Origin of the sequence: Parapedobacter tibetensis, from assembly GCF_024704835.1 — a bacterium.
GTDB classification, from domain to species: Bacteria; Bacteroidota; Bacteroidia; order Sphingobacteriales; family Sphingobacteriaceae; genus Parapedobacter; species Parapedobacter tibetensis.
On the sequence record NZ_JAMXBE010000018.1, the window covers coordinates 1 to 109,065 of the forward strand.

Annotated in this window: 89 protein-coding genes, 1 tRNA gene and 2 pseudogenes; 52 read left to right on the forward strand and 40 right to left on the reverse strand. The window is 46.9% G+C overall.

The window, feature by feature from the left end; all coding sequences use genetic code 11:
• Positions 1 to 107 precede the first annotated feature (107 nt).
• Both NF543_RS21670 and NF543_RS21675 read right to left on the reverse strand, forming a co-directional pair.
• Entirely contained in the window at positions 108 to 371 is a 264-nt protein-coding gene (locus tag NF543_RS21670) for a hypothetical protein (protein ID WP_257670295.1), read from the reverse strand.
• A 739-nt stretch (positions 372 to 1,110) separates the two neighbouring features.
• Positions 1,111 to 1,356: a hypothetical protein gene (locus NF543_RS21675; RefSeq protein ID WP_257957546.1), complete on the reverse strand. Its 246-nt coding sequence runs from the start codon at positions 1,354 to 1,356 to the stop codon at positions 1,111 to 1,113.
• Between the two features lie 62 nt (positions 1,357 to 1,418).
• Between NF543_RS21675 and NF543_RS21680 the strand changes: the two genes are divergently transcribed.
• Complete coding sequence (locus NF543_RS21680) at positions 1,419 to 1,712, forward strand: hypothetical protein (RefSeq protein WP_257670297.1); 294 nt, start codon at positions 1,419 to 1,421, stop codon at positions 1,710 to 1,712.
• Positions 1,713 to 1,905: 193 nt separating this feature from the next.
• Positions 1,906 to 2,073: a PD-(D/E)XK nuclease domain-containing protein gene (locus NF543_RS21685; protein ID WP_257670298.1), complete on the forward strand. Its 168-nt coding sequence runs from the start codon at positions 1,906 to 1,908 to the stop codon at positions 2,071 to 2,073.
• Between the two features lie 160 nt (positions 2,074 to 2,233).
• Here the strand turns inward: NF543_RS21685 and lysS are convergent, their stop codons facing one another.
• Entirely contained in the window at positions 2,234 to 3,952 is a 1,719-nt protein-coding gene (gene lysS, locus NF543_RS21690; RefSeq protein WP_257670299.1) for a lysine--tRNA ligase, read from the reverse strand.
• A gap of 336 nt (positions 3,953 to 4,288) precedes the next feature.
• Between lysS and NF543_RS21695 the strand changes: the two genes are divergently transcribed.
• From NF543_RS21695 to NF543_RS21715, 5 genes are all read left to right on the forward strand, one after another.
• The gene (locus tag NF543_RS21695; RefSeq protein WP_257957547.1) at positions 4,289 to 4,897 is read left to right on the forward strand and encodes an RNA polymerase sigma factor; all 609 of its coding nucleotides are present in this window, start codon (positions 4,289 to 4,291) and stop codon (positions 4,895 to 4,897) included.
• A gap of 22 nt (positions 4,898 to 4,919) precedes the next feature.
• Entirely contained in the window at positions 4,920 to 6,257 is a 1,338-nt protein-coding gene (locus NF543_RS21700) for a hypothetical protein (RefSeq protein ID WP_257670301.1), read from the forward strand.
• Between the two features lie 430 nt (positions 6,258 to 6,687).
• A complete protein-coding gene (locus NF543_RS21705; protein ID WP_257670302.1) occupies positions 6,688 to 8,613 on the forward strand; it encodes a tetratricopeptide repeat-containing sensor histidine kinase in 1,926 nt (641 codons plus the stop codon).
• 61 nt (positions 8,614 to 8,674) lie between these two features.
• The gene (locus NF543_RS21710; protein WP_257670303.1) at positions 8,675 to 9,040 is read left to right on the forward strand and encodes a response regulator; all 366 of its coding nucleotides are present in this window, start codon (positions 8,675 to 8,677) and stop codon (positions 9,038 to 9,040) included.
• Between the two features lie 90 nt (positions 9,041 to 9,130).
• Positions 9,131 to 10,552, forward strand: coding sequence for an alkaline phosphatase (locus NF543_RS21715; protein WP_257670304.1), 1,422 nt, complete (start codon positions 9,131 to 9,133; stop codon positions 10,550 to 10,552).
• A gap of 6 nt (positions 10,553 to 10,558) precedes the next feature.
• Here NF543_RS21715 and NF543_RS21720 read toward each other — a convergent pair whose 3' ends face one another.
• Positions 10,559 to 11,170: an HAD family hydrolase gene (locus NF543_RS21720; protein WP_257670305.1), complete on the reverse strand. Its 612-nt coding sequence runs from the start codon at positions 11,168 to 11,170 to the stop codon at positions 10,559 to 10,561.
• An 8-nt stretch (positions 11,171 to 11,178) separates the two neighbouring features.
• Positions 11,179 to 12,375, reverse strand: a complete 1,197-nt coding sequence (locus NF543_RS21725; protein ID WP_257670306.1) for a proline dehydrogenase family protein — start codon at positions 12,373 to 12,375, stop codon at positions 11,179 to 11,181.
• A gap of 164 nt (positions 12,376 to 12,539) precedes the next feature.
• On the opposite strand from NF543_RS21725, the gene NF543_RS21730 reads away from it, so the two are divergent.
• Genes NF543_RS21730 through NF543_RS21745 form a run of 4 tightly spaced genes read left to right on the forward strand, consistent with a single transcriptional unit; the run spans position 12,540 to position 15,080 of the window.
• Complete coding sequence (locus tag NF543_RS21730) at positions 12,540 to 12,749, forward strand: RNA-binding S4 domain-containing protein (RefSeq protein WP_257670307.1); 210 nt, start codon at positions 12,540 to 12,542, stop codon at positions 12,747 to 12,749.
• Positions 12,750 to 12,753: 4 nt separating this feature from the next.
• Entirely contained in the window at positions 12,754 to 13,194 is a 441-nt protein-coding gene (locus NF543_RS21735; protein WP_257670308.1) for a hypothetical protein, read from the forward strand.
• 31 nt (positions 13,195 to 13,225) lie between these two features.
• The gene (gene aroB, locus NF543_RS21740) at positions 13,226 to 14,341 is read left to right on the forward strand and encodes a 3-dehydroquinate synthase (RefSeq protein ID WP_257670309.1); all 1,116 of its coding nucleotides are present in this window, start codon (positions 13,226 to 13,228) and stop codon (positions 14,339 to 14,341) included.
• A gap of 10 nt (positions 14,342 to 14,351) precedes the next feature.
• Positions 14,352 to 15,080 (forward strand): ThuA domain-containing protein, encoded by a 729-nt coding sequence (locus tag NF543_RS21745; protein ID WP_257670310.1) that lies wholly within the window; start codon positions 14,352 to 14,354, stop codon positions 15,078 to 15,080.
• Positions 15,081 to 15,095: 15 nt separating this feature from the next.
• Here NF543_RS21745 and lpxB read toward each other — a convergent pair whose 3' ends face one another.
• The 5 genes from lpxB to rpoN all read right to left on the reverse strand — a co-directional run bounded on the left by lpxB (position 15,096) and on the right by rpoN (position 20,939).
• Positions 15,096 to 16,211 (reverse strand): lipid-A-disaccharide synthase, encoded by a 1,116-nt coding sequence (lpxB, locus tag NF543_RS21750; protein WP_257670311.1) that lies wholly within the window; start codon positions 16,209 to 16,211, stop codon positions 15,096 to 15,098.
• A 63-nt stretch (positions 16,212 to 16,274) separates the two neighbouring features.
• Complete coding sequence (locus tag NF543_RS21755) at positions 16,275 to 17,483, reverse strand: porin (protein WP_257670312.1); 1,209 nt, start codon at positions 17,481 to 17,483, stop codon at positions 16,275 to 16,277.
• Positions 17,484 to 17,509: 26 nt separating this feature from the next.
• Entirely contained in the window at positions 17,510 to 18,571 is a 1,062-nt protein-coding gene (locus NF543_RS21760) for an agmatine deiminase family protein (RefSeq protein ID WP_257670313.1), read from the reverse strand.
• Positions 18,564 to 19,430 (reverse strand): carbon-nitrogen hydrolase, encoded by an 867-nt coding sequence (locus NF543_RS21765; RefSeq protein ID WP_257670314.1) that lies wholly within the window; start codon positions 19,428 to 19,430, stop codon positions 18,564 to 18,566. The genes NF543_RS21760 and NF543_RS21765 overlap by 8 nt, the downstream gene beginning before the upstream one ends.
• 33 nt (positions 19,431 to 19,463) lie before the next feature.
• Positions 19,464 to 20,939, reverse strand: coding sequence for an RNA polymerase factor sigma-54 (gene rpoN, locus NF543_RS21770; protein WP_257670315.1), 1,476 nt, complete (start codon positions 20,937 to 20,939; stop codon positions 19,464 to 19,466).
• A 213-nt stretch (positions 20,940 to 21,152) separates the two neighbouring features.
• On the opposite strand from rpoN, the gene creD reads away from it, so the two are divergent.
• Entirely contained in the window at positions 21,153 to 22,589 is a 1,437-nt protein-coding gene (creD, locus tag NF543_RS21775) for a cell envelope integrity protein CreD (protein ID WP_257670316.1), read from the forward strand.
• Positions 22,590 to 22,655: 66 nt separating this feature from the next.
• Here creD and trxA read toward each other — a convergent pair whose 3' ends face one another.
• From trxA to NF543_RS21790, 3 genes are all read right to left on the reverse strand, one after another.
• A complete protein-coding gene (gene trxA, locus NF543_RS21780; RefSeq protein WP_257670317.1) occupies positions 22,656 to 22,973 on the reverse strand; it encodes a thioredoxin in 318 nt (105 codons plus the stop codon).
• 161 nt (positions 22,974 to 23,134) lie between these two features.
• Entirely contained in the window at positions 23,135 to 27,565 is a 4,431-nt protein-coding gene (dnaE, locus tag NF543_RS21785; RefSeq protein WP_257670318.1) for a DNA polymerase III subunit alpha, read from the reverse strand.
• A gap of 216 nt (positions 27,566 to 27,781) precedes the next feature.
• Complete coding sequence (locus NF543_RS21790; RefSeq protein WP_257670319.1) at positions 27,782 to 28,423, reverse strand: DinB family protein; 642 nt, start codon at positions 28,421 to 28,423, stop codon at positions 27,782 to 27,784.
• Positions 28,424 to 28,756: 333 nt separating this feature from the next.
• On the opposite strand from NF543_RS21790, the gene NF543_RS21795 reads away from it, so the two are divergent.
• Both NF543_RS21795 and NF543_RS21800 read left to right on the forward strand, forming a co-directional pair.
• Positions 28,757 to 30,067, forward strand: a complete 1,311-nt coding sequence (locus tag NF543_RS21795) for an ammonium transporter (protein WP_257670320.1) — start codon at positions 28,757 to 28,759, stop codon at positions 30,065 to 30,067.
• Positions 30,068 to 30,294: 227 nt separating this feature from the next.
• Positions 30,295 to 32,208 (forward strand): amidophosphoribosyltransferase, encoded by a 1,914-nt coding sequence (locus tag NF543_RS21800; protein WP_257670321.1) that lies wholly within the window; start codon positions 30,295 to 30,297, stop codon positions 32,206 to 32,208.
• 24 nt (positions 32,209 to 32,232) lie between these two features.
• Here NF543_RS21800 and NF543_RS21805 read toward each other — a convergent pair whose 3' ends face one another.
• From NF543_RS21805 to NF543_RS21825, 5 genes are read right to left on the reverse strand one after another with little or no spacing between them, the layout of a single operon-like run.
• Positions 32,233 to 33,207 carry a bifunctional riboflavin kinase/FAD synthetase gene (locus NF543_RS21805; protein WP_257670322.1) on the reverse strand — a complete coding sequence of 325 codons (975 nt, stop codon included), beginning with the start codon at positions 33,205 to 33,207 and terminating at the stop codon, positions 32,233 to 32,235.
• A 55-nt stretch (positions 33,208 to 33,262) separates the two neighbouring features.
• Positions 33,263 to 33,982 (reverse strand): tRNA pseudouridine(55) synthase TruB, encoded by a 720-nt coding sequence (gene truB, locus NF543_RS21810; RefSeq protein WP_257670323.1) that lies wholly within the window; start codon positions 33,980 to 33,982, stop codon positions 33,263 to 33,265.
• A complete protein-coding gene (locus tag NF543_RS21815) occupies positions 33,982 to 34,776 on the reverse strand; it encodes an undecaprenyl-diphosphate phosphatase (RefSeq protein WP_257670324.1) in 795 nt (264 codons plus the stop codon). Before NF543_RS21815 ends, truB begins: the two co-directional genes overlap by 1 nt.
• Positions 34,776 to 35,015: a DUF3098 domain-containing protein gene (locus NF543_RS21820; protein WP_257670325.1), complete on the reverse strand. Its 240-nt coding sequence runs from the start codon at positions 35,013 to 35,015 to the stop codon at positions 34,776 to 34,778. The genes NF543_RS21815 and NF543_RS21820 overlap by 1 nt, the downstream gene beginning before the upstream one ends.
• Positions 35,016 to 35,028: 13 nt before the next feature.
• Positions 35,029 to 35,907, reverse strand: coding sequence for a cell division protein FtsX (locus tag NF543_RS21825; protein WP_257670326.1), 879 nt, complete (start codon positions 35,905 to 35,907; stop codon positions 35,029 to 35,031).
• A gap of 103 nt (positions 35,908 to 36,010) precedes the next feature.
• Here NF543_RS21825 and leuS point away from each other — a divergent pair, with 103 nt between their 5' ends.
• From leuS to NF543_RS21840, 3 genes are all read left to right on the forward strand, one after another.
• Entirely contained in the window at positions 36,011 to 38,800 is a 2,790-nt protein-coding gene (leuS, locus tag NF543_RS21830; protein WP_257670327.1) for a leucine--tRNA ligase, read from the forward strand.
• A 39-nt stretch (positions 38,801 to 38,839) separates the two neighbouring features.
• Positions 38,840 to 40,960 carry a S9 family peptidase gene (locus tag NF543_RS21835; RefSeq protein WP_257670328.1) on the forward strand — a complete coding sequence of 707 codons (2,121 nt, stop codon included), beginning with the start codon at positions 38,840 to 38,842 and terminating at the stop codon, positions 40,958 to 40,960.
• An 83-nt stretch (positions 40,961 to 41,043) separates the two neighbouring features.
• Positions 41,044 to 41,120, forward strand: a tRNA-Ala gene (locus NF543_RS21840).
• A gap of 39 nt (positions 41,121 to 41,159) precedes the next feature.
• Here the strand turns inward: NF543_RS21840 and NF543_RS21845 are convergent.
• The gene (locus NF543_RS21845; protein ID WP_257670329.1) at positions 41,160 to 41,681 is read right to left on the reverse strand and encodes an SRPBCC family protein; all 522 of its coding nucleotides are present in this window, start codon (positions 41,679 to 41,681) and stop codon (positions 41,160 to 41,162) included.
• Between the two features lie 22 nt (positions 41,682 to 41,703).
• Positions 41,704 to 42,063: a VOC family protein gene (locus tag NF543_RS21850; protein WP_257670330.1), complete on the reverse strand. Its 360-nt coding sequence runs from the start codon at positions 42,061 to 42,063 to the stop codon at positions 41,704 to 41,706.
• A gap of 291 nt (positions 42,064 to 42,354) precedes the next feature.
• On the opposite strand from NF543_RS21850, the gene NF543_RS21855 reads away from it, so the two are divergent.
• Positions 42,355 to 42,477 carry a hypothetical protein gene (locus NF543_RS21855; RefSeq protein WP_257670331.1) on the forward strand — a complete coding sequence of 41 codons (123 nt, stop codon included), beginning with the start codon at positions 42,355 to 42,357 and terminating at the stop codon, positions 42,475 to 42,477.
• 37 nt (positions 42,478 to 42,514) lie between these two features.
• Here the strand turns inward: NF543_RS21855 and NF543_RS21860 are convergent, their stop codons facing one another.
• Together NF543_RS21860 and NF543_RS21865 are read right to left on the reverse strand one after the other, a co-directional pair.
• Positions 42,515 to 42,871 carry a helix-turn-helix domain-containing protein gene (locus NF543_RS21860; protein WP_257670332.1) on the reverse strand — a complete coding sequence of 119 codons (357 nt, stop codon included), beginning with the start codon at positions 42,869 to 42,871 and terminating at the stop codon, positions 42,515 to 42,517.
• Between the two features lie 2 nt (positions 42,872 to 42,873).
• Positions 42,874 to 43,182: a type II toxin-antitoxin system HigB family toxin gene (locus tag NF543_RS21865; protein ID WP_257670333.1), complete on the reverse strand. Its 309-nt coding sequence runs from the start codon at positions 43,180 to 43,182 to the stop codon at positions 42,874 to 42,876.
• Between NF543_RS21865 and NF543_RS21870 the strand changes: the two genes are divergently transcribed.
• From NF543_RS21870 to NF543_RS21895, 6 genes are all read left to right on the forward strand, one after another.
• Positions 43,169 to 43,585 (forward strand): ISAzo13-like element transposase-related protein, encoded by a 417-nt coding sequence (locus NF543_RS21870; protein WP_373275024.1) that lies wholly within the window; start codon positions 43,169 to 43,171, stop codon positions 43,583 to 43,585. The two genes, NF543_RS21865 and NF543_RS21870, sit on opposite strands and share 14 nt — an antisense overlap.
• Before the next feature lie 74 nt (positions 43,586 to 43,659).
• Positions 43,660 to 44,445 (forward strand): beta-carotene 15,15'-monooxygenase, encoded by a 786-nt coding sequence (locus tag NF543_RS21875; protein WP_257957548.1) that lies wholly within the window; start codon positions 43,660 to 43,662, stop codon positions 44,443 to 44,445.
• Between the two features lie 110 nt (positions 44,446 to 44,555).
• Positions 44,556 to 45,740 carry a 1-deoxy-D-xylulose-5-phosphate reductoisomerase gene (locus tag NF543_RS21880; protein WP_257670335.1) on the forward strand — a complete coding sequence of 395 codons (1,185 nt, stop codon included), beginning with the start codon at positions 44,556 to 44,558 and terminating at the stop codon, positions 45,738 to 45,740.
• A gap of 5 nt (positions 45,741 to 45,745) precedes the next feature.
• The gene (gene rseP, locus NF543_RS21885; RefSeq protein ID WP_257670336.1) at positions 45,746 to 47,077 is read left to right on the forward strand and encodes an RIP metalloprotease RseP; all 1,332 of its coding nucleotides are present in this window, start codon (positions 45,746 to 45,748) and stop codon (positions 47,075 to 47,077) included.
• 133 nt (positions 47,078 to 47,210) lie between these two features.
• Positions 47,211 to 47,660, forward strand: a complete 450-nt coding sequence (locus NF543_RS21890; protein ID WP_257670337.1) for a Dabb family protein — start codon at positions 47,211 to 47,213, stop codon at positions 47,658 to 47,660.
• 56 nt (positions 47,661 to 47,716) lie between these two features.
• Positions 47,717 to 47,911, forward strand: a complete 195-nt coding sequence (locus NF543_RS21895; RefSeq protein ID WP_257670338.1) for a YwbE family protein — start codon at positions 47,717 to 47,719, stop codon at positions 47,909 to 47,911.
• 43 nt (positions 47,912 to 47,954) lie between these two features.
• Here the strand turns inward: NF543_RS21895 and NF543_RS21900 are convergent, their stop codons facing one another.
• Positions 47,955 to 48,590 carry a T9SS type B sorting domain-containing protein gene (locus tag NF543_RS21900; RefSeq protein WP_257670339.1) on the reverse strand — a complete coding sequence of 212 codons (636 nt, stop codon included), beginning with the start codon at positions 48,588 to 48,590 and terminating at the stop codon, positions 47,955 to 47,957.
• 342 nt (positions 48,591 to 48,932) lie between these two features.
• On the opposite strand from NF543_RS21900, the gene NF543_RS21905 reads away from it, so the two are divergent.
• Both NF543_RS21905 and NF543_RS21910 read left to right on the forward strand, forming a co-directional pair.
• Positions 48,933 to 49,586 carry a DUF6266 family protein gene (locus NF543_RS21905; protein WP_257670340.1) on the forward strand — a complete coding sequence of 218 codons (654 nt, stop codon included), beginning with the start codon at positions 48,933 to 48,935 and terminating at the stop codon, positions 49,584 to 49,586.
• Positions 49,587 to 49,594: 8 nt separating this feature from the next.
• A complete protein-coding gene (locus tag NF543_RS21910) occupies positions 49,595 to 50,161 on the forward strand; it encodes a DUF6266 family protein (protein WP_257670341.1) in 567 nt (188 codons plus the stop codon).
• Between the two features lie 110 nt (positions 50,162 to 50,271).
• Here the strand turns inward: NF543_RS21910 and NF543_RS21915 are convergent, their stop codons facing one another.
• Positions 50,272 to 50,529: a Txe/YoeB family addiction module toxin gene (locus tag NF543_RS21915; protein ID WP_257670342.1), complete on the reverse strand. Its 258-nt coding sequence runs from the start codon at positions 50,527 to 50,529 to the stop codon at positions 50,272 to 50,274.
• Entirely contained in the window at positions 50,520 to 50,729 is a 210-nt protein-coding gene (locus tag NF543_RS21920; protein ID WP_257670343.1) for a DUF2683 family protein, read from the reverse strand. The genes NF543_RS21915 and NF543_RS21920 overlap by 10 nt, the downstream gene beginning before the upstream one ends.
• Positions 50,730 to 51,247: 518 nt before the next feature.
• Here NF543_RS21920 and carA point away from each other — a divergent pair.
• Complete coding sequence (gene carA / locus NF543_RS21925) at positions 51,248 to 52,345, forward strand: glutamine-hydrolyzing carbamoyl-phosphate synthase small subunit (protein ID WP_257670344.1); 1,098 nt, start codon at positions 51,248 to 51,250, stop codon at positions 52,343 to 52,345.
• 149 nt (positions 52,346 to 52,494) lie between these two features.
• Positions 52,495 to 53,790, forward strand: coding sequence for a phosphopyruvate hydratase (eno, locus tag NF543_RS21930; RefSeq protein WP_257670345.1), 1,296 nt, complete (start codon positions 52,495 to 52,497; stop codon positions 53,788 to 53,790).
• 38 nt (positions 53,791 to 53,828) lie between these two features.
• Here eno and NF543_RS21935 read toward each other — a convergent pair whose 3' ends face one another.
• The 6 genes from NF543_RS21935 to NF543_RS21960 form a co-directional block, all read right to left on the reverse strand.
• Positions 53,829 to 55,331 carry a family 43 glycosylhydrolase gene (locus NF543_RS21935; RefSeq protein WP_257670346.1) on the reverse strand — a complete coding sequence of 501 codons (1,503 nt, stop codon included), beginning with the start codon at positions 55,329 to 55,331 and terminating at the stop codon, positions 53,829 to 53,831.
• A 66-nt stretch (positions 55,332 to 55,397) separates the two neighbouring features.
• On the reverse strand, positions 55,398 to 56,549 hold the full coding sequence (locus tag NF543_RS21940; RefSeq protein ID WP_257670347.1) for a DUF4998 domain-containing protein: 1,152 nt from the start codon (positions 56,547 to 56,549) through the stop codon (positions 55,398 to 55,400).
• 51 nt (positions 56,550 to 56,600) lie between these two features.
• Positions 56,601 to 57,803: a DUF5000 domain-containing lipoprotein gene (locus NF543_RS21945; RefSeq protein WP_257670348.1), complete on the reverse strand. Its 1,203-nt coding sequence runs from the start codon at positions 57,801 to 57,803 to the stop codon at positions 56,601 to 56,603.
• 39 nt (positions 57,804 to 57,842) lie between these two features.
• Complete coding sequence (locus NF543_RS21950) at positions 57,843 to 59,780, reverse strand: RagB/SusD family nutrient uptake outer membrane protein (RefSeq protein WP_257670349.1); 1,938 nt, start codon at positions 59,778 to 59,780, stop codon at positions 57,843 to 57,845.
• Between the two features lie 33 nt (positions 59,781 to 59,813).
• Positions 59,814 to 63,251 (reverse strand): TonB-dependent receptor, encoded by a 3,438-nt coding sequence (locus NF543_RS21955; RefSeq protein WP_257670350.1) that lies wholly within the window; start codon positions 63,249 to 63,251, stop codon positions 59,814 to 59,816.
• A gap of 198 nt (positions 63,252 to 63,449) precedes the next feature.
• Complete coding sequence (locus NF543_RS21960) at positions 63,450 to 64,604, reverse strand: FecR family protein (RefSeq protein ID WP_257670351.1); 1,155 nt, start codon at positions 64,602 to 64,604, stop codon at positions 63,450 to 63,452.
• A gap of 293 nt (positions 64,605 to 64,897) precedes the next feature.
• On the opposite strand from NF543_RS21960, the gene NF543_RS21965 reads away from it, so the two are divergent.
• Complete coding sequence (locus NF543_RS21965; protein WP_257670352.1) at positions 64,898 to 65,503, forward strand: sigma-70 family RNA polymerase sigma factor; 606 nt, start codon at positions 64,898 to 64,900, stop codon at positions 65,501 to 65,503.
• 83 nt (positions 65,504 to 65,586) lie between these two features.
• Here NF543_RS21965 and NF543_RS21970 read toward each other — a convergent pair whose 3' ends face one another.
• Positions 65,587 to 67,731 (reverse strand): S46 family peptidase, encoded by a 2,145-nt coding sequence (locus NF543_RS21970; protein ID WP_257670353.1) that lies wholly within the window; start codon positions 67,729 to 67,731, stop codon positions 65,587 to 65,589.
• A 92-nt stretch (positions 67,732 to 67,823) separates the two neighbouring features.
• On the opposite strand from NF543_RS21970, the gene NF543_RS21975 reads away from it, so the two are divergent.
• The 8 genes from NF543_RS21975 (at position 67,824) to NF543_RS22010 (ending at position 80,173) form a co-directional block, all read left to right on the forward strand.
• The gene (locus NF543_RS21975) at positions 67,824 to 68,069 is read left to right on the forward strand and encodes a hypothetical protein (protein WP_257670354.1); all 246 of its coding nucleotides are present in this window, start codon (positions 67,824 to 67,826) and stop codon (positions 68,067 to 68,069) included.
• A gap of 20 nt (positions 68,070 to 68,089) precedes the next feature.
• The gene (locus NF543_RS21980) at positions 68,090 to 70,003 is read left to right on the forward strand and encodes a glycoside hydrolase family 127 protein (protein ID WP_257670355.1); all 1,914 of its coding nucleotides are present in this window, start codon (positions 68,090 to 68,092) and stop codon (positions 70,001 to 70,003) included.
• An 82-nt stretch (positions 70,004 to 70,085) separates the two neighbouring features.
• The gene (locus NF543_RS21985) at positions 70,086 to 70,670 is read left to right on the forward strand and encodes an RNA polymerase sigma factor (RefSeq protein ID WP_257670356.1); all 585 of its coding nucleotides are present in this window, start codon (positions 70,086 to 70,088) and stop codon (positions 70,668 to 70,670) included.
• A 104-nt stretch (positions 70,671 to 70,774) separates the two neighbouring features.
• Entirely contained in the window at positions 70,775 to 71,869 is a 1,095-nt protein-coding gene (locus NF543_RS21990) for a FecR family protein (RefSeq protein ID WP_257670357.1), read from the forward strand.
• A 260-nt stretch (positions 71,870 to 72,129) separates the two neighbouring features.
• The gene (locus NF543_RS21995) at positions 72,130 to 75,456 is read left to right on the forward strand and encodes a TonB-dependent receptor (RefSeq protein ID WP_257670358.1); all 3,327 of its coding nucleotides are present in this window, start codon (positions 72,130 to 72,132) and stop codon (positions 75,454 to 75,456) included.
• A gap of 39 nt (positions 75,457 to 75,495) precedes the next feature.
• Positions 75,496 to 77,298, forward strand: a complete 1,803-nt coding sequence (locus tag NF543_RS22000; protein ID WP_257670359.1) for a RagB/SusD family nutrient uptake outer membrane protein — start codon at positions 75,496 to 75,498, stop codon at positions 77,296 to 77,298.
• Between the two features lie 13 nt (positions 77,299 to 77,311).
• Positions 77,312 to 78,268, forward strand: a complete 957-nt coding sequence (locus NF543_RS22005) for a metallophosphoesterase (RefSeq protein ID WP_257670360.1) — start codon at positions 77,312 to 77,314, stop codon at positions 78,266 to 78,268.
• Positions 78,269 to 78,274: 6 nt separating this feature from the next.
• On the forward strand, positions 78,275 to 80,173 hold the full coding sequence (locus tag NF543_RS22010) for a right-handed parallel beta-helix repeat-containing protein (protein ID WP_257670361.1): 1,899 nt from the start codon (positions 78,275 to 78,277) through the stop codon (positions 80,171 to 80,173).
• A 547-nt stretch (positions 80,174 to 80,720) separates the two neighbouring features.
• Here the strand turns inward: NF543_RS22010 and NF543_RS22015 are convergent.
• A pseudogene (locus NF543_RS22015) lies at positions 80,721 to 80,819 on the reverse strand (winged helix-turn-helix transcriptional regulator); the annotation flags it as partial.
• A gap of 33 nt (positions 80,820 to 80,852) precedes the next feature.
• Positions 80,853 to 81,209: a winged helix-turn-helix transcriptional regulator gene (locus NF543_RS22020; protein ID WP_257670362.1), complete on the reverse strand. Its 357-nt coding sequence runs from the start codon at positions 81,207 to 81,209 to the stop codon at positions 80,853 to 80,855.
• Positions 81,210 to 81,318: 109 nt separating this feature from the next.
• Here NF543_RS22020 and NF543_RS22025 point away from each other — a divergent pair, with 109 nt between their 5' ends.
• Positions 81,319 to 81,807 (forward strand): dihydrofolate reductase family protein, encoded by a 489-nt coding sequence (locus NF543_RS22025; RefSeq protein WP_257670363.1) that lies wholly within the window; start codon positions 81,319 to 81,321, stop codon positions 81,805 to 81,807.
• Positions 81,808 to 81,951: 144 nt separating this feature from the next.
• Positions 81,952 to 82,254 (forward strand): FtsB family cell division protein, encoded by a 303-nt coding sequence (locus NF543_RS22030; RefSeq protein WP_257670364.1) that lies wholly within the window; start codon positions 81,952 to 81,954, stop codon positions 82,252 to 82,254.
• 55 nt (positions 82,255 to 82,309) lie between these two features.
• Here NF543_RS22030 and NF543_RS22035 read toward each other — a convergent pair whose 3' ends face one another.
• Complete coding sequence (locus NF543_RS22035) at positions 82,310 to 83,197, reverse strand: DUF3078 domain-containing protein (RefSeq protein ID WP_257670365.1); 888 nt, start codon at positions 83,195 to 83,197, stop codon at positions 82,310 to 82,312.
• Between the two features lie 116 nt (positions 83,198 to 83,313).
• Here NF543_RS22035 and rlmH point away from each other — a divergent pair, with 116 nt between their 5' ends.
• Positions 83,314 to 83,787: a 23S rRNA (pseudouridine(1915)-N(3))-methyltransferase RlmH gene (rlmH, locus tag NF543_RS22040; protein WP_257670366.1), complete on the forward strand. Its 474-nt coding sequence runs from the start codon at positions 83,314 to 83,316 to the stop codon at positions 83,785 to 83,787.
• 93 nt (positions 83,788 to 83,880) lie between these two features.
• On the opposite strand, the gene NF543_RS22045 is transcribed toward rlmH, so the two are convergent.
• The 4 genes from NF543_RS22045 to NF543_RS22060 form a co-directional block, all read right to left on the reverse strand.
• Complete coding sequence (locus tag NF543_RS22045) at positions 83,881 to 84,810, reverse strand: M48 family metallopeptidase (RefSeq protein WP_257670367.1); 930 nt, start codon at positions 84,808 to 84,810, stop codon at positions 83,881 to 83,883.
• Positions 84,811 to 84,845: 35 nt separating this feature from the next.
• The gene (locus NF543_RS22050) at positions 84,846 to 85,409 is read right to left on the reverse strand and encodes a LemA family protein (RefSeq protein ID WP_257670368.1); all 564 of its coding nucleotides are present in this window, start codon (positions 85,407 to 85,409) and stop codon (positions 84,846 to 84,848) included.
• Positions 85,410 to 85,763: 354 nt separating this feature from the next.
• On the reverse strand, positions 85,764 to 86,192 hold the full coding sequence (locus NF543_RS22055; RefSeq protein WP_257670369.1) for a DUF5606 family protein: 429 nt from the start codon (positions 86,190 to 86,192) through the stop codon (positions 85,764 to 85,766).
• A 55-nt stretch (positions 86,193 to 86,247) separates the two neighbouring features.
• A complete protein-coding gene (locus NF543_RS22060) occupies positions 86,248 to 86,685 on the reverse strand; it encodes a peptidylprolyl isomerase (protein ID WP_257670370.1) in 438 nt (145 codons plus the stop codon).
• A 174-nt stretch (positions 86,686 to 86,859) separates the two neighbouring features.
• Here NF543_RS22060 and radC point away from each other — a divergent pair, with 174 nt between their 5' ends.
• The 11 genes and pseudogenes from radC (at position 86,860) to NF543_RS22115 (ending at position 96,775) form a co-directional block, all read left to right on the forward strand.
• Positions 86,860 to 87,555: a RadC family protein gene (gene radC / locus NF543_RS22065; RefSeq protein WP_257670371.1), complete on the forward strand. Its 696-nt coding sequence runs from the start codon at positions 86,860 to 86,862 to the stop codon at positions 87,553 to 87,555.
• A gap of 171 nt (positions 87,556 to 87,726) precedes the next feature.
• Positions 87,727 to 88,113 carry a GtrA family protein gene (locus tag NF543_RS22070; protein WP_257670372.1) on the forward strand — a complete coding sequence of 129 codons (387 nt, stop codon included), beginning with the start codon at positions 87,727 to 87,729 and terminating at the stop codon, positions 88,111 to 88,113.
• Between the two features lie 136 nt (positions 88,114 to 88,249).
• Positions 88,250 to 88,693: a hypothetical protein gene (locus tag NF543_RS22075; protein WP_257670373.1), complete on the forward strand. Its 444-nt coding sequence runs from the start codon at positions 88,250 to 88,252 to the stop codon at positions 88,691 to 88,693.
• A gap of 751 nt (positions 88,694 to 89,444) precedes the next feature.
• Positions 89,445 to 89,699 (forward strand): hypothetical protein, encoded by a 255-nt coding sequence (locus tag NF543_RS22080; RefSeq protein WP_257670374.1) that lies wholly within the window; start codon positions 89,445 to 89,447, stop codon positions 89,697 to 89,699.
• Positions 89,700 to 89,791: 92 nt separating this feature from the next.
• A complete protein-coding gene (locus tag NF543_RS22085) occupies positions 89,792 to 90,088 on the forward strand; it encodes a transposase (RefSeq protein ID WP_257670375.1) in 297 nt (98 codons plus the stop codon).
• A pseudogene (locus NF543_RS22090) lies at positions 90,085 to 90,837 on the forward strand (IS5 family transposase). Before NF543_RS22085 ends, NF543_RS22090 begins: the two are co-directional and overlap by 4 nt.
• A 314-nt stretch (positions 90,838 to 91,151) precedes the next feature.
• Positions 91,152 to 93,551 carry a phenylalanine--tRNA ligase subunit beta gene (gene pheT, locus NF543_RS22095; protein ID WP_257670376.1) on the forward strand — a complete coding sequence of 800 codons (2,400 nt, stop codon included), beginning with the start codon at positions 91,152 to 91,154 and terminating at the stop codon, positions 93,549 to 93,551.
• A 210-nt stretch (positions 93,552 to 93,761) separates the two neighbouring features.
• Positions 93,762 to 93,980, forward strand: a complete 219-nt coding sequence (locus NF543_RS22100) for a hypothetical protein (RefSeq protein ID WP_308379332.1) — start codon at positions 93,762 to 93,764, stop codon at positions 93,978 to 93,980.
• Between the two features lie 36 nt (positions 93,981 to 94,016).
• On the forward strand, positions 94,017 to 94,307 hold the full coding sequence (locus NF543_RS22105) for a cell division protein ZapA (protein WP_257670378.1): 291 nt from the start codon (positions 94,017 to 94,019) through the stop codon (positions 94,305 to 94,307).
• A 349-nt stretch (positions 94,308 to 94,656) separates the two neighbouring features.
• A complete protein-coding gene (rny, locus tag NF543_RS22110) occupies positions 94,657 to 96,207 on the forward strand; it encodes a ribonuclease Y (RefSeq protein WP_257670379.1) in 1,551 nt (516 codons plus the stop codon).
• A gap of 31 nt (positions 96,208 to 96,238) precedes the next feature.
• The gene (locus NF543_RS22115; RefSeq protein WP_257670380.1) at positions 96,239 to 96,775 is read left to right on the forward strand and encodes a DUF962 domain-containing protein; all 537 of its coding nucleotides are present in this window, start codon (positions 96,239 to 96,241) and stop codon (positions 96,773 to 96,775) included.
• 5 nt (positions 96,776 to 96,780) lie between these two features.
• Here NF543_RS22115 and NF543_RS22120 read toward each other — a convergent pair whose 3' ends face one another.
• On the reverse strand, positions 96,781 to 99,285 hold the full coding sequence (locus NF543_RS22120) for a hypothetical protein (protein ID WP_257670381.1): 2,505 nt from the start codon (positions 99,283 to 99,285) through the stop codon (positions 96,781 to 96,783).
• Between the two features lie 852 nt (positions 99,286 to 100,137).
• Here NF543_RS22120 and NF543_RS22125 point away from each other — a divergent pair.
• On the forward strand, positions 100,138 to 109,065 hold an 8,928-nt coding region (locus tag NF543_RS22125; protein WP_444511716.1), incomplete at its 3' end, for an Ig-like domain-containing protein.

Sequence of the window (109,065 nt, forward strand, 5' to 3'; positions counted from 1 at the left end):
CAATTGGGGCTTGACCATCTCTCAGCTTTATATTAAATTTGGTGAAAGGCTGCGACTGGATCAAAACAGTGTTTAGGAATAGGTTGATCCGGATGACACAGTTCATGTTACACTACCACACCCTCCCGCATCGCGATACACGCCGGATGCCCTAGCCATCGTTGGATGGTTCCTTTTCCGCCCGTTCCGGCGGTAGCCGTTACCCAAACTATCCGCCGGTTGGCGGGCTTGCGCCTTATTCCGACGTCCAACCGGGTTGGGTCTACACCGACATGAACCCGTCCCACACCGACATGGACCCATCCGCGTTCCGGATGGGTTCGGTTGTATTCCGGATGGGTTACTTCCCGTCCCAACCGGGTTACTTCCAACGTTAAATTGAACCCGTCCGCGTTCCAGATGGGTTCGGTTACGTTCCAGATGGGTTACTTTCCGTCCCAACCGGGTCACTTCTAACGTTGGGTTGAAACCGTCCGCGTTCCAGATGGGTTCGGTTGCGTTCCAACCGGGTCACTTCTAACGTTGGGTTGAACCCGTCCGCGTTCCACATGGGTTCGGTTACGTTCCAGACGGGTTACTTCCCGTCCCAACAGGGTTACTTCCAACGTTGGGTTGAACCCATCCGCGTTCCTGTTGGGTTCGGTCGCACTCCCGATGGGTTCGGTTGCATTCCAGAGGGGTTCGGTTCTGACACAACCGGGTTACTTCCGACGTTGGATTGAACCCCTCCGCGTTCCTCATGGGTTCGGTTACGTTCCAGACGGGTCACTTCCCGTCCCAACAGGGTTACTTCCAACGTTGGGTTGAACCCATCCGCGTTCCAGATGGGTTCGGTCGCACTCCAGATGGGTTCGGTTGCATTCCAGATGGGTTCGGTTCTGTCCCAACCGGGTTACTTCCAACGTTGGGTTGAACCCATCCGCGTTCCAGATGGGTTCGGTCGCACTCCAGAGGGGTTCGGTTGCATTCCAGATGGGTTCGGTTCTGTCCCACCCGGGTTACTTCCAACGTTGGGTTGAACCCTTCCGCGTTCCAGATGGGTTCGGTTGCATTCCACATGAGTTCGGTTCTGTCCCACCTGAACCCATTCCCACGCCGGAGGGGTCACTTCTAACGTTGGGTTGAACCCATCCGCGTTCCAGATGGGTTCGGTTGCATTCCACATGAGTTCGGTTCTGTCCCACCTGAACCCATTCCCACGCCGGATGGGTCACTTCTAACGTTGGGTTGAACCCATCCGCGTTCTGGATGGGTTCGGTTGTATTCCAGATGGGTTACTTCCGGTCCCAACCGGGTTGCTTCCAACGTTAAATTGAACCCGTCCGCTTTCCAGATGGGTTCGGTTGTATTCCACATGGGTTCGGGTCTGTCTCACCCGAACCCGTCCAGGCTTCACCCGGTTTACATCCAATATTCCCATGGGACCGGTCGGACGTTCCATGGACCCGTTCTGGCGTGGAACGGTTTCATGTCTGGCACGAAACCGGCTTGTTGCAGAAATTGGCCATGTACGTAAATGTCGTTGGCGACGGAAACCTGGCCAAGTTGTACAGTTCGGGTTTTCCCGTGCTGGCCAAACGCCGAAAGGGGAAGTCGCCTTTGATTTCAAGCCCGTTGGGCGCGATATGTTCTACGACTATTGCTTTGCGACAGCGGTAGATAAACGGGGCAACCCCATCTGGGGTGAGCTGCGCGTAACCACGCGTTCGTAGACGGATTATGCCGAAGGATTTACCCCTGGCGCTGTCTATTTCCGTGTGCGGGCACGCAACAAGCACGGGGTAAGTCATTGGACGCAGCCGATCCGGTGGATGGTACAATGATTAAACCAAGTATAGACATCGCTGCCGCCCATTCACTTCCAAAGATGCGTTTACTTTATTTTACGAGCGCGATCGTACCACGATGTACCGTGCCGCGATGGACGGTACGGCCAGTGAGGCGCTCCAGCAGATACTGGACCGCGGCTACCTGGCTCCGTATGCCACGGATTCCCGCAAGAAAACAGCCATTGGTATCAGTTTTTCCTCGGAAGACCGGCAAGTATCGGAGTACCTTGTGATGGAAGTATAGCTTGCTTTGATTCCATAGGAACACCTCTCACCCACACGGGCTAATGGACTGCTATCCATGATAAAGCAGATGAAGCTGTATGCGATGGCTCTGCAAGCGAAAGCCAATTGATTTACTTGCGGCCAATTTTCACGCGCGTTGCGTGAAAACATTGGTTTGATTATTCAAACCACTTTAAAACCTCTTCCTTCGTAGGCATTGGAATATCCAACTTCATTTTCTTACGTAGTCCGCCCAAGTCGTTAAAAACTTTGTTGGGATTCGCCGCTTTCAGCGTTTCGATGGTGTTGAATCCCATTTTTTGTAACACGGGTATCCATTCTTCGGGTATGCCTTGCGCTTTATAGTCCTCCAAACCCGCATGTTTTACTCCCTTTTCAGGACGCATCTGCGGGAAGAACAGTACATCCTGAATGCTTTGCTGGTTGGTCATCAGCATTGCCAATCGATCAATACCAATACCAATGCCTGCAGTGGGTGGCATGCCGTACTCCAATGCCCGGAGGAAATCGTAATCAACAAACATGGCTTCATCATCACCGCGTTCCATGAGTTTGAGCTGCTCCTCAAACCTGATCCGCTGGTCGATGGGGTCATTCAGTTCGCTATAGGCGTTTGCCAGCTCCTTGCCGTTGACCATCAACTCAAAGCGTTCCACCAAATCTGCCTTGCTGCGGTGTTTTTTGGTGAGCGGACTCATTTCCACAGGGTAGTCAATGATAAATGTAGGCTGTATATAATGGTGCTCGCATTGCTCACCAAAAATTTCATCGATGAGCTTGCCCTTGCCCATGCTTTCCGTGGTGGGGATACCCAGTTGCTTGCACACATCACGCAGCCCACCTTCATCCATTCCGTCTACCTCGAATCCAGTATGTTCCTTGATGGCGTCATAGATGCTTACACGGGGGTATGGTGCTGCAAAATTAATTTCCTGATCACCCACCTGCAGCGTTGTATTGCCATTGGTGGCTAGCGCCACATGCTCGAATAGTTTTTCCGTGATTTCCATCATCCACAGGTAATCCTTGTAGGCCACGTAAAATTCCAGCACGGTAAATTCGGGATTGTGCGTACGATCCATGCCTTCATTCCGAAAGTTGCGGCTGAACTCATATACCCAATCGTAGCCACCCACTATGAGACGTTTGAGGTATAGCTCATTGGCTATGCGCAGGTAGAGGGGAATGTCAAGTGCGTTGTGGTGCGTGATGAAGGGCCTAGCCGCCGCACCTCCCGGAATGGGCTGCAGCACAGGTGTATCTACTTCCAAGGCTCCTCTTTCGTTGAGGAAATCCCGTATGGATGTTTTCACTTTGGATACCTTTGCAAATGTATCGCGCACTTGAGGATTGATCACCAAATCCACATAACGTTGACGATAACGGAATTCAGGGTCGGTAACCGCATCGAACGTCTTGCCATCCGCCGACTTAACCACAGGCAAGGGTTTTAATGATTTTGCCAACAACGTGAGTTCTTGCACATGGATGGAAATTTCGCCTGTATTGGTGGTGAAAACAAAACCAGTGATGCCAATGAAATCGCCGATGTCGAGTAATTTCTTGAAAACAGTGTTATACAGGGTTTTGTCTTCATCTGGGCAAAGGTCATCGCGCTTCAAGTAGGCCTGAACTCGCCCGGTTGCATCCTGCAATTCAATGAAAGAAGCACTGCCCATCACGCGGCGGCTCATCATCCGACCAGCGATACGGATATTTTTATAGTTGAGTTTATCCCGCTCATAGTTTTCCAAGATATCGCTGGCGGTAGCATTGATTTCAAAAGCATTAGCAGGATAGGGGTTGATACCTAATTGCTCCAGGGCAGTAAGCGCCTGTCTACGTTGTAGTTCCTGTTCAGATAATACGATACTCATACGGTCTTGCTATTATGCGGCAAACATAGCTAAAATGCGCCTGATTTACAATATGGAACACGGATGGAACGGATAACCGCGGATTGAATAAATAATAATTAGTGTAAATCCGCATGATCTGCATTATCCGCGTTCTAACTTTCCGACTTCCGGACTTACCAACTAAACAAGTGTAGCGTTTTAAATGCGACATACGTCATCTACTCAGTGAGTGATATTCAAGCATGTATGGCGCATGAGTTAAATTTTTTACTAAGGCAGGCTACATACCCCATAAATTGAGCGTATATTTGTGTTGTAAATTAACAAGCTGATTAATAGTGTTGTAGCCTTATAGTGAGTTTCAATATCCGATACTTGAAGGGAAAGCATGCCCCATCATTGGAGCGTGCAGTGAGGGAATGTGCCCAAAATGGGGATGAACGGAGCAAGGAATTTATCTACAAAAGCTGCTATGGTTATGTCCGTTCAATAACATTGCGTTATGTCAAAAATACGTATGATGCGGAAGAGTTGACGAATGAAAGTTTCATACGGGCCTTTGGTAAAATGGGAACATTCAATAATGGAGATTTGGGTGATCGATTTGAAAAATCGTTTAGGGCATGGTTGGCCCGCATAGCCGTAAACATCTCTATTGATTTTTTACGGGGCAAAAAACAATTTGTCGCGTTGGACGAAATGAATGAAGGGGGTATGGAGCAGCAACATGTGGAAGTATCTGGGAATTTGCATGTAGAGGATATCTTAAAGCTATTGGCACAATTGCCAGATATACAACGCTCGATATTCAATTTATATGAAGTAGAAGGGTATTCACATGAAGAGGTTGCGACCATGCTTGACATTCCTGAAAGCACGTCCCGTACCTATTTGACCCGTGCCAAGAAGAAATTACGGAAGCTTTACTTGGAATCGATAAATATCACGGCCGGATTTCAATAATACAGCGATCACAAATGCTGAGATGAACGAAAGTAAGAAAAATAAGGAACTGATTCAACGGATGGCAGAAACGCTGCGCAACCATACTGAACCTTATAAAGAGGGGGCATGGGAGCGGTTTTCGGCCAAATACGGCATCCCAAAGAAGAGAGGCATGGTGCAATGGCCTTATTGGGGTGCGGCGGCACTGCTGTTGATGGCCATGGGGCTGTTTTTGTTCGATCGACAAACCGATGAATTGGACGTGGTGCAACATGATATCGTACAACCCACCGGGGAGCTAAGAAGAACAGAGGAACAACCGACAGCCGAAATAGCGGATAAACCCCAAGATCCCGTGGAATTGGCGGCACCAAGGCAAACAACCCAAAGCCGAGAACAGCTGGCTGGTGCCAAGTCCATAGAAGCCGAGGTGCCTACATATGCAAGAGGCCGTCAAGACACATTTTTACCTGTTAGCGGACAAATACTCGCAAGTAACGCGAGGGTTGTGGAGGATTCTAAAGATCCAGAAGAGGCGAACTCAAAAGAGGAACTTATGACAGCTAGGGTTGACCATGATACCGTTTCGAATGATGCCAAATTACTAGCCGATGGAGGCATAGAGCAATTCCCAGGAAACGAATCGTTCGGTAAGGACATGTTGGATAATGAGTATCCAGAAAAGGCTACAGAAGCAAGGCGCGATTTCAAGAAATGGGATTTAGGGCTGGTGGTTTCGCCATCCCTCACTAACGAAAAGGTAAATATGGGAGGGGGGATTGCCATTGCATATCGATTATCCGACAAGTTTTCATTAAGCTCAGGTGTATCGGTCGGTCAACTGGGCTTAGGGCAAAACCCAAACTATGAGCCAATGGCAAACTCAGATATGCAAGCTGCCCCAATATACGGTTCGGAAAATCAGGGTTTTGTAAGTGAAGCTTCTTCAAATCGCAAGGAGGTTACCTCCGTGACGAGCAACCTGTTGGCTTTGGATATACCGATTGATTTGCGGTATAACATCACGGAAGGGTTTTACACTTCAGTTGGCATTTCTTTCCTGACTGTTTTGAACGAACAGCGCACCAATCATCTTGTGGACCGTGGTATCAACCAGCCCACATTCGAGAAAAGCGGTTCGAATAAGGATTTGGAATCCGCCGTGCAGGCCACCTATTCATCGGAAAGAACTGCTTACCAACCTTTGGAGGGAAAAGGCTATACGGGTTTTGTTAATTTTTCCGTAGGCCGTAAAGTACCACTATTTCGTAAATTTTCACTCTCCATAGAACCCTATTTCAAGCTCCCAATCGGAAGCTTATCACGTGAAGAAATGGATTTTACCAACGGAGGGATCCGGATTATAACAGGATTTTAACCTTGTTCACGTTCAAGTTGCTGTTATTTTGACATATCCCGTGTATTGAGCGACTTTTAAATGTCCTGTTTGTAAATCGTAATTATTTAACGCCCGATAAGTTTGATTATTAATAGAATAACACCTACATTTGGCCGATAATTAGTTAAAATCACCAAACCAAACACCTAAAATCTACCTATTGATTTATTTGGGATTGCAAGATGCACTCCGACGGGAGTCGAATGTTAAGCTATGCAATTTAGCCCCATCCATACTGAGCGTAGGGCTTTATGAGACGGACCAGAGGGATACCTAACCATTTTGTGGATTGCCGGACGGTACTGATATACCGTGTCGGATAAAATTCGCACGTTAATTACTACGATAAGTATCAACGGTTGAAGTAGTATTTAAACGTATTATGAGAGCTTAAAAATAATTTTTTCGGATGAAAAATAGTCGTATGCGTTTTTACTTATTACCTCTTTTTTTAATGGTAATTTATGGTTCTGCTACCTATGCTTTCCAAACCAATGTTTCCCTATTGCAAAAGGACACGGCTATTATCAACGATTGGTATACGGATGCCTTCCTTTCCATGAAAGATGATTTGAAGAAATCGGATGATTTTATCAATAAGGCATGGAAAATGTCTATCGATATAGCGTATGAAAAAGGTGTGTCTGATGGATATTACTATACGGGATGTGTATATGAACAAAAGGGGGCAATGAACGTTGCCAGTCGGTATTTCGAGAAAGCTATTTCGCTATACGTTCAAGGTCAATTTTTAGACAATTTGCCAGACTGCTATAGGAGATTGGGTGAAATTTACATGAATCAAGGAAGGAATTATACCGCTTTACTGAATTTTCTGAATGGATTGCATGTCGCTGAGGACCAACGGGATTATGTCAATCAGATCGAATTGAGCATTCAACTCGCTAATTATCACAATCGCGTTTCAAAGGATTACGATGGTGCGATTTCCGTACTCAACAACGCAGAAAAACTTGCAAATAAGCAAATTTATCTATCCGCCTTCGGTCCTATTTATTTGCAATATGGTATCAGCTATTGCCGGCAACGGAATTATGAGCAGGCACGCTATTATGTGCGTAAAGCCAAGCAAGAATTTGATGTAACCTCAAGTCCTGATAACCACTTGAAAGCCCTCTTTGTGGAAGGTGAAATTTATGAAAAGCTGCTTGATGGAGAACAGCTGTTTGCGGTGCTTAATCAGGCCAAGCCATTGCTCGATTCCATTGTAAACGATAGCTTGGAAACCACCTATGGCTTATTGCGTGCAAAAGCATTGTACCAAACAGGTGATTATAACGCAGCCTTAGCAGCCTGTGAAGAATTAAATACCAAGTTGGCCGACCAAAAGCGCGAGGACGACCAGTACCTTATTTTTGCACTGCAATTCAAGATATTGTATGCCCTGCGTGATTTCCGTAAGGCTGACCAGTTGTTTAATGACTATGAATACACAAGAGATAGCCTCTACACTGCCCAATACATAGGTCAGGGAATAGAAATGAGCGAAAACTATAAATTGGATAAATTTAAAAGACAAATTCTGGAGCAGGAGCTGAAGCTTTCCAATTCCATCTACCAACGATATGGCTTTATTGCTGGTATCGCGGTATTGTTAATTATATTGGGCATCCTTTATTTCCACTTCCGGGAAAAAGATAAATTGGCACATCGGGAGGTTATTAAAAACAGCGAAATTTCTGTGCAAAATGAAATACTGAAACAGACAAACAGACATAACGAACTGCTTATGCGGGAAATCCATCATCGGGTAAAGAATAATCTCCAAATTATCAACAGCCTGCTTAGTCTCCAAGCTCGGAAAACAACTAACCGGGAAGTTGTGGAGATGATGAAAGAAAGCAGGAGTCGGATAAATTCCATTGCACTCATCCACAATAAACTGTACCAACAACAGAGCCTCAATAAATTGAACATCCAAGACTATATTGAGCAACTCGGCGTTCATTTATTAAGTATTTACAATAACAATAAGAACGTACGTATTCATGTGGATACCGGAGAGGTTACCTTGGATATCGATATAGCCATCCCCGTGGGGCTGATATTGACGGAGTTGATTACGAATTCCTTGAAATATGCTTTTGTGGAACGTGAAGATGGAGAGATTTATATCCATGTGAAGCACAATGGCGAAAATGATTATGAGCTTATTTTCAAGGACAATGGGATTGGTATCCCTGAAGCAAAATTGAATCAAAACAACGACACGTTGGGATTTAGGTTAATTCATTCCCTGACCAAACAATTAGCCGGGATTATCCATTATACATTTGGAGAGTTTTCCCTGTACAATATCCGGTTCAAAGGGTAAGAATGGGGGCTAAATTTGGAGTGATTTAAGTGATTCAAGCATGAAAAAGGATATAGCTATAATGGAAAGAATCTACATCGTAGAAGACCAAATGATTATTACGTTGGATTTGCAGCATATGCTTGAAGATTTAGGGTATGAGGTCTGTGGGATATCCCCAAGCTACCATGAAACCCTTAATAACATTGAGGTGGTCAAGCCAGACTTGATTTTATTGGATATTTTCCTCCAAGGTGATAAAACGGGGATAGACCTTGCACACGTACTTAATCAAAATTATCATATACCCTTTATCTTCTTGACTTCCCACACAGACGATCAGACCGTCAAGATAGCCAAAGAGACCCAGCCAAGGGGCTATCTGGTGAAACCGTTTAAGCTAAACGAACTGTATGCCGCGATTGAAATGGCATTTGGCAGAACCTAACAAAAGCATCCGTAAGTTAAATGATGATCACTTCATATAGGATTAACATTATATTCCTATTTTTAGCGCGTTAAATCAATAAACTTGCTAATGAAACGTCGGGATTTTTTTAGGAATACAGCCTTTGCGGCTGCGGGTGCTACTGTATTAACGCCCTTTAGGTCTATTGCCGGGAATAATGATCGGAACCTGGGCCACCCACCGGGAAAAACAGCCAAAAATATCATTTTCATGGTCAGTGACGGCATGAGCATCGGCACGTTGAGCATGGCTAATATGCTGAATGAACGCCGAGCAGGCAGGTTGTGTGAATGGATGTCATTGTACCATGATGGAGTGGTAAGCAGGGGATTGATGGATACGGCATCAGCCAATAGCTTGGTGACCGACTCAGCGGCCGCAAGTTCATCATGGGGAGGAGGGATCCGTGTAAACAACGGTGCGCTTAATGTCGCACCAGATGGGAGCCATCCGATACCCATCCTGCAAAAATTCAAGGCAGCAAATAAAGCCGTGGGATGCGTGACCAGCGTGCCGATTACCCATGCCACCCCCGCGGGATTCTGTGTGAACAGTAATAGCCGCTCGGACCAACCCGGTATAGCGCTCATGTACCACGACCTACGATTTGACGTAATGATGGGCGGAGGTACCGAATTTTTTAGTGCCGAGAAAAGGGAAGATAAACAAGATGTCTTCGGAAAGTTTGCTGCCAGTGGCTTCCAAGTGGCAAAGACAAGGGAAGAAATGTTGGCCATAGATGCCGGAGCTAAGGATGCGCCGATCCTAGGCGTATTCCATCAAGACGGCTTACCCTATGCCTTGGATAGGGAACATGATGAAACGTTGAAGAATGGCACACCCGCTCTTGCTGAAATGGTCGGTACCGCCATCCGACACTTACAGAAAAATCCTAATGGATTTGTGTTACAGGTAGAAGCTGGTAAAGTGGATTGGGCAGCACATGCCAATGATGTTGGCGCACTACTCTATGACCAACTGGCATTTGATGAGGCCGTGGCTACAGCCATCGCGTTTGCCGAGGCAGATGGGGATACCATGGTCATCATTACCACAGATCACGGGAATGCCAACCCTGGGTTGTTTTCGGGCAGCAAGGCTACCACAAATTTCGAACGTATCATGGATTTCAGGCATACCAACGATTGGATACTACAGGGTATTTCCAGGGATTTTACCCCGGCTCAAGTACGTGAACGAATTGAATATGCGCAGGATATTGCAGTGAGTGGAGATGAAGCCAAGCAAATCCTTTCCTATTACGTCACTGAACCTAATGAAGATGGGTTATATAATCCATATAAGCTGCCATTTAGAGACTTGGCCGCTATACAGGAAAGGTATACTTCGGTTGGTTGGGGTAGCATGGGGCATTCTGGAGATCATGTGGAGATCGCTGTCTATGGAGCCGGACGGGAGTTGCTTAAACCATTTGTTCGCAACACCGATATGCATAACCTGATGCTAGAGGCAGCTGGAGTGCATCAATAAAAGCCATCAGAGTTCATCAATCCTCACCCAATCCATACCCGCGGCAATGGCTCCCTGTACACCGGGGTTGCCATCCTCGAATACCAAGCAATCTTGGGGGGCAACCCCGAGTTGCTGTGCGGCGGTTAAGAATGGATCCGGGTACGGTTTGCCCCGATCAATATCGTCGGCACAAACCAATGTCTCGATGAGGTCGATGAGTCCGATTATCGTAAGCGTTCGTGTTACGGTTTTACGGCTGCCTCCAGATACTACACCGATACGGACCTTGCCAATATGGTCTTTAAGATGTTGTACTACAAAATCTATCGGTATGGTTTTGGAGATATAGCGCTCAAAAAATATGGTCGATTTCTCCACAGCAAACTCATGGGGAGGTACTTGGGTATGGTACCGCTTATTGATTTCTTCGGCAATCAACGCAGTTGGCCAACCCGCCAATTCATCGATAATAGCCGTGTCAAGTGTAATCCCATATTTTATTGCAGCTTCTCGGTAAGCAGCCTTGTGCGCATGCATATTATCTGCGAGTGTGCCATCGCAATCATATAAAAACGCTCGGTAAGGCTTCTTGCTGCTAATGCGGGTGAGCGTGTTTAGTTTGTCTTGTGTGAACATGTATGAAGTCATTTAGTAGATTTTCTCCGCTTCTTTTCCTTGGCGATGAGTGAAAGTTCCCTTCCAGTTTGTCCAGCCACCGACGTGTTTTCCTGTGCCCTCCTGAACAGATAGGGCATCACAGCTTTCACTGGGCCATATGGCATGTATTTGGCAACATTATAGCCAGCATTGGCTAAATTAAAACTTAGGTTGTCACTCATGCCAAGCAACTGAGCAAAATGAACATGGGGATGGTTGTGTAGTAATTGCCGCTTATCCATTTCTTCAGCTAATAACCTGCTGCTAGCCTCATTATGTGTGCCCGCCATGAACCCAACCCTGTCGATGTGATCGAGACAAAAGTGTATGGCATGATCATAGTCGCGGTCTGATGCGGATTTATCAGGTTGGATAGGGGCAGCGTACCCGTTTTTATCAGCTCGTTTGCGCTCGATTTCCATGTATGCACCGCGTACCAATTTTGCGCCGAGGAAAAAGCCCGCCGTTTCAGCTAGGTAATAATCCGCTTTGAGCGAAGCCAATTTATCATGCCGGTAAAGCTGATAGGTGTTGTATACAATGACGGCATCTTGATTGTATTTTTGCATCATTTCCCGTGCAAGGTCATCAATCACATCCTGTATCCAGGAATGTTCGGCATCAATCAGCACCTTTACCCCCGCCTCATGGCAAGCCCTGCATATCTGTTCCACCCGTTGTTTTACCTGCATGTATTCTGTTTCCTCCGCTTCGGTGAGTGGTTCCTGGCCATTGATCTTTACGAATAGATCAAAGCGGCCCAAGCCCGTGGGTTTAAAAACGGAGAACGGGATGTTTTCGTTGTCTTTTGCGTATTCAACAGTACGCAGGATTTCTTGGCAAGTTTCATTGAATACCCTTTCCGAATCTTCCCCTTCCACCGAGTAATCGAGGATGGTACCCACACCTTGGGAAGCTAGGTTATCGACGGCTTCTGCGCACCCCGCTATGGATTCTCCTCCGCAGAAATGCTTGAAAATGGTATTGCGAATGATACCAGTGATCGGTAGGCCGATATGGATAGCGAAATTGGTGACAGGAGGGCCAATCTTGGTCAGGAAATTGCTCGCTAAAATCTTAAATAGCCAATAAGCCCTGTTTAAATCTTTGTTGCTTTTGCCTCTGAAAGCAATCTCTGTGTTTTCAAATGAAAGCTCGTTCTGTTGTTGCGTCTGTTGAGCCATTAAGTACTACAATTATGGGTGGCAAACTTAGCTAAAGTTGCTGTTTTTCACAAATTTGTTTTGGATGCTCAAACGTTGTTTATTACCTGCGTTTTTGGTGTTAATGATATTTTTTCCTGTACGCACATGTTGATTTGCCGGCAATTAAGCAGTACATTTGCACCATGACTACGTATAAAATAACTGGAGAATATATCCAGTTGATCCAATTGCTCAAGGTGCTTAATTGGGTGGAACATGGCGGTGAGGCGCAGGCTGTGGTATCGGCGGGTTTGGTCAAGCACAACAATAACGTGGATTACCGCAAACGACTCAAAGTGAAACCAGGTGATGTAGTCGAATATAAGGACATGCAGGTACAGCTAATCGGATAAATCTATGAATAGGTGTCTTCTACTCGTTTTGGTTGTGATATTATGTGCTTGTGATCGTGGTAATAAGAACACAAACAAGCCTTATGTTTTAGCGATTGCTGTGGAGACCTATGCTAACGCAAAAAAGGACAAGAAGGCCCCGGATGCCGTGGTGGAAAAAATCGAAACGGACACGGTGATGGTTCCTTCGGCACTGGCAGCCTATTCCAAGGGAATCCAAAAATATGCGGCTGTATTGATGCATATCCAACAATTCCCTGATTCGATAAAAGGTACAAAGGGAATTAAAATATGGGATGAAAAAGACAACGATATCGTTGCCACCATTCCGCAAAGCCAACGAGATAGTATCGTCATGAATTTCATACAATTCGCCAGAAGATCGTCTATACCTTATTATAAACGGGTGAAGGATTTTGAACTGAAATTGATGACAGCGAGATAAACGATGAACGCAAATAAACTAATCAATTGATATGGACGAACAGTCACCATCCGTTACGGCAACACCTACGGGACAATATATTTCAAGTATAGGTTATGATGTTATCTTTGACGATACGTTGGCAGAACTGAGCACGTTCATCGAGACGGCCAATTATTCCAAAGCATTAATACTGACCGACCGGAACACGACCGAACATTGCCTTCCCGTGCTGCAAGCTGCAATGCCAGGTTTCGACAGCTATGATGTCATTGAGATCGACCCCGGTGAAGAAAACAAGAATATCGATTTCTGTGTGGGTATTTGGAAGATGATGCTCGATTTTGGTGCTGATCGGCAAAGCCTTTTAATCAATTTGGGCGGGGGTGTGGTGACCGATATGGGAGGCTTCGCGGCATCCACATTCAAGCGAGGGATAGATTTCATCCAGGTACCCACCACCCTGTTGTCTCAGGTTGACGCTTCCGTGGGGGGCAAAACAGGCATCGATATGGACAACGTGAAGAATATCATTGGTACGTTCGCCCAGCCCAAAGCGGTGTTTATATCCACAAAATTCTTACAGACATTGGATAAGCGCCAGCTGGTGTCGGGGTTCGCCGAAGTGATTAAACACGGTCTTATCCGTGATGCCGGCTTTTATGAAGAGGTAAAGGCGCTCGATGTGTCGGCGTTGACCGCTGCGCATATCCAGCATTCTGTGTCGATCAAAAATGGGGTGGTCATGCAGGATCCAACCGAAAAAGGAATACGGAAAATCCTGAACTTTGGCCACACCATCGGCCACGCCATTGAAGGGTATTCATTGGCACATGACAGCAGGCCTTTGCTCCATGGAGAAGCCATTGCTGTAGGGATGATCTGCGAGGGATACTTATCCCATCGGATCAATGGGCTGCCTGAGGAGGCGCTGGACGATCTTATCCATACCTTCCGGAAGCACTTCCCCGATTATCACTATAGCGAAGCGTCCTACGAACAGTTTATAGGCTTAATGAAGAGTGATAAGAAGAACACCGGGGGGAAGATTGGTTTCGCCTTGCTCAGTGACATCGGCCAATGCAGCACCGATAGGTTTGTGGAGGAAGGGCCGATCAGGGAAAGCCTGGACTTCTACCGGAAATTAACTACTAATCAATTGGCATAAATCGACGAAGATGAAGCGTTTCAATAAAACCACAGGATTTGCATTTTGCTTGCTGTTAGCCATGATTACTGGCTGCCAGGTCCACGCACAACCGAAGATACTGGTGTTTTCCAAAACTACGGGATTCCGACATGATAACATAGAAAAAGGGGCTGCAACCATCAAGCAACTGGGGGCAACCCACGGCTTCTTGGTAGACCATACTGAGGAGGCCTCGAAGTTTACGGATGAGAGCCTGAGGCAATACCGGGCGGTGGTTTTCTTGAGCACGACGGGGACAGTGCTTGACGATGCGCAGAAAGCAGCATTCATGCGGTATATTCAAGCGGGCAACGGATATGTGGGTATCCATGCGGCCAGCGACACCGAATACCAATGGCCGTGGTATGGCAAGATGGTGGGCGCTTATTTTATGAGCCACCCGCAGGTACAGGCGGCAGACCTCCATGTGGTAGATCGCAAGCACAGCGCAACAAAACATCTCCCAAAGACGTGGAATCGTACGGATGAATGGTACGACTTGAAGGATTTGAACCGTGAAGTAAACTTGTTGATGAAGCTCGACGAGCAATCTTACCAAGGCGGCAAGATGGGCGACTATCACCCCATCGCGTGGTACCACGAGTACGATGGCGGTCGCGCATTTTATACCGGATTGGGCCACACGAAGGAATCTTTTGACGAACCTGCCTTCCAACAGCACATCGTGGGCGCGATATGGTATGCCATTGGGCAATGACCCCCGGGTAGCTCGTTAATTGCTGTGTAGAAAGGACGTTATCAATGCTGCCGTGCGCTTAGACGCACCAGGTTCGCCCATTTTTTGCATCAGCAGGTCATAATTTTCAACGATATTATCGCGGTATTCTTTGTTATTGATAAGTAGGTCAAGCTCATCGGCTATGCTGTCCACATTGCAGTCCTTTTGGATCAATTCACGCACAGCGAGCATGTTGGTGATGAGGTTGACCAGGGAGATGAAGCGAACCTTGATGACCATCTTGGCGATGGCGATGGATATGGGATTGGCTTTGTATACGACGACCTGTGGCACCCCTAGTAAAGCAGCCTCCAACGTGGCCGTTCCACTGGCCACGACTGCAGCCTCGGCATGTTTGAGCAAGTCATATGTGGCATCAAATATCACGGGTAGCTCCAGCCCGTTCATATGCTGGTTATAGTATGCTTTAGTAAAATTAGGTGCGCCAGCGATGACACAGTGATGAGCAGGAAAGAGCAGCGATACGTTGGCCATAATGGGCAGCAACTTGTTGATTTCCATTTCACGGCTACCAGGCAGCATGGCAATGATAGGCTTGTCCCCAAGACGATGTTCCTCAAGGAAATTGTTCTGGTAAGTGTAGTTCGTAATAGCATCTAGAAGTGGGTTGCCAACATAATCTACTTCCATACCCCATTCCCTGTAAAAATCTACTTCAAAGGGGAGGATACAAAACATCTTATCCACCACACGCTTGATTTTCAATACCCGTTTCTGGTTCCATGCCCATACTTTCGGCGAAATGTAATAGCATACCTTGAAGCCGTTTTTCTTGGCAAACGCTGCGATTTTAAGATTGAACCCGGGGAAATCGATGAGTACCAAGGTGTCTGGTTGGTAGGCGGATACATCCGCTTTCACGAGGTTGAGGTTTTTGCTGATGATACGGATATTGGATAGCACCTCCACAAAACCCATAAAGGCCATTTGGGAAGTATGGATGACGGCGGTTTGGCCGGACGCTTGCTGCATACGGTTTCCACCGACGATCCGAAATTCAGCTTCTTTGTCTTCCTTTTTCAGTGCTTGGATAAGGTTGGCGCCATGTAGGTCGCCAGAAGTCTCTCCTGCTATGATGTAGTATTTCATTTTTAGTAATCAGCTTGCAGCAATCTGCTATCAGCAGCCGGTCATCAGTATGTTTCAAATGAACTATATCCCCAGTTCAATCTGGAATGTCGCGCTCCAGTTGTTTCCTTCATGGTCGGTCTGGTAAATTCCATCTTTGGTCTGGTAATGCGCGTTAAGTTGCAGTTTGAGACGATGCGAGCGAAAATATTTGGTCAAACCAAGCTCGACTACCTCGGTCTGCGCTTCATATGCACCAATATCTTGATGCGGCTTAATCCAGGTGTACCTGCCGGCGAGTTCATAACCCGAGTCCCTGCTCAAGAGGTAGGACAGCTGTTGGTTTATACCTTTCCCTTTGAAAGCATAGATGGTTTCACCTTCCTCATCGGTGCTGAAGGGATCGTCTACGCCGCGTTCCATGTACTCAACCTGATATGCCCAGCCCCGGTATTTGAAAATCGCATCGTAGAATGAAGTTTTCAGGGAGAGCGGTGTGGTAATGTACTTGCCGGTTTGGCCACCGGAGCGCGTCGTACGGTCATTGAAGCTATAGCCACCCCCAATGGAAAGTTTGGGTGTTTCCTCATATTCAAGGTCTCCTTCATAATAATCGCCATTATTGGTAAATTCGCCAAGGGGCAGGAATTCGGCCCGTCCAGTATAGGCCAACCCATCATCCGTCATATTGGCTACCCGTCCTTCTCCGGTACTGATGGCCCCTTTGACGTGGACGGGCACTGATCCAATCTTGGGTGAGTAATAGGCTTTGATGCCAAAGTCGCGGTCGATATTGAATCTCGCATTGACCAGCGAGCGTTCAGCAAATTGCAATTCTCCTGAGGAATTTACTCGTTGACGGTTCCCAGGGAGTTTATTCTGCCCAAAAGCAACATAGAAGTTGTCCGTAAAGTTATAGAAAATAACGGCATCACGTACAATATTTGGGACATCCGTATCGTCATAATCCTGATCACCACGGGTAAATCCCAGCTGTATGCTATACGACAATTTGGGGTTATAGATATAACCATCCATACGTAGCCTCAACCGCCGGATACGGGCTTCAAAGCTTTCCGCACTGAAGTCGTTTCCACTCAAAGAGTTGTATCTCAAACGGCTTTGCATCCTGAACCTGAAATTGATATAGAAGGTTGAATCGTCTCCGGTATATTGGATGCCTTTGAAGTTTTCAATTGTCGGGCGCTCGTCGCGTTGGCGCTGTGCTACAGCGTGAAAGGTTGCAGTTAAAACAAATGTAAATATTAAGCAAGAATGGATAATTTTGTTCATCTCTTGTGATTATGGTGTATCAATTTTTATATTTCAGGTTCCTGTTGGCTCAAACAATGCCAGCTGCCAAGTCCCCATATGATATCGATGCTATCTATACCCACAACTTTGCGATCGGGAAAACAAGTTGCAAGGATATCTAATGCTTTTTGGTCATTTGGATCACGGTAAGTGGGAACCACCACGGCAGCGTTGGAAATGTAAAAGTTGGCATAGGATGCAGGCAGTTGCTGGCCCTCATACATTACCGGGGCAGGCATGGGCAACTCAACAATGTTAAATTGCTTACCATCCATGAGACGCATGTTCTTAAGTGATTGCAAATTTTTCTGCAGAATGGGATAATTTTCATCCGCTCGATTTTCTTCCACAACGGTCACGATGGTGTCGGCGTTGACAAAACGTGTAATGTCATCGATATGGCCATCGGTGTCGTCACCCACTATGCCCTCATCAAGCCAAAGGATTTGTGAAACACCATAGTATTGGTAAAGGTATTCCTCGATTTGATGCTGATTGAGATGTGGGTTACGGTTTTTGTTCAACAAGCAAGCCCGCGTGGTGAGGATAGTACCCTTTCCGTTGAAGTCAACCGAGCCACCTTCCATTACAATACCAGGATAGTAAACCGGGATATCCAACGCTTTGCCTACGAGGGTGGGGATGATGTCGTCCTGTTCATAGGGTGGATATTTGTTCCCCCAGGCATTATAGCCCCAATCTATGATGACCTTTTTGATGTCGGCTTCAGGATTGATGAGGAATGCCGGACCATGGTCCCTGCACCAGGAATCATCCGTTGGATGGAGGAAGAAGGTGATGGTAGTGAGATCCACCTCTGCGTTGATGAGGTAGTTGGAAGCAAGTTCTTCCATCGCTTCGTCAGTCACGTTGATACAGACCTGTTCGCCGAGAGACACTTCCTTGATGAATCGGCTATAGGGTTCGTATATGGTATGGAGTTTGCCGGGCCAGCTAGCTTCTTTATGGGGCCAGCTCAGCCATGTGGCAGCGTGTGGATGCCATTCGGCTGGAAAGTAATAACCTTTTTCCTTTGGAAGCCCGGTCTTCCCAATTAATTCATTCATCAATGAAACGTTTTGTGATGGGCTGATAACTATCCACTCGCCGGTCACGCAGGAACGGCCAATGTGTCCGGTAATAATCAGACTGTCCGAGATCCACTTCGGTCACCGCGGTTTCCTCGGTATCATGCGACGCTTTATAAAGCAAGCTGCCAAAGGGGTTGGCAATGAATGATCCTCCCCAAAACTTCATATCTGCTTCTGCACCCACCCGGTTCACGGATACGACGGGAATCCCATTTGCCACGGCATGCGACCGTTGGATCGTCTGCCAGGCATTGTATTGCTCGGTATTGGTGGCATCTTCCTGCATGTTGGCCCAACCGATTGCGGTAGGATAGAAGAGTATCTCGGCACCCATTAAAGCCGTGATACGGGCCGCTTCGGGATACCATTGATCCCAACAGATTAGCACGCCAATCGTAGCGTATTTTGTTTTGAAAACCTTATAGCCTAGATCTCCGGGAGTGAAGTAGAATTTTTCATAATATCCGGGATCGTCTGGGATGTGCATTTTGCGGTATTTGCCCAGGTAACTACCATCCGCATCGATTACCGCTGTCGTATTATGATATATGCCTTGCGTGCGTTTTTCAAACAGGGAGGCGATCACCACCACACCCAATTCAGCTGCAACGGCAGAAAGTGTATCAGTAGATGGTCCAGGAATGCTTTCTGCTAGTAGAAAGTTGTCATAATCTTCCACATCACAGAAATACAAGGTATTGAAGATCTCCTGTAGGCATATGATTTGCGCGCCCTTGTCGGCGGCCACTCGGATTTGTCCCACGGCCTTGTCGAGGTTGGCACCCTTGTCGGCTACGCAACTCATCTGCACGGTTCCGATTCTTACTTTGGTCATGACTCGATGTTTTGAACGAGCAAAATTACGAAATCACAGCTGTTTCCGCAACCGTGCCACCGGTATCCCCATAGCCTCCCGATATTTAGCCACAGTGCGGCGTGCAATAGTATAACCCTTTTCTTTTAATATTTCGGTCAGTTTCTCATCCGCCAACGGTTTTCGTTTGTTCTCGGAGGAAATGCACTCTTCCAATATTTTCTTCACCTCTTTATTAGACACTTCCTCGCCACTATCGGTTTGGATGGCTTCCGAAAAGAATGATTTGAGCAGGAAAGTACCAAATTCCGTCTGCACATATTTAGAATTGGCTACGCGAGATACCGTGGAAATGTCCATATCAATGCGGTCGGCGATATCTTTGAGGATCATCGGTCTCAGCTTACGCTCATCAGCCGTAAGGAAATAGTCATATTGGTAGTTCATGATGGCGTTCATGGTCTTGAGGAGCGTCTGTTGGCGTTGCTTGATGGCATCGATAAACCATTTTGCCGAATCGAGCTTTTGCTTGACGAATTGTACTGCCTCTTTCATCTTTTTATCTTTTTGGGCAGCCTTATCGTAATGATCGAACATTTCTTGATAAGATCGGCTTACGCGAAGCTCTGGCGCATTGCGAGCATTGAGCGTCAGGTGGAGCACCCCATCGTTGTTGCTGATATGGAAATCCGGGATGATGTGCAACTGCTTACCGGCCACGGCTCCCGAATCACCAGGCTTAGGATTAAGCTTGAGGATTTCGTTTACGATTTCCTTCAATTCACTCGAATTGATATTGAGTGAACGTTCCAACTTGTCATAATGCTTTTTGGTGAATTCATCGAGGTGGTTTTCTACAACAGCCATTGCCTTTTTGATGATGGGGCTCTCCTGGTCCTTTTTGCGAAGTTGTATAAGCAGACACTCTTGTAGGTTGCGCGCGCCAATGCCTGGAGGATCAAATTCCTGGATGATTTTTAAGAGGTCTTCCACCTCATGTTCTTCGGCGATGACATTCTGAGAAAACGCTAAGTCATCGATTAATGAGGAAATGGGCCTTCTAAGGTAGCCATCGTCATCCAAACTGCCAATGATTTGCTGTCCGACAAGAAAATCCTTGTCAGATAATGCCAGAAGGTCCAATTGCTGTTGAAGATTTTCGAAGAATGAGTTTTGGACGGCTATGGGGATTTCCTTGCGGTCATCCTCGTCATCGCCACCATTGCTTTGATTACCTGCATAGTCACTGACATCATCCGCCTGTAGGTAGTCGTCCACATTGAATTCATCAAGGTCACTACTTTGGCTATCTTCGCTAAAACTCTCCTCATCTGGGTCCTTATCCGGATACTCCTCCGCAGGCTCGTTCATATTGGCCAAGCTGATGTCATCCAGAGCAGGGTTTTCTTCCAATTCCTCCTTGATGCGGGTATCCAATGATACGGTAGGCACCTGCAGCAGTTTGATAAACTGGATTTGCTGAGGGGATAATTTTTGTAATAATTTCTGTTGTAAAGTCTGTCTTAGCATAATCAAATCACTTCACAAACATACGTAAAATATGATATAATATCGTGTGGATACACGACAAATCGCACGCTGGTATCAATAGAGTAGCCTTTCCTTGGAATTCCCCTGTTTGAACGGTTTTTTATATCACGTACTATTTTTTGAGTTTTATTTGGACGTATGAAGTTTCTTTATTTACTTTGTAATTCAAAGTTCTTTTAAGTTATTATGATTATGAAACCAGAACAGCAACGCTATGGACTAGGCCAATGGCTTAGCAGATCAGTATCAGCCAAACTTTTATTCATCGGTACGCTCATTTTGCTGCTGTTGATTCCCTCATTATGGATTTCCTCACTCATCGAGGAGCGACAACACCGACAGCAAAGCGTGGTTAGGGAAATCGGACAGAAGTGGTCCGGTCAGCAGGTAATCGGCGGCCCCGTAATGGTGGTGCCCTACAAAACAATGATTAAAACCATGGTCGGCGAAGTGGAGAAGTTTGAGGAACGCATTCAGTACTTGTATGTATTGCCCGATGAATTGGAGGTTGCCGCGCAAACGAAAACTGAGTTGCTTTACCGAGGTATCTTCAAAGCGGTGGTATACCAAGCCAAGTTACAGGTAAAAGGGCACTTTGGGCCACTGGATTTGGCTAGGGCTAAAGTGGCTGCTGAGGATGTGCAATGGGATGAGGTTCGCTTGGCAGTAGGAGTAGGGGATCTGAAAGGGCTGAAAAATAACCCGAACTTGGACGTTGGCGGACAGGTATACGAGCCTGAGACGGATTTTTCCACCAAAGGTGCCTTTAGCCAAAACTTGATGGTGGCCCCCGACCTTGGGGAGGGATTGTTGGACGGTGTACCCTTCCGTTTTGAGTTAGACCTCAAGGGTAGTGAGTCGCTCCACTTCATTCCATTGGCCAAAAACACGATCGTATCAATACAGGGCGATTGGGCGACCCCCAGCTTCGGGGGGAGTTTTCTGCCCGAAACACGTAAAGTGGATGACACTGGGTTTACGGCATCATGGCAGGTACCACATTTTTCACGGAAATTGCCCCAACAATGGACCTCGGATGGCACCACTATCCAAGGAGTATGGAATGATTTTAATGACATCGAATACTACACCACCGAAGTGATGCCCGGAAACTCGCGATCGGCCTATGCAGATGTACAAGAGGCGGAAGCCTTTGGCGTTCATTTTCTCCAGCCGGTAGACCATTACCAGAAAGCGGAACGCACGGCGAAATATGCTATCCTCATCATCCTGCTAACATTTGTATCGCTCTTCTTCACCGAGATCATTACCAAAAAGCGGATACACATCATCCAATACTTGTTAATTGGTGCTGCCATGATTGTGTATTACTGTCTTTTGTTATCGTTTGCAGAGCATGTAGGCTTTAACATGGCATACTTTATTGCCTCGTCGGCCACCATCATCTTGGTCAGCGTTTTCATTGCCAAACTGCTTGGTCGGCTCAAGATGGCCTTATTATTTGCTGCCATCATGTCGTTTTTTTACTTATTTATCTTCACAATCATTCAGTTGCAGGACATGGCCTTGCTTTTCGGTAGCATCGGACTTTTTATTACGATCGCTTTACTGATGTATTTTTCGGGACGGATAAATTGGCAACAGGAAGAGGAGCAGGCTTCTAAATAAAGGTTGGCCTAGTTATAGGCATAAAAAAGAGGCTATCGAATAGCCTCTTTTTTATATAACTTGTTTTTACAGTTGCTTAACCAGTTTATCAGTCAATACGGATTTGGGTACAGCACCAATTTGCTTATCCACGATCTCGCCATTCTTGAAAAACAACAATGCCGGAATATTACGGATACCATATTTTACCGAGATATCGGGATTATGGTCCACATTTACCTTACCCACCACGGCCCTGCCGTCATATTCTTTGGCCAATTCTTCCACAATGGGGCCCACCATGCGGCACGGACCGCACCATTCTGCCCAAAAATCTATCAATACAGGTTTGTCCGATTGCAATACAACTTCATCAAAGTTGCTGTCTGTGATTTCTAATGCCATGATTTTTGTTAGTTATGACTATCAGCTATCAGCCATTCGCTTTTAGCTACCAGCCGTTTTTATTTGATAATTTACTTTTTAAATCCAACTTCCGGATTTTCCGTCTTCACAAAGGTAATCATCAAATTCATTGCCAAGGCATAAAAGCAGACAATCTGACATTAATTTAACTTGTAGTTGACACCGTTCATTTCGGTAAGTGCCTCAATAAAATCGTTGCTTGGGCTGATTTTTACGCCTTTCGACGGCATTTCAATGCTGATTTCCGCGTCGAAATCCCGCACCGCAAATCTCAATTGGCAGGTTTTGTTTTCGTGTTGCTCCATATTGGCGTGCACGATGTGTTTGATACGGCTCACAAAATCATCATCCAATTCATGCAAAGGGATTTGTATGGTGATGCATTTGGCTAGCTTATCCCGCAAATCCGAAAGCAGCTGCATGCTTTTCACCTCAAAACCCCAATTACCAACCTGTCGGTAACGTTCTTGAATGACACCCCTTACCTGTATGAAGTAACCCTCGTGGAGGTATCCCTTCATCTTCACATAATCCTCGCCAAATAAGGCAATTTCATAGGAGTCCGTATAATCCTCAAGCATCATCACGCCAAAGGGTTTGCCGTTTTTGGTGATACGGTGGTTGGCGGCAGTTACCATTCCACCAATGATGAGTTCCCTATTCTTAATTTTATTGAATTCCATACGGACCTCATCGTCTATTTCCAGTCCCTTTACTTTATCGATGAACGTAAGCAAACGTACCGGATGTTGGCAGAAATGGTCGATTTCGAACCTATAATTGTCTAACGGATGGCTGGTGAGGTAAATACCGATGACATCCTTTTCGTACTTTAGTTTTTCGATTAATCCCCATTCCGGGCAAACGGGGAGGGTAGGTTCGGGGATCTGAATTTCACTGCTGTCACCAAAGAGGCTTACCTGTGCCGAATTTTCATTCTCCTTATATTTTGCGCTATATTTCAACGCCTTTTCCAAGGCAGTCCCCCCATCTCCGTCGGCATGGAAATATTGTGCACGGTGCGTGCCCGGGAAACAATCAAATCCGCCGGCATAGGCAAGGCTTTCAAAAGCCTTTTTGTTGGCAGCCCGCAGATCAATACGTCTTGCGAGGTCAAAGATGGATTTATAGGGGCTGTCTTCTCGATTTTGGACAATGGTTTCCACGGCTCCAGCCCCCACGCCTTTCACAGCTCCCATCCCGAAACGGATAGCATTCTGTTCGTTTACGGCAAATTTATAGAACGACTCATTGACATCGGGCCCCAAGACCTGTAGGCCCATCCGCTTGCATTCTTCCATGAAGAATGTAACTTGTTTGATGTCGTTCATGTTGTTAGACAGCACGGCAGCCATATACTCTGCGGGGTAGTGGGCCTTGAGGTAGGCAGTTTGGTAGGCCACCCAAGCGTAGCAAGTGGAATGCGACTTGTTAAACGCATAGCTAGCAAATGCTTCCCAATCTTTCCATATTTTCTCAAGCACTTTAGCGCTGTGGCCGTTGGCGGCGGCTTGCTCGATAAATCTTGGCTTCATCTTATCGAGTACATCACGCTGCTTTTTACCCATGGCTTTACGGAGTACATCCGCCTCGCCTTTGGTGAAGTTGGCGAGTTTTTGCGACAAGAGCATCACCTGCTCTTGGTATACGGTTATTCCGTAGGTTTCCTTGAGGTATTCCTCACAGGCTTCCAAATCATAGGCAATGGGTTCATGGCCATGCTTACGGCGGATGAAACTGGGAATATATTCCATAGGACCCGGACGGTATAAGGCATTCATGGCTATCAAGTCACCAAAAACCGTAGGCTTAAGATCCTTCATGTGTTTTTGCATGCCGGGCGACTCGTATTGGAAGATGCCGATGGTTTCGCCGCGTTGGAAAAGCTCGTAGGTTTTTTGGTCGTCTATCGGGAATTCATCGGGGTTGAGCTCAATACCATGCCGAAGCTTCACGATTTTCACCGTATCCTTGATAAGCGTAAGGGTTTTAAGGCCCAGGAAGTCCATTTTGAGCAACCCAGCGCTTTCTACTACGGAGTTATCAAATTGTGTAACGTACAGATCGGAATCCTTGGCTGTAGCTACCGGTACAAAGTTGGTGATGTCATCAGGCGTGATGATGACGCCGCATGCATGTATACCTGTGTTGCGTAGTGATCCTTCGAGTATTTTGGCTTGGCGGATGGTTTCAGCTTCCACACCGGTGCCGCCTGCAATGGAGACCAGTTGTTGAACGTTTTCCAATTCCTCCGAACGCAGGGCACTTTTCAGTGCCTGCGCATCCATACTGAAGATTTTATTGAGTTTCAGGTTGGGAATGAGCTTGGCAATCTTATCGGCCTCAAACAAAGGTAAATCCAGCACCCTTGCCGTGTCACGTATTGAGGATTTGGCTGCCATGGTGCCATAGGTGATGATCTGAGCTACCTGGTTTGCGCCATATTTATTGATCACATAATCCATCACGCGTCCGCGGCCCTCGTCGTCGAAATCAATGTCGATATCGGGCATGGAAACACGGTCAGGATTGAGGAACCGTTCGAAAAGCAGGTCGTATGCAATGGGGTCGATGTTGGTGATGCCCAAGCAATAAGCCACCGCCGAGCCTGCCGCTGAACCCCGGCCGGGCCCTACCGATACATCCAATTTTCGGGCCTCTGCAATAAAATCTTGAACGATGAGGAAATAGCCCGGATATCCGGTATTCTCGATGGTTTTCAGTTCGAAATCCAATCGCTCGCGTATTTCGGGCGTAATTTCCGGATATCGTTTTTCTGCCCCTACATAGGTGAGGTGGCGTAAATACTTGTTTTCACCCCGTTTTCCACCATCCAGTTTATCCTCATCCACTTGAAACTCGTTCGGGATACCAAACTTAGGTAACAGCACATCACGATACAACGAGTATGGTTCGATTTTATCCAGGATTTCCTGGATGTTGAGGATGGCCTCGGGTAGGTCGACAAAGTCCTTTCGCATTTCCTCGCCCGATTTGAAGTAGTATTCGTCATTGGGAAGCCCGAAGCGGAAACCACGGCCACGACCCTTTGGGGTGGTCAGTTTTTCCCCATCCTTCACACAAAGCAGGATATCGTGCGCATGGGCGTCTGCTTTGTTTATATAATACGTATTGTTGGTTGCCACCACGTTCACCTCATGCTTGTTGGCCAATGCAATGAGGCTTTGGTTCACGCGGTCCTCATCTTCCTGACCATGTCGCATCAGCTCGATGTAAAAATCACTGCCGAATGTGTTTTTCCACCAAACCAAGGCCTCTTCAGCTTGGTTTTCGCCCATGTTGAGGATTTTACTGGGGACTTCGCCATAGAGGTTGCCGGAGAGGACGATGATATCTTCCTTGTATTGCTCAACAACCTTTCGGTCAATCCGAGGTACATAATAAAACCCTTTGGTATAAGCTATGGACGACATTTTGGCCAAGTTATGGTAGCCGCGTTTGTTTTTGGCTAACAATACGATTTGGTAACCATTGTCTTTTCGGGATTTATCCGTGTGGTCTTCGCACACGAAAAATTCGCAACCCACGATCGGCTTGATGACCGTCTCTGTAGGCGTTTCACCATTTTCGACGGCGGTCTTGTTTTTAGCTTCCGCACCCTTGTTATGGTTGAGTACACTGCTCACAAAATGGAATGCTCCCATCATGTTGCCATGGTCGGTAATTGCCACAGCCGGCATCCCCTGATCGGCAGCCGCTTTGACCAGGTTTGTGACGGAAATGGTGGATTGCAATACGGAAAACTGCGTATGGTTATGCAGGTGCACAAAATCCACCTTGGCCATATCCCTTTTGTTGGCCTCAAGCTCCTGTTTAGAAATATCTGATGCTTGATGGCTTTGTTGGCGTCTGCGGATTTCATCAGACGCAGCCTTGAGGTTGATATGGGTAAGCCCAATGGGCTGTGCAGGTTGGGGGTGGTTCTTCCTGAATTCAACGAAATAGCCGGTATCTGCCTGCAGTTCCTCAGGCGTGAAGATATCCCGTTTCACCAATTCGAGGAAACAACGCGTGGTAGCCTCTACGTCAGCCGTAGCATTATGCGCTTCGGAAAAAGGGATACCGAAAAGGTACTGGTGTAATTCAGTAAGGGTGGGCAATTTGAACTTGCCTCCGCGGCCACCGGGGATTTTGAGCAACTCGGCGGTCACTTCTGTACAAGTGTCCAATATAGGTATACTCGCCAAAGCAGTATCCACACCAAGGCGGTGGAACTCACATCCCATGATGTTGATATCGAAGCCAATGTTTTGCCCCACCACAAACTTTGCCTTGGCCAACGCCACATTGAACTTTTCGAGCACTTCTTCCAAGGCTATGCCTTGTTCGCTGGCCAATTCGGTGGAAATACCATGGATACGCTCTGCATCAAAGGGGATGTTAAACCCATCTGGTCTCACCAGGTAATCCTGATGCTCCAAGAGGTTGCCCATCGCATCATGCAATTGCCAAGCGATTTGTATGCATCGTGGCCAGTTGTCGGTATCGGTAATAGGCGCATCCCACCGCTTGGGAAGGCCTGTCGTTTCGGTGTCAAATATCAAATACATCGCTTGCCTCAAAAAAACCGGTTGGGTAAACGAATTACCCAAACAAACTTACGGTTTTTTAAAAGGAAAGCCTAATGAGATCATGGGCTTTAATCAGGAGGATACGCCAATTGGTTGTGTTTATACGGATTAGGTTTTCCACATTTAAGATTATAACCTCGCAGGTTTGTGCGCAGTTATCGCACTGGAGTACCTGCGAGGTTTTGGGTATTTTATTTAGTTTGTAGGAAAACCATCGGTCGCCTTCACCTCCTCAATTTGCAAGGTGTGGCGCGCGGTATGGCCAGCAATGAAAAGCAACCAATGATAGGCATCCGTAGCCCCGAAAGGGGAGTCGCTGATGTGATTGCGCAGGTCATCGATGGATACCTTTTCAATGAGCGCCAGTATTTCGGCCCGTTGGTTAGTTAAATCATCCAACGCGGTTTTCTGATCGGTGTATATTCCTTTAGGTTGCAGCCCTTCGGATGCCTTGACCTTGGAACTGCGGTCCGTGATGCCATCAATGATTTTTTGGTCGGTCACTTCTACCTCATTTCTCCGTTCCGGATTGGCCGGCTTATCAAGCGATTCCTTGGTCATGTCGAAGAGCATTTTCTCGGTCAGGATAATGTGTTCCAAGCACTGGCTTATCGACCATTCCTCAGCAGAGGGCTTGTATTGCAGTTGAGCCTCACTCAGGTTTTCGACGCTTTTTTGTAAATCATTCCCGGTTTTGCGGTAATAATCCCGCAGGAAGGCCTTGTCGTTTTGCAGTAAAACAAAACTGCTGTGCGTGTGATCCGCAGGATGGTTTACCTCTTTCGAAGTAAATGAAAAGGCCAAAAAGGCCATGAACATAAGCAATAGCTGTTTCATGATGTTAAACGGTTTAATACATAGCGGGTTATTCCGCCATGATACAAATATAAGGTTAATCACAAAAATCAATAGGGGGGATTGAGACTTTATAGCGGGTACAATGCGACAACTTGACGTGCGTATTTAGTTGAATAATAATTTTATTAAATTTTCTATTTATCTTGAAAATAATTCAAAAAAATAAACATTTTATTGATAAATTTATATTTATATGCTACTTTTGTCTTTAATTAATCGCTAATCAAACAAAATAAGCTGTCAAATCAGAGTTTTTATGAAAATTCTGGGATAACGACTGGCTTGTTGGAGTATTAAATTGCTACATAACTAATGAAATCAAAAAAATCTACGATTCCTTTTATTTTGCTCGTCATTGTCGTCCTATTGGCGCTGTTTTATCCTGGAATGCCTATCGATGGTGACAACGAATATGATACCGCCGACATCGCTTGGATGTTGACCTCCACAGCTTTGGTGTTGATTATGACACCAGGTCTAGCTTTTTTCTATGGCGGTATGGTCAAGAAGAAAAACGTAATTTCCACCATGCTCCAAAGCTTTATCTGTATGGCTGTGGTAGCGGTCGTATGGGTGGTATTTGGTTTCAGCTTGGTATTTGGAGAGTCTGTTGGCGGCATCATAGGCAATCCAGCCACTTACTTTATGTTTGAAGGGGTGCTAGGTGGGCCTAATTGGCCTGGAGCGCCCACCATTCCTTTTGTTTTATTTGCGATGTATCAACTCAAGTTTGCCATCATTACCCCGGCCTTGATTACGGGAGCTTTTGCCGAGCGGATAAAATTTACATCCTATGTGTTGTTTATTTGCTTGTTTTTTGTATTCATATATGCCCCGCTCGCTCACGCTACTTGGCATCCCGATGGGCTATTGGCCGGTATGGGGGTGCTCGATTTCGCGGGGGGCACGGTGGTGCACATGTCTGCTGGTGTCACGGCATTGGCCTCGGCCCTTTACCTCAAACAGGGCTACTCGAACGGGGGACATAACCCTGCGCGAATTACCTATGTAATATTAGGTACGGGCTTGCTATGGTTTGGATGGTTCGGGTTCAATGCCGGCTCCGCATTTGAAGCAAGTGATTTGGCAGCTACCGCATTGGCCACCACCAGCACCGCCTCCGCCGCTGCCGCCTTGGCATGGATATTTTTCGATGCTGCAAGGGGTAAAAAGCCCACCGCCATGGGCGTATGCATCGGGGTAGTGGTTGGCTTGGTTGCCATCACACCTGCAGCAGGTTTTGTAACGGTGCCCCATTCGTTGATTATCGGGGTGGTCGCGTCCATTATCAGCAGGTTAGTAGTCGAATGGCGCACCCATTCACGGGTGGACGACACGCTGGATGTGTTTCCAAGCCATGGTGTGGGTGGCATGGTGGGGATGCTGTTTACAGGGGTTTTCGCTACGCATACTATAAATGAAGCGGTGGAGACTGATGGGTTGTTTTTCGGGGAGACCGGTCTTTTCATTGCGCATGTCATCGGCTTAGTTGGCGCTGCCGTCTTCACGTTTGTGATGGCGTTTGCTTTGTTGAAAGTTACCGACCTGATCAGTAAATTGCGTGTATCCCCGGAAGAGGAAGAAATGGGGCTGGATATCAGCCAGCATGGGGAGACACTGTAACGGAGTGATGAAGTCCAGAAGTCAGAAAGACCGAAAATCAGGAAGTCTGCAAGTAAAGGAAAGGTATCTTTGCGGGAAGCGAAGCGTCTTTGCGGGCTTTGCGTGAAAGGAGTCGGGAAGACCGAAAGTTGGGAAGTAGTGTGGCCGTATAAAAATAGCAATAAAACCAAAAACACAAAAAAATAAATACATAAAAATTGTGTATCTTTGCGTCCTCAAAACACAACATGAGTGACGCTATCAAACATGAGTGCGGTATCGCACTGATTCGCCTGCTAAAACCCCTTTCATATTATCAGGAAAAGTACGGTACGGCCCTATACGGCATCAATAAGTTATATTTATTGATGGAAAAACAGCATAACCGTGGACAGGACGGAGCCGGTATTGCTACCATCAAACTCAATGTAAAACCCGGAAACCGCTACATCAGTCGTTACCGGTCCATGGCGCCAAACGCGGTGGCCGATATTTTTGAGTATGTACAGCGGAAATTCGCAACCGTGCAGCGCACCTACCCAGATCGATTTGCAGATAGTCAATGGCTCAAGGAAAATGTGAGTTTTACCGGAGAAGTGCTGATGGGACACCTGAGGTATGGCACACACGGCAAAAACAGCATCGAAAGCTGCCATCCATTTTTGCGTCAAAACAATTGGATGACACGTAACCTTGTGATAGCCGGCAATTTCAACATGACCAATGTGGATGAATTGCTTGAGCAGCTATATGAATTGGGCCAGCACCCAAAGGAAAGGGCAGACACCGTCACAGTATTGGAAAAGATCGGCCACTTCCTGGATTCCGAGAACCAAGAACTGTTCGACAAATTCAAGCTTGAAGGCAACCACAGTAACATCGATATCAGTGGATTGATTGCTGATAACCTCGATGTGGCTCGGATTTTGCGCAAATCGGCAAAGACCTGGGATGGGGGATATACCATCAGTGGAATATTGGGTCATGGCGATGCTTTTGTGATGCGTGATCCAGTGGGCATCAGACCGGCATACTACTACATCAATGACGAAATGGTGGTGGTCACCTCCGAGAGGCCCGCCATCCAAACCGCATTCGATGTGAAGTTTGAAGAGATCAACGAGATCAAACCGGGCTATGCATTGATTATAAAAAAAGACGGTACCATTACCGAGGAGATGTTCAGGGAACCCGTGGAAAAGAAGGCGTGCTCGTTTGAACGGATTTACTTTTCACGGGGCAGTGATGCAGCCATCTATCAGGAACGGAAGTATTTAGGTAGATTATTATGCCCGCAAGTACTGGATGCGATTGACCGTGATATTAAAAACACGGTGTTTTCATACATCCCAAACACGGCGGAAGTGGCTTTCTATGGCCTCGAAGAGGGTATCAATGAATATGTTCGCAACTTGCAGAAGGATACCCTGCTGAACAGGGCAGATAAGATTTCTGATAAAGAGTTGGACGATATGCTGAGTATCGCACCCCGATTTGAAAAGCTAAATATCAAAGACGCCAAGCTCCGGACATTTATTACACAGGATGCCGACCGACAGGACATGGTACAGCATGTGTATGATACGACCTATGGTGTGGTAAAGAGCCATGTGGATACCATCGTGGCGGTAGACGACTCGATTGTGAGGGGCACCACCCTTAAACAAAGTATCTTGACCATTCTCGACCGGCTACATCCCAAAAAAATCGTTATCGTTTCCTCCGCACCGCAAATCCGCTACCCCGATTGCTACGGCATTGATATGTCGCGCATGGGTGAATTCGTGGCCTTCGAGGCAGCGGTTTCCTTGTTATACAAGCACGGGATGGGTGAGGTTGTAGAAGAAGTATACAGAAAATGCCTAACATCATTGGAAATGCCCAAGGAAGAAGTGGAAAATTACGTGAAGGCCGTGTATGCGCCATTCACGGATGAAGAGATTTCCAAGGAAATAGCGGGCATCATTCGCGGAACGCATATTAAAGCCGATGTGGAGGTTATATACCAAAAACTGGATAACCTGCATATCGCGTGCCCCGGCCATAAGGGAGATTGGTATTTTTCCGGCGATTACCCAACCCCAGGAGGCAACAGGGTAGTCAACAGGGCATATATGAACTGGGTGGAAGGCAAGAATGTACGCGCGTATTTTAGCGCTTAGTTGGTTATCGGCGGTCAGTTCTATTTACATATCCAATAATTCCCTTACCTTTTTCTCATCGACGGACATTTGATCCACTAATTCTTGCATGGTCTCAAACCATTGGTCGTGCCGGATGAAATGAAGGAACTTCACACGTAGTGTTTTGCCGTAAATATCCCCTTGGAAGTCGAAGAGATGTACTTCAATGCTTCTACTTACACCATCGACGGTAGGTCGGGTACCGATATACCCCATCCCTTTGACAATGTGTTCAGGTATGTTCGGACGGTAAGGCCCTGTTTTGATTTCCTTTGGCTCAATGATGGCTGCCTCCACGGCATATATGCCGTAGGCGGGGATGAGCTTATGGTTCTCCTGCACTTGGAGATTGGCCGTAGGATAGCCGATACCCCTTCCCAATTGATTGCCCCTGATGATCCTGCCCGTTAATAGGAACGGATATCCTAAATAGCTGTTTGCCGTATCAATGTCGCCTTTGATAAGTGCCTCCCGTATTTTGGTGGATGACACGGCTACATCATTAATATCCTGCTCAGGGATCTGTTCCACCTCGTAGCCATAGATTTCGGCATGCTTGAGCAAATCCTTGAGCGATCCTTCACGGTCCTTGCCAAACTGATGGTCATAACCGATAACGATTTTTTTGGTGCCAATTTTGCCCACCAGCACCTCGCGGATATATTCTTCGGGCGACTGGTTTGAAAAATCACGGGTAAATGGGGTGATGATGAGGTGGTCTATACCGGCATCTGCCAGCAGTTGTACTTTTTCCTCGATATCACTGATGATCCGTAGGCTGTCGTCCTCCGGGTGCAGAATCATGCGGGGATGTGGAAAAAAGGTAAGCAATACCGTTTCGCCGTTGATATTCCTAGCGCATTCCTTTAATGTGCTCAATATTTTTTGATGACCGATATGTACACCATCAAAGGTGCCAATGGTGACCACTGCATTATCCAAAGGGATAAAATCTTCAAGGTCTCTATAAATGTTCATCTAGAAACTGTTTGTGCAAAGGTAAAAGTTTTCAGTGGCTTATGCATTCAGGGCTTCAATCGTTAGCGGCAGCTTTCGTCTCCCGTATGTGTTTGACCAAATCGGCCACTTGCCAAGCGTTTTCTACTTGGAAATTTCCACTTTTTGTCCTTCTCAGACTGCTTAAGTGGCCACCATTACCCATGACCTTACCAAAGTCGTGAGCCAACGAACGAATGTAGGTGCCCTTACTGCATACCACCCTAAACTCGACATCAGGCAAGGCAATGCTCACCACCTCGAATTCACGGATTTGAACGATACGTGATTTGATATTAACTATTTCACCGCGTCGGGCCTTTTCGTATACACGCTCCCCATCTATTTTTACCGCCGAATGTGCAGGGGGTATTTGTTCGATTTCACCTACAAAGGATGCTGCTGTTTCCGCAATCATTTCATTGGTGATGCCTGAAATATCAAACCGCTGGTCTATCTCGCGCTCCAAATCATAGGATGGGGTGGTGGCCCCCAAGGTGATGGTGCCTGTATATTCTTTTTCTTGAGCTTGGAATTCTTCAATTCTTTTCGTGAATTTACCCGTGCATAGGATAAGCAGGCCAGTAGCCAAGGGGTCGAGCGTGCCCGCGTGGCCTACCTTTACTTTCTGTGGTTTGATGGCATTGCGGATTTTCTGCACAACATCGAAGCTGGTCCATGTGAGTGGTTTATCAATCAACAGCACCTCGCCCTCGGTAAAATGGAATGGGGTATGATGTGTGGGAGGAAGTTCCATTATAAGATTTGCAGGCTGTGCCCACTTAGCAACATGGCAATGATAATGCCGCCCACAATGATTCGATACCAGCCAAATGCCTTAAAGCCGTATTTGGTGACCACACCTATAAAGGACTTGATGGCAATGATGGCCACGACAAAACCAATCATGTTGCCAATGATAAGCAGGTTGATTTCCTTACTGTCTAACCCATTTCCATTGTCAAAATGACTTTTCAGCTTCAGCACAGTGGCCCCAAACATCATTGGAACAGCCAAGAAGAAGGAAAACTCCGCAGCCGCTTTACGGGTGAGGTTCTGTGTCATCCCCCCAATGATCGTGCTTGCGGATCGTGAAGTGCCCGGTATGAGCGCCAAGCATTGGAATAAACCGATTTTTAGGGCTTGCATGTAACTGATGTCGTCCGAATCATCTATCGTCGGTTTATTGAATAAGCTATCGATAAACAATAATACGACACCACCAATAACCAGCATAATGGCTACCGTCAATGGGCTTTCGAGCATGCCATCGATATGGTCGCTGAACAAAAAGCCAAATATGGATGCAGGTATGGCGGCCACCACGAGTTTATAGTAAAACGTCAGCGAACGGAAAAAGCGCTTATAGTAGAGTGCCAAAACCGAAAGGATGGTGCCAAGCTGAACGGCAATGGTAAACAATTTGACGAATGGGGTGGGGGGTATCCCCATCAAGGCCGATACGATAATCATATGGCCAGTGGAAGATACGGGTAAAAACTCCGTGAGGCCTTCGACAATGGCCAACACAATCACTTCAAATAAAGACATTAACTGTTCCTGGGGGTTTTAGGTTTTATCAAAATAGCTACCACACCTAACGCAAAACCCAATACCACCGTAAACGGGGCAAGCGTGATTTTGGTGAAACTATAAATGTCTTCTGTCCCGATCATCAGGATGAATCCGAGTAGAACCACCGCAATGCTCAGTAAAAACAACTGGTAATTTCGTTTTCCAAATACAAAAGAGACCTTTCCAGGCTGTTGTGGTTTTTTCTGTTGTGACATAAGCGATATGATATTATCTGTATAGTTCGTTGGATTTCAACCTTAAGTATTTGCTGACGGCAAAATAGGTGCTCAATCCTGAAATCAAGATTCCAAGTAGGGCTACGATAACGAATATGGCAATGAATTCAATCCAGTTGCGCAAGAACACCAATTCAGGGATTTCCCGTTGCCCAAAATGCAGGGTTAGCAGCAAGAGCAGGATGGCAATGAGCGCTCCGAGCAGTCCATGCAGGATGCCGTAGCCCAAAAACGGGCGCCTGATGAACCCCTTGGTAGCACCGACCATCTGCATGCTTTTAATCAGGAAACGCTGCGAATAAACGGCCAACCGGATCGTGTTGTTGATGAGGGCTACGGCTATGATGAGCAGGATGGCTGTAAACGCTAGTATCACTAACCCAATGATGCGGATGTTCTGGTTAACCATGTCGATGAGCGACTCCTGATAAACCACTTCCTTCACCATTTTATTAGCTGATACCTTTTCGATAAACGTGGTGATGCTATCCGTATTCGCGTAAGCGGCTTTCAGATATACATCGATGGAAGACAACAATGGATTGTGCCCCAGGAAAGACACGAAGTCTTCGCCCAATTCCTCCGAAAGGTTCTTGGCGGCCAACTCCTTGCTGATGTACTGCGAACGTAGCACATACTCATCCGCATTCAGATCCTTTTGCAAAGCCAAAACATCTCCTTCGCTCACCCCTTCATTCACGATGATGTTCAGCACGATGTTCTCTTTTACATAATTGGATAAATTCTTCGCATGCACCAATATAAGCCCCAGCAAACCGGTCATCAACAGGACCAAAGCAATGCTGATAACCGTAGATATGTATACGGATTTGGTCTTTTTTGAGGATGCACTTACTTCATAGACTTCCATCTTCACATGGTTTTGCAGGCGAAATTACTGATAAGATATGAGATATTGGCCATTGGATTGAGATTTTTTGTATTTTCGCCGTTCTTATTAATTCCCGATATACATGGACTACCAGCATAAAGCGATTGAGGAAAAGTGGCAGAAATTTTGGGCGGATAACCATACCTTCCGTGTAGATAATACGTCTGAAAAGCCAAAATATTATATATTGGATATGTTTCCGTATCCATCCGGTGCTGGATTGCATGTCGGACATCCATTGGGATACATCGCTTCGGATATCTTTGCGCGCTATAAGCGGCTGAAGGGGTTCAACGTCCTTCACCCCATGGGTTACGATTCCTTTGGCCTTCCGGCAGAGCAATACGCCATCCAGACTGGGCAGCATCCCGCCGTCACCACAGCGGCCAACATCGAGCGTTACCGCGAGCAGTTGGATAACATCGGCTTCTCATTTGATTGGGAAAGGGAAGTGCGCACCAGCGATCCCGCTTTTTATAAATGGACGCAGTGGATTTTCACGCAACTTTTTGATGCCTGGTATAACAAAGCCAACGATAGGGCAGAGCCTATTGCTACACTGATCGCGCACGTTGAAACTAACGGAAGCAATGGTCTCCTCGCGGTATCTGATGAAGATACCGCCATATTTACGGCCGCGCAGTGGGCGAGTTTTAGCGAAGAACAGCAACAACGGGAATTGCTGAAATACCGACTGGCCTACCTGCGGGAGAGTACAGTCAATTGGTGCCCCGCATTGGGCACGGTATTGGCCAATGACGAAGTGGTCAACGGCGTTTCCGAACGTGGCGGCTATCCCGTGGTACAGAAGAAGATGATGCAATGGAGCATGCGTATCACAGCTTATGCGGAGCGTTTACTCAACGGGTTGGATACCGTCGATTGGCCGGATCCTTTGGTGGAAATGCAGCGCAACTGGATAGGGAAAAGCATAGGTGCAAGCGTAAGGTTTACCGTACCTTCCCTTGGGGATGATCAATATATCGAAGTCTTCACAACCCGTGTGGATACCATCTATGGTGTAAATGCCCTGGTACTTGCACCCGAAAATGAGCTGGTCAATCAGTTGACCACCCCAGGACAGCGAGCTGAAGTGGATGCCTATGTGGCGCAGACCAAGAAGAAATCCGAACTTGACCGCATGGCCGATGTAAAAGCGGTTTCTGGGGCATTCACTGGCTGCTATGTGGTGCACCCCCTTACAGCCAAAACCATACCCATATGGATAGCGGATTATGTGTTGGCTGGATACGGCACGGGCGCGGTCATGGCCGTGCCTTCGGGTGATCAACGGGACTATTTGTTTTCTACGCATTTCGGCTTACCCATTATCCCTATTTCAGATGCCCAACAACTGGATGGGCAAGCAGACGCAACGAAGGAGGGTAGGTATATCAATTCGGGTATCATCAATGGCCTCACTTACCTAGAAGCGGTGGACGTGCTGGTTGCTGAGCTGGAATCCATCGGAGCGGGCAAGGCTACGATCAATTACCGGATGCGGGATGCCATCTTTGGCCGCCAACGCTATTGGGGCGAACCAGTGCCTGTTTACTTCAAGGATGGGCTGCCCCAGTTGATTGAAGAAGGCGAATTGCCCCTCATATTGCCCGAAGTTGACAAATACCTTCCTACCGAATCCGGCGAACCGCCTTTAGGCCGCGCCAAGGGATGGAAGTACCGCGACACCTTTGAATATGAATTGAGTACCATGCCCGGTTGGGCCGGGTCGAGCTGGTACTGGTACCGGTATATGGATGCCCATAATGCGGGTGAGTTTGCATCTAGGGAAGCGGTAAACTATTGGAAAGCCGTGGATTTATATATCGGTGGTTCGGAACACGCTACAGGGCATTTGCTCTATAGCCGCTTTTGGAATAAATTTCTCAAGGACATGGGTTATGTTCCCGAGGAAGAGCCGTTCAAAAAGCTAATCAACCAAGGAATGATCCAAGGGCGTAGTAATTTCGTATATCGCGTGTTGGATGCAGAAGGCAAGGGTACCAATACCTTTGTATCCCATGGGCTGAAAGACCAATACGCTACGGTAGCATTGCATGTGGATGTCAACATCGTAAGCAACGATACCCTCGATCTGGATTCGTTCCGTCAATTTAGGCCCGATTTTGTCGATGCCGACTTTATCCTCGAAAATGGCAAGTATCACTGTGGGCATGAGGTAGAGAAGATGTCGAAGTCCAAGTACAACGTCGTAAACCCGGATGACATTATCGAACAATACGGGGCAGACACGCTCCGGATGTACGAAATGTTCCTCGGCCCATTGGAACAAAGCAAGCCCTGGAATACCAACGGTATTGAGGGGGTATATAAATTCCTCCGGAAGCTATGGAGGCTGTTCCATGATGGCCAGGGCAATTTTTCCGTGTCCGATGAATCATCCAGCAAGGCGGAGTTGAAGGCCTTGCATAAAATCATCAAGAAAGTGGAAGAAGATATCGAACGGTTCTCGTTCAATACCTCTGTATCGGCCTTCATGATTTGCGTGAATGAGCTTACCGACCTGAAGTGTAACAAACGAGGCATATTGCATGATTTGTGTATCGTTTTGCATCCCTATGCCCCTCATATCACGGAGGAGCTATGGACGTTGCTGGGAAATGAACCGGGCAAGTTGTCCTATGCAACATACCCCGCATTCAATCCCGATTACCTCGTAGAAAGCGAATTTGCCTATCCCATCTCCGTCAATGGCAAGATGCGGATGAACCTCCCCTTATCACTCAGCCTGGAACCAGCCGATGTGGAGCAAGCCGTGTTAGCGAATGAGGACGTGCAGCGCTATCTTGAGGGCAAATCTATACGCAAGGTTATTGTGGTGAAAGGCAGGATAGTGAATATTGTGGTATAATTCTCATTAATTCATATGGAACAACCAAAATTATATATTATGAATAAAAGTATATACCTGCTAATAGGTGCTTTCCTATTATTTACATACCAAATAGAAGCCCAAACCAAACGCTTGGATTTGGAGCAGTCCCTCGGGCTTAAACCATCACTGACTAAAACCATCAATCCCATACAGGGTTGGGCTGATGCGCAGCATTACATCGAATATGATGCCCAGACGCGTCAACAATACCAGGTGCATATCAAGAGCGGCGAACGTACGCCTTATACACCGCCACCTAGCAGCGATGTGGAGGTGTATGTGGGAAACAACGATGTTTTTATCCGCCGTGGCGCCGATGACCCCAAGCAATTGACCCATTCACCGGATGAAGAGGAGAAAAATCCAACGCTGTCGCCCAATAACCAGTATGTGGCATTCACCCGCAACAACGATCTCTATGCGATAAACGTGTCCGATGGCCGCGAAATCCGTTATACAAGCGACGGAACCGATGTCATCTACAACGGTTGGGCCTCATGGGTGTATTTCGAAGAGATACTGGGTCGCCCCACGCGCTATAAAGCATTCTGGTGGGCACCCGATAGCAAAACGTTGGCCTTCATGCGGTTTGATGATACACAAGTACCCATGTTTCCTATCTATGGCTCCACCGGGCAGCACGGCTACCTGGAACAGACCCGCTATCCGAAGGCTGGCGACTCCAATCCCGAAGTGAAGGTTGGTTTTGTGCCCGTAGGGGGAGGGAATGTGGTATGGGCAGATTTCAACGAAAAGGACGACCAGTATTTCGGTACGCCGTATTGGAGCTATAACAGCAATAACCTGATGGTGCAATGGATGAACCGCGACCAGACCAACCTCAAGTTCTACCAGGTAAATCCCCAAACAGGAGCGAAGAAAGAAATCTACGACGAGCACCAGAACGAATGGATCGATTTGGACCATAGCGAACGGATTACCTACTTGGAAGACAATAAGCATTATATCCTCAAAAGTGATAAAACGGGATGGGCGCATTATTACCTGTATACCTTGGATGGTGCGTTGGTCAACCCCATTACCCAAGGTGAATGGCAGGTATCAAGCTTGGAATTGGTCGACGAGAAAAACAAGACGATTTATTTTACCGCGCGCAAGGAACACTCGGCAACAGTAGACCTTTACCGCGTGAATTATAATGGCAAGAATTTACGACGCCTTACTTTTGGCGATTATACCCATCAAGCGCAGGTGGCGCCCGATGGAAAGCATTTCATTACCACGTATTCCAATGTAGGCACTCCGACTAAGGTGGCCTTGCTTGATAACAAGGGCAAAGTTGTGAGGAAATTGGCGGATAGTAAGGCAGATGATTTCGACGATTACATGTATGCCAAAACCGAACTGATTACCATCCCTACCCCCGATGGATACCAACTTCCTGCCACCATCACATGGCCGACGGATTTCGATGAGACAAAACCTCATCCGGTGATTTTCAGTATCTATGGTGGGCCAAATGCAGGTAATGTACGCAACACGTGGAAAGGCACGGCCAACCAACATTGGGCAAACGAAGGGATTATCCAGATCAGTGTAGATCACCGCGCATCCGGGCATTTTGGAAAGGAAGGGGTGGCCTTGATGCACCGCCAGCTGGGCCATTGGGAAATGGAAGATTACATCACGGCTGCCAAATGGCTCAAAAGCAAATCCTGGGTAGCCAAGGACAAGCTGCTCATTACGGGACATAGCTATGGGGGCTATATGACCTGCTTGGCGCTGACCAAAGGTGCGGACTATTTCGATTATGGCATCGCTGGGGCGCCTGTGACCGGTTGGGAATTGTATGACACTCACTATACGGAGCGGTTCATGGATACTCCGCAGGATAACCCAGAAGGGTATAAAAACGGGTCGGTACTGACTTATGTGGATAATTACAAAGGGGTGCTGCGTATCATGCATGGCAGTATGGACGACAATGTGCATATGCAAAACACCATCCAGTTGGTGGATGCGTTGACTAACCGTGACAAACATTTTGAATTGATGATTTATCCCGGTAGCCGACATGGCTTTGCCCGTGAAAAATCAGCATATGACCGTAAGGAGCGTATTCGTTTTTATTATCAATACTTGCTGGAAAAGCCGGTACCGGAGGGATTGCGGTAATACGAAATATTCAGGTTTGAACTTTCTGTTTTTTTACTTTTGATTTTTGACTTTTGAATTAGTACATTTGCAATCCGAAAAAAGGGGGATTAGCTCAGTTGGCTAGAGTACTTGCCTGGCAGGCAAGGGGTCACCGGTTCGAATCCGGTATTCTCCACCACTTGTCAAACTCTTCAGGAAACTGAAGAGTTTTTTTGTTTTATAGGTCTATGCCAGCATTATTTGATTCTAAAATCTCTTTCAATTTTTGCAAATCCGCTGTTACCGCTTTTGCATCTTCATTAAATTCTTTTTCTGTTCTATTGGGCAACCAAAATAGCGTAAAGATGAATTCACACCCCTCATTGTTAGGAACAACCCGCATCGGGTTGTTAACTATTTCTCCATTGGTCAATGTTACTTGATGGTCTATAATTCTAAAATCGTTTGGGGGTGTCCATTTTATTTTTAGATCACCGATGTCGGACTTCCCAATCCAAAGGTCATTTTGCTTGGTAACTGATTTAATGAATGCTACCCATTCCGGGAAATTTTCAGGATCTGAAGCATACCGATACACCTCATCGGCAGATTTGTTTATCGAAATACTGATGTGCTTTACTGGATAAGTCATGTCGTTCAATTTTGTCGATTGCCTGACAGCATCCTTCTGGTTAGTTGAATGCTGACAAGCAGATAGCATTAAAGAATTCAATATTAAAATGATTAAAATCTGTTTCATGCCAAATACGTTATATTGCTTGTCACTCAGACCAGACGGCAAGTTCATAACCATCAGGGTCTATAAAATGAAACCGTTTACCACCAGGAAAATTAAATATATCTTTCTCTATAATGCCTCCAGCCTGTATAATTTTATCTTTAGTTGCCTCAATATTTTTAGAATAGAGAACAATTAATATGGTGCCTTTTACAGGTTCACCAGTCGTAAAACCACCATCAACATATTCACCTTCAAAAGCGGTATATTCCGGCCCGTAGTCAGTAAAAACCCAACCAAAGCACTTTGTATAAAACGCTTTGGCCCGCATAATGTTTTTTGATAGAAATTCAATGTATTGTATTTGCTCGTTCCACAACTTATGTGAATCAATTTTAGCCATCTCTTTTTTTTACAAATTTAGGGGATACCTTTTAATTAGATGCAAACTTAGATAAAGTTGCTTTTTTTGCAAATATAATTGGTTGCATGAACCTCCGCCAATTGGCGGAAGCTCGAACACCACTGAAAAAAACACTTGTGAGAAAAAGCAATTTTATTCGTTATTGTCTGTTCCCAAAGGCACTCATGAATGCTTTGCAGTTATCGATCTACTCGGCTGCCGCTAAAAAATAGCTTTTATAGAGGAAATGTAGTAATCTCACGCAAAAAAAAGGATACTTACAGCAGTCTAATGTATGACCAGGTAAAAAACGAATACCGGTTTGTCATTCACGGCATGTTCCACCATGATATCTACCACCTGGGCCAACTGGGAATCATTATCAAATTGCTGAAAGGGACCGGCAACGGCTGACCGCGGCATCTATACCCCAAACGCCGGACAGAGGCGGTCAGACCAGGAAAACCTCGGCGGGGATGCCGAACCGTTCATGCAGCAGTTTGGCTATCCGGAGCGTGAGGGGTTTCTTCCCGTTCAGCAATGCCGAGACATAGCCCTTGCTGCCCAGCCACGGGGTGAGGTCCTTGTTATGCAGGCCCTGCTCCTGCATTTTCAGCCTGACGGCCTCCAGGGGGTCGGGGGCAGGGATGCGGTAGTGCTCGTCCTCGTAGTTTTTGATGAGTAGCAGGGCCATTTGCAGGCGTTCCCCGGCTTCGCTCTCCAAGTTTACCCCGGCATCGAACTGGGCATCCACCCAGTCGAGCATGGCATCGTATTCCTTTTCGGATTTAATGATCTTCAGTTCCATGGCTATCCCTTATAGTTTACCGTTCTCACGTCGATTTTGTCATACTCCTTGTGCGTCCCGAACCATTTGATTTGGATGGCCTTATAGGTGAAGACCATCCGGATCACCAGCCGGTAATGGTTGCCCATGATGTTCAGCACCACCCGGTCATCCCCCACGAGGCTGGCGGCCGAATACATCCGCTTCAATTCCTGGAAGGTTCTGAAATCGCTGTTCAGGAATTCGTAGTACCATTCCAGGAGTGCATTCCGGGCGTCCGGGTACCGTTCGCAGTATTTCAATAGCGTCCTTCTGGTAATGATGTTAAACATATCGCGCGCGCCGGAAAGTCTGGTGCAAATATCGGAGTTTTCTATTAGAAAACCAAGTGCATTCCAAAAGGGTACCGAAGCGGGAGTTTATTGGATCAGTTTGAAGCCTTCTCAAATAGCGGGATTATTTTTCGAAAAGCATGGGATACATCAGTATCCCGATGCAAACAATATCCTGCATTTATGTGATGCGGGCGGGGCAAATTCCTACCGGCACCATGTGTTCAAAAAGGAGTTGATGCGGTTTTCAGAACAAACAGGGTTGTCGGTAATAGTCTGTCATTACCCGCCTTACTGCTCAAAATGGAACCCGATAGAGCATCGTTTATTCAGCCCGGTACACAGAACAATGGGCGGTGTCCACTTACTAAAACAGGTGCGAAGACGGTACGCTATCCGTTAGAGATAGCTTTTTTCGTTTTATTTTTCAAATAGCCAAACTTTATCCCACCTTTGCGTTAAGTTTTCACTAATCCGATGATTCAGTTTTTGAAAAATAGTACGTTTGCCGTCAATGAGGTAATCAATAAATCCTGGGATTTGCTCAGGAAACATTATTTCTCCATTGCAGGCCTATGTTTTCTCTTGTTTCTCACGTCCAATACCTCAGGTATCTTGGCTTTTTATTTCAATGAAGTGAATACGTTCCTTAGTATATTCATGGCGTTCCTTTTTGTGATTTTATATTTTGGTACCCAATTGACGCTATTTAAATACATCTTTACCCTTATCGATAAAAAAGAAAAGATAAACCTATCGGACACCATACCCAGCACCAAGGAATTGCTATACTTTTTTACGGGGATGTTTAGCATTGCATTATTGGCCTTCGTATTTTACCTGCTCATCTCCGTATTGGGATTTCCATTGGTTTATGCCCACATTGATGTCAGCTTGATGGTCAACATCACGCGCGTCGTTTCGGCGGTCTTTGTCTTCCTTTTTTTGCTCCGAGTGGCCTTTTACCCTTTTTTCATCATCGACCGCCATGCCACACCGTTCCAGGCCATCCGTCTCAGTTTTGCGCTCACCAGAGGAAATGTCACCAAACTATTGCTCATCTTAGCATTTTTTGCCATTTTGCACCTTTTATATGTGTATTTCAACTATAGCGGATATCCCATGGTGTCTACAGCATTGAGCATACTCAATTCCTTTTTGGTTGCCCCACTATCAAGTGTGGTTATCGCGGTAGCTTACCGCGATATGATGGCGGACTACCACGGAGGTGAAGACCCGAGGTTGTTGAAGAACATTATTTAGAAACAATTGACAAGGAAAGTTCAAGCTATGTTTTTGAATGCGAGAAGAATGTATCAGCGGCTGTATATATCTTGGAAGAAAAAGTTAAACAAGCGCTAAGCAAAGATATTTTGACAAGAAAGAGAATAGCTATACTAGGTGCCACAGGGAGCATCGGCACGCAGGCGTTAGAAGTGGTACGTGCATGCCCCGGTTGGTTCGAGATACAGGTGCTTACGGCCGCTACAAATGCCGAAGCGTTAATTCAGCAGGCATTGGAATTTCTTCCGAAGGTGGTAGTCGTTGCTGATGAAAGCAAATATCAAGAAGTGAAGGAGGCCTTATGGGGCACATCTGTGATGGTCATGGCAGGGGCAGCCGCTCTTGAAGAAGTGGTACAACACGCCGAAGTGGATTTGGTGCTGAGCGCTTTGGTTGGCTCGGCCGGACTACGACCCACCGTGGCCGCCATCAAGGCCGGAAAAGATATCGCACTTGCCAATAAGGAGACGCTGGTAATGGCTGGTCAATTGGTGATGGACTTGGTGCACAAGCACCAGGTAAGCCTATTGCCCGTGGATTCCGAACATTCGGCCATCTTCCAATGTTTGGTGGGCGAAGACCGTAATCCCATAGAAAAAATATACCTCACAGCATCGGGAGGGCCATTTAGAGGAAAAAGCCGAGACTTTTTAAGTACAGTCACCCGCGAACAGGCCCTGCAACACCCCAATTGGGTGATGGGCGCCAAAATCACCATAGACTCGGCTACACTGATGAATAAAGGGTTGGAAGTGATTGAGGCAAAATGGCTGTTTGGATTGCAAACCCGACAAATTGACGTGGTGGTCCATCCGCAGTCCATCATCCATTCCATGGTACAGTTTGAAGATGGAACCATCAAAGCACAGCTTGGATTGCCTGACATGAAATTTCCCATACAGTATGCGCTAACCTATCCCAAAAGGGTAGAAAATAGCTTCAAAAGATTCAATTTCATGGATTTCCCTAAGTTGACTTTTGAGCAGGCGGACACGGACACATTCCATAATCTGGCATTGGCTTACCGTGCCTTGGAAACGGGAGGAAACGTTCCATGCATCCTCAACGCTGCCAATGAGATGGTCGTGGCAGCATTTTTGAAAGACAAGGTTGGATTCCTGCAGATGAGTGACATCATTGAAGAAACCATGGAGGTGGTTCACCGCATTGATACACCGTCTTTGGACGATTATGAAGATACAGATCGGAAAAGCAGGGCGATAGCAGGAGAACTAATAACAAAAAGTAATAAAACATATCATATCGTAAAATAAATTAGATGGGTGTATTGATAATGATTGGACAAGTAGTGTTAGGCTTGTCCATATTGATTGTGGTGCATGAGTTCGGTCATTTTCTGGCGGCTCGTGCATTTGGGATTAAGGTTGAGAAATTCTATTTGTTCTTTGACGCATGGGGCGTCAAACTATTCAAATTCAATTATAAAGGTTGCGAGTATGGCATAGGCTGGTTGCCACTGGGTGGATATGTGAAGATAGCCGGCATGATAGATGAATCCATGGATACCGAGCAGCTGAAGGGCGAACCACAACCCTGGGAGTTCCGGTCGAAACCCGCATGGCAGCGCCTCATCGTGATGATGGGCGGGATTATCGTCAACGTCATCGTTGGGATATTTATCTTTTGGATGCTTACGTTTAAGTATGGTGAAACATATGTCAATAATGAGCGCTTGGTCAATGGCGTGGCTCCAGGAATCATAGGCCAACAGATTGGCATACAGGCAGGCGACCGGATTACGGAGATCGATGGACAGAAAGTTGTTCGGTTTAACGACATCATGAGCTCAAAAGTGCTTATGGGCAATACCACCCTAACGGTTGAACGCGGTGGGGAAACCGTTAAGATTGATGTTCCAGGAGATATCCTCAATTCGGTGGCTGACCACGACCGGAATGAATTGGTGACCGTTCGGGAACGTACCATGTCTATTTATCAAGTGATTAAAGGGAGCATTGCAGAAAAAGTAGGACTTAAGTCCGGAGACAGCATCCTACGCATTAACGATGCACCTACACCGCTTTTTTGGGATGAGGTACGTGAAATGGTTAGTGTCAATGCCGGTAAAACGATTTCACTGCTGCTGCTACGTGATGGCGATAGCGTAGCTGTTCAGGCCATAGTGCCTGATAACGGTGCATTGGGTTTTTCCGCTAAAAGAGATAACGCGATTCCCTTTGAAACGCAATATTATGGCTTTTTCGAAGCGTTACCCATAGGAGCTTCCAAGGCATGGGGCTCATTGATAGACAACGCAAAGGGCTTAGGCAAGATCGCCAAGGGTGAGTTACGTGCCGATAAGGCAATTTCAGGCCCGGTGCGCATTGCCACCATGTTTGGTTCGGAAGTAGATTGGATTAGATTTTGGACATTGGTGGGGCTATTATCCATGGCATTAGCATTGATGAATTTCCTGCCCATACCAGCCTTGGATGGGGGACATGTGGTGTTTCTGCTGGTCGAAATGGTCCAAGGCAAGCCCTTGAGTGATAAGTTCCTCGAAAAAGCCCAAGTCGCAGGCTTCTTCATTCTATTGGCGCTGATGGTGTTTGTCTTTGGTAATGATATTATCAAGATTGTGAATAAGTAGCTTTTAGTTATGAAATTGCTCATTCGACCATGCGCAGATACGCGAATAAACGAAACCCGACGTAGGAGGGTTCATTGATGCCTTTAAAAGCAAGCAGGAAATCAATAATAAGCAAACCAACAAATAAACAAAAATGGAAAGACGCAAGTTCATCAAACAGACAGGAGCAGCAGTTGCGTTAGCCGGTACTGGTGCCGGATTGCTAGCAGCATGTGCTTCGCCCTCAACAAATCAAGAAACGGAAGAAACTATGGAAAACGAAGAAGTAATTGCACATTACGTGCTTTTTTGGCTCAATGACGACCTCTCCGAAGACGAGATCAATAATTTTGTAGGCTTTTTTGAGGTGTTGAAAACAATCCCGACAATCAAATCATTGCATTATGGACGGGCAGCCAATACCCATCAGCGAGACGTGGTAGACAATAGCTTTACCTACAATCTTCTGGTGTTTTTCGATACCATGGATGACCTGAATGTATACGAAACACATCCGATACACGTTGAAGCCATCGAAAAATATTCAAAATATTGGCGAAAGGTAGCCGTACATGACTCCATGTTGAAGCAGGCCGTGAAATGAAGAGCATTGAGCGCAGATAGCTGAATGCCGACGGCTGGAAGCAGATAACCGATAACATGGACGGAAAACAACGTAAAGACATCTATCCGGGTCTGGGGGTGGCCATCATCCTCAAGAAGGACCAACGTACCGGAAAGCAGACGGAGGGCGTGGTGAAGGATATCCTTACCTCGGCACCTTATCATTCCCGCGGCATCAAAGTCCGGCTGGAAGATGGACAAATAGGTCGTGTGACGGAGATATTGAGATAAATAAAAATCCCATAGGTTTATCACCTATGAGGTTTTAGGAAGGTCAATTGTTTGTATTCCTGATAAGGGTTATAAAGCCTTTGAACGTCTGCCAACGCCCCGTATGTGGCTTAAGCTCCAATATGTAATAGTAGGTGCCTTCAGCTAAGCTGCTGCCGTTCCAGTCGTTTTGATAACGGTTGGACTTAAAGACCTCATTGCCCCATCGGTTGAAGATGGATATGCGGTTTTCCGCGAAAAACTCCAATCCACGGATTTCAAAGTAATCATTTAACCCATCACCGTTTGGCGTGAAGACATTCGGGATACTCAGGGAGATGATCCCGACCAATGCCGTAGCTTCGTTATTTTGTAGATTGTTGTCTTCTTCCGTGCTGACGACAGTAGCCAGGTGAGCGGTACTGCCCGCGTTATCGGCGGTGACCGAGATGGTCAGTGTTTCGGACTGCCCGGCGTTCAAATCTCCTGGGTGCCATAAGATTTCACGACTGTCACTCAGGTATTCAAAGGTGCCTGCGTAATTTCCCAGTATTTGCTTGTAAGATACCTGCTCCGGCAGTATTGCTCTGACCAGTACCCCGGTGGCAGGCCCCACACCATGGTTCGTAATCATCAATTGGTAAGAGAAATCGTTTCCAAGTAACACCATGGGCTGGGCTGGGGTGTTGCGGATCTGCATGTCTACCATGATGGGTTCCCCATCCGGATCTACGATGACTTGTACGATACTTTATCCAATTTGTCTATCAGATGCTGACAGCATTCGTCCTAAGACATGGTCGCCCACGCTATGCGATAATTGGTGTAAAAACTCAATAAAATAACTAGCTAAGATTTATTAAAATTCACTATTCTATCGTCTTTTCATCGTCTTTTTATCGTAAATTAATCGTCTTTATTACGATAAAAAAACGATTAATTTACCTTATATAGATGATAAATTATAAATTTAATACTGATATTAGCTTATTATTTTAGTCAGTTTATTTAAGAAATTGTCAGGATTTGGCTATACTTGCATATGGGAACGATCAAAGAAGGTATCAATGGCCCGTTCAGGGGAAAGGCCGGAAGCGTAATTGGGAGCAGTTGGCGGAAGATCAACTACATCAAGGGACTGCCCCGTTTCAAGAAGAAGCGAGTCCCCTCCACCGGACAGGCGTTGCAACGGGAGAAATTCGCGTTGCTGAACCATTTCCTCTACCCGCTGTCGGGCATCCTGGAGACAGGTTTCAAGCAGTTCACGGGTGCCGCCACCGGCCGGAACGCGGCTTTCCGATACAATTACGACCATGCTTTCCTCGTCGAAGACGGTGAAGTCAAGTTGGATTACCCGGCTTTGCAGCTCAGCCACGGATCGCTGTTCACGGCGGGCGACGAAAAGGCCGAGGTGGATGGTGATATCCTGTATGTTTCCTGGAACCCCGATACCTACGGCATGGGCGGGATGATGGATGACACGGCTTGCATTGTCGTGTACGATGAAACCCTCGAAGTGCTGCTCAGGAACGATATGACGGCAATCCGCCATGACGGGGGCGATCAGGTACGTATTATCAAAGATACAGATGCCCACAGTAGCGATTTGCATGTCTGGCTTTTCTTTGCCGATAAGCTGGGTAGGCATGTTTCAAAGACGGTGTACATCCCGGTTGAACATAAACTTAACCCTTAGGAGTGGCCATGGAATTTTTCTACGACAGGAGCAAACCCAAGAAGAAAGAGCAATCGTACGGCAAACTGGCCGTGCAGCAACGCATGCGTTTGGCCATGGCCTTTCTCAACCCGCTGAGGCAGGTCATTGCGGAAAGCTGGATGAACCAAGGCAACGGCAGTAAAAGCAAAGCGTTCGGCCAGGCGCTCAAAAAGCTGATGCAGGATGCCGTCGAGGGGCATTACCCCGACCAGCGGATCCTTCCCGAGCGGGTGGCGGTAAGCACCGGTATACTGCCCGGCCTCCAAGTCGGAGATGTGGTGCTCGGGTCGGCCGAACTAGAGGTTTATTTCTCAAGTGAACCGAATCCCATGGCCAGCCCGAGCGACCAGGTGGTGCTGGTGGTGTATAGCCCCGAAGAAGGCATCGCCGGACGGAATACGCATGCCTGCATCCGGAGCGAAGGATACATCAGAGTCGACCTGCCCCCGCAGCTCCGCTCGGTGGCTTTCCACGTGTACATCTTCGTGCATAACGCTAGGAAAAAACAATACAGCCGGAGTGTTTATGTGGGGGTATTGGGGCCTCAGGAATGAACGGAAGTCCGAAGACGCTATCGACAGTGCCACCATACTAGTGCTATTGTATGCTTAGACAAGAAACGAGGAATAATTAAGAAACAAGTTTTTCGATGAAAGCGTGCCTGTTAATAATGCCCTTTCAATGAATATACGACAAGCTGTCCAGATTCAACTTTATACACATAACGGTCGACTTGGTTGATTCTTCTAGACCATTTGCCGCTTAGATCGTGTTTTAAAGGTTCGGGTTTGCCAATTACCTTGTAAGGTGATTCGAGAATGGCTTCGGTCAATTGCGATATTTTTTTAAGTGTAGATTTGTTACCTGTTTTCTGCCAATACGTTAAATCATCAATGGCCTCTGGGAGAAAAGTTACTTCCACAACGCTTCTAATTCTGCAATGGTCATCTTTGTACCTTCGCCTCTCTCCAAGGCTTCATCTCCCCGCTTGATTTTTGCCACAAAGGCTTCATCGTATGGAGATTCATCAGCTTTTCTGAAATTAACACCCAAAGCCTTCAGTACTGCCTTAATGGCGGCTAATTGCTTCTTATTATGTGGCTCTACGATCAGCGTTTCCATAATTACAAATGTACAAATATTTACTGTAATCTTCCGTAAATTCGTGGTCATCTTCACAAAAAAATCACACGCTTTCCGTCCACTTTCGATTTTCAGGTTACTTACTCGTAAGTATCGGGGCAACCCCATCAAATTGGAAACGCTATTTTTTTTCAAAAATCACATCAACACACCGGATGTACCTTTCTATGGCAGATATGTAGGATCCGTCTTCAATGGCCTTTTGAAATATCGTTAGTATATCCTAATCTTTGCGGTTGCGGTAAGCACAAAAAAATTTCCTAGTTATTCCATAAATCCTTACCTTTGTCCCTCGTGAAAATTGAAGTAGCATACTTCAGGACGAAATACCCCAAACCCAGAAATCTTTCAGGTGGGTTTTGCTTTTTTAATACGTTTTTGGGCCCGATAAGGGCTTTTTTTATGGATAAGGGTGTAAGACAAGGCTCCGGTATGGATGAGCACCCTACTTTATGTACGATTACAAATACAAACCATCAATAGATAGATTACAACGAATGACCAACTACAGCAAACTGCCGGCGATTTTACTACTGGAAGACGGCACCGTCTACCATGGCAAGGCTGCCGGGAAAATCGGCACCACCACAGGCGAGATTTGTTTCAATACCGGCACCACCGGTTATCAGGAGATCTTTACGGATCCTTCCTACTATGGCCAAATCATGGTGACCACCAATGCCCATATCGGCAATTACGGAATCACGGTGAACGAATCCGAATCGGAGCGGATACAGATCGCTGGTTTGGTCTGCAAGAACTACAGCGTAATCTACAGCCGGAAGATGGCCGACTCATCCATCCAAAAATATTTCGAGGATGGCAACCTGGTGGGTATCTCGGATATCGACACCCGCTCATTGGTGCGTCATATCCGCAACAAGGGTGCGATGAACGCCATTATATCGTCCGAAACCTCGGATGTGGAAGAACTCATGCAACAGTTAGTCAAAGTCCCCTCCATGGCTGGCTTGGAGCTTTCATCAGCAGTGACCACAGAACAACCATATTATTATGGTAATGAAGACGCTTCACATCGCGTAGCCGTGCTGGATTTGGGTATCAAAAAGAATATCCTCCGCAATTTCGATACGCGTAAGGTGTATGCCAAGATATTCCCTGCTAAGACCACTTTTGCTGAAATGGAGGCTTGGGCGCCCCAGGGTTATTTCATTTCCAATGGCCCCGGCGACCCCGCAGCCATGGATTATGCCGTGCAGACAGTAAAGGATATCCTCGCTTCCGATAGACCGTTGTTTGGGATTTGCTTAGGGCATCAATTATTGGCCTTGGCCAATGATATACGTACCAAGAAGATGTTCAATGGACACCGGGGAATCAATCATCCCGTGAAGAATGTGATCATTGACAGGTGTGAAATCACAAGCCAAAACCATGGATTCGGCGTGGTGGCCGAAGACATCAAAAACTCAGACAAGGTGGAGATCACGCATGTGAACCTCAACGATAAATCCATCGAGGGCATACGGGTAAAGGGCAAGAGGGCCTTCTCGGTGCAATACCATCCCGAGTCGTCACCCGGCCCGCATGATTCGCGCTACCTGTTTGACGATTTCTTGACCATGTTGGCGTAGCGCTAGGGGGCAAGAAGCTGATAGCCGATAGCTTAATTTTGCAAGTTTGTATTAAATCGATATATTTGGCAAACAAAATTGATAGTGTATTGTTTACACTAAGTTCAGGGATGTCACTATATTATAGATAACCATAAAATAGAAAATACATGAGTTTGATCATCGACGTACATGCGCGCCAAGTGTTGGATTCGCGCGGTAATCCTACCATCGAGGTAGACGTAACAACAGAAAACGGTTTTGTAGGCCGTGCGGCCGTTCCTTCGGGGGCTTCAACAGGGATACATGAAGCGGTTGAATTGCGGGATGGTGATAAGTCCAAATACCTTGGGAAAGGCGTTTTAAAGGCTGTAGAGAACGTAAACATCAAAATTGCGGATGCGTTGCAAGGGATAGATGTTTTCGAGCAAAATGCGATAGACCGGGTAATGATTGAGCTTGACGGTTCGGAGAATAAAGGCAATTTGGGGGCAAATGCAATTCTGGGTGTTTCATTGGCCGTTTCGAAAGCGGCAGCGCAAGAAAGTCGCCAACCTTTGTATCGCTACATCGGCGGTGTCAATGCCAATACACTTCCCATCCCGATGATGAATATCATTAACGGCGGTTCCCACTCTGATGCACCCATCGCTTTCCAAGAATTTATGATCATGCCCGTGGGTGCACCTTCATTTTCGGAGGCTTTGCGCTGGGGGGCAGAAGTGTTCCATACCCTGAAGAAAACCCTGCACGACCGTGGCCTATCTACCGCCGTGGGCGATGAAGGAGGCTTTGCGCCGTCGTTCGATGGCACGGAAGATGCGATCGAGACGATTTTGAAAGCCATCGAAACCGCAGGATACAAAGCGGGAGACGATATTTACCTGGCGCTGGATTGCGCAGCATCCGAATTCTACAAAGACGGCAAATACGATTATACCAAATTCGAAGGTGACAAAGGCGCCATCCGCACCAGTGATGAGCAAGCGGCTTATTTGGCTGAATTGAGTTCGAAATATCCCATCATCTCCATCGAAGATGGTATGCATGAAGACGATTGGGACGGTTGGAAAGTGTTGACGGAAAAAATCGGCGCAAACGTACAGCTAGTAGGGGACGACTTGTTCGTAACCAATACCAAACGCTTGCAACAAGGGATTGATACCGATACGGCAAACTCCATCCTGGTGAAAGTGAACCAAATCGGTTCCCTGACGGAAACCATCAATGCCGTATCCTTGGCACAGACCAACGGATATACTTCCGTGATGAGCCACCGCAGCGGCGAGACGGAGGATTACACCATCGCGGATTTGGCTGTGGCGCTTAATTGCGGGCAGATCAAAACTGGATCTGCATCGCGTTCCGATCGGATTGCCAAGTACAACCAGTTGCTCCGTATCGAAGAGGAATTAGGGAGCAATGCGAAGTTCTTGGGTAAGGATTTTAAGTTTGCCAAGAAATAAAATTTACGGGGGGGGGGGCAATCCCCCCATAAATTTTGTCAATCCCCAAACCCGTAAGCGCTTACTTCCGCTAGACCAGGTTGTGGCTGCGTGTCATGGCCGGATACCGGCTCCAACTTGAAATAACGGAATTGCTTTTGTTGCTGCAAATCCACATATTGCCGCAAACGATTAATGTTATTCAATTCGAACACACCTAAACTTTCCCATGTTTCATTATCATTGCCCACAAAAATTTCCAGCTCCTTCACTTTACGGTCGCCATTTTTCTGGGAAACAATAAAGCCATCGACTTTCCTTACTTCACCCATATCTACTGTAATCCAATGATCGGGATAATTTGTCGGGTCTGAAGAATAGCGGGTAATCCAATACGTGGTTAAATCATTATCGATCAAGCGGATAGCCAGGCGACTATTGTTGATTTCCTCCGAGCTGAATCCGGCGATCGACCAATCGTCCTTCGGATAGATCAGCCGGATGGTTTCGCCGGACGGCCGCTTTTGTGCGGTTTCGATGGGTACAGGCTCCCCGAAATTGGGTGTTCCATCGGTATTCCATGTAAACCGCTGGATACGGGGGTTGCGGCTGCCACCACCTGGGTTGGTGCGCGCATGGTAAATGATCCAGTCTTCCGTGCCGTCCGGCGATTTGAAGAATCCGTTATGCCCTGGTCCGTAGGCATTGCTCTCCGCTTTCATTGAAAAAACGGGTTCCGGCTTTTTTGTCCAATCGGCCGGACTCATGGGATCTCCATCTTCCTGAAGTGTCAACAAACCGAGGCAATAGCCATCCACCCAATAACCGCTACCTGAATAAACCACAAATACGCTCCCTTGAGGATTAATCAGTACCTGTGGGCCTTCGTTAATCGGATTCCCGTTTTTTTCCCAATCGTAGGTGGGCGAAGCGATGATCACTTTTTCACTGGAGATGGTCCACGGATTGCTCATTTCCGCAATATAGATATGCTGTGGCGGCGCTCCCGCATTGCCCCCCGACCACAACATGTACAATTGCCCATTGTGCCGAAATACCGTACCGTCGATTGCCCATTGGTCTGATGCGTCGGCTACTTTTCCCTTCAGCTCCCAATTACCTTCCACCGGGTTGGGCGAGGTATTCTCGACCACATACATGCGGTGGTTGGCGTTTTGCCCATTGTCGGCAGCAAAATAAAAATACCATTTACCGTCAATCTCATGGAGTTCGGGTGCCCATAGATTCCTCGAATAGGGCATTCCAGTGGGCGGAATCCATACCTCGTGCCTACGTGCCGAAGCGAGTTCTGATAAATTCTCGGTCTCCAAGATCACCAACCTACCACCGTGTGTATACGTGTAGTAATAGGTTCCGTTTTTCTGGGTCACCCATGGATCCGGGCCACCAGGCAAAATCGGGTTTGTAAATGTACTGTCTACAATAAGTCCTGACAGATCTTCCTGTGGTTCCGGATTATCCGTCCAGCCGGGCAATTTCTCGCATGCGCTCCACAGTATTGCACAACCGAGTGCACATACATTAAAAATCAATCGTTTCATAGCATATTTGTTTTTAAAGGTTTGACAGATGATGTACTTGTGCTGAATGGAATACTATTCCAACTTTCAATAATAATATGTGCCCGCTTCCGCTAGACCGGGCTGCTGTTGAGCGTCATGACCTGAAACGGGCACCAGCTTGAAGTATCTGAACGACTTCCGTTGTGGCAAGTCTATATGTTGGTTTTCGCGGTCGATATTGGCCAAGCTAAACAAACCTAAGTTTTCCCACGACTCGTTATCATCGCTGATGTGTACTTCCAATTCCCGGATCTTACGGTCGCCGTTTTTCTGGGCAAAGAAAAAGCCGTCCACGTCCAGTACTTCATCCATATCTACGGTGAGCCAATGGTCGGGATAAGTCGGGATCGGGCCGCTATCTCCGGACCAGTTAGCAATCCAGAAGGTCCCTGCATCGCCATCGAGGACTTTCTCCGCCAGCCGACCACCCCTTGTCTCCTCGGAACTGAAACCTGCGATTGACCATGTTTCTCTAGGGTGAGTTGTTCGCTCAGTGACGATATAGTCCACTGGATCGATGGTTTGATTGGCCGCATAAAATGTGTCTATTGCCAATGAAGTTGGTTTATAGCGCGTGCGAAAGTTAAACTGGGTCTCCGCTTTAAACTGCGGAAGTAAGGTTTGGTTGAGCGCGGGGCCGGTAACGACGTGCGCGGAGTCTCCTGCACCTGTCTGGTAAGAAACAACGGTACCCAACAAGGTCGAATCAGCTGATTCCGGAAACCAATTAATGATAAGGTCTTCCCCATCTTTTCTCACGTTATCGATAATCCGATTGTTGAGGTTGTCGCTGTAGCTTTGGCCATACACCCGGCCAAATATCTCGGAACGCATGGATTGGTTTCCCTGATTATCAAAGGTACGGACCTCAAACGTATAGATGCCCTCGGCAATTTCTGGAATGACCACCTCCTTGTAACCGGCAATCTCATTTGGAGCAATGTCTGTCTCAAAAACACCCTCCGCCCCCCAGGTGACACGCATTTTCGCGATCCGAGAATCCGTGCTGATGAGGGATCGAATAGCCGCTCGGTTATTGCCAGGCTTGAACAGCAACGAATCTACCCGGCCGGGGTAAACTTTTTCGGCGTTTTCCAGGTAATCTCGGTAGTGATAGTCAATCGGAGTACATTGCGCGAGCAACAGGGCCATGGTGAGCAGCACCCCTGCTTGTATATTTATCCTTCTCAATTTCATGTTGTATATAGATTTAAAGATCGTAGTAAAAACTAACCTAGCTGTATTAGGCTATTCCGCCCGGCCAAAAAAAGTGAGTTCGCCCATAGATACATCCGAATTGCCACCCCAGGTATCTGTTGTTTTCCATCGCCAATAACGGTAGGCTTCTTCCTGGTATTCTACTTCAAATTCTTCCCCGGCACGCGCATAGTTGAAATCATCGGTTGTTTGCTCGCCCAGCGGCAATCCGGAAGGTTTTATCGACGTGTAGGTTCCCACCTGTGTCCAGGATTCCCAGCTGCCGTCTGGATTGGGTGCATTCGAACCCCACAATTCAAAAACTTTAGGGTGATTGAATTGATATTCGTGGTTTAACCGGGAATACATCAGGAAGCGGCTCAGATTTGCAGCTACACCCATATCGAAGGTGAAATGCTGAGGTATCCCAGTGCCTGGAGCTGTGTGGAAAATGGTGCTGGATACCCAATCGGCACCATCCCAAAGTACTTGCGTAGAATAGAAATTGGAGTGCTTGACGTGGGTATCTGTAGGCAAATTGTACTGTCTGAATAGCGACTTGTCCATCATTATTTCGAAAACGGGGACAAAAGGCCGGATTAAGGTGTCCGATCGGTTGTTCCAACGGTCTGTTACAAAAATGCCGAATTCCCGTTCAACCGCAGGAAAGCCCCGTATACTGAACCCTCCAGAGGAAAGCTTGGTGTAAAAGTCCCGCGCCGTTTCCCATTCACCCAGGTCATTTTTTGCCAGCACATGGATAACGAGCGGAGCTTCTGCCATATTTTCGAAACGGACTTGGATGCCACCAAAGGTGGCGTTTAGATTACCCTCCCCGGCCAGTGTTTCGAGTGTTTGCAGGTAGGGCGGTGTCAACGCCGTAATCGTGATGCTTTTGGCAGCCGATTCGACTTCACCGACACCTACTGCGATGAGGTCGACTTGATAATCGCCAGCTGCAGCAAATCCGTCTACGGTAATCGAATTTTTGTAAATGGAAGATTTACTCTCACGGACACGACCATCAGCCATCGTATAAACCGCTTTGATGTATCGGAGGTCGCTACTGGCCGGCAGTTCATAGCTAATGATGGCACCACCAGCGATGCTCTCTGCTTCATACGTAGTAATGGGATTAGGCGTTTCTCCTTGCCGAGAAGGGGCAGGCTCTAGACCCTCTGCGCAACTAAACAGGAGGAGGCAAATCCAGCCCCAACTGATCAGGCGTGTTGTATAGTTTGATAACGTGTGCATATCGATAATGTATGTTTTAAGTGATAATTATGTTTTTCTCTACCATAATGGAGATTGTAACAGCTTATCATTTCTCCGCAATTCATTGATACTGATCGGCCAGAAATAGTCCCGTTGTGTAAATGTCCGATTGTACATGACGACACGGCGGTAGTAAGTTTGTGGCGAATTTTGACGGTAATCCCAACCGAAGATAGGTGTATTTAACTCGTCTTGCGCTGTTTTCCATCGCCTTAGATCCCAAAAACGTTGGGATTCAAACGCCAACTCAATGGCACGTTCTTGGTGGATAATTTGTCGTAAACCTTCTTTGGTATTGGGTTTATTGGGATTTCTAGCGTGCTCGTTCCACGATTCTACCACTCCATCTAGTCCGCTTCGTTCTCGGATCAAATCCAGGTAATCAAAGACCTCATCACCGGGCCCGTTAATTTCGTTGAGGGCTTCCGCATAGAGGAGGTACAAATTGCCCAAGCGCATCATGGTGAACGGATAAGCATAGTTGGTAAATACGTTGTTTTCACCAATCACATTAAAGTAGCTCACCAATTTCTTGGGGGTATAGCCCGTACCGGAATATCGGGTAGGGGAATTCGTCGCCGCAGCATTGCCGCCGGGTCTGGCATTAATGGAAAAAGCAAGTTTGTCATCGGTATGGCTGCTCATGTAGTACCGTCCGCCATCAAAGGAAAGCGATCCGTAGAAGCGGTCTTCTCGGTCAAAATGTAGGCCCACCGTGGTATAACCTGGGATCAGATCGTATTCGTAAGGCGACGCACCTAAAGGCACCTCGCGCAAGTCGAAACGTTTCGCGTAATCCCAGTCGTAGTCTTCTTCTATCGGAACACCGTTCTTGCTGTAAAATTTCATCGCCATGTTGAGCGTGGGTGCCATAAAACCGCCCAAAGACTGGTTTGTGATTCGTGCCGGGTCTGCACTTCGCGGCGTAAACGCCCAGCCTTGTTCTGGTTGGTGAGCCCTGCTTCTGTTGTTAACCCAGATGGACTCGGGGTTATTCTGCCGTTCGGTAACGGCCTGCCGCAGGCTCATTTGATTGATGGTGCTTTGCTGTGGCTGGATGAGCATATTGGTAGGCGGAACCCATTTATACAGCGATCTGCCCGCCGCATGGGCTACCTCGATGGCTTCCCGACAGGCGTCAGCGGCTAACTGCCATTTTTCCACGCTGTGGGTGTCGTTGAACAAGGGTTGTCCCACGGCGTTTTGATAATTCGGGTAATCGGTATTGCCGTTGAATAAGGGGCTTGCCGCGGTCATCAGAATTTCCGCTTTCATGGCCTTGGCCACCAGCTGGGTAATTCGCCCATTGTCCTGTACAGGTGTCAACACATCCGGGAGGAGGGCAGGCATGGCTGCGTCAATCTTTCCGATGATATAGGCAAAGACATCGTCGATCGGTTGCCGCTCATAATGCACATTTTCGGGGTCTTCAAAGGTTGGAATGTTTGTGTCCACAATGGGGATAGGCCCATAAACGCGCAACAGGTAATAATGATAATAGGCTTTGAGAAATTCCACTTCGGCTGTCCACTGGTCTTTTTCCATTTGATCCATGTCCGGTACACTTTGAATATTCTCCAGGAAGATATTGCATTCGCGAATGCCCCGCCATAAGGGAGTTCCGCCCGCATTACCATCCCAATAATTAAGTAAAGGACTGTTGGAGTTTTGTCCGCCCATGGCAAGGTACCAATTGGGATAAGCAGATTGGGAGTAATTCGTGGTCGAGTTCAGCCAAAACTCATCCCCTCCCAATAAGGCCGGATTGCTGGTTAAACTGAAACCACCGGGAATCCAACTGTAGCAGGTGAATAAGAAGCGCTCCGCCATCGTTTTCATCGAAAAAGCCTGTTTGAGTTCCGCGACATTATCGGGTACGATATCCATGTATTTATTGCAGCTGCCGATGGATAACATGCCGAATAAAACCACTATTTTTATAATCTTAGTTGCCATTTGAATAGTATTTATTATTGATTACCTTCTGCCTTATAAGGTCATTAATATACCGAGATTGAATACACGCTGCAAGGGATACCGCAATCCAGAGCCTCCCATCTCGGGATCCCACAAATCGAATGCGCTAATATTAAAGAGATTGTTGCCACTGGCGTATATCCGAAACCGGTCGATCTTGTATCTGCGTGTAAAGTCGGAATCTAGTGTATATGCGATCTCCGCTTGTTTTAGACGGAGAAAAGCCCCGTCGCGCATCCAATAGGTACTGGTTTGTGTATTGTTAGGAAGGGGATTCTGACTGAGGCGGGGCCATAAGGCGTAGATATTCCGATTGTCTTCAGACCAGTGGCTATCGGCCCAGGGTTGTAGCACCGCATTTGGCGCACCCATGCTGCCAAAGGGAGCGGACCCACTATTATTAGGATCATTGGGATCCCACGACAAAGGATTTATATGCATCGATGTGCGTGCCATCCCACTAAAGAAGAACGAGCAATCAAAGTTTTTGTAGCCGGTGGTCAGCCCAAATCCAAAATTGACCTGCGGTGTAGTAGGAAAGCCGATCGGCACGATATCGTTTGAATTGATCACACCGTCGCCATTGACGTCGAGGTATTTGATATCGCCACCCATCACCATTTGTCCGAAAGACTGCTGCGGACTATTGAATACCTCTTCGTCGTCAATAAACAAGCGCTCGGCAATGTATCCGCGGCGTTGATTCGCATCCAGTCCTATACGGCTCAGGTAGTCATGGTCGTAATTTGGTTCTTCATAGTAGAGGTATTTACCTCTGGCAAAAGTAAAGGTTCCCCTTCCCTGAAACCACAAATTTTGGTTGACACTCTGCATATAGGTTAACTCGGCGTCAAAGCCTTCACTTTGGTACTTTCCAAGGTTCGCAAGCACTTGTGCTGAGAGACCCATCGTGGAGGGTAGCGAAGCGCGCGGTTGTACGACGTTACTTCGTACCTGTCGAAAAATATCCCCTGTAAAACCGAACTTGCCGTTGAATAGACCTAAATCTATACCGAGATTGGTCTGTCTTGATATTTCCCAAGTGACATAAGGATTGGCATAACGATTTATGGAAACACCATTCCTGTCATACTGTTCATTTGGGGAAATCCCAAAAGTAAATCCACGACCACCGTTACTTAGGTTTACATTGGAAAGGTAGAAAAAGCGCTCGTCATTGATATTGTCGTTCCCGACTAATCCATGGGTCAATCGGAGCCGTGCCGTGCTGAAAATATCACGAACAGGTTCCATAAAACGCTCATTATGTATGGTCCAGGCAATCCCAGCAGAAGGAAAGAAACCCCAACGGTAATTTTTTGCGAAAACCTCCGAACCATTGTAGCCAAAAGTGAACTGTGCGTGGTAGCGGTTGTCATACACATAGGTGAAGTTTCCGGAAAAACTGGCATTTCTGAACGGTAGGGTGGCGAGCAGAGAAGTCGTTCCGTCTCTCGGAAGGGTGATGCGGTTTCTGATCGTAGAAATCAGCATACCCGTTACGGAATGTTTATCCTGAAACGTACGAGAATAACTAAGCGCATTTTCCATATAGAAAAGCGACTCTTGGCCTCTTCCGTCTTCACTATAATCTAAGTATTCAGTCCCGGTTAATGGATTAAGGGATAAGTAGGAATAGGAACCGGTATTGGGATCGACGGACCCCGGCATATAGTAAAACGGATTGTACTGCCTGCGGTACTCCATATAGGCGCTACGCGAAGCGTTAGCCAATCCCCGGTATTTCAGCCCTTCGACCCATTGGGACAGGTCTTGGTGGAGTTCAATCTGTACCTGCATATTGCTTTGCGACCACTCCGAATAGCCTCGTACGATTTGGGCATAAGGATTAAGGTAGTTCGTACCACTTCCGTCATCGAAATTTCCAAAAAGTGGATGGCTAATGTACGATTGCTGTGGCCCGGGTTGGTATACGGGTTGGAACAACGCTGGGTTTGCACGCATGGCATTCCGGAAGGACGAACTCCCTCCCTCTGGGGGCCCGCTGTAATTCCTGAAATTGGCCACCGCACGCACCATTAACTGGGTGGACTTGGTAACGTTTACGTTGATGTTGCTGCGCAGGTTATAGACCTTAAAATCCACATTATTATTAAAATTATTGATTGGATTGACACGGATAAGCCCATCATCCTGTGTGAGGTTGCCACTTACAAGATAGCTGGCTACCCGTCCGCCGCCTGAAATGCTCAGGTTATAATTCTGTGTACGGGTGTTGGGTTTGGTGACTTCATCAAGCCAATTTACCGCAGGGTATTTAATGGGATCGGCACCTGCTGCCGTCATGGCAATTTTTTCTTCGCTGTAAAGTGTGAGGGCAAGTGGATCTCTCGTGAGGACGGCTTCATTGTGCATTTTCATAAAGGTTACGGGATCCGCAATCTCCGGCATACGCGTTGGCGTTGATAGGCGCTGCTCAGCCCGGAAAGTGATTTTTGGAGGCCCGTCTTTACCTAATTTGGTCGTAACCAATATCACCCCGTTCGCTCCGCGGGATCCATACACAGCGGCTGCCGTTGCATCCCTTAGGATAGAGAAGCTGGCGATATCATCGACCGGGATTCGTGCCAAGTCATCCGAAGAAACTTCCATATTATCAATCAAAATCAATGGTCTACTGTTAACGCCGAACGTACCTACTCCACGGATGAAAAAGTCAGCATTGTCCAAACCGGGCTCGCCGCTACGCTGAAAGGATATCACTCCAGCCACCCGTCCTTGTAGTGCTCCAGTGAGGTTGCTGCTGGGAATCCGAAGTTCTTCCGGATTAATCGAAGACACCGAGCCAATAAGGTCCGTTTTTCGCTGGCGTTGTCCAAAGGCAGTCACAACCGTTTCTTCCATCAAATTCTCGGCTTCAACCATAACGATATCAATGACCTCTCTCCCCGAGGTGTTCACTTCCTGGGTTTCGAAACCAACCAAACTAAAAACCAACACGGAGTTGGCCGGTACATTTAAAATATACCGTCCATTTAAATCTGTGGTCGTCCCTACGCTTGGCCTGCTTTTTACAAATACGGAGACGCCGGTCAAAATTTGTCCCGTAGAATCCTGTACAATCCCTCGTATTTGCTGGTCTTGGATAAATGTGCGCGTTGGCAGCCGCTGAGGAGCATGGAGGTCAGGCTGCGTTGGCCGACTTTTTACTACAATTGTTTTTTTGTTAATCGTGTAGGTAACAGGTTGGCCTCGGAAACACTGTTCAAGAATTTCTTCTAGTAAGACATCCTTGAAATCCGCGGTGATGGATGTCGTTTTTGTAAGGGTCAACGGGTTATATAAGACGTTGTATCCGCTGGCCTTTCTAACCGTCTGCAGCATCTCCTCAAACGAACTGTTTTCGAGATGCACGGTTATCCGTTGCCCAAAGGTAAATGCGTTGACATGTACGGTGCCAATAACGGTTAACAAGACAATGAGCTTCATAATCTTCAATAACATTATGGCATTACAAACGTTGAATCTATTTTGTAATGCAGTATAGATTTTATACATTTGGTTTACTTGGTTTGTGGTAATTAATAATTGTGTAAGTGTCCTGTTGTTAATTATATGGCCAAAGTATTTATGCCGGGGGCGGTTCGAGCGCTCCCGGTATTCTTTCCTTGGCCTAGCAAGTATGCATCACTCCATAACGATGATCCTCCTTCCTTCGATTTTGAAATTTACAGTACCCGTTAAGGCGAGCATGTCTAATACGTCTTGCACTTGGTCGTAGCGGGAGATGGTGCCTGAAAACAGCTTGCCTTCCATGTTGCCTTCATAGGCAATCTCCACGTCATACCATCGTGCTATTTTCCGCATCACGCTTTCCACAGGTTCGTCTTTGAACATAAAATGGCCGGAACGCCAGGCTATGGCTTCCTCGGCGTCAAAAGCTTCCACCCGAACACGTTCCTTGCGTTTGTCAAATGTTGTACGTTGGCCGGGTTGCAGTGGGTAATCTTTTTGGCCGATGCGTACCAACACATGCCCTTGGAGCAATGCTGTTTGCACCTGGTGTTCGTCGGGATAGGCCATCACATTGAAGCGCGTACCCAGTACGGTGATGCGTTGGTCGTTTCCCTTTACGATAAACGGCTTTCCGGGTTGTTTTTCCACCTCCAGGTAGGCTTCCCCTATGATTTCCACGACACGCTCGTGACCAGTGAATGTTGCGGGAAACCGGATAGATGAGGCTGCGTTGAGCCATACCTTTGTCCCATCAGACAAGCTCACCTGATACTGCCCACCTCGTGGCGTGCTGATTGTATGGTATATATTGTTTTCAGGGACTGAAGGAGTTGCCCCTTGGTAGCTATAGGCCAGTTGTCCATCCCTCAGCTTGGTGACGTGCACGTTGCCCCGGTCGGTTATTTCGCCTATGTTGGCCAGATCCAGCGCAATCTGTGATCCATCATCAAGCGTAAGCATCGCCCTGTTGCCGCCCGGCTGGATAGCGACCGGGGACTCGGCAACCTTCTTGGCGGGAATGAAATGACGATGCAGGCCAAAAATAATTACGGTTGCCACTAACACTACTGCTGCAGCGACATATCGTGACCACATGTAGAAGGGATATTTCGACTTTTGTGCTCCGGAGGAGCGAATTTCCTTTTCCAACCACTTTCTGATACGCCTCCTCGTCCGCTCCTGGTGCCCCATGGCGGCCTCGTCCCATGGCAGATCCGTCAACTCAAATGCATCGCGGTAAGTTTCGAGCAAACGCAATTCTTCCAATGAGCATTGGCCCGCATTACATTTCTCGTACAAGGCCATATAGGCTTCTTTGGACATCATAATTTTATAGGCTTGCTATAATGGTAGAGTCTGATTTCACGCTGCACACACACACACCGTTAGCTGATTTTTTTTGAAAAAACAATAAGACCCGATTTTCCTGATGTTCCGATAGGTTTTTCGATGAGCAGGAATTCGGAAACTTGAGACGAATTAGCGAAATTTTGAAACAAATCGGCAGACTAGCATGCCCAGGCGTGGTGTACCTTTGTCATGCAGCACAAGTCTTGGCCACTTGCGCTGCTAAACCAATTTAAATTTAATCACTCACGGCAAACGACGGAAAAGATTTTATGAGTTCCAAAGGGAGTCAGCTTGCTGGCGACGCGATCCGTACTGACAGGCAATTATGGGAAGCTGTTGTAAACGATAGCACTTCGGCCTTCGCTGTATTGTTTGACCGCTATTGGTCGACTATCTATAGAACCGCTTTTTCTTATGTGAGAAATAAAGAGCAAAGTGAAGAAATAACCCATGATATCTTCATTAATCTCTGGCGACGGCGCCATGTGCTAGATATCCAGTTGTTTTCTGCTTATTTACGTGCGGCGGCCCGATATCATGTGTTTAAGTGCATGAGGGTAGCGAAATCCTCCATGGTAGACTATACCGACGATTGGGAATTAATCGGAACCCCATCGGTGGAGAACGGTGGGGATGAGCGAATAAGGCGGGCCGAATTTGAGGAGGATATTGATAATATCCTGGTTGACCTTCCGGCGAGGTGTAAAGAGATTTTTCTGCTCAGCCGGAGGGAAAACCTATCGAACTACGAGATAGCCGATCGGTTAGGCATTTCCAAGCGGAGTGTTGAGAACCAAATAACCCGAGCGCTTAGCCACTTACGGATTCATTTGAAGACGATAGCTACTTGGTTGGTGGTTTGTTTTATACCGTGATGAGGATAAAAAAGGCGCGGCAGAAACCGCCATATTGAGCGATTCTGCCGCGCCTCTATCAACGGCTTTTAACCTTATTGCAATTATTCCACGATGGTCATCTCTTCCACCAGATGCGGAGCATTGGCAAATTTATCGATGATGAACAAGACGTAGCGGATATCCACAGAGATGGTCCGTTGCAACTTCGGGTCAAAGATAACGTCACCTGCCATCGCTTCGATGTTGCCGTCAAAGGCCAATCCGATAAGCTCCCCGTTTCCGTTGAGTACCGGAGATCCAGAGTTTCCGCCAGTGATGTCATTGTCGGTCAGTAAATTGACGGGCAAGTAACCCGCTTTGTCGGCATAGCGTCCGTAATCCTTGGCTTCATACAGGTCCATGAGCCGCTGGGGCAGGTCAAACTCCTCATCACCGGGTTTGTATTTGGCGATGGTACCCTTCAGTGTGGTGTAGTAATTGATGCTGGCGTCGTTGCTCGGGTCTGCGGGCAGCGGATTAATCTTGCCATAAGTCAACCTTAACGTGCTATTGGCATCCGGATAGTATTTCCGTTTCGGATTTTTCTTGAGGGAACCTTCCACCATCAATCGGAATGCCTTTTGGAATTCAGCTTCCAGCGCTTCGCTTTCAGGCGAACTTTCACGATAGCGGTCAAGCAACGCGGTGGAGAGTTGGAACAACGGGTCTTGTTGGACCAAGGTGCTATCCGGGTTTTCAAGGTATGCTTCGATTTTTTCCCTTGAGGCAAATAGGCTGTTGTCAAATGCGGCATTCACATACGCACGGAGGTCGCGGTTGTTTGATTGATATAAGTCTTCCACATACTGTGGGATACCGGCTTCGGTCGCCTTGCTTGCATAGAGGTTGGTCAGCGCACCCAATACATCCTTTTCTAAAGGGAGATGGATGTTATTGTAGGTATCTTCGAGATTGCCCTGAATCTGCGGTATGAGTTCCTGGCGTTTGGCTTGGTTTTGCTGCGCATAGTATACCAATGCATTTCCCAGCGAATAGGGAAGGGCAGCGAATGTGCTGGAGCGCAGTAAGCCGATAAGGTAGTTGTCATGGCGTGCCTTCAAGTTGGTCTGCTCGTAATAGTTGTTGATGGTAGCCATGACCTCGCCATAGCGTCCGCGGTTTTTCTTACGGTTTGCCCATTTGCTGAACTTCGCTTCATCTTTCGCTTTGGTTTCAGCGGTATGGTGCTCGTTGAGGGCATCGATCATCCCCTGGCGGTTTTTCCAGTAATTAGCCACTTGAGAATATTTAGATGCATAATCCAGCTTTACTTGCTGGTCGCTGTCCATGTGTTTTTTCATGTTGTCCATTCCTACTTTGGAGGCTTCCACCCAAGCCGGGTAGGCATAGTTCACATTCTGGTCGATACCTCCCGATGGCATCCAGCGATTCGTGCGGCCGGGGTAGCCGAGGATCATCGCAAAATCATTGTTGGTAAATCCCTTAAGGCTCACGGTGAGGTGACATTTGGGATGTAGGGGTACGTTTTCGGGCGAGTGAGGGGCGGGGTTACCATCTTTATCAGCATAGACCCTGAAGAGCGAGAAATCGCCCGTATGGCGTGGCCATTCCCAATTGTCTGTATCGCCTCCAAATTTACCGATGCTGCTGGGAGGTGTACCCACCAAGCGCACATCGGTATAATCCTGATAGACGAAATAATAGTATTCGTTGCCGTTGTAAAAGGGGCGTACCGAAACGGTGTATTTGCCTCCTTCATTGTTTTCCTGTTCGATTTTGGCGATTTCGCGGTTGATCGTGCGTTCGCGATCAGACTCGGTCATGTCATCGTTTACCAAGCTCAGGATACGTTGGGTTACATCGTCCATGCGAACGAAAAACCGTACCGAAAGGCTTTTAGGTTTGAGTTCCTGCTGCTTGCTTGCCGCCCAGAAACCGTTGGTGAGGTAGTCATGTTCGGGTGTCGATAGCTCCGCGATGGAGCCGTAGCCACAATGGTGGTTGGTGAGCACAAGCCCATCCTTGGAGATAATTTCCGCGGTGCAACCACCACCGAACTGTACGATGGCGTCCTTGAGGCTGGAGTTGTTGATGCTGTAGATTTCCTCGGCGGTGAGCTGCAGGCCCATTTTCTGCATATCACGCTCGTTGAGGCGTTTGAGGTGCATGAGGAACCACATACCCTCATCAGCCATGGCATTCCATTTTACTGCTACGATGAGCAGGATTAAGAGTACTCGCTTCATAAGATTTCTTTTTGTTATAATATTACATACGGGGCAAAGGTGCGGTGTTTGTCTGGAGATACAAAATAATAGTTGGATTATTGGTTGGTTTAATGCTTTCCGCTCTCCATGCCGGGCAGGCGTGGCAGTTATTCGCTTGCTTGCCTGCTTTCAATGGTGCTCACGCTTTCACCGCCAACTGGCGGTTCAGGTGGAAGCAGCCAAGTGCCGAAACTGCTTCGGCAATGGAAGATAAGCAATTGACAGGGGGGGTGGAACAATCGACGGAAGGGAAGTGTAAAGTGCTACAGGACGGAGCGGGACGGTGGTCTAATCGCATTTTACTTCCTTTGCTGTAACATTATAAACCAAAAAAAGCATGATTAAGGAAGCACAGGTAACCCTTTGTACGCTGTTGGTGATGGGTATGGTCGCTGTGGCCATGCAAGTATCGGCGCAGGAACGCTCGGCAATTGTCGTTGTCGACCAACAGGTGAGCGATGGCCTGATACCAGCCGAGCGTGTCCGGCTGGTAGGTTACGTCGCAGACCGGCTCAACCAATCGTACGAAAACCGGGTGTTGGCACAAGACGTCGAACACTTGATCGAACCGTTCCGGAATCGTACGGAAACCAGGTTGTGGCAAAGTGAATTTTGGGGGAAATGGTTTACCTCGGCTGTGCTGGCCTATCGCTACCGACCCGAACCTAGACTCAGGGAGGTGCTCGATGGGGCTGTGGCGGGATTGCTCGCCACGCAAACCGAAGATGGCTATATCGGTAATTACGCCCCTGGTAGCCACCTTCAGGAATGGGATATTTGGGGTCGGAAATATACGATGCTGGGATTGTTGGACTATTATGAAGTGACCGGTGACGCGTTGAGTTTGCAGGCTGCGCAAAAGGTCGCCGATCACCTGATCGGCGAAATCAAGGGGAGTAGCGACGGCCTGATCATTACCAAAGGCAATTACCGTGGTATGGCCGGCTCTTCAGCGCTGGAGCCTATGGTGAAATTGTACCGGTTGAGTGGCCGGGATGAATACCTGGATTTTGCAAAGGAGATCGTCCGCGAGTGGGAGTTGGAGCAAGGCCCCCAGCTGCTCGGAAAATCTGTGGTCGATGTCAGCAAGCGCTTTCCAAGGCCGAAGCAGTGGTATAGTCCTGAACAGGGCCAAAAAGCCTACGAAATGATGTCGTGTTACGAAGGCTTGCTGGAACTTTATCGGGTCACCGGATTGCCGGAATACCGGGAAGCCGTGGAAAATACTTGGCAAAACATCCGCGATACGGAAATCAACATTGCCGGTTCGGGTGCCTCCGAGGAGATGTGGTTTGGAGGGCGACGGTTGCAGGCCATGCCGGTAACCCACTACCAGGAAACCTGTGTTACGGTGACATGGATCAAATTGAACCTGCAGTTGCTGCGGCTTACTGGCGATGTGAAGTATGCCGATGAAATCGAAAAAGCCTACTATAACGCGTTATTGGGGGCACTGAACCGCGATGGCTCCGATTGGGCCAAATACACGCCGTTGAACGGCGAGCGCCTACCGGGGAGCGGACAATGCGGGATGGACCTCAACTGTTGCAACGCGAGTGGCCCGCGGGGGCAGTTCATCCTGCCTTTGACCGCTGTGATGTCGACCAACAAAGGTGTGGCTGTGAGCCTGTATGTAGGCGGTGAATATGACCTAAAAACCCCAAAGGGACAAGACGTCACCATCAAACAAGAGACCGATTACCCGGTTTCAGGTGCGGTGAAACTTTCGTTGCAATTAGACAAACCTGAAGAATTTGCTTTGCGACTGCGGATACCAGCCTGGAGTGCCGCAACTAAGGTAACCGTTAATGGCTCGCTGGTGGAGGGGATACAAGCAGGTGGTTACCTGGAGTTGTCGCGCATCTGGACACCTACCGATGTGGTTGCGCTCCAACTGGATATGCGAGGCCGGCTGATCCAACACGGAGACGGAGTAAATAATTTTGTAGCCATCCGCCGGGGTCCTATTGTCTTTGCGCGGGATTCACGTTTCCCTGGTCCGCCACTGACCGCGGTGCTTCGGCCCGTGTCCGATCAGGAAGGTTATGTAGCCCTGAAACCGGCGGCTCCGTCCGAGGGAATGGATGTATGGATGGCGTATGAAGCAGCTTTTATCCCTGAATCCTTCGCAGAGCAAGCGGCAGATCCCACCCCCGTCCAACTGTGCGACTATGCATCTGCCGGTAATGGCAGGCAACATTCGACATTTACGGTATGGCATATGCAGCTGTTTAGCGGTAGAAATCGATGAAAAAAGATAATTTATTAACGAAACGGTAACCGTAATTTTATCAGTTATAAACTACTTTTGAGCCTGTTCTTGTTTGTACACTATGTTGTCAGCACCAAAGATATCGTCCACGGATAGTGAACTGGTTGGCCGCGTTGCAGCGGGCGACCATGCAGCCTACACAGCGGTTTATAACCGTTATGGCGGACTACTCTATGTGCACGCCTGGAGAAAACTGAACAACCGCGAAGCGGCCAAAGACCTGGTGCAAGAGTTATTCACTTCGTTATGGGTGAACCGTGGTTCGCTACGTCCGGATATTGTGTTGCCCAATTACCTGTACGCGGCGGTGCGGTATAAGATCATCAAATACTTTGCCCGGAAAAAACGGGAAACCGCTTACCTGGATACCCTGAAGGAAGTGGCGGAATACGATGGGGTGATGCCCGACCACGCGGTCCGCGAACAGGAGTTGCAACGGCTTATCGAACAAGAAGTCGGACAACTTCCCCCCAAAATGCGCACGGTTTTCCAAATGAGCCGCCAGCAATACCTTTCGCACCGGGAAATCGCCGAAGGATTGGATATATCCGAAGCAACCGTCAAAAAGCAGGTAAACAATGCGTTGAAAGTACTGCGCGTGAAGCTCGGCACCTTATTGGTTATGCTGTCGATAGTGCTGCATTAGGTAGCAGCAAACCATACTCCTGAAACTTTTTTCATTTTTTTATACGCCCTACTGCATAAGTAAGGGATATATAATAGTAAAGAGGCGGAATACAGGCTAAAGGTATGGATAATAGCGAACTCAAGCGATTATTGGAGAAGTATGTGGCAGGCGAATGCACCGATGCCGAGCGTGCGGTAGTGGAGGCCTGGTACAACAAGCCAGGTAAGGAGCAGCGTGCGGTTCTCCCGGAAGCGGATATAACGGCCGATGTGGAAGCCATTCGCAGAAAGTTACCCCGGAAGACGGTAAATCGCATCCCGTCGTGGTGGCCTTATGCCGCTGCCGTGTTGGTTGTAGCGACAATCAGCATTTGGCTGTTTATGGGTCGCCAAGCCATAGATCAGCAAACGGAAGCCGTACATGTTCAGGATATCCAGCCCGGCGGAAACCGCGCGACATTGACACTAGCTGATGGCAGCCAGATTGCTTTAAGCGAAATGCAGACCGGGATAGTTGTGAGGGAGGGGGTTACGTACCTAGACGGCTCCACCGTCTCAGCTAGGAGACATCAGCGGATGGATACCCTGTCGCTAGCTACCCCCAAAGGCGGCACCTACCAGATCACCCTCCCCGATGGTACCGGTGTATGGCTGAATGCGGCATCGTCACTGCGATACCCGACGAAATTTACTGGAAACGTACGGGAAGTGGAATTGGTGGGGGAGGGGTATTTCGAAGTGGCGGCCGACGAGCAACGGCCCTTTGTCGTGAAGAGCGCCGGGCAGATCGTCGAAGTGCTGGGTACGAAGTTCAACATCAATGCTTATGAAAATGAGGAAGCAACAGCAACCACCGTGGTGCATGGTGCCGTGCGGGTAACAGATACGAGCAATCCGGACGATAGGCGTGTGCTGAAACCCAGTGAGCAAGCCGTGACCGGGAATGGGCATATCGATGTGAAAGCGGTTGATGTATCGTATTACATCGGTTGGAAAGACGGCAAGTTTACGTTCGACCGGGTGGCGCTGTCCACCGTTTTGCGGCAGATCGAGCGGTGGTATGACGTATCCTTCGAGCACCCTCAAAATATACCCGACATCCCGATGTGGGGCACGCTTTCACGCGAGGTCATGTTGTCCGAGTTGCTGGATGTACTGGAGCTTAATACAGGTTATGAATTTAAACGAGAAGGGAGGCGTGTTATGATGAGCCAATAGTTTCTACCTGACCTGGCTGTAAGAAAAAAGCCGGATCCCGAAGGCCATCGGAGTCCGGCAGCTTGTGCCGGGTTAGTCCACAGTACACTAAATGAGAGTAGTAGTCCTATTTGATAACCCAGCATACAAACTTAGTGAAATAGCTGACAAGTACCAATAAATTTTAGCGGTGCCCCCTAAATTAGGTAGCTAAGTTAAGTGCGTATGCAAATTGCATAAGATTAATGAAATTCGGTAAACCAATCCAATATTTCCTGGTGATGAAGCTAACCGCAATATTGTTGTTCGCCGGCGTGTTTAACGTCTCAGCCTATACCTATGCGCAGCGTATCAGCCTGGCGGTGCAGGACGCATCGCTGGAATCCGTCCTACTGTCAATACAAGAACAGAGTGGATACAGTTTCCTTTTCAGGGCGGCCTATTTTGACGAGGCGAAGCCCGTGACACTCACTGTTAGAAACAAACCCGTAAAAGAGGTATTGCCCCAGTTGATGGTCGCACAACCCTTTGACTACCGAGTCAATGGCCGAGTGGTGACGCTCATTCCCAAACCGGCGACTCCGGAAACGTTGCCCGTAGCAGTCAGCCAGGCCGATCCACCGCAAAGGCAGGTGAGTGGTACCGTGACTGATGAGCAAGGAAAACCTTTAGGAGGTGTGTCCATCGCGGTCAAAGGCAGCGACCGTACGGACGTGACCGACGGCGAGGGGAATTTTAACGTTGCCGCCGATGTGGGCGACGTACTGGCTTTTTCATTCGTCGGCTTCCAACCACAGGAAGTGACGATCTCCACTTTGTCAACGTTGGAAATTGTCTTGATCGCCGACATGCAAAACCTCAACGAGGTCGTCGTTGTTGGCTACGGCACGCAGAAGCGCGTTAACCTCGCCGGGTCGGTAGCTTCCATTACGGGAGATGAAATTACCAAAACGCCGGTTGCTTCCGTGTCAAACACCTTGGCAGGGCGTCTTCCGGGATTGATCACGCTGCAATCTACCGGCCTGCCTGGTTCAGATAACGCGACCCTGAAAATCCGTGGCTTTGACGGGCCTTTGGTGCTGATCGACGGCTCCGAAGGTAACATCAATGCCATCGATGCCAACGAAATTGAATCCATCTCCGTACTGAAGGATGCTTCGGCGTCCATCTACGGTGCGCGCGCGGGCAACGGGGTCATCCTGATCACCACAAAAAGGGGGCAGACGGGAAAGCCGACGCTCACGCTCAACACCTCCACCACATGGCAGGGGATTACCAACATGCCACGCATGGCCTCATCGGGCCAACTGGCAGAAATGCGCCGGGAAGGCCACATCCAGGGCGGCCAACCCGAAGCAACAGCACCTTACACGCTGGATGAGATCCAGAAATTTTACGAAGGTGGCGATCCACAATATCCCAATACCGATTGGTATGGTCTGCTCATCCGGACGTGGTCGCCGCAACAGCAACATAATCTCTCCGTAAGAGGTGGCAGCGAAAAAATTAAATATTATGGCTTCCTCGGCTACCTCAAGCAGGAAACATTCTTCAAGCGGAGCGATGCCGGATTCCAGCGCTATAACCTCCGTTCCAACATCGATGCCACGATTACCGAGGGGTTGACCGCGCGGATGGACCTATCCACCTCGATCAGCATGCGCGATTATACCACCCGGAATCTGGACGACAATATCTGGGGTGACTTCTGGAATACTCAACCCATGTATCCCGCCGAGTTTCCCGATAAGGACAAGATACCTTATGCCGAAGGTGGTGGTACGGGCGGTGCTCACATCACGACCGACCGGAAACTATCTGGTTACAGCGACCGCCGGAGCCAGGACCTCCGGGCCGTATTCGAACTTGCTTACGATTTCCGCCCCGTTCCGGGCTTAAAGGCGAAAGCACTCGTAGATTACAAACAGAACTACTCATCGACCAAAAACTTTTCCAAGCCGGTTCCATTCTATCGGTATGACTTCGCAGCCGATGTATATACGCATGCGGGAGCCTTCGGCAGCACGGCGAACCTTTCCTACAACCTGCCCAGTGGACGACAAATCCTGTCGCAAGGCTCCCTCGCGTACGACCGGGTGTTCAATGACGTGCACGACCTGAGCATACTGGCGCTGTTTGAGTCGACCGATTATTACGACGACTTCGTTGCAGCTGCCCGTTCAAATTTTATCACGCCCGAAATCGACCAGATGCTGGCTGGCAGCACCGAGGGGATGACCAATAATGCGGGTACCGTGGAGATGGGACGGATGAGCTGGGTGGGACGTCTGAACTATTCGTTTGACAACCGATACATCGTGGAAGCCACCTTGCGTGCCGACGCTTCTGCCAAATTCCCTCCCGCTACACGGTGGGGCTACTTCCCCGGCATCTCCCTCGCCTGGCGATTGGAACAAGAGGCCTTCTTCAGCGACGTTGTTGCCTTGGACGCCCTGAAGCTGCGTGCCAGCTACGGCGCCTCCGGCAATGACAACGTTGGGAATTTCGCTTACATTACCGGATATGACATCAGTGGCTCCGCAACCGGAGGTTCTTACATTTGGGGCAGTGGCCGGTATCCCGGCATCCTTTCCAAAGGACTGCCAAATCCGCTTCTGACCTGGGAAAAGCTAAAGATATACAACCTAGGAACGGACTTCTCGTTTTGGAAAGGAAAGTTCTACGGCTCGCTGGACGCATTCTACCGCGAACGGACGGGTATTCCGGCCAACCGCCTCGTTACCCTGCCCTCCACTTTCGGGGCATCACTGCCGGCTGAAAACCTCAACAGTACCGATACACGCGGCTTTGAGTTAATGCTGGCTACCCGGAGCCAGGCATCCGACCTGCACTGGGACATCCGCGGCAACATCTCTTGGGCACGCTCGAAGTGGATCGATTACGAAGAACCCCAATACGTAGACGCCGACCAAGAACGGATCAATAAAAAATCAGGCCAGTGGACGGATCGTACGTTTGGTTATCTATCGAATGGCCTCTTTACCAGCCAGGAAGAGATCGACAACCTGCCCTATGATCAGGATTTACGCGACAATGCCACGTTACGTCCCGGCGATGTCAAATACCTGGATTCCAACGGCGATGGGGTGATCGATTGGAAAGATCAGGTCGAGATCGGCCAGGGTACCGTTCCCACCTGGATTGTGGGGCTGAATCCCACGTTCCAGTACAAAGGATTCGACCTGGACTTCCTGTTGCAAGGTGCACTGGGATTCCATGTGGTGGCTTCCATCAACGGTAATTCGGAAGAATTTTACAACAACCGCTGGACGGCCGAAAACAACAACCGAAATGCCATCATCCCACGTCTGGGCGGTGCACCATCCAATGGATGGCTATCGGATTACCGGCTGATGAAAGGTGACTATCTACGCCTGAAATCCGTCAATATCGGTTATACATTCAAGAAGGGAACGTTCGGATCGGTGGGTATCCAAAGCCTCCGCCTCTTCGCCTCCGGCGTGAACCTCTTCACGTTCAGCGCGCTCAACAAATATACGCTCGACCCCGAAATGCCTTCCGGCAGGGGATCCCGGTACTATCCGCAACAGCGCAACCTGTCGTTCGGATTGACACTCATCCTCTAGGACAAGATTTTGGAAAAAGTCACATTAATTAAAATGAACATGTCAACTAATTACAATATAAAATTTATTGGCCGGGCGATAATCCCGAGCCTCCTGATACTTTTTTCTGCCTGCAACGTGCTGGACAAAGAGCCGCTGGACGTTATTCCCGAAACCATCGTATGGAATGACGAAAAGCTGGTAGATGCCTATCTGACCGGTGCTTACCTGATTACCACTGTGCTGCAGAACGAAGCCGATGACGTACACAACTCGGGAAAGCCTTTTTTCTCGATCTTTTACGTCAATAATGTGAGCGACGAGTCGAAATCGACTTCCAATTTTTCGGGCAACGCCTACCAATTCAAGGTGAATGGCCTCAAGATCAACGGTGGACTGTTGGAGTACTGGGAAAGGCCCTACCAAGTAATCCGTACCTTGAATGAGATCATCGAAAAGCTGCCTTCATCCAAGGTAAGTGAAACGTTCAAGACGCAAAAGATTGCCGAAGCGAGGTTCCTACGGGCCTTCAATTATTTTTACATGGTGAAGCGCTATGGTGGGTTGCCGTTAATCATGAAGGTACAGCAAGATACCGACCCACGGGAAGAATTATACCCGAAGCGCAACACCGAGCAGGAAGTGTATGATTTCATCATTGCCGAAGGCCTGGCCATCGTGGACGACCTTCCGGAAATCGACGGCACCAATTGGGGCCGTCCGTCCCGGTACGCGGCACTCGCCCTCGTTTCGCGTGCGGCGCTTTATGCCGGTAGTATTGCCGAACACGGCGAAGTTGAGCTGGACGGCGTGATTGGGATCGAGCGCGGGCAGGCAGCGCGCTATTACGAAGCATCCCTGGAAGCCTCCACACAGATCATCAATGATGGGCGATTCCAACTTTATAATGCCAATCCCGATAAAACCCTCAATTTCAGGGAGCTTTTCCTCACCAAGCGCAACGCTGAAGTAATCTTCGCGGTGCAGCACGACGGCAGTGATAAGGATTATGCAGGTGCCGGCTGGGCCTATGATTACTTCCAATGTCCTTTTCCTAATGGTTGGGCCAATGGTATCCACGATGCGCCTTACCTCGAGTTTGCCGAGGTATTTGAATACGTAGATGGTAGGCCGGGCACGGTCGATTTTGATGGCCTGAAGGGACAGCTGATTACGACCGAGGAATTGTGGGCGGGCAAGGATCCACGCTTTTTGGCCACGGTATACACCCAAGATACGAAATGGCAAGGGCGTAACCTGGATTTCTACAACGGTATCCGGCAAGAAGACGGTACGGTATTGACTACTGGTTCCTATAAAGGCGTGCTCGCCAATGGCGACCAGAAGGTTACCCAAACCGGTTTCGGGGTACTCAAATACCTGGATGAAAAGAAAGACAATGGCAACAGCTCCTCTGCAGGCATATTCGGGTCAACCCAAGATTTCATTGTTTTCCGTTACGCCGAAATGATGCTCAACTACGCCGAAGCAGCCTACGCATTGGGCAGGCACAATGAAGCGCTGGACGCGTTAAACCAGGTGCGCGAGCGGGCAGGCATCTCGCAATTGACTTCCTTAACATTGGAGCGTATCCAAAATGAGCGTCGTGTTGAACTCGCGTTTGAAGGCCACCGTTATTGGGACCTCAGGCGCTGGCGCATTGCGGAAGACTATCTATCCCGTAACCTGAGTGGGATCCGGTATATTCTGGACTACACCACCCGCAAGTTTTTGGTGGAAAAACGGCTGAATCTGGATGGCGCTGTTAGTCCGCCCATCTTCGAGCAGCAACATTACTACTTCCCCATCACGCTGGCACGTACCGCCAACAATCCCAATTTGGTTGAAAATCCAGGTTATTAATATCCCAGCAATCATGAACATAAAAGTCCATATGCTTGCCTTGATCCCCCTGCTGGCGGGATCCATCCATGTGCAAGCGCAACAATTTACCATACCGGTTTTCCCGGATACGCAAAGCGAAGTCGGGAGCATGCCCGAGCAATTCTACAGCCAGATCAGGTGGATTGCCGATCACAAGGACTCCCTGCATATCCCGATCGTCTTGCACGTAGGTGATGTCGTCAACTTCGACAATCACAACCACTGGGAGGTGGCCAGTATCGGATTTGATACGCTAGATCAATACCGTATCCCTTATGCGATTGCGTTGGGCAACCACGATGGTGAAGCCGTGGGGCGTTATAGCGGAAGCGCGGCACCGGGGAACGTGAACCAGAATTTGCGGAAGACCGCAAAGTTCAATGCCTATTTTCCCACACACCGGTTCATCACCCAACGTGGACGGTATGAGCCGGGGAAAAGTGATAATGCCTATTACACGTTCAAGGCGGGTAACACCAATTGGCTGGTGATCGCGCTTGAATTTTGTCCGCGTATGGGGGCTATCAACTGGGCGGGTGACATCGCTGCGCGATACGATGATTACAATGTGATTCTATTGACACATTATCACCTCAACCCCCGGGGAGAAATTGTACAGAATAATGCAGGCTACGGCGATTTCAGTCCGCAAACGGTATTCGACCGACTCATTAAAACCCATCCCAATATCCGTTTCGTGCTCAGCGGCCACGTGATGCGCTCCGCATTGAAGATTGACACGCGGGAAGACGGAACGAACGTCTACCAGCTCCTGCAAAATTATCAAAATGACGACCATGGCGGCGGTTATCTGCGGTTATTGCATTTCGATATCGGGAAAGGCACGGTGGAAGCCACGATGTACTCCCCTTTTTACGACAAAAACGACGACGGGTCCAGGTATGCGCTTGAGGGCGTCGAATTTCTAAAAATGAATACCAAAAACTAGGAAATCATGAAAACTCGCACAAAAAACAACCATTGGACAAAATCAGTGACCTTGGCGGTCACCACCGTGCTCTTACTGACGATGCCATGCTTCGCGGTAGATTACTTTGTAGACCCAGTGTCCGGCAACGACAGTAACGCAGGCACATCTACCGGAAATGCGTGGAAGAACCTCGACAATGTGATCGCGACAAAATCTTTTGCTTCCGGTGATGTGATCTATTTAATGGATGGCGATCATGGTGTCGTTACCCTGAAGAAACGGAATACGGGTTATGTACAAGTTAAAAAGTACGCATCGCATAGCCCCCGGATCCGAACCCTGAAGGTAAGGGGCGGGGCGTACTGGACATTTGACGGGATTGACTTCCATGCAGGCACCCCACCGGCCAACCCGGCTAATAATCAGCTTGTACACCCTGTTTCGCCGGTTTACGCATCGTCACTGATCCAGATTACCAAAAACTATGACGATGACAGTGTGCCGAGCTATTTAACATTCACGCATTGTAATGTTTACTCCGCTGCGAATACAGCGTCTTGGGCCATCGCGGACTGGCGGGAAAACGTATGGAATGGGGTGGTCATTTATAATTATGCCGAACGGATCACCTTTGATAGCTGCCACGTCTATAATGTAAACTTTGCTTTTGCAGCAAATGGAGGCTTTAATGAACCCGGTGTACGGCATATTGTTGTCAGGAACTCTACCATAGAAAATTTTTCAGCCGATGGGCTTCAAATCTTTTGCTCAAATGCTCATATCGAAAGAAATATAATCCGGAACGCCTATATCATCTCTGGTAATCACTATGATATGATACAGGGAACCGCGACCAATACCGTGAATGGCGAAACCGTATCAACATCAGTGACCCTCCGGAGAAATCTGCTCATTGATGCTACGGCGGATCGAATTGCGAATGACATGACACCTCAAGGGAAAGTGCAAGGTATTGGCTGTTTTGACGGATGGTTTGTGAATTGGCGTATCGACAACAACATCGTAGCCAACAACAATCCACATGGTATATCCTTATTAGGTGGCAAAGACAGTTATGTGGTTAATAATACGGTTGTGCGTAATCCACATACCTATGGCGCCACGAATGAACAGCCGTTTATCCTGCTGGAACCCTATAAAAGCAATGCAAATTTTCCCAGTACCAATAACTATGTGGTCAATAACATCGCTGAGGTTATAAAAAATTGGTCGAAAGACCCAGACTCTACAAATACCTTTAGCAACAACTATGCTCCTGCAGCAGGTGGACCGTTTCCATATACCCAGACGTTTGTTAATTACGCAGCATACAACTTTAGGTTAGCACCTACGGCAGGTTGGGTGTATGAACAAGGCATGATGGATAGTCATATACACAACAAAGATTATGACGGGGTGACCAGGACCATTCCATACGATATCGGAGCCTTCGAAACCTCCTCGGGTAACTCCCTGGGAGCGGTCACTATTCATTCAGCCAATATGAGAAATGGCCGTCTGGATGTGAGTTGGAAGGTGAATGACGTGCGTGTTCGTGTGCTGAGGTATGAAGTGGAACTGTCCAAACAGGATGGTGATTTTGAAAAAGTGGGGGAGCTACGGCCTGATCAAGGAGGGAGGCTATCGGAACGCTTTGACCTTTCCATTCCGATCGGAGGCGGTGCGATGTTGGTGAGCGCGATCGTGTTGTTACCGTTGGTTTTCCGGCGGCGGGATCACCGTAAAAACAATCGAAAGGTTGGGTTCATTCTGTTGCTGTCGGGTGTTTTACTGAGCCTGACGATTTGGTCGTGTGAAAAGCGCACGGAAGGATGGGACGAAGGGGCCATGGAGGTTAGGATTGTCAGTTTTTACGACGACAACACAAAAGACTATTCAGCACCCGTATCGGTGCGCCCGTGATGGCAGGCGGATTTGTTCTATCCGTAGTCATCAGGCAAATTGGTGATCAAGAAGAGATTTATCGTAGTTGTACGTAGGTAATCTTTGTCGTGGATTATATAAAGGTCGGGAGAAAACTAGTTGGCTGTTAGTCGGATAGTGGGAACTTTTCGTGGCTTTTCAGCGCTTTTTGTGGAGTATTTGAGAAGAAATTTTGATTAACTGGTTTACAGATAAATAATTACAGCAGTTTTTTCGCTTGCTGCATCCGGTAGCTCACGATGACATCAAGTACCTTGAGTTCCTACTCGGCTATGCTCCACCAAACCCCTTCTCACTTTTTTATCCAGGCTCTGGAAGATTCGGAAATTTTGGAAGTGAACTACAATAAGTGGCTTCAGCTGCAAAATAACAACCCTTTTTGGAATAAGTTTCTGTGTCAGTCAATTAAAAATATTGAAGCTGTTTCATCTGTTTATTTTTAATTTTCAATGGCCAGATGGAACCTTTGATGATTAAAAATAATCATTCCCCTGTGGGTTTAATGATTATTTTAATCATGTCGGTTTCATATAATCTTTTTATGTCGGTTTCCCCAAGCTTCCAGTTCTTTTACAATGGGGTCGAGTTCCCGGGTAATTGGCGTCAGTTCGTACTCTACCTTTGGGGGTACTTCNTGATTATTTTAATCATGTCGGTTTCATATAATCTTTTTATGTCGGTTTCCCCAAGCTTCCAGTTCTTTTACAATGGGGTCGAGTTCCCGGGTAATTGGCGTCAGTTCGTACTCTACCTTTGGGGGTACTTCGGCGTGGACGATACGTGTTATCAGTTTGTTAGCTTCCATCTTCCGTAATTGATAGGTGAGCATTCGTTCTGTAATACCGGGAACACTTTTTTTTAACTCGCAGAAACGCAACTTCCCATTTTCCAAAGCGCAACAGATCGCCAGCGTCCACAGACCACTAAGAAGTTGAGTGGCATAGATGATGGAACAGCAGGAAGACAGGTTCTGCTTGTTTTCATGGTTGGTAGAGCTTTCCTTTATTTTAGTCATTGCTTACATTAATGTTAGTGACATACAATGGGTCGTTAATATACAAAATTGTTAGCGTTTTTTTAGTTTTACAATGAAAATAAATCAGAAATCAAAGAAAATAGGACAAATGAAGATAATTCTCTATGCCGGACTAACGGCAAACGGTAACTATGGTAGTAGTGATTCAGGTCAAATGCCAAAACAAGAAGAGTTAGATGACCTCTTCTCACACGCAATGGAAGCAGGTAATATCGTTTTAGGCCGCAGATCGTATGAAATATTTGGGGAGGAATTAAATCAAAACGGCCTCGATGTAGTTGTGGTGTCAACAAGTAAGATGTTCGAAGGGATAAAAACAGTCGGATCTCCCCAAGAAATGTTGGATTATTTGAATAAAAAGGGATATAAGCAAGCCTTCGTGGTGGGAGGTGTTACTTTACACAATTCCCTACTTACCAAAGACTTGGTAAATGAAATGTACATTAACATTAATCCATACATAGCAGAGGGGTTAGATTTAAGGCCAACTGACGGAAAGTACCGAGACCTTGAGTTGCTCGGTCATAAGCACATTGGCGGAAATATTATACAGATTCAGTATAAAATGAACGGTTAACATAGGTCAATGCAGGCTTGCTGCAAGCGGCAATTGTCCAAATTAACGCTGCTTCTTAGCGGCAGCCGAGTAGACCGATAACTTGGCTTTTTTACGCAACTAATTATATTTGCATAAAAACGCAAATTTAGCTAAGTTTGTATTATGGAACGTGTATTGACCGTCATCAAAAACAAATACATCATTGCTGGTATTGCATTCGCTATATGGATGCTTTTTTTTGACCGGCATGATATCACCACTCAATACGGCTATTATACCCAGCTAAAAGGGTTGAAGGCCGAAAAAGCATTCTATACTACAGAGATTGAGCGTGTGAACAAGACCGTCTACGACTTAAACACGAACCCTCAGGAATTGCAACGGATGGCGCGTGAGAAGTATAAGATGAAAAAGGAAAATGAGGACGTTTTCGTCATCATTGAACAGGAGGAAGACAAAAAATAATAAACCTCATAGGTTTCACATAGCTTATATGTAAAAGACTATGAGGTTTGTTGGTTTAAAACTTATAGGTGAGACCTACACCTAATATCTGCCTTACCTGCAAGGCGGGTCGTCCAGGATCATTAACAACATCTTCCCTAGGAATCAAGGTATTATCATCATACAGAAGCTGTACACCGGCGTTGACCGAAATGTAATTATTCACCTTCATAAATAGGTTGAGCGTATAGTCCACATCCACGTTCTGCGGGTCTTCGAGATAATTCGAATATAATTTGAGGATGTTTTCCACACTTACATTTTCCATCAGGTCGACCTTGTAATAGGCATCGAACGCAGCACCGAATTCAAAACCCGATGTCGCACCGGGGTCAACACCGAACGCGCCTATACTCGAAAGCGAATCTTGGGTGACGAAAATGAAACGCGCAGCGGCAGGGGAGAGGTTGAAGCGGAAATTGTCTGACCGCTTATAGGCAAAACCGGGGCCGAAGCTTAGGTAAGCGGGAGCAAACGACGTGGAAATCAATGTACGGTTATTGTCGGCATCATAATGGAAACCATCTGTGAATTGCGTGTTGAAATTCATGTAAAACGTATAAAGCCAGTGTTTCGCAGCTTCGTAACCCAATAAGCTGTTCAAGACGATGCGGTCATCGTTTTTACGCCACCCAAAGTCTTTTTGTTTGGTAAGGCCATAGGCGGCGATGGCCTTATTATCCCAGCTCCACTTTCCCTTTTTGTAATTGAAGTCGTAATTTAAAACAAGGCTGGTGGCAAATGAATTGATACCCCCGGCAGCCCAATTGGAAAATGAGCTTTGGTTAAGGAGAAAGGTGTTTTCACCTGAAATTTTCCACGTAGTGTCCGATGTGCTTTCCTGGGCATCGGCTCCCAAAGACAAGGCAAAGGCCACCATCAATAGTGATAGTAGTTTTTTCATGATAAATGATTTTTTAAATGTTAATAACTGTAAAAATAAGTGAAAAAACGCAAAATAAGTGCCAAAAACTGAACAGATTGCTTTTTACAGCGGGTATTTTTCCCTTGATTTGCAAAATGAAGGTAACATTATTGTGCATCGGCAAAACGGATGAAGGGTATCTCGCCACAGGAATCGAAAAGTTCTTACTCAGGTTGAAGCATTATGTCAACTTCAGTATGGTGGCCATTCCCGATATCAAAAACAGTAAGCACCTGAGCATCGATCAACAGCGGGCAAAGGAGGCGGTTTTGATCATGAAGCAATTGTCGTCCAGCGACCAAGTGGTGTTGTTGGATGAGCGGGGGAAGGAGTTCCGTTCGGTTGAGTTTGCAGGTTACCTCAATAAGCTCATGGTGGGCGGCGCGCAACATGTCGTATTTGTCGTGGGTGGCCCTTACGGCTTTGACGATGTAGTTTACCAGCGGGCTAATGGCAAAATTTCTTTGTCCAAGATGACTTTTTCACATCAGATGGTTCGATTATTCGTTGTCGAACAACTATATAGAGCTTTCAGTATACTGAAAGGGGGACCTTATCATCATGAATGAGATTTTAGATTTTAGATTTACGATTTTAGATTATTGATAACTTGTTTGCCTTTATTTGGCATCAATGCTGCCTTCGGTGGCATTCCCGGCTCATCAAAAATTTTCCAGTATCCGGATACGATCTTCAATAGGTGGATGGGTTGCAAATAGGTTATTCAATGAAAAGGAGCCCTTCCGCTTGGGCTTCGGGTGTTCGATGAAAAGCTGGGCCACATCTTCGTTTTTGACGGCCTCAATATGTGGGTTTGCCGCGATTTTCCTAAGTGCGGAGGCCAGGGCTGCCGGGTCTTTGGTCATTTCTGCCGCACCGGCATCGGCCATGTATTCCCTTTTGCGGGATATGCCAAATTTCAGCAACAAGGAAAGGAAGTAAGCGACTGCGGAGACCACTATGACGACAATTAGAACCACCCCCCCGTTGTTGTTTTTCCCCGATCGTCTACCTAAGCCGCGATATAGAAACGAGCGGAAGGCGACTTGGCTCACAAAGGCAAATATGCCCACGAAAATGATGGAGATGATCAGCAATCGGGTATCCCGATTGCGGATATGCGCTAGTTCATGGGCAATGACGGATTCCAATTCGGCATCATCCAGTGTGTTGATTATACCCCTTGATAGGGTGATGGTATATGTTTTCTCGTTGATGCCACTGGCATAGGCATTGAGCGAAGGATCCTCGATAACACATACGTGGGGCATTTTCATCCCTTGTGAAATGCTAAGGTTTTCCACCAGGTTATACACCCGCTTATTTTCACGGCGTTGCAAGGGTTGAGCACCTGTAGCCATGCGGATCATGGCTGAATTGGCAAAGTAGGCGATAGCGAACCATATGGATATACCAATGATCACGAAGGGCAGGGATTGCATGAATGCAGCAGTGCTAGCCGCTGTGTCATTGCCCGAAAAGAACAGGATGGCGTATACCATAGCCAACAGTAATACGGGGAATAACATCAACAGCAGGATGGAATTGCGGTTGTTGTTGCGTATTTGAGTTTGGATGCCGAGATAAGCCATTACATATCAATAAATCAACGGTTTTATGCTGCCCGTTAAAAATTGATTTGTGGGGGTTCATCCATGCTCGTCCGTTGCTCGGTGCTGAGTTCATACATCGGTTGGCGGGTATATCCAAAGGCACCGGCAATGAGGTTGGAAGGGAATGATTCCACTGCGGTATTCAATTCCCGGGTAGTCCCGTTGAAATAACGCCGCGAGGCCGCCAATTTATTCTCGATGTCAGAGATTTCCTCCTGCAATTGCAGGAAATTGGTGTTTGCCTTTAAATCGGGATAGGCCTCTACTTGTACCCGTAAACCTTGCAGTGCTTGGGTGAGCTGTGAATCCGCTTGGATCTTGTCATTGATGCTGCCGGCGCCCATTACGGCGGCACGGGCTTGCGTCACACGTTCCAAGAGTTCTCTTTCGTGAGTGGCATACCCCTTTACGGTGTTCACCAGTTGTGGAACGAGGTCATTGCGTTGGCGGAGCTGCACATCAATATCTGCAAAAGCGTTTTCACGGTTGTTCTTCATGCCCACAAGGCGGTTGTACAGGCCGATGACCCAAAATACAACGATGAGTACGATGACTCCCAATACGATTAATGCGATCATAGTTGTTTAGAATTGTTTCGTTATTCGGGAATAAATATAATGAGTTTTGATGAGATAATATGGAATTTTATTCGAAGTGTTATGGAAAAGCATTAATTTTAACATCAAAACATTACACGATAGCAATTGTTATTTATTAGCGTATATGAAACTTCCAAAGACAAGAAATTACCGTTACAAAGGAGCTGATACATCCAAGGAACAGCGGACGTTCTGGATAATGGTCGTGATTGGCATTGCGATTATGGCTGCCATCATTTTTTTGTTTTGAAGATTCCATCATGGATACCTAAGAAAAATAGCCCCATCATATCTTGATGCGGCTATTTTATTATGCTGGTTTCAACATTTACTTCATTCCTCGTTTTCCGGTTGCTCATGCTCATCCAAAGGAGCAGGTGCTTCTTCGCTGAACAGCGGCAATTCTTTAATGATGTTGTACCAGTTGACTATTTTTTTGATATCTGAAGAATACACACGTTCCTCATCATGTCCGGGAGCCACTTCCCTAAAAAATTCACGCAACGTTTTCCCATCGGATTTAGTAGACGGCAAGTCGCCTTTCTCCTTGATGCGTCCAAGGATGTCTATGAGTTTCAATTCCTCCTCTTCGCCATAAACGGTGATGTCTTCCAAGGTGGCCATTTTGGTGGTCGACAGATTGACTATAGATTTAGCCCGTTGCCCGTCTAGGCTTTCCAGTATAAAACCGGTTTTATTTTGGCCAATTAGTTTGAACAGCCCCGGTTTGCCCGTGACTGATACGAGTGCTCGTAGGTTCATAATGGATTTTTTATAAACCTAACAGGTTTCGAAAAACCTGCCAGGTTTTTGGTTTTTACTCCTCAATAATATCAATTCCCAAAATTTTGTCGCCCTGGCTGATATCATCTATTGCGTCCACATTTTCCACTACTTTGCCGAAGCATGTGTGGTTGCCATCGAGGTGCGCGGTGTTGGTGCGGCTATGGCAAATGAAAAATTGTGAGCCACCGGTATCGCGTCCACGATGAGCCATGGATAGCACGCCTCTGTCGTGGTATTGGTTTCCACCGTCCAGCTCACATTGGATGGAATACCCTGGTCCCCCGGCGCCTGTTCCGGTTGGGTCGCCCCCTTGGATGACGAAATCCGGTATCACCCGATGGAAGGTTACCCCATCGTAGTAGCCAGATTTGGCAAGCTTCAAGAAATTGGCCACGGTGCCCGGGGCATCCGTGTCATAAAACTGCACCGTCAGGTCGCCCTTTTCGGTTTTAATAATTGCTTTGCTCATTTAACTTTTTATTGTTCGGATTGCAAAGATAGGGTTTTGTGGTAAATAGCAGGAACGAAATGTAAGAGGACTGTATTAGGGGATTGTTATTGATGTGCACTCATCCTTGCAAAACCAAACTGTTTTCACTACTTTTGATGGTCTATTGAGACAACCTTTAATCCTTAGCGTATCATGGATAACCTATCGAGAGTAACCATCAAAGCATGGGCAGAAGCTGATCGCCCACGCGAAAAACTATTGGAGCAAGGCCGGAGGGCGCTTACCGATGCCGAACTGTTGGCCATTTTAATCGGAAGTGGCTCGCATGATGAATCAGCAGTAACGCTTTGCAGACGTATCCTTCATGATGTAGACAACGACCTGCATGCGCTTTCGCGCCTCTCGGTAACTGAATTATGCAAGTATAAAGGAATAGGTGAAGCCAAAGCCATCAGTATCGTGGCGGCGCTTGAGTTGGGCAGGCGCAGGAAAGAGCAGAAGGAGGAAGAACGGCCGGTATTGAACAGCAGTAAGCGTGTCTATGAATATCTGACGCATGTTTATGAAGATTTATACCACGAGGAATTTTGGGTGTTATTTCTTAGTGGGGGCTGCAAGCTGATTAACAAACAATTGATTGGTAGGGGTGGCAATGATTTTACCCCCGTAGATGTCAAGCAGGTTCTGCGCCTTGCTTTGGAATTCCGCGCCACAAGCGTAATTTTGACTCATAACCATCCATCGGGCTCAATCAAGCCCAGCAACATGGATATCCAAATCACGAATAAATTATTGAAAGCGTCCAAACTGCTCGATTTCTCGATCAATGACCATGTGATTTTCACGAATTCGGGCTATTATAGCTTTAGGGACAGTGGATTGTTGTGAGTTGGGAAGTCTGAAAGCTGGGAAGCCGATAAGTTTGAAAGTTGGAACGCGGATATTGCAACCACTCCATATTATAAACTGTTGTAATTTAAAAAAATAGATGCCGAAATTCCCCGATTTCTCACTATATTGCAACATTGTAGGGGCGTGAATTAATTAGCTTGACAGGCTTTGCTTGTATACTTACTGGTACTGCAGTTTTTCAAATTCGGCTTAGTAGGTTTTATCGGTCTTTGCATCGACTTCAGCATTACCTATATACTTAAAGAGAAGCTTTTATGGAATAAATTTATCGCTAATGCTGTTGGGTTTTCTGTAGCTGTTGTTAGCAATTACGTCCTTAACAGAATATGGACTTTTGAAAGTAGCGATTCAAGAGTTATACGACAACTACTTCTATTCGGCGGAATCAGTTTATTGGGATTGGGAATAAATACATTTATTCTACATTTCCTCCACCAGCGAAAAGAGATCGATTTTTATATCAGCAAATTTATAGCGGTGGTTGTCGTATTCTGCTGGAATTTTTTCATCAATGCAACTATTACTTTCACATGAGTTTTCATCAATTAATCTAGCATCACCCAAGAAACATTCAAGAAAGTAACGCTGCAACAACCCTACTTGTAATTTTGGTGTAACTATCTATAAGTCAATTGTGAAATGCAGAAAGTTCAATAAAAACTAAATAGCCATGAAAAGTATAGTAATAATAGTATTATTTTCAATCAGCCACACAGGGTTTTCACAAATATACGATAATGATTCGATGTCAATGACGCTCAGTCAATTGGTGTCTTATAAAGTTGACTACGAAAAGTTCAAGCGGGATGCCGAATTAAATCCGGAACGGTATTCAAAGAGTAGAGATTCTGTATACGCTGCATACATTGCCCAATGCAATAAAATTAAAAGTAAACCCGACCAGTATTTAAGGTATATCGATTCCGCACTTCAAAGAACAGAGTTATCCGAAGAACACTTATTCTATAATTTTGTAAACATGACCATACAATTTGACGCCAATAAATACCTTATTTCTAAACGAGATTTGTATTTAGTAATTAAGTATAGCTTGCTCGTACAAAACGAAGATGTATTACCTGAATTTCTGAAAGGAAGTCTACCACGCAATTAAGAACAATCACCAATAGCATTTAAAATTGCATTTAAGTATTCGAACGGCAGTTTATTTGTATCTACTGTTTTTTGCAACAGGAAATTGGTTGATACCGTGCAAGCGGCGAAAATGCGGAATACCCTTTTGTCTATCCGCTTGCAACCGACCCTCTTCTCCAACACCTTCGGAAGCTTACGGCCTTCGCTGCGCTGTCAGGTATAAGCTATTGCAGCATCCACTCTACGAACTACATGTTTTTAGCTCAATAATATTCTTATAATTCTGCGGGACCAGCTTGGCTACTTTTCTGTGGTTTATAGCCATGATGTTTTTCAGTGTATATTTCAGCCATTGGAATGGATTTACCTCGTGAGCTTCACCATCTTGTTAGCTTCCAATGGCATTCAAGGGGTATTCTCTTTAAATAGTATTTTAGGTGTGTTGTTTTGCCTCCGGCGGCGTTCGCCACGTGGCAGGTAAAGGTTGATCAAAAAGTCAAACTATATTTGTATTTTTGGGTAGGTTTAGGTTGATAGCCCCTAATCCCATTGGGGCGACCCCTGTCGAAAGGCGGGGTTTTTTCAAGAAGTCAAAAGAGCGAGGACTACCAGCTCGCCACCCCGGGACTACTACACCGGGGTTATTTTCTGTCTCAAGCTGTATCAAATAACGACCGTTTCCTGTTACAAATTCCCTATTGATAAATTCTACTGATTTATTCTGTTTTGTTGTTTCAAAAACTTGTAACATTAATCAATGTTTCTTAAATTTGATTCTAACGTTAATTGAAACAATTGAGAAGCTGAAAGCTGTGGATATAGAAACAGTCGAACAACTTCAAAAAATGGGGGGGAAAGTTTTGAACCTCGATGTTTTCACTTTTGGTGACAAAATGGATATTGTAAACTTCATGGCTGAAAGGAATATTTCATTTGATCTCGAAACCAGGGAAGTTGCATTTGTGGTAGATGGGATCAAGTGTATTGGATTAATTGATGCTACTTCAAGAGAATCTGAAAGTTAAAGATCTGCCAGCATCAACTTAAGGGAACTTCTAAAAACCTAAATTACTGAAATGCCCTTATAATTGTGTATCTTTGGGTATACGAAAAACCCATGAAAAACATCAATCCCCTTGGCTTATTTGATGATTATTTTTTAACCCAAAAGCTCAGTAAACTAGGCAATCCCCTGGAAAAATTAGACCGTCATATAGATTGGAAAATATTCGAACAGACTGTTAACCAACCGATTGAAGGTAATCCTGACAAAGGAAATAAAGGAGGTCGTCCCCCTTATGACAGACTGATGCTATTCAAGGCACTGGTCATCCAGAGCCTGTACAACCTTTCGGATGAACAGCTGGAATACCAGATCCTGGACAGGACGAGCTTCAAGATTTTTTTGGACTGAAAAAAAGTGACCGTGTTCCGGACAGCAGGACATATTGGCATTTCAGGGAGCAGTTGATATCATCGGGTTCCATCGAATCCCTTTTTGCCGCCTTCAATGCCCAACTGGACAGGTCCGGGGTGTTTGCCAATGAGGGAAAGATGGTTGATGCCAGCTTTGTGGAGGCTCCAAGACAACGCAACACCAGGGAGGAGAACAAACAGATCAAAGAAGGCAAACTCCCCGCGGAGTGGGAGAAGACCCCCAATAAGATGGCACAGAAGGATACGGATGCACGCTGGACCAAGAAGAACAATGTCAGTTTTTACGGGTACAAAAACCATATAAAGGCCGATACCAAAACCAAACTGATCCGGAAATATGCCGTCACAGATGCCTCTGTGCACGATTCGCAGGTTGTCGGCGAATTGCTGGATGCCACAGACCAGGGGCAGGAGTTCTATGTGGACAGTGCTTATACGGGCAAAGGGGCCTAAGAGGTTTAGGCCCAAAAGAAGGTGGTGGACAGGGTTAACGAGAAAGGGTACAAAAACAGACCGCTGACCGAAGTCCAGAAAGAATCCAACCGGAAAAAGTCCAAAGTGAGGGCAAGGGTGGAGCATATTTTCGGTTTTGTGGAGAACAGTATGAACGGATCTTGCATCCGGACTATAGGAATGGCAAGGGCAAAGGCAAAAATAGGCATGATGAACATCGTGTACAATATCAGCAGATGTGTACAACTGAAAAAGGTGGTTTCCATGGGATAACTATGCCCAATTCCAACTAAATAAAACATTAAATAACTGATTATTAAGTAAATGTAAAACAACCACAAAAAGTCTCAATTCAATCTTCCCCTTCATTACCGTTTTTGGTAAGACAGGCGGAATCTGGAAAAGGGGTTTTTAGAGGTTCCCTATATGATAATCAGTGTAAATCCGCATGATCTGCAATATCCGTGTTCAATCGTTGCGTGAACCAAATCCGTCACAATCCGCCATATCCGCGCCGTCCGTGTTCAATTACTGTATTTGAGAAACAAGAAAAAAAATCTAAGTTTGCACAAATTCCGAAATCAGGCATGAAGATATCATATAATTGGCTAAAAGACTTTATAGAGACGGAGAAGAGCCCGGGGGAACTATCACATATCCTCACGGACATTGGGCTTGAGGTGGAGTCATTGGAGGTGGTGCAAAGCATTCCCGGCGGCCTTGATGGACTGCTGGTGGGGGAGGTGAAAACTTGTGTCCCCCATCCCAATGCCGATCGCTTGCGGGTAACCACAGTGGATGTAGGTGTTGGTGAGCTGCTTCATATCGTGTGCGGCGCGCCCAATGTGGCGGCTGGACAACGAGTTATCGTGGCCACGGTAGGTACGACCCTTTACCCCAAAACGAGTGAACCCTTTAAAATCAGCAAGTCTAAAATCCGGGGTGAAGTATCAGAAGGAATGATCTGTGCTGAGGACGAAATTGGTTTAGGCCAATCACATGCAGGCATCATGGTTCTCCCAGATGACACGCCAGTTGGTATGCAGGCCAAGGAATTTTTCAATATCCAGGATGACTATGTTTTCGAGATTGGCCTTACACCCAATCGAGCGGACGCGGCCTCACACTTGGGCGTTGCCCGTGATATAGCTGCCTTTTTACGTCGTGGACACCGTTTACCAGATGTTTCGGCTTTTAAGGAAGTCAGCGAAGGGCATGCGTTGGCCGTTGTGGTCGAAGATACCATTGCCTGTCCGCGATACAGCTCGGTAAGCATCAGCGGTGTACAGGTGGGCGAATCACCCAAATGGCTTAAGGAACGGTTGAGTGCCATAGGCGTGCGTCCTATCAATAATGTGGTGGATATCACCAATTATGTGCTGCATGGGCTGGGACAGCCATTGCATGCTTTCGATTCAGATACCTTATCCGGGGGTAAGGTGGTAGTGCGCCCGGCAAGGGCCGGTGAATCATTCATCACCTTGGATGGCGTGGAGCGCAAGCTGCATATCGAGGATCTGATGATTTGCGATGCGGAAAAACCCTTGTGTATCGCTGGAGTATTCGGGGGTGTGCATTCAGGTGTGACGGAAACCACCACCAATGTGTTTCTGGAAAGCGCTTATTTCAATCCAGTGTCTGTACGAAAAACATCGAAAAGGCACGGGCTTAAAACGGATGCTTCATTCCGTTTTGAACGGGGTACCGACCCGGATATCACGATGTTAGCGTTAAAAAGAGCCGCGCTACTTATTGTTGAAGTTGCAGGTGGACATGTATCCACACCGATATCCGATGTATACCCAGTGCCCATACATCCTTTTGTATTTGAAATAAGGTATGCCCAAGTGCAACAGCTCATTGGAAAGGACATTCCTGAAATAGAAATCAGGTCCATCATCGAAGCGTTAGGCATCAAAGTACGCAATGAAGCAACGGGTATACTCACCGTGGAAGTACCGCCATATAAAGTGGATGTGACCCGCGAAGTAGACATCACCGAAGAGGTTTTGCGGATATATGGGTATAACAATATCGAAATCAAACGGCAGATTAAGGCCTCGCTGACCACATCACCCAAACCTGATAAGGAAACGGTGCAAAACCAAGTGGCGGATTTGCTGATTGGCAATGGGTTTCGTGAAATCCTATCCAATTCACTGACTAAGCTGGATTATGCAGATAACCCCGCCTCCGCGGTACGGATTTTGAATCCGTTGAGCACCGACTTGGATACCATGCGGCAAAATCTGCTGTTTTCTGCGCTGGAGGCCGTTGCATATAATCAGAAGCGCAAGCAGCCGGATTTGAAGTTTTTCGAATTTGGCAGTACTTACCATACCCTGGAGGAAGGTTACCTCGAAACGCAGCACCTATCATTGGTCATGACTGGAAGGCAAGTGCCAGAACAGTGGAACCATACCAATAAACCCGTGTCGTTTTACCACCTCAAGGCGGCCGTGGATGCCGTTTTACAACGGTTGAACATCACCGGATTACAGGTAATGGATACACCGGAAATAGGCTATCAATATGGATTGGCATACGGAAAGGGAGTAAAATCATTGGTCACTTTTGGAGCAGTAGACCACACATACCTGCGCAAGACCGACGTAACTGGAGAAGTGTTTTATGCTGATTTCAATTGGGATTTAATACGTAAAGCTATCCGTAAAAACAAAATCACGTACCGTGAAGTATCCAAATTCCCGGCAGTGAGGAGAGATCTTTCCCTATTGATCGATGCTGATGTAAGTTTCGATGCACTAAAAGCCATAGCTGAGAAAACTGAACGTAAGCTGCTTAAAAGTGTCAATGTGTTTGATGTGTACCGGGGCGACAAACTCCCGTCTGGTAAAAAATCCTATGCACTCCAGTTTGTATTACAGGATGAAGAGAAAACACTTAACGACAAGCAAATCGATGCGATAGTTAAGAAATTAATTTATAACTTTGAAAAAGATACAGGTGCGGAAGTGCGAAAGTGAGTTTGATAACCCGCACATTCGCCGTTCGCGGATGCGCCAATTCGCTGTTCATTATTCGCCAATAAACGAATCAGCGAATAAGTGGATAAACGAATAAGCCAATAAACGAATCAGCAAAATATGTCATCCGTAGCAACACAGCTGTCAAACGTCGTAGCAAATACCCGTAAATTGTTAGATTTATGCGTATCTTTACAAGAGGAAAACGATATGCTTAAGTTGGAGCTACAGTCGCTGAATGTGGCATTTGATGCGAGTAACGATAAAAACAAGAAGCTGGAAGAAAAACTGAAGGCAGTAGCCGTGGCGCGTTCCCTGGAAGATGTAGCGGTGGATAAAGAAGGAATAAATGAAAAAATATTTGACACAAAGCAAAAAATTAACGATTTTGTGCGAGAAATAGATAAGTGTATTGAATTGCTCAGGTAGCAAGCGTGTAGCAGTTGTATAGTGAATTAGCTCAACATGGGAGAAATTTCCATAAAAATAAACATTGCAGACCGGATATATCCATTGCGGGTAGACATGGAGGAAGAGGAGATAATCCGGCGTGCATCCAAATTGATAAACGACAGGATTAAAGAGTTTCAGGAAAACTATGCAGTTAAGGACAAACAGGATTTGTTATCGATGTGTGTACTTCATTATGCGACGGGAATGCTGAAAGCCGAAAAAAACACGAATGCCGATGAAGTGGGGGTTGTGAAGGCTGTAAGTGAATTGGATAGCATGTTAACTGAATTTTTTAATAAATAACGTTCTTGTAGAGCTTTAAATAACGAATTTACCGCAGTTAAATTCGGGTTTCACTATTTTAAACTTAACGCTTCAATATCACAAGCGTAAATGAGATGTAGGCCATTTTGCTAACGCCACCTGGTCATGATCAATACGCTAATCCTGTGTAGAGAAGTTTATAATACATGTGACCTGATTAATTTAATTGCGGTTTTTTTATGCCGTTTAGTTTACACTTTTTATTTGCATTTTGCGGATTTGTGTTTCGCTGATTCGCAAGCAAACGAAGAGCGAATCAACGAATTGGCAAATAAACGAATCAACGAATTGGTAAATAAGCGAATAAACAAATAAACAAATAAAAATAATGGATATCATATACATCATAGCAGCCTTTGTCGTGGGCGTGATAGTGGGCCGCTTTATATTGCGGCTCCTATTTAAAAGGCAAGAGGTAGGGGCGCAAGCCAAAGCCAAGAAAATACTCAAGGAGGCGGAACAATCAGGTGAGCATCTCAAGAAACAGCGGTTATTGGAAGCCAAAGAGAAATTTCTGCAACTCAAAGCCGAACACGAGAAGGAGATCAACCAGAAGAACAATACACTTAACCAGCGAGAGAACGGTATTAGGCAAAAGGAGCAATCAATCAACCAAAAGTCGGAGAGCCTCAACAGGGAAAAACAGGAATTCGAAACTGTGCGGAAGAACTTGGAGCGCCTTACCGAGATCAACGAAAAGAAACAAGAAGAAGTTGATCAGCTCAAATCACAGCATATCAAGCAATTGGAGACCATTGCGGGGCTTTCTGCAGATGAAGCCAAAAACCAATTGGTAGAAAATCTGAAAGAGGAGGCCCGTTCCCAAGCCATCATCCAAATTAAGGATATTGTGGACGAAGCAAAGTTGACCGCTACCAAGGAAGCCAAGAAAGTAGTCATACAGACGATACAGCGGACGGCTACCGAGAGCGCCATCGAGAATACGGTGTCCATTTTCAATATCGAAAATGATGAGATCAAAGGCCGTATCATCGGGCGTGAAGGGCGGAATATCCGCGCACTTGAAGCCGCCACCGGGGTGGAAATCATCGTGGATGACACACCGGAAGCGATCATCCTATCGGGATTCGATCCCATTCGTCGTGAAATTGCCCGGTTGGCGTTGCATCGTTTGGTGACGGATGGCCGGATACACCCCGCGCGTATCGAGGAAGTGGTCGCTAAAACCAAGAACCAGATCGACGATGAGATTGTTGAAATCGGTGAGCGCACGGTAATTGACCTGGGCATACACGGGCTCCATCCTGAGCTTATCCGTATGGTGGGACGTATGCGCTACCGTTCATCTTACGGCCAGAATCTATTGCAACACTCACGAGAAGTGGCTAATTTTAGTGCAACGATGGCTTCGGAATTGGGGCTCAATGTGAAATTGGCAAAACGGGCCGGCCTATTGCATGATATTGGCAAGGTGCCTGATGACAATCCGGAGTTACCACATGCCATCCTTGGTATGCAGCTGGCGGAAAAATATAAGGAGCACCCGGAAGTATGCAATGCCATTGGCGCACACCATGACGAGATCGAGATGACTTCCATGATTTCACCCGTTGTGCAAGCTTGCGACGCCATTTCTGGTGCCCGACCCGGTGCTCGGCGAGAAGTGGTCGAAAATTACATCAAACGGCTTAAAGAGCTAGAGGAATTGGCCCTGTCATATCCCGGCGTAGAAAAGACATTCGCAATACAGGCCGGTCGTGAACTACGGGTGGTCGTGCAAAGCGAACGTGTATCGGATGCTCAAGCCGAGTTATTAGCGGCGGATATCTCCACCCGTATACAAACCGAGATGACCTATCCTGGGCAGATTAAGGTGACGGTAATCCGGGAAACAAGGTCCGTATCTTATGCGAAATAGTTGGAAGTCCGGAAGCTAACGGCAAACCACAATGACTAAACATAGTAAGAAGCAAAAAAAGCAATTGGTAACTCCCAAGCGGGAAGTTGACGCCCAGTTTGAGTCATTTGACAGGCAGTTTCAGCATCCATTCAACCGTACCATCCAAAATTTTTGCATTCCCATTTTCTCTTTTGCAGTTTTGGGTTTGGTATGGGTATTACCTTTTCCTGAAATCGCATTTTTGGAAAAATACGGCTACGATACATTTATCAACTGGGGGTCTTTCTTCATAGCGGCAATGGTGTATTACTACCTACGTCTGGCGCCTACGTTGTCTTATGCCATGCTGCTCACAGTGGGGGTATTCAGCTTCTTAATCGTTCAATTGGAGTATATAGAACAAGGGGGCGGCCCTGAGATTTGGCTGGTATGTAGTACGTTGCTGTCTTTTTCTTTCGTAATTTTATACATCGCCAAGGACATGGAACGGCGTCCTGTATCACTCCGTGAATTTTTTCGGCTATTGTTGCTAGGGCCGATTTGGCTCTGGCATTTCGTGTTTAAGAAATTGAATATTCCTTATTAGAAGCCTCAACCATATTTTTTCGATAAGGATCCCATGGTGTAACCAAAAGCCGCGAACTGGAATTTGAGGTTGCTGATGTGCTGCAATTGTTCCTCCCTAGACATTTCTTCCAGTGTCAATATCCTGAAATAGGTACCTAACAGTTTAAATCCATGTGTTTCGCAGATTGAAATGGCACGTTGCCCCAGGTTTCCGTAGTCATCCCCATTAATTTTCCCCAACTGGATATGGAAGATGGTATGAAGCAAGTGATAGGTAAGGTTATTTTTCGAATTGGGTGACCGATGTGCTGCATGTGCACAGGCCGTTTCTATATCACCGCATTCAAGCAGGTAAAGTGCATACACCATGGATGTGAAGTCCAGCTCGAACGTGTTTGCTGGGTTCGTTTTTCCAAGTCTCTGGCGTATGATATCGCTATACTTGCTGGCAATGTCGGTGTTGCCAGAAACCTTGACAAGTATGTAAATCAACACATCAAACAGTTGGTTTGTGGCCAACTGATTCACCAAATGGAGGTGGTGTGGGAAGTTGTTCAATTCATGGGTCGTCGCTTGGTCAACGGTGCCCCCTTTAAAGCATTGATAGAGATAGGAGAGGATCTTGAATGGATTAGTCACGAAGTCGGAATATGCTTCGGGCCGTATCATAGAAAGTTTTTCAAGTTGGTGCAGCAAAGCCTCTTCTTCCCATTTAAGTAATGCAATGACAGCAAGTTTGCTCCGGAGGGTGATTTCATGGCTGTCAGACAGGTCAAAAGCTAGCAACTTCGCAAGGTTGAGGTCATATTCAGCTTGAAAGCAAGTATGATTGAGCATATACTCAACAAATTGGCCATTGTGGAGCTTAAGGTTTAATTCATGCTTGATTATTGGTGAGGCACTTTTGCTGAGCTTATCAAGGCCGTCACAGATAAAAGCGATAATTCCAAATCGATCTTCTCGAATGAAAGGAATGTTTTCGAATTGGTTGACCAGTCTCAAATCTCCAGATTCAATGTAGAACAACAGCAACCATTTCAATTGGTCAATTTTTGTTTTGTTATCCATGGCCGATTGGTCCAAAACCTGGATTAACTGTTCGGGGTCATCTTGGCTATTGAACAGTTGGAGTGCCATGAAGTAAGCGGCTATGATATCTGATTGGAATCCGATGACTGTTTGTTGCCTTACTTCGAGTCCATTGCCGGTTTCGTGGAGTACCCCAGTATAAAGCAAATCGTTATAGGCTGTCCGATATTGCTTGATAATGGCATATGCCTGTTTTTTGCTAATATACAAGGTACCATTGCTTTGTTCGATCAATCCTGCTAACTCTTCCATCATGGCTTGTTTAGCCATGGTATTGATACCATTGAATATTTTCCTTTTAAGGTACCTGATGACGATTAAGTATTCATCGAAATGGCTGATAATGCCTGGATTCAAGTTTTCACTGTATAGTTCATGGTAGTACTGGAAAAACAGGGGAATGTTGATGAGATTCTTCTCTTTTGGTTTCAGTAATTGATAAGGTTTAGTCTTTTCATTGATATTTCTTGTAAGCTGATACAATTCAGCATCGGAAAACGCGCTCATATTAGCCCATTTATTCCCGGTTTCTCCACTCAATACAGAAAACCATTGTGGATTGATAATGGTATCTCTAAACAGGTTTTCGTATTTAAGTAACGTAATGGTGCGCAAGACCAAGACAATCCGAAACCATTTGTATTGCGCAAAATGGCATACCATTTCAATAAATTGATTGATTACAGTATAAAACTGCCTGTCGGCCACCAAATCGCTGTGCAATTCATCGATGACGAGGTAGAAGTTTCCGGGCGAATTATCCCGATGATTTGCCATGAAATTATCCAGCAATTCGCTGGTGTCAAAACCAAGGAGATGGGCCAACCATCGGTTGCTGTGGTAGCCAAAGGCGGTACCTTGCAGCAGCGAAAGGCTATTGGTAAATAAGTAAATGTCGTTATTTGGCGTTGCGTGATTTACGCTGATTTGTTTTTCCACCCACCGTGACACGGCCACCGTCTTTCCATATCCAGCCGGACCACTGAGGACACCTACAGTGGCGTCGCTTTGCTGGAAATATTCCACAAAACCCCGCATACATTCCCTATCGATCGTTTGGTGGTACGGAATTCCACATTTATGTTTATTACTTTGGATGTTGAATAGGCTTATTTTTGTGGCATTCAGCGAGATTTCACCCCATGTTTTCTGCTGTGTCGTTTGTAATTTATTCTGTTCCAGGTAGGTGTAAAAATTGTCCCAACTTTCAAAACCACAATATTCAGCCAATGCATTGAGGGTATATATAGAGGGCTGGTGCACCGAAGAAGCAAATCCAAAGACACGTTTGACGGTGGTTTCGCTTACACTTTTATTCGTTTCCGCTTTGATTTCAAGTGCTAACCGATAACAATCAGCCGGTACGATTTGTATGATTTGGGACTTGCCCAGCACCCGTAACTTCAGCTCATCGAGATAAGCGTGTAAATATGTCTTCATTTGGAGGTAGATGTTTAAAACAATAATTGGTCAATTTAAATTGTCAAACAAAATCACATGAGAAATTGGATGCTTATTGCTGAATTATCCATAGCATGTGTTTTGCGTCATCATTAGTTATCGTATATATGAATTGTAATCATACTGATTACAGATTAAGTTATACGGCGTCGACTTGGCCTAAGGCCATCATATTTTCAATATTGGGGATGGGTTGTTGCACGTTTTCATAAGTGTTGCGAGCCAAATATATGATATTTTCTGCTTTTTCCATCATATCATCATGAATAATTTGAACACGAGTTCGACTTGTTTAGTTGGTTGTCGAATATATGAGCATCGTTAGACACCATTTTTGATTTTAGGAGCTCCACCTTAATAAAGACCATTTTGCCTTATTCATTGGCTGTTGCTAAGTTAACTGCTAGCAAACTTAGGCATAATTTGCTTGGTCTTCATAAGGGATAATCATACATGAATGAAATGAACAAAATGTAGATAAAATGAATAGAGTGAATGAAGGTTTGGAGTAACGCTGATGTTATCTTTGTCCATGAAGTACGGTTACTTAGGACATGTAGGTGTGGGCAAATCGTGCAGCGCCCATTTATCTAAAGTCAGCTTATTCAGATAAAGACACTCCCAGGGAGCATTTCGCCCCCCGGAAATGTCAAAAACATCTACCAAATAAGCAGATACAATAACCATACCGTTTTTGGACGCTGAGGATACCAAAACTGCAAGGTATTTTAACCGTCAAGGATAACAGATTGTCTATGAAGCATTCCGATGTATTGGGATTGCTTCATTATCTATTTAAAAGTACATTTTACGATTATAAATCCGCTATCTATGGAAGCATCATCTACGTTAACCAAAAAATCATTTTCGCGTTTTCTCTACATTTACTTAGCTGTTCCTTTATTGCTGCTGCTGGCTCCCGGTCTGATGGAGGGGGCATATGGGCAGACGAAGGTATTGGCTGATGAGGTGACTTACACAAGTCCAACCAAGCCTGTTCTCATTGGTACGGGAAATCCCACAGTCGAAAATCCAAATAATGCCTTAACGGACGATGAAAACTTCGCCCGACTATTAGCTAGTCCAGGTATCGCTGCAGGTTTAGGCTCATATATTGGGGAAATCGAATTGAAGTTTGAGAACACCCTGGTAGCCGACACATGGTCTTATGTGCGAATTGCAGGTGATAATAGCCTTTTTGATGCGTTATTGGGCGGTACTCTCGGTGAATTATTAGGTGATGTTTTGGGGGTAGTGTTATTGGGCAATCAAGAAATTGTGATAGATGCTAGAAACGGTGCCACGTCGGTTTTGTTGCAAAACAGTACACAGGGATTCAATACTGATCGCATCAAACTTGTGGTCGATAAAGAAGGTCGTTATCACATAGCCATACGACCTGATGCTTCGTATGACCGAATAAGAATAACTAACCGTACCGGATCATTATTGGGACTAGGAGTTGAACGCTCCTTGGACGTATATAACGCTTTTTACTTTGACGAAGATGCAGATTGCCTACAGGCGCAGTTTACTTCTTTTGACGGAGAAGGTTTATCACTGAATCTTTTGCAAAATGGTGCAGGCGCTACTGACCTGGAAAATGCCATCGACGATGATGAAGATACCTATTCTCAAATCAGTGCGGGAACGATCAGCCTTGGATTAGGCAATTCGATTTACCAAACGATATATTATGACAGACTCTCTGCTCCGGAGGACTATCTGAAAATAAAACTGGGTGTTGCCAATGGTGCGGCGGTGAATGCACAGTTGATAGGTAATATCGAAATAAAAGCATACGCAGGTAATTCGGAAGTATATTCTAAAAAACTGAGTGGTGGATTGATTAATGGAGTAGACGTCCTTGGTTTACTGCAGGATGGTGAGCCCGCTACGGTATATATAGGTCCAGGTGTAGCGTTTGATCGCGTGACCGTTGGCTACAATGCGGTAGTCGACCTCAATTTGGGTAATGCTCCTATCTACCTGTATGATGTGAAGCGTTACGGTGCGGATTGTCCGGATCCTAGCCCGCTTCCGGCACCCGATCCAACCGACCCGATGCTGAGCAACAGTGATTGCGATGCTACGGTGATTGATTTCGCTTATGCAAATTTCCCATATAACACGGTGGACGGCAATAATGACACATACACCACATTGGAGGCCAGTTCGGGTATTGCGTTAGGAGTTGGAGCCTATGACGGTTTCATCGAACTTGGGTTTGATGCCCGTGCGGCAGGAACAACCACCTATATCCGTATCGATTTTGATGAAGACGTACTCGGTGGACTGCTCGAATTAGGCGGCAACATCGGCGACCTCGCGGGGGACGTGGTGAACAACGTGCTGTTCGGCGAACACTACTTTACGGTTGAGGCAAAGGACGCAGGTAGCTTGGTGATGTCTCGGTCGAGCAACTTGGCTTTCCAAGAGAACCCGACCTTGGGCTCAATCGGAGCGGGGGAGGTCAAGGTGATACAAGATAAGAACGGCCATTATTATGTGGCGGTTACCCCTGAATTGGCTTATAATAGTATTCGTGTTACAGAACAGCTCGGTGCAATTTTGGGATTGGGTGAATTCCGCAATATGAATGTTTACCATGCTTGTATGTCCACCGGTGCTGATGATTGCGAACAAGCGTTTGCAACCTATTCAGAATCGGATGGTATCAGCCTGGATTTATTGGGAGTCGGCGGTGCAGGTGTGGCAGATGCTCACCATACCATTGATGAGAATTCCGCATCGGTAGAAGACGATAATACCTATTCCGAGATTTCCATCGGCGCTGCAGGAGTTGGTGCAAGTGTCTTCCAGTTCGTAGAATTCCATACCTTATCTTCTCCTGCCGATTATTTCAAAGTAAAACTGGGTGTTGACAATGGAAGTCTATTGGATGTACAGTTACTTAGCAATATTGAAATCCGAGCATATAATGGTGATGAATTGGTGTATTCACAACGCCTGCAAAACGGCTTGGTTGCCGGTCTGGATATCTTAGGGCTTTTGAGCGCAAACAATGTAGTCACTATTCCTATCGGTCCGGGTGTTGCTTTTGACCGCATAGCTGTTGGTCTAAACACAGCCGTTGACCTGAGTTTATTCAGCTCACCATTACGGCTTTATAGCATCAAACGTTTCGGTGCAGATTGCCCGGATCCAAATCCGCTTCCCGAACCACCGGAAACTGAGCCGCCCTTCAATACAGCGGATTGCAGTGTTACCCTCGGTGAATTCGAACATACCAACTTCCCTTACAATGCCGTAGATGGCAACCATGATACCTATGCTACCTTGACTTCCGGGTCTGGTGTTGTACTCGGAGCTGGTGCTTTCGATGGTTTCATTGAATTAAGTTATGACCAGCCGATAACCGCCGGTGAAATGTCCTATGTCCGCATAGACATGGAAGATGAAGGCTTGTTGGATGTATTGGTTGGAGGCAGCCTTGGCGAATTTATTGCAGACGTCGGTGATTTGCTATTATTTGGCAATCATTATTTCGACATTTCGGTAAGGAATGCCGCTAACACCGAAATCTACAATGCATCGGGTATTGGCGGTTTTGGAACCGACAATGCACGCATCGTACAAGACAAGGTTGGCCGCTACTACATTGCCTTTACAGCTGATGAAGCGTATCAGTCAATACGCATCACCTTAAAGAATACGGCAGTGGCCGGGCTCGACGCCACCACAACGATGAATGTCTACGGCATGTGCCGCGAGACTGAATTTGACGCTTGCGAGCAAGCGACATTTACGTCGTTCGATGGCACAGGATTGTCGGCAAACTTGTTGGATGGAGCAAATCCTGCAGGGGTGGTTAATCCACAGTATGCCATAGACGACAACAATTCCAATTACGCGGAATTTGGCCTAGGTACTGCGGCCATCGGCGCTACGATATATCAAGATATTTATTTCAAAACCAAGTCGAGTACCACGGATAAGGTTAAACTGCGCCTGCAAATGCCACAGACCTTGCTCAATGCAGATTTGTTGGGTGCATATAAAGTATACCTATTCAACGGTGACGATCAAGTTTTTGAAGCAACTTTGCAAGAAGGGTTGATCAACGACCTCGATTTGCTTGGCCTGTTTAATACGGGTGGTGTTGTTGGGGTTGAATTCGAACCGGGTGTAGAATATGATCGGTTACGATTTGAGCTGGGATCCGTTGCAGCCTTGAGTATCGGTAATCCGGTACGTTTATACGGCGTTTATCGTATTTCTGAAGATTGCCCGGATCCGGAATTTGAAGAGCCACCTTATCAAAGCCCGGTATGTATCGATGAAGTTATCAGTGCCGCAAACGTGGATGATATCCAAAATGTGATCGACGGCAACCACAATAGCTATGCGACCATTCGTTCGGATGCCGGATTGGTTTTGGGAATTGGGGCGTACGATGGCCATTTGGAATTGGGATACGCCGGCGAAGTAGCCGCGAATACCACTTCTTATATCCGTATTAGCGAAGAGAACGGCCTGCTTGACGCTTTGGTTGGCGGCTCATTGGGTGATTTCTTGGCTGGGCTGGTTGAATTGACTGCCTTGGGCAACCATTACTTCGATGTCATCGTAAAAGATGGTAGCGATAATGATGTACTTACCCGAACTAGTCAGAATGGCTTCCTTGACGAGAGCTTGAACATCGATCCCAAAGTGCGCATTGTACAGGATCGGGTAGGACGCTATTATTTGGCCATAACACCGGATGTAGCTTATCAATCCGTTCGTTTGGAAACCCATACTACAGCGTTGCTTGGACTTACTTCTTCCGAGGGCCGGTTGAATGTCTACGGCATGTGTTATGAAGCCGGATTTGACGGATGTGCTGTACCGGTCACCACCTCTTATGATGGTACAGGGTTGAGCGCAGATTTGTTGGGAACCGGTGGAGCTGGCGTGCAGAATGCATTCTGGGCAATTGACGAGAATAGCTCTAATTTCTCAACCCTTAGCCTTGGTAATATTGCCGTAGCAGGTTCTATTCAACAACATATCCAATTCAACAAAGCAACTGAAGCGAACACAGCTATCCGGGTAAGGCTTGGCGTGGGAGCGGGAACATTAAGTGCCGATTTGCTTGGCACGTTGGAAGTCATCGGTTACCTGGATAACCAAGAAGTATACAGCGAAGAGTTTGAGCAGGCTTTCTTGGGTGTTAACTTGTTAACCTTACTGAACAATGGAGAGGCTGCCGATTTGGCGGTTACTCCTGGTGTTCCAGTTGATGAAATTGCCATCCGGTTAAGTTCATTGCTGGGAATTGGTGTATCACCCAATGTACGGCTTTATCAAGTAACGCCTGACTGCGACGCACCAACATTCACCGCTTGGAAAAGCTATGTAATAGACGGTGACCCAACACTTGCTTCAGTAAGTGGTGGTGAAGAAGTAGTTTACACCATCCATGTTCGCAATACGGGTTCGGTAGCCCTTGAGGATTTCATGATTACCGATGCCATCCCTGCTAACACCGTATTTGTAGAAAGTGCCGATGGTACCTTAGATGGCGATTCGGTCAGGTTTACTGGTGTCAATGTGCCGGTAGATGGAGGAACCACGGTAAGCTTTACGGTAACCGTAGATGAGAACCTCACAGGAGTGAGTGAAATTGTCAACGTAGCGCTCGTAAAAGCGGATGAGAATGATCCGGGAACGGAAACCTTCCCGCCAGCGGATAACGAAAATCCTACGGATCCGGATGATAGCGGTGATACCGGTACCATTATTCCTGTAGAGCAAATCAATTCCTTGATTTCTTGGAAGGCCTATACGGTAGATGGGGATGCGTCCGTGACTTCGGTTAGCGGAGGTGAAACCGTAGCCTATACCATATATGTACGCAATACCGGTAACCAAGATTTGACCAATGTGGTCATCTCAGACATGTTGCCGGAAGGTGTGACTTATGAGGCTGGTGGCGACTTAAGCGGCAGCACCGTGACGTTCACCATCGATGAACTTGCTGTCGGTGAGACATCCGCTCCATTGGTATTCTCTGTGATCGTCAATGACGACTTAACAGGCATCGACGTGATACGCAATGTGGCGACGGTCACGAGCGAAGAAATAACCACGCCGGAAGAAAGCTTCCCGCCAGTGGACAATGAAAACCCAACAGACCCAGATGATACGGGCGATACTGGAACAGAAATACCGGTTGATCCTGCTACTTCATTGGTTTCTTGGAAAGCCTATACGGTAAATGACGATGCCAGCATCATGGCCGTTAGTGGAGGTGAAACTGTTGAGTACGCCATTTATGTCCGCAACACGGGCAACCAAACGTTGACCAATGTGGTCATCTCGGATGAGCTGCCTGCTGGTGTGGCATATGTCTCAGGTGGAACCCTGAATGGCAATACGGTGACGTTTACCATTCCGTCCTTGGCGGTGGGTGCCACTTCAGTACCGCAGTCATTCACTGTGACGGTGGATGAAGACTTGACCGGCATCGATGTCATCCGCAACGTGGCCACCGTGGTGAGCGAAGAAATAACGATACCGGAAGAAAGCTATCCACCAGTGGATAACGGAAATCCAATTGATCCGGATGATACCGGTGATACAGGAACCGAAATCGATGTGGAACCGATGCATAGTGTCGATTTTGCAAAGATTGGCTTGAGTGATGGTGCCAACAATGGCCAGGCTCAGGCAGGTGACATCATCACCTATACCTTAACGGTAACAAATACGGGCAATAAGGCGTTAACTGATGTTGCGATAACGGATGATATCCCCGCGAACACCACATTGAACGATGCAGGTGACTTCACGCAAAATGGTACCACCATGGAAGCAACTATCGCGACGTTGGCGGTGGACGAGTCTCTCAGCCTCAGCTTTAGTGTTGAAGTAGATGCCATTGACCCAGGCGTGGTAACTTCTATTGACAACGTCGCGGAAGTGACCTTCCCGAATGAAGATAATACGGGCGATCTCACCGAAACCGCCGAGCATAGCATGCCTACGGATTGTATTGAGGTTATTGCAGGTGAGATTACATTAAGTGTAGACCAGAATGAAATATGCGTAGGCGACGAAGTGTTGCTTTCCGCAACATCGGCTATTCCGGGCGCCATGTACCATTGGTACACGAATTCAGGACTCACAGGTACACCGTTGATTTCAGCGGATGGTGCGACCCTTGCTGTTTCGCCAACAGGTAATACGACCTACTATGTGCTCCTAGTGGCAGACGGTTATTGTTTCAATACCCCGCCAGCGAATATTTCAGTCACGGTGAACCCGGCACCTGAAGTGCCGACCATCATGATTAATGGCGATGCGGAAATCTGTGCGGGCAGCATGGTGGAATTGACGGCCACTGCCGGAGCAGACAGTTACATCTGGTACTTGGATGACGTAGAAATTGACGGAGAGACTTCCAATACCCTCATGGTAGGTGAAGCCGGTGCATATACCGTGGTTGCTGTCAATGGTAGCGGTTGTGAAAGCGGTATCTCTGCCAGTGTAACAATAAGTGTGCTTCCAGTACCTGATCAACCGACTATCACAGTAGACGGCAGTACCGAAATCTGCGAAGGCAGTGGTGTATTGCTTACTTCTAGTGCTGGTGCTGGAAACCAATGGTTCCTGAATGGCGCTCCGATTGACGGCGCTACAGAATCAACGTATACCGCCACAGAAGCTGGCGACTATACCGTGGTTGTTACCGGTATCAATTTCTGCGAAAGCCAACCGTCTGATGCGGTAAGCATCACGGTAAACCCAATTCCGGAAATTACCATCGACGGCGCAACCGAGTATGTTATCGAAATAGGTGGCAGTGTAACCTTACCGAGTGTCACTGTTGATCCCGCCAGTGCTACGGTTACTTGGTTTGATCCAGAAGGTAATGCGGTAATGGGTGCCACAGTAGGGCCATTCAATGAGCCCGGCACCTATATCTATACCGTAGTAGCCGAAGATGGCGATTGCAGTGCAACGGCCAGTATCAGTATTGTAGTATTCGATCCGAATGCTTGTCCTCCGGGATATGAGCGGATTTATGCGGCAACTGTCTTGAGTGCTTCAGGGGTTACTAATCCGAATAATGCACTTGGATCTAACTTAGTTGATAGCGCCAATGTGGCAATACCCTTATCTGCACTATTGGGTGCGCGTAACTTTGATTTAGGCTTTGGCCAATCCTTCACGGGTGAAGACCTCCATGTGAAATTGGGCACTAGACAAGGAGTGGATTTGCTTGGTGGTGTAGAAGTAGGGCTTCAACCGCTGTTTAACGGCAATCCAGTAGGCACAGCCATTAACCTGAATTCAGGTTGGCTGGTGAGCCTGTTGGCTGGTGCTGACCAAGGTGATATCGTCATACCGACGGCTGCTGATGTCACGTTCAATGGCGTACGGGTAAGTGTTCGTGCGGCCTTGGTTTCATTGCTCGGTGAGATCGACGTGCATGCGGCTTACGTAAATACGAAAGTGACCGAGCTAGCCGATTGTGAGGAAGTAAGTGATATCTTGACAGGTTCTACTTCAGGTGTACTCGGTGTGCTCAACGGGGTTGCCAACAAATGGGCGGTGACCACCGACGATATGGATGACTTCGCCACTATCCGCCAAAACGTGGGCGTGGCTGGCCATGTGCATCTGACCACACTTTACCCATCGGTAGCCAAAGCAGGTGATTCGGTTCGCGTGATTTTGAGAAATCCTGGAGGAGGGCTCATAGATGTCGGTTTATTGAATGGCATTTGGATCCATGCATTTAATGGTAATACTTCGGTACAGGAAACCCAGGTGGGTGCAAGCTTACTCAGTATTCGCTTGTTGCCGGGATCATCTGACCTGAATATCGTTTCCTTCGCCGTGGATGCACCGTTCGATCGTATTCAGATTCGTGCCGGCGGTATAGCCACAGCGTTGGCGAGCCTTGATGTCGCTCGAATTGAGCGTATCGCCAGCGTGGCAGTTCAAGTGCCAGTCGGTGTTGACGGTGAGTTTGAAGTATGCCAGGGTGGAGACATTGTGCTGGAAGCTGATGATTGTGGTACGGATTACGATTGGTACGACGAACTCACAGGTGGTTCAATGATTGGAACAGGCTTAGCTTTTGCGGTTCCGATGGATTGGGCTCCTGGTCAATATACGATATATGTGCAGCCGAAACGTTTTGGTTGTGATTATGGTGGACGGATTCCTATTGTGATTAATGTATTGGAGTCACCAACGGCTAATGATATTACCGTCGAGGCTGACGAGGATGCTTATTGTTTAGGTGATGACGTGGTCTTGACAGCTAATACTACCCTCAGTCTCACTGATCCACAATTCAGCTGGTACTTTGATACTGATAAATTAGAGCCGGTCATGGATGGTAATGGTGTTACCTATGACATCCAAAACGGTGTCATGACAATTGCCGGTTTGATTCCTGGTACTTATACCTATTATGTAAGTGTACGGGAAGGTGCTGATGGTTGTGAAAATGCAGCCGGTGATTTGGCTAGCATTACCATTACCGTTGATGATAACGCAACAGAAGATGATCTTATAGACATAGCGGTCAACGGTGTTGACCCGATCGATCCATTGTGCTTGATGCCGGGTGAGGAAGTCGTATTGACTACCGAATTGTCGGCCACAAGCACCATCGTCAATCCAGTGTTCCACTGGTACGATGTGAGTGGTGAGCCAGTTATGGGTGGCGAAGATGGCGAGTTGAACCTCGGCGAACTGATGCCGGGCACTTATACCTACAGCGTAGGTGTGAGTGGT

What these genes read in the sequence shown, in the direction of transcription:
- NF543_RS21805 (WP_257670322.1), bottom strand. Translation starts at nt 33,207, where the DNA reads ATGAACATTTATAGAGACCTTGAAGATTTTATCCCTTTGGATAATGCA.
- trxA (WP_257670317.1), bottom strand. Translation starts at nt 22,973, where the DNA reads ATGGCATTAGAAATCACAGACAGCAACTTTGATGAAGTTGTATTGCAA.
- carA (WP_257670344.1), top strand. Translation starts at nt 51,248, where the DNA reads ATGACCAACTACAGCAAACTGCCGGCGATTTTACTACTGGAAGACGGC.
- NF543_RS21890 (WP_257670337.1), top strand. Translation starts at nt 47,211, where the DNA reads ATGGAAAGACGCAAGTTCATCAAACAGACAGGAGCAGCAGTTGCGTTA.
- NF543_RS21875 (WP_257957548.1), top strand. Translation starts at nt 43,660, where the DNA reads ATGATTCAGTTTTTGAAAAATAGTACGTTTGCCGTCAATGAGGTAATC.
- NF543_RS21710 (WP_257670303.1), top strand. Translation starts at nt 8,675, where the DNA reads ATGGAAAGAATCTACATCGTAGAAGACCAAATGATTATTACGTTGGAT.
- NF543_RS21845 (WP_257670329.1), bottom strand. Translation starts at nt 41,681, where the DNA reads ATGAAACAGATTTTAATCATTTTAATATTGAATTCTTTAATGCTATCT.
- NF543_RS22050 (WP_257670368.1), bottom strand. Translation starts at nt 85,409, where the DNA reads ATGATCGCATTAATCGTATTGGGAGTCATCGTACTCATCGTTGTATTT.
- NF543_RS21835 (WP_257670328.1), top strand. Translation starts at nt 38,840, where the DNA reads ATGAATAAAAGTATATACCTGCTAATAGGTGCTTTCCTATTATTTACA.
- creD (WP_257670316.1), top strand. Translation starts at nt 21,153, where the DNA reads ATGAAACCAGAACAGCAACGCTATGGACTAGGCCAATGGCTTAGCAGA.
- aroB (WP_257670309.1), top strand. Translation starts at nt 13,226, where the DNA reads ATGGACGAACAGTCACCATCCGTTACGGCAACACCTACGGGACAATAT.
- NF543_RS21865 (WP_257670333.1), bottom strand. Translation starts at nt 43,182, where the DNA reads ATGTTTAACATCATTACCAGAAGGACGCTATTGAAATACTGCGAACGG.
- NF543_RS22105 (WP_257670378.1), top strand. Translation starts at nt 94,017, where the DNA reads ATGGGAGAAATTTCCATAAAAATAAACATTGCAGACCGGATATATCCA.
- NF543_RS21860 (WP_257670332.1), bottom strand. Translation starts at nt 42,871, where the DNA reads ATGGAACTGAAGATCATTAAATCCGAAAAGGAATACGATGCCATGCTC.
- NF543_RS21960 (WP_257670351.1), bottom strand. Translation starts at nt 64,604, where the DNA reads ATGATGTCCAAAGAAGCCTATATGGCCTTGTACGAGAAATGTAATGCG.
- NF543_RS21895 (WP_257670338.1), top strand. Translation starts at nt 47,717, where the DNA reads ATGGACGGAAAACAACGTAAAGACATCTATCCGGGTCTGGGGGTGGCC.
- NF543_RS21820 (WP_257670325.1), bottom strand. Translation starts at nt 35,015, where the DNA reads ATGTCACAACAGAAAAAACCACAACAGCCTGGAAAGGTCTCTTTTGTA.
- NF543_RS21910 (WP_257670341.1), top strand. Translation starts at nt 49,595, where the DNA reads ATGGAATTTTTCTACGACAGGAGCAAACCCAAGAAGAAAGAGCAATCG.
- NF543_RS21975 (WP_257670354.1), top strand. Translation starts at nt 67,824, where the DNA reads ATGCTTTCCGCTCTCCATGCCGGGCAGGCGTGGCAGTTATTCGCTTGC.
- NF543_RS21725 (WP_257670306.1), bottom strand. Translation starts at nt 12,375, where the DNA reads ATGGCTCAACAGACGCAACAACAGAACGAGCTTTCATTTGAAAACACA.
- NF543_RS22005 (WP_257670360.1), top strand. Translation starts at nt 77,312, where the DNA reads ATGAACATAAAAGTCCATATGCTTGCCTTGATCCCCCTGCTGGCGGGA.
- dnaE (WP_257670318.1), bottom strand. Translation starts at nt 27,565, where the DNA reads ATGTATTTGATATTTGACACCGAAACGACAGGCCTTCCCAAGCGGTGG.
- NF543_RS21905 (WP_257670340.1), top strand. Translation starts at nt 48,933, where the DNA reads ATGGGAACGATCAAAGAAGGTATCAATGGCCCGTTCAGGGGAAAGGCC.
- rlmH (WP_257670366.1), top strand. Translation starts at nt 83,314, where the DNA reads ATGAAGGTAACATTATTGTGCATCGGCAAAACGGATGAAGGGTATCTC.
- NF543_RS21685 (WP_257670298.1), top strand. Translation starts at nt 1,906, where the DNA reads ATGTACCGTGCCGCGATGGACGGTACGGCCAGTGAGGCGCTCCAGCAG.
- NF543_RS21745 (WP_257670310.1), top strand. Translation starts at nt 14,352, where the DNA reads ATGAAGCGTTTCAATAAAACCACAGGATTTGCATTTTGCTTGCTGTTA.
- NF543_RS21720 (WP_257670305.1), bottom strand. Translation starts at nt 11,170, where the DNA reads ATGTTCACACAAGACAAACTAAACACGCTCACCCGCATTAGCAGCAAG.
- NF543_RS21965 (WP_257670352.1), top strand. Translation starts at nt 64,898, where the DNA reads ATGAGTTCCAAAGGGAGTCAGCTTGCTGGCGACGCGATCCGTACTGAC.
- NF543_RS22100 (WP_308379332.1), top strand. Translation starts at nt 93,762, where the DNA reads ATGCTTAAGTTGGAGCTACAGTCGCTGAATGTGGCATTTGATGCGAGT.
- NF543_RS22055 (WP_257670369.1), bottom strand. Translation starts at nt 86,192, where the DNA reads ATGAACCTACGAGCACTCGTATCAGTCACGGGCAAACCGGGGCTGTTC.
- lpxB (WP_257670311.1), bottom strand. Translation starts at nt 16,211, where the DNA reads ATGAAATACTACATCATAGCAGGAGAGACTTCTGGCGACCTACATGGC.
- leuS (WP_257670327.1), top strand. Translation starts at nt 36,011, where the DNA reads ATGGACTACCAGCATAAAGCGATTGAGGAAAAGTGGCAGAAATTTTGG.
- NF543_RS21950 (WP_257670349.1), bottom strand. Translation starts at nt 59,780, where the DNA reads ATGGCAACTAAGATTATAAAAATAGTGGTTTTATTCGGCATGTTATCC.
- NF543_RS22045 (WP_257670367.1), bottom strand. Translation starts at nt 84,810, where the DNA reads ATGGCTTATCTCGGCATCCAAACTCAAATACGCAACAACAACCGCAAT.
- NF543_RS22085 (WP_257670375.1), top strand. Translation starts at nt 89,792, where the DNA reads ATGAAAAACATCAATCCCCTTGGCTTATTTGATGATTATTTTTTAACC.
- NF543_RS21955 (WP_257670350.1), bottom strand. Translation starts at nt 63,251, where the DNA reads ATGAAGCTCATTGTCTTGTTAACCGTTATTGGCACCGTACATGTCAAC.
- pheT (WP_257670376.1), top strand. Translation starts at nt 91,152, where the DNA reads ATGAAGATATCATATAATTGGCTAAAAGACTTTATAGAGACGGAGAAG.
- rseP (WP_257670336.1), top strand. Translation starts at nt 45,746, where the DNA reads ATGGGTGTATTGATAATGATTGGACAAGTAGTGTTAGGCTTGTCCATA.
- NF543_RS21825 (WP_257670326.1), bottom strand. Translation starts at nt 35,907, where the DNA reads ATGGAAGTCTATGAAGTAAGTGCATCCTCAAAAAAGACCAAATCCGTA.
- NF543_RS21900 (WP_257670339.1), bottom strand. Translation starts at nt 48,590, where the DNA reads ATGCAGATCCGCAACACCCCAGCCCAGCCCATGGTGTTACTTGGAAAC.
- NF543_RS21940 (WP_257670347.1), bottom strand. Translation starts at nt 56,549, where the DNA reads ATGAAATTGAGAAGGATAAATATACAAGCAGGGGTGCTGCTCACCATG.
- rpoN (WP_257670315.1), bottom strand. Translation starts at nt 20,939, where the DNA reads ATGCTAAGACAGACTTTACAACAGAAATTATTACAAAAATTATCCCCT.
- NF543_RS22025 (WP_257670363.1), top strand. Translation starts at nt 81,319, where the DNA reads ATGAAGATAATTCTCTATGCCGGACTAACGGCAAACGGTAACTATGGT.
- NF543_RS21850 (WP_257670330.1), bottom strand. Translation starts at nt 42,063, where the DNA reads ATGGCTAAAATTGATTCACATAAGTTGTGGAACGAGCAAATACAATAC.
- NF543_RS21970 (WP_257670353.1), bottom strand. Translation starts at nt 67,731, where the DNA reads ATGAAGCGAGTACTCTTAATCCTGCTCATCGTAGCAGTAAAATGGAAT.
- NF543_RS21985 (WP_257670356.1), top strand. Translation starts at nt 70,086, where the DNA reads ATGTTGTCAGCACCAAAGATATCGTCCACGGATAGTGAACTGGTTGGC.
- eno (WP_257670345.1), top strand. Translation starts at nt 52,495, where the DNA reads ATGAGTTTGATCATCGACGTACATGCGCGCCAAGTGTTGGATTCGCGC.
- NF543_RS21765 (WP_257670314.1), bottom strand. Translation starts at nt 19,430, where the DNA reads ATGACCAAAGTAAGAATCGGAACCGTGCAGATGAGTTGCGTAGCCGAC.
- NF543_RS22010 (WP_257670361.1), top strand. Translation starts at nt 78,275, where the DNA reads ATGAAAACTCGCACAAAAAACAACCATTGGACAAAATCAGTGACCTTG.
- NF543_RS21990 (WP_257670357.1), top strand. Translation starts at nt 70,775, where the DNA reads ATGGATAATAGCGAACTCAAGCGATTATTGGAGAAGTATGTGGCAGGC.
- NF543_RS22020 (WP_257670362.1), bottom strand. Translation starts at nt 81,209, where the DNA reads ATGACTAAAATAAAGGAAAGCTCTACCAACCATGAAAACAAGCAGAAC.
- NF543_RS21855 (WP_257670331.1), top strand. Translation starts at nt 42,355, where the DNA reads ATGTATGACCAGGTAAAAAACGAATACCGGTTTGTCATTCACGGCATG.
- NF543_RS21730 (WP_257670307.1), top strand. Translation starts at nt 12,540, where the DNA reads ATGACTACGTATAAAATAACTGGAGAATATATCCAGTTGATCCAATTG.
- lysS (WP_257670299.1), bottom strand. Translation starts at nt 3,952, where the DNA reads ATGAGTATCGTATTATCTGAACAGGAACTACAACGTAGACAGGCGCTT.
- NF543_RS21715 (WP_257670304.1), top strand. Translation starts at nt 9,131, where the DNA reads ATGAAACGTCGGGATTTTTTTAGGAATACAGCCTTTGCGGCTGCGGGT.
- NF543_RS22000 (WP_257670359.1), top strand. Translation starts at nt 75,496, where the DNA reads ATGTCAACTAATTACAATATAAAATTTATTGGCCGGGCGATAATCCCG.
- NF543_RS21935 (WP_257670346.1), bottom strand. Translation starts at nt 55,331, where the DNA reads ATGAAACGATTGATTTTTAATGTATGTGCACTCGGTTGTGCAATACTG.
- NF543_RS22030 (WP_257670364.1), top strand. Translation starts at nt 81,952, where the DNA reads ATGGAACGTGTATTGACCGTCATCAAAAACAAATACATCATTGCTGGT.
- NF543_RS21735 (WP_257670308.1), top strand. Translation starts at nt 12,754, where the DNA reads ATGAATAGGTGTCTTCTACTCGTTTTGGTTGTGATATTATGTGCTTGT.
- radC (WP_257670371.1), top strand. Translation starts at nt 86,860, where the DNA reads ATGGATAACCTATCGAGAGTAACCATCAAAGCATGGGCAGAAGCTGAT.
- NF543_RS21980 (WP_257670355.1), top strand. Translation starts at nt 68,090, where the DNA reads ATGATTAAGGAAGCACAGGTAACCCTTTGTACGCTGTTGGTGATGGGT.
- NF543_RS21680 (WP_257670297.1), top strand. Translation starts at nt 1,419, where the DNA reads ATGGGACCGGTCGGACGTTCCATGGACCCGTTCTGGCGTGGAACGGTT.
- NF543_RS21815 (WP_257670324.1), bottom strand. Translation starts at nt 34,776, where the DNA reads ATGTCTTTATTTGAAGTGATTGTGTTGGCCATTGTCGAAGGCCTCACG.
- NF543_RS22035 (WP_257670365.1), bottom strand. Translation starts at nt 83,197, where the DNA reads ATGAAAAAACTACTATCACTATTGATGGTGGCCTTTGCCTTGTCTTTG.
- NF543_RS21800 (WP_257670321.1), top strand. Translation starts at nt 30,295, where the DNA reads ATGAGTGACGCTATCAAACATGAGTGCGGTATCGCACTGATTCGCCTG.
- NF543_RS22060 (WP_257670370.1), bottom strand. Translation starts at nt 86,685, where the DNA reads ATGAGCAAAGCAATTATTAAAACCGAAAAGGGCGACCTGACGGTGCAG.
- NF543_RS21945 (WP_257670348.1), bottom strand. Translation starts at nt 57,803, where the DNA reads ATGCACACGTTATCAAACTATACAACACGCCTGATCAGTTGGGGCTGG.
- NF543_RS21700 (WP_257670301.1), top strand. Translation starts at nt 4,920, where the DNA reads ATGAACGAAAGTAAGAAAAATAAGGAACTGATTCAACGGATGGCAGAA.
- NF543_RS21705 (WP_257670302.1), top strand. Translation starts at nt 6,688, where the DNA reads ATGAAAAATAGTCGTATGCGTTTTTACTTATTACCTCTTTTTTTAATG.
- NF543_RS22075 (WP_257670373.1), top strand. Translation starts at nt 88,250, where the DNA reads ATGAAAAGTATAGTAATAATAGTATTATTTTCAATCAGCCACACAGGG.
- rny (WP_257670379.1), top strand. Translation starts at nt 94,657, where the DNA reads ATGGATATCATATACATCATAGCAGCCTTTGTCGTGGGCGTGATAGTG.
- NF543_RS22115 (WP_257670380.1), top strand. Translation starts at nt 96,239, where the DNA reads ATGACTAAACATAGTAAGAAGCAAAAAAAGCAATTGGTAACTCCCAAG.
- NF543_RS21795 (WP_257670320.1), top strand. Translation starts at nt 28,757, where the DNA reads ATGAAATCAAAAAAATCTACGATTCCTTTTATTTTGCTCGTCATTGTC.
- truB (WP_257670323.1), bottom strand. Translation starts at nt 33,982, where the DNA reads ATGGAACTTCCTCCCACACATCATACCCCATTCCATTTTACCGAGGGC.
- NF543_RS21790 (WP_257670319.1), bottom strand. Translation starts at nt 28,423, where the DNA reads ATGAAACAGCTATTGCTTATGTTCATGGCCTTTTTGGCCTTTTCATTT.
- NF543_RS21755 (WP_257670312.1), bottom strand. Translation starts at nt 17,483, where the DNA reads ATGAACAAAATTATCCATTCTTGCTTAATATTTACATTTGTTTTAACT.
- NF543_RS21760 (WP_257670313.1), bottom strand. Translation starts at nt 18,571, where the DNA reads ATGAATGAATTAATTGGGAAGACCGGGCTTCCAAAGGAAAAAGGTTAT.
- NF543_RS21675 (WP_257957546.1), bottom strand. Translation starts at nt 1,356, where the DNA reads ATGTGGAATACAACCGAACCCATCTGGAAAGCGGACGGGTTCAATTTA.
- NF543_RS22120 (WP_257670381.1), bottom strand. Translation starts at nt 99,285, where the DNA reads ATGAAGACATATTTACACGCTTATCTCGATGAGCTGAAGTTACGGGTG.
- NF543_RS21920 (WP_257670343.1), bottom strand. Translation starts at nt 50,729, where the DNA reads ATGGAAACGCTGATCGTAGAGCCACATAATAAGAAGCAATTAGCCGCC.
- NF543_RS21995 (WP_257670358.1), top strand. Translation starts at nt 72,130, where the DNA reads ATGAAGCTAACCGCAATATTGTTGTTCGCCGGCGTGTTTAACGTCTCA.
- NF543_RS21870 (WP_373275024.1), top strand. Translation starts at nt 43,169, where the DNA reads ATGATGTTAAACATATCGCGCGCGCCGGAAAGTCTGGTGCAAATATCG.